The sequence below is a fragment of the Alteromonas sp. 4NH20-0104 genome (assembly GCF_057547795.1).
Genome location: NZ_BAAJLP010000004.1, coordinates 57,284 through 172,626, shown reverse-complemented (window position 1 = coordinate 172,626; position 115,343 = coordinate 57,284). Strand labels below are relative to the sequence as shown.

The window sequence follows — 115,343 nt, the reverse complement described above, 5'->3', positions numbered from 1 at the left end:
ATTTCCACACCTACGCTATTGAATGGCAGGAAGGGGAAATTCGCTGGTATGTAGACGGTTACCTGTATGCTACTCAGCGTAAATCCACAGTACGCTACAACGCCAGCGGTGAGGCCATGGGCCTGAGTCACCGCGGGTGGTTTGCTGAGTATTACGATCAAATCACCGGTGAGTTAACGACGTTCTGGAATAACGCGCCATTCGATCAGGAATTCCACCTGTTACTCAACCTGGCGGTTGGTGGTGACTGGCCTGAAAACGTCAATAACCTGGGCATTGACGCTGACGCGTTTGCCGGTGGCCAGGAATATGTTATCGACTACGTGCATGTTTATGAATGTGCTTCCGATCCAGATACCGGCAAGGGCTGTGAAACAATCCGTCCTGGCTACGAAAGCCTGGATGATGCCCTGGTAGAAGGTGAAGCGCCGATTCCAACGCCGCCCTCAAGCGGTGTGGTACAAAACCTGACGATTTTCAATGATGCGGCGAATCCAAACTGGCCCGCATGGGACTGCTGTGGTGGCTCAACGCCCATGGTGATTGAAGATCCGGACATGGGCGCCGTTTATGAGTTTATGGTTGGCTCATCACCAACCGTTAACGGCTTTATCAGTCGCGACGAGTTTATTACCGATGAAAACGGTCAGGCTTCGCCTTTTGATGGGTCTGGCATGCTGGAAACCGGTGTCATTTCCTTTGATATGAAAATCGTGTCTGCACCGGCCAGCCCGGATGCTGCCTGGTTGTTCAAGGTTGAGAGTAACAACGCGTCAAGCGCTGCTGAACTGCCACTTACTGATAACCGCGATGGTGTAACGCCGGTGGTAGGTGAATGGCAAACCTATGTCTTCCCACTGCAGATGCTGGCGGATATGGGACTGGATGTGAGCGCAATTGATGTGCTGATGATATTCCCCTCCTGGGGACTGGGCGAAGGTGCCGTTTACCAACTTGATAACGTAGAAATTACAGCGCCGTCACCAGAAGTCGTGTTTTTTGACGACGGTGAAAACCCGGATTGGGTAATGTGGGACTGCTGTGGTGGCTCTATGCCTACTGAAGAACTTGACGATGATGATCATGGTCTGGTGGCGCAGTTCTCTATCGGCGAAGCGCCAACTGTAATGGGCTTTATTACCCGTGGTGCTAATGGTGGTGGTGACACGCCGTTTGACGCCAGTGCCATTTTAGAAACCGGTGTACTGGAATTTGAAATGAAAGTAGTTGATGCGCCGTCGAGCCCGGATGCCTCATGGTTAATCAAGCTGGAGTCCAGTGACGGAGCGTCCGCGGCGGAGCTACCTGTTACTGACAGTCAGGAAGGCGTAGCCCCGGCGACCGGCGAATGGCAGACCTATACCTTTAAGCTGTCTGATTTATCAGCCGCTGGTCTGGATGTCAGTGCCATTGACGTGCTGATGATTTTCCCTGCCTGGGGAACCGGTAATGGTGCGGTGTACCGTGTAGATAACGCCCGTATCTACGACCCGTCTGCGGAATCGGCTAACGGCATTAAACTGTTCGAAGATGTAGCCGCCGATGGCTGGTCAATCTGGGATTGCTGTGGTGGTTCAACACCTACGGTAGAAACCGATGAAGATGACAGCAAAGGGGCTGTAGCGCAATTTATCATTGGCTCGCAGCCAACGGTAATGGGCTTCCTGGCCGATGAGGGCGTGTCTTATGATGCTTCGGCGCTGCTGAGCACAGGTGTGGTTCGCTTCGACATGAAGGTTGTGTCTAACCCGTCTGATCCGGATTCATCATGGTTATTCAAAATTGAATCTACCGGTGCGGCCACCGCCGTTGAGCTGCCGCTGACTGACAGTGTGGAAGGCGAAGCGCCAGTGCTGGGTCAATGGCAAACCTACACCTTTACCTTGCAACAGTTATTCGATGCTGGCCTGGATATCAGTGACATCAATGTACTGATGGTATTCCCGGCCTGGGGGACTGGCGACGGCGCCGTCTACCGTATCGATAACGCAGAAATTGCTGCCGAGTAATGCAGCCGGTCGCAGGTACCTGAGTGACTAAAGCAGATACCTGCACAAGGTAAAGAATAAAACGTGAGTATCGAACTATGAACTACACCACTTTTACTAAAAATCGTCTGGCGCTGGCAGTAGGTTTACTGCTGGGGACAGCAGGCCAGGCTGCCTTCGCGCAGGAAGCGAACCAGTCTGAAGAAGAGCCCTCTGTTGAAATCATCGAAGTACAGGGGATCCGTGGCAGTCTTATTCGCGCCATGGATATTAAGCGCAGCACCCCGGGGGTTATGGATGCGATTTCAGCCGAAGAAATGGGTAAATTCCCGGATTCTAACCTGGCGGAATCACTACAGCGTATTACCGGTGTATCGGTAAGTCGTGCTAATGGTGAGGGTAGCGAAATCACCGTGCGTGGTTTTGGGCCGGGCTTTAACCTGATTACGTTAAACGGCCGGCAAATGCCGGGCACCGGTTTTACCCGCTCTTACAGTTTGCAGCATTTATCTTCTGAAGGCGTAAGCGCCCTGGAAGTGTATAAAACGGCTAAAGCCGAACTCCCCAGTGGTGGTTTGGGAGCAACCGTTAACATTGTAACGTCTAAGCCATTGCAACAACCGGGTCAGCGCTATTCGTTTATGGCCAAAGCCCTGCACGATACATCCGTTGAGGAAGGGGATGATGTAACGCCGGAAATCGCCGGTATTTACAGCAACACCTTTAACGACGATAAACTGGGGTTTGCGGTTAGCTTTTCTCATTATCAGCGTGACTTCCAGCGTCAGCAGGCCAATATTCAGGGCTGGCAGGCGAATGTGGATTTACCGGAATTTAACGAATCTACCATGATCGATCCGCGCGCTGTGGATGATGAAGGCAACCGTATTGGTAACCACTTTTTCCCTAAAGATATGAACTACGGTATCGATAATGTGGAAAACGACCGCACCAATGCCCAGGTGACTTTCCAGTATGCGCCTAACGACGACATTACCATGACAGTCGATTACACCATGACCAATGCCATAGTGGGCGTGGAAAGTGTTGGCTGGGGGATCTGGAATGAATTCGGCGGTAACATTAACGGTTACGAGCTGGATGAAAACGGTACGGCAATTTACGCCGATATTGGTGGTAACGATGGCTCATTTACCGCATTCCGTGAAACTACTGAGGTAGATGCCCGCTCAATCGGTCTGAATATCGACTGGCAGGTGACTGACGATCTGAAATTCAACATTGATTATCACGATTCCAGCAACGAAATCGATAACGGTGCGGATGATGGCATGGGCAGCAATGGCCAGATCATTCTGGGCTCGGATAAACTAACCACCAAAATATACGACTACCGTAACGGTGAAGTACCATCTGCTTTTATCAGATGGCAAAACGGTACCAACGAGTTAATGCCCAGTGAAATTGACTCTAACTTCAGTCAGTTTATTCATTCGCCGGGTGAATCGAATGTAGAACAGCTGCAGTTTGACGGTGAGTGGTACAACTCTAAATTTGATATCCCGATGCCGGTGGTTAAATTTGGTTTTGCCCGTACCGAACAATCTATGTACGGCACCAATGCGTGGAGTGGTCTGCGTGGTGGTCCGGGCTTTAATCCGTCTTTCCCGGAAATCTTCCCGGACAGCATGTTTACCCGTCATGACACTGGTAGCTTCCTGGATGAATTTGCCGGTGGTGGCGCTAACCTGATGCCTAACTATTACTACACCTACGACTTCGACGAAGCAGTGGCGCGTCAAATGGCCTATCTGACCGAAGACGTCATGGGCGGCGACGCTTATGTACCAGATGCTTACTTCAATGGCATTACAGGCGAGAGTGAAGTAGAGGAAGTGACCAACAGTATTTACGTTCAGACCGAATGGGAATTTGAGATTGGTGATTATCCTGCACAGCTGATTGCCGGTGCCCGCTACGAAGAAACTGATGTAACCAGTACCGTACGTCAACGTGTTGAGCAGCAGGTTAACTGGGTTGCAGCCTCTGAGTGGATCATGCAGTACGAAGAAGGTGGTACCGCAAACTACCTGACCCAGGAAGGCTCACACGATGTGTTCCTGCCGTCGATCGACTTCCGTCTGGATGTGACCGACGAGTTACAGGCCCGGGTATCATGGGGTAAAACCATGTCACGTGCACCACTCGGCTTCTTAGCCGGTGGCCGTGCCCTGAGCGGTAGCCCTAAACCGGGTTCACGGACTGGCTCCCAGGGTAACCCGAATCTGTTACCGTTTGAGTCGACTAACCTCGATTTAGCCCTTGAGTACTACTACGGTGAAGCAAGTTACGCGTCAATCGTATGGTTTAAGAAAGACGTTGATAACTTCATTCAGACCACGATTACCGAGACCACCATCGATGGCTTGTATGATATCTACAATGGGCCGCGCTATCAGCAGGCGATTGCCGATATTGAAGCCCGCGGTGAGCAGGCAACCAGTACCGCGATCTTCGATCAGATGCTGGCTAATGGCCATGGCAACGCCGACGGTCAGATTGAGCCAAACAGCAATGATCCGTTAATTGTGTGGAATGTCAGCCAGCCAAATAACACCGATGCAAAGTCGGTTGATGGTGTGGAAGTGGCATTACAGCACATGTTGGGCGAAACGGGTTTCGGCTTCAACGTTAACGCTACCTTTGTTAGCGGTGATGTGGAGTTTGACGTGAACAGTCTGACCCAGCAAGCGCCTTTAACCGGTTTGGGTGACTCAGCTAACCTGCAGGCGTTTTACGAAAAAGACGGTCTGTCGGTGAAGGTGACTTATGCCTGGCGTGATGATTACCTGTTAGGTGTTGGTCAGGCTCAGGGCTCTGCCGATGCGCCGCCGCAGTTCTTTAAAGATTATGGTCAGGTGGACATGAGCATTAACTATGACATCAACGAAAACCTCACGGTGTTCTTCGATGCATTGAACCTGAACAATGAAACGGAACAAGGCTACGGCCGTTATGAGGAGCAGTTCCTGTTTGCCCGCCAGTATGGCACACGCTATGCGCTGGGTGTTCGTTACGGATTTAACTAATCAACCTCCCAACCAACCTGTGGAGAGTGAGCAGTAGCTCTCCACTGATTAGTTAAAGGTTGTCGGGGGCAGTGAGTTCTGACTCCGGCAATTTACCTTGCTAGCTTTATAATAATAATAAGTGCGTTAAAAATTTACCCGGCCTGTGCCGGGTTTTTTTATGTCTGAATGGCGCTACAACTTAATCGAAGACTGCAATGGTCTGGCGGCTGAGAGCGATTACCCGCTCCTTATCGTCCCAGATAGTCGCTTCGGTGTGGGCATAGCCACCATTGGCGAGTTTGGTATCTACCTGGTAGCCAAACCAGGGATTTTCGCTATTCAGCACAAGCGGTTGCACCAATTCAATATCCCAGCTCACGGTGCTTACCGGTGCCGGTAGTTTGAGCTGTTGAATAATGGCCGGCGGCCAGGCATCAATTAAGGAGATCAGGTGAGTGTAATTAAAGGCACTGACCGGCTCCTTAAAGCGCATCCAGCCATGGTAATGGCTGTGTTTACTCCAGCTAAACGGGATCTGGCCTTGCTCGATAGCCAATTCGTAGTGACGGAAGAAGCGCGGTGTCACCTTAGGAATTTGCGGAATAAACTTGGCTTTTTGCGGCAGCGTCATGGCATGGGCAGGGAGTTTATCAACCTGTATTTTTGAACTGCGTTCAACGCCGAAGCAGGCCTGCACACAAACACAGACTTTGCCATCCTGAAGCAATTTCGCCAGATACTGCGACATATTGCGCCCCGAGCGCAATTTCTCAACTACCAGTTCCAGTGGTTTATCAAAACTCACCGGCCCGACAAAGTTCGTATGATAGGCACGTAAACTGCGGTCTTTGTCGACCACCTGAGCCAAAGCATGATGCAGAAAGCCGGCTGTGATACCACCAAATGCAGTGCGCCCCTGACCCCAGGTATCAGGCAGGCCAGGGTGGGTCATCAGCCATTCATTATCGTTAAGGGTCGTCACTTCGGAAGTCAGGGCTAAAAGTTTGTCTATGTGCATACAGAGTTCAACATCAGATAAATAGGATGGTATTATCCCGGCTCGCGAGCCATGTTTCGACTTATTCTTAGTGATATTCAGTTATAAGTCTGCTTGTTAATGTGTATTTGTATCACAGGTGATGTTTGAACCCTAACTCTGTTGCCCACCCGGAAAAGCCCGATCGCTATCGTTATTACGTGTTGCTGATGCTCACGCTGGTGTACGCGTTTAATTTTATCGACCGGCAAATCATTGGCATTTTGTCGCCATTTATTAAACAGGACCTCGGGCTTGATGATGCCCAGTTGGGCTACCTGAAGGGAATTTATTTTGCGGTGTTATATACCGTAATGGGTATTCCGGTGGCCTGGCTGGCCGACCGTTACAGCCGGGTTAATATTGTTGCTGTATCGTTGACTCTCTGGAGCGGTTTCACCGCACTGTCCGGCCTGGCGGGGAGCTATTTGCAACTGGCGTTATACCGCATTGGAGTGGGGATTGGCGAAGCCGGTGGTACCCCTCCGGCACATAGCATTATAGCGGATTTATTTGCGCCGAAAGAGCGGGCAACGGCGATGGCGCTTTATGCCCTGGGGATCCCCTTTGGCATTATGCTGGCCTTCCTGGCTTCTGCCTTCGTGTTAAGCGGCGGTCAGGCCGACTGGCGCTCAGTAATGATAGCCGTGGGGCTGCCAGGCATTGTACTGGCCATCGTACTCAAACTGACGGTAAAAGAGCCTGTCCGCCAGCAAACCGAACAAGAGCGCCAGCGACCCATGCTAGATAGCCTTGTAGAGCTGCTTAAAACGCCTAGCTGGTGGGGCATGGTACTGGGCATTACGCTGTCATCGTTTGCTAACTATGCGGTGATTGGCTGGCAGATGGATTACTTTGTGCGGCGCTTCAGTGAAGTGGATATCGTTTGGTTACTGGTGGTTTTTGGGGTGATTAACGGTACTTTATATGCCATTGGCGTGTGGGCCGGTGGTGCTATTGCCGATAAATGGGGACGCAGCAATCCCGGTGCTTATGCGCGCCTGCCAGCTCTTGCTCTGTGCGTTGGTGTGCCGGCCTTTTTGCTGGCAATTCACAGTGAATCGCTGTGGATTGCAATTGCTGGTTTTACTTTATTGCAGGTTACCAGCGGCACGTATTTCGGGCCGTGTTTTGCCATGGCACAAACGCTGTCTCCGGCTAATTGCCGGGCCATGTCTACGGCGTTATTTTTCTTTGTTCTGAACCTGATTGCGCTGGGCGGTGGGCCAACGTTTGTGGGCCTACTTAGCGAGCATTACATGGCGAGTCTGGGTGAACTTGAAGGGTTGGTAGCCGCGCTTGACTGGCTGGCTATTCCGTTTGTGTTATCAATACTGGTGTTTGGCTGGACGTCATTACGGTTGCCGAAGGACCTGGCTAAGCGCCAGGTCCACGAGTAGAGGCCTCAACCTAAGGCGGTGCCACCGACTGGCTGACCAAGCATTTCGCGGGTGACCAGCACAACGCCTTTCTCGGAGACGCGGAAGCCGCGGCGTCGATCTTCGTCGTGATCGTAACCTATTACAGTGCCTTCCGGGATCACGCAGCCGCGGTCTATAATGACCTTTCGCAGTTTACAGTGACGTTTGATTTCCACATCTGGCAGGATCACGGCTTCTTCAATCAGGCCATAAGAGTGGATCCTAACATTTGAGAAGCACAGTGAACGGCGCAGGGTCGAGCCGGAAACAATGCAGCCACCGGAGACTACCGAGTTAATGGCTTCTCCGCGGCGGTCGTGATCTTCCCAGACAAACTTCGCTGGCGGCAGTTGTTCCTGATAAGTCCAGATGGGCCACTTACGATCGTATAAATTAAGTGCCGGAACAGGTGCCACCATCTCCATATTGGCTTCCCAGAATGAGTCCAGTGTACCTACATCACGCCAGTAAACGTGCTCGTTCTCGCTGCTTTGGAACGGATAAGCGAATACGTCGTGGTCTTTGATAATGCTGGGAATAATGTCTTTACCGAAATCCCGCTCAGAGCCTGAGGTTTCGGCATCACGCGCCAGTTGCTCAAACAGAAACTCTGTATCAAATACGTAGTTACCCATGGAAGCCAGACATAAATCCGGCTCGTTAGGGACCGGGTCCGGGTTAGCAGGTTTTTCGGTAAAGCCTTTAATACGGTAATCTTCGTCTACCGACATAACACCAAATGCGCCAGCCGCTTCTTCCAGTGGTACCTTCATACAGCACACGGTCATTTTGGCACCGGTTTCTACGTGGTGGGCCAGCAGGTTGGCGTAATCCATCCGGTAAATATGATCGCCGGATAAGATCATCACGAATTTTGGCAGTTCGTCGCGGATAATATCGATGTTCTGAAATACTGCGTCAGCCGTGCCCTCGTACCAGTTTTCGGAAAAGCGTTGTGAGGCGGGCAGAATTTCCACTGACTCGCCCAGTTCCTTTTTAAAGTGACCCCAACCGCGCACCAGGTGTCGAATGAGAGAGTGAGATTTATACTGAGTGACAACGCCAATTCTGCGTATACCCGAGTTAACACAATTAGACAGCGGAAAGTCGATGATGCGGAATTTACCGCCAAAATAGAGCGCCGGTTTGGCCCGCCAGGTGGTGAGTTCGTGCAATCGTGACCCCCGGCCACCGGCGAGGATCAATGCATAGGTATCGCGGGTAAGATTACTGATATAACGAGGGCTCTTGTCGGACATTCTGTTTCTCCATCGACGCGCTGTGTGGTAACGGCTAATGCCTGCCGGTCTGGGTGACCGTATCCATTTATTTAAGGATAGGTTATTTGTAATTAAATTACATTATTTTTCACCATCTTACGCCTTGAATAATAAATGCTCAAGCACCGGCAGTGTAAATAAATATTAATTTATTTGTGTTGAATATGTTAACCGATTAAAAGAGGGCTTCTTCACTAAATCCTCTTCGGCGCAAGCAATATGCAGACGGGCCAGGATGCAAAAATTTCGGTTTAGAGGCGATATGTACTGAAAATGCCTGTCAACGCCTGTTGTTGGCAATAAATCCGCCTTAAAATTCCCCATTATGGCGTTTTGCCAACCGTTGGCTAAATAATTAAAACCGGTCGTATGGGTTTTACTCTGGTGTTGTACCAGCCAAGATATTATAAACGGTACGTGCGTTGTTTTGCTAACCCATCTGGCTGATAAGGGCCTGTGCAAGTCAGACTTAAATCTTTATTTGATTTAGTTCAAACAAAAAGCACGGCGAAACTCTCATTTTGTTAATTTAATGTTATAATTGACGGAGGTAGCGTTGACTGGAGACATTATGTGGGGCGGTAAATGGCTCATAAATCTGTTTATTGTGGCTTTTCTTGTCATTCTGACAGGTCTTTTCCTGCCTGAAGAATATGAAGTTAAACGCTCGATTGAGATCAATGCGCCAGCGGATAAAGTGTACGCAGCGATTGTTGATTTGCGTAAGTGGGAGCAATGGAGCACCTGGTATCAGGTGGACCCCAATGCCGTTATGACCTACGACGGTCCGGATCGGGCCATTGGCATGCGTCTGCGCTGGCGCAGTGATATTCTTGGCCGTGGCACTATTGAAATTACCTCACTGCAATTTAATCGGCAACTGGTCTACAGCGTTGACAACCCTGAGCATGGGATCAGTGCCCATGGCGAGTTGCGTCTCAAACCTCTGGACAGCGGCACCGAACTGATTTGGAGCAGCCGCGGCAATGTTGGCCTTAACATTGTTGACCGCTACAAACTGCTGTTTTTTGATAACCAACTTGGCGGCGACATTCAGGTTGGCCTGGAAAACATTAAAACGCTGGTAGAAAACAGTATCGGCTAGGGGTTACTTCAGCTGATATTAACCTTTAGTACTGTTGTGCCTGATTGAGGGATCTCAAACCTGGCTTTCGGCGTATACTACAGCCAAATCAATTACTAAGGCGGTCGAAAGGGTGAGCTTTCAGACCGGTTAATGCGCTGTGAATTCTGCAAAACGTCGCTTAATTGCCAGTCTGGCCAGTACCAAGCTGGCGGATCTGCTTATTTCCGCAAAAACGACTTTACCGGCCTTAATGCTGGCGCTTGGCGCGCCGGCCTGGATGATAAGCTGGCTGGTGCCCATTCGCGAGTCGGGCGCTTTACTGCCCCAGGCTGCTATTGGTGTGGTATTGCGTCACTATCCGGCGCGCCATCATATCTGGCGTGCGGGGATGGTTGTGCAGTCGCTATCCCTGGTAACCATAATACTGGGTGCAGGGTGGTACGAAGGAATGCTCGCCGGCTGGTTTGTGCTGGGCGGCTTGTGTTTGTTGAGTTTAGGCCGGTCAGCCTGTTCGCTGACCATGAAAGACATTCAGGCGGATGTGGCTGATAAAGGCGAGCGCGGTAAATTGCTGGGGGTAGCCTCAACCACATCTGGCGTGCTCACGCTGATTATCGCCGTGCCGCTGGTCTATTTTGCTGACCAACTGGGAGAAACCCTGATATTCGGCCTGCTGCTGGGGGCGGTATCAGCCATGCTGCTCGGTCTGTTTTTGCTATTGCCGGTTAAAACCTGCGTTGAGGTAGATGAGGAAGAACAGCAGGGCGGTCACAGTTGGTGGGATTTCGATGCCGTGGTGTATAAGTTTATTGCGGTCCGGGGATTGTTTGTTCACAGCGCACTGGTAGCGCCATATTTTATGCTCGAAACCGAGCAGAACGCGGCCAGTCTGTTACCGTTTTACCTCGGGGCACAGGCCAGCGCAACGATGCTGTCTTCATTTATCTGGGGGAGCGTAGCGGATCACAGTGCCAGACTGACGTTACAACTGGCTGGCGCGCTGGCCCTGTTGGCCTGTGGCGGCCTGCTATTCTTGCCGGGACATTCTTTATGGATTTCCGGTGGGTTGTTCTTTGTGCTGGCGGTTGCCCATACCGGCGTGCGAACGGGCCGAAAAACCTACAGTCTGGATGTTAAGGACGGTCAGCAGCGCACTGAACTGGTCGCTTTTAGTAACACTGCAATAGGGCTTATTTTACTTGGGTTTGGCTCACTTTATGCGGCCTTGAAAGCGGCTTTTGATATCAATATCGTGGCGACCATGGCGGTGATGTTACTGGTCGGTATTGGTCTGAGTTTTATACTTCCGAAAGAAAAGAGCGAGTTGGCCTGACACCGTGTCAGGCCGGTGGCCAGCTCAAAACACATTATGATGTCTGGCCAGCAATGCGCGCATCGTCCGCGAGGCGGGCTCTCGGTTCAGGTGGTTAAAAATCTGGGTGGAGGTTGCCACCAGGGCATCGATATCAACGCCGCTGTGAATGCCCATGCCGTTAAGCATATACACCACATCTTCGGTGGCCACGTTGCCGCTGGCACCCGCAGCATAAGGACACCCGCCCAGGCCCCCGGCGGCAGCATCAATAACGCTGATGCCGTGCTGTAAAGCCACCAGAATATTGGCCAGTGCCTGACCGTAGGTATCATGAAAATGGACCGCCAGATTTGTTGCCGGTATCGTTGTTAATAAGGTGCTTAGCAAACGCTCCGTCTGACCCGGCGTGCCGGTACCAATGGTATCGCCCAGCGAAATTTCATAACAGCCTTTGTCGAGCAACGCCTGACTCACGGCTAACACGGCATCTGGGTTGATGTCTCCCTCATAGGGACAGCCCATCACACAGGAAACATAGCCCCGAACCGGCAGATTGTGCTGACGGGCCAGGGTAAACACCGGTTCAAAACGTTCCAGGCTTTGCTCAATAGAGCAGTTAATGTTGCGCTGGGAAAAGCTTTCAGAGGCGGCGGCAAATACCGCCACTTCATCCACACCCGCATCGATAGCCGCCAGCATGCCTTTTTCGTTAGGGGTCAGCGCACTGAAAGTGACGCCAGAACCATTGGTTAAGCCTTTGAAAACGTCAGCACTGTCGGCCATTTGTGGGACCCATTTGGGTGACACAAAACTGCCGGCTTCTATGCGCCTGAGCCCGGCCCGCAGCAGACCATTAATAAAGTCCAGCTTAACTGGCAGATCGATTACTGACGCTTCATTTTGCAGGCCATCACGGGCCCCCACCTCAACAATACTGACCTGTTTTGGATAGTTACTCATCGGCGACAAACTCCAGCAGGGCAGCACCACCGTCAACCATATCGCCGGTCTGATAGAAAAATTCCACCACTTCACCGTCGGCTGGCGCTTTTACATTGTGCTCCATCTTCATGGCTTCCAGGATCAGCAGTGAAGTCCCTTTAGTGACTTTACTGCCAGGCTCAACCAGAAGCTTGACCACAGTACCGTTCATAGGGGCAACACATTCGTTTTCGTGGGCATCTTCGTGCTGGCCGAAATCCGGGCGTTGCAACGTAAAGGGCAGGGCGCTGGCACCATCAAACAGCACCCAACCGCCTTCGCTGTCCGGGCAAACGGTATAGCGGCGCTGATAATTATCAACGGTGAGGTTTAGGTTTTCATCCTGCCAGTCACCGCTCACCTGCCAGTGGTTTTCCTCGCAGGTTACGCTGAGCTGACCTTCCTTTGCGGTTACCGAGAGCAGATAGGCTTTATGCTGACACTGCAGTGCCAGATAGTACTGGCGCTGATGATTTAAGCGGAAACCGTTAAGTGCCTGATCACCCAGTGGCGCACTATCAGACTGTATGGTCTGAAACAGACAAAATGCCATGGCAGGCAGATAGTCGATGTTAAACGCCCGTGGTGCCAGATCCTCGCTGTGCTCGGCGATAAAATGCACGGTTAACCTGGCTGCGACAAACTCTGCATTTTCCAGTACCCGGTGTACATAGGGTAAATTGGTGGTTACGCCGGTGACCCGGGTTTGTTCCAGGCAGTTGAGCATTTTTGCCAGCGCCTTGTCGCGATTATCGCTGTAGGTGATAAGCTTTGCCAGCATGGGGTCGTAATGCACGCTGACGGTATCACCTTCATTAAAGCCTGTATCTACCCGAACGCCGTCTGCGGCTGCCGGAAAACGTAAACGGGTGAGCCGACCGGTGGACGGTAGAAACTCGTTATCCGGATCTTCGGCATAAAGCCTGACCTCGAATGCATGGCCATGGCAACGCAGTTGTTGCTGGTTTTTCGGCAGCGGTTGACCTGCGGCCACGGCTAGTTGCCAGGCAACCAGATCCTCGCCGCTGACCATTTCTGTCACAGGGTGTTCAACCTGCAAGCGGGTATTCATTTCCATAAAGTAGAAATCATCGCCATCGAGCAGAAACTCAACCGTGCCGGCGCCCACATAGTTAATGGCTTTGGCCGCAGCGAGGGCACTTTCGCCCATTTGTTGACGCACGCTATCGCTAATGCCGGGTGCCGGGGCTTCCTCAATAATTTTTTGATGACGGCGCTGTACCGAGCAGTCGCGGTCGAATAAATAAACGCCATTGCCGTGCTGATCGCAAAACACCTGAATCTCCACGTGGCGTGGCTCGGTTAAAAACTTTTCAACCAGCATCAGGTCGTCGTCAAAGCTGGCTTTAGCTTCCCGTTTGGCGGCCGCCAGCGCAGAGTGAAATTCAGCTTCGCTCATCACCTGACGCATGCCCTTACCACCGCCGCCGGCAGCGGCTTTAAGCATCACCGGAAAACCGATGCGGCGGGCTTCACTGAGTAAATACTCAGCGCTTTGTTCATCGCCATGGTAGCCGGGCACCAGCGGAACGCCGGCGTCTTCCATGATTTGCTTGGCCCGGGATTTAGAGCCCATGGCTTCAATGGCACTGGCCGGCGGACCAATGAAAATAATCCCTTCCTGCTCACAGCGTTTGGCAAAGGTGGCATTTTCAGACAGGAAACCGTAGCCCGGGTGGATGGCATCCGCGCCGCACTGTCTGGCGGCGGCAATGATTTTATCCTGCACCAGATAACTCTGGCTGGCCGGGGCTGGGCCTATAGCTACTGCTTCATCGGCCTGATTCACATGCATGGCATGCTGGTCAGCTTCGGAATACACGGCCACCGAACGGATATGCTGCTGACGTGCGGTAGCGATAATCCGGCAGGCAATCTCGCCGCGGTTGGCTATCAGTACTTTTTTGATGTTTTTGGTGACTGACATGATTTACTCCTTTGGCCCTGCAGGTAACCAGTTGGGTGGACGTTTTTGCAAAAAGGCATTGAGCCCTTCCTGACCTTGTTCAGAGACGCGGATCCGGGCAATCCAGTCGCTGGTGAGTTCACGCAGCGGCTCATCTAAGGGCTGATTTGCCACGGTATTGATAAGCGCTTTAGCTTCACTGACGGCTTTCGGACTGTTTTTTAACAGCGTATCGATGAGTTGCTCGATGGTGAAATCGAGTTGATCTTCGCTCACCGCTTCGCTAATTAATCCTAACCGGCGGGCACGCCGTGCGGTAAAGACCTCCGCGGTCATAAAGTAACGTTTGGCAATCCGTTTACCCATGGCTTCTATTACGTAGGGACTGATGGTGGCGGGAACCAGCCCGATTTTGGTTTCGCTTAAGCAAAACTTACTCAGTTTGCAGGCCACGGCTATGTCACAACAGGCGATAAGCCCAACGGCACCGGCAAAAGCGGCACCCTGTACCCGGGCTATGGTAGGTTTGGGTAGGGTATAAAGGGTGTGCAACATGGTGGCGAGCTGCATGGCATCGGCGCGGTTTTGCGCTTCGGTATAGCCAGCCATTTTCTGCATCCAGTTTAAGTCGGCACCGGCACTGAAGTTTTTGCCGTTACTGGCCAGCACCACAGCTTTCACAGCCGGGTCGGTAGCGGTTCGTTTAAAGCTGGCGGTTAAGTCAGCAATCATGTCTTCATTGAAGGCATTGTGTTTGTCGGCGCGGTTCAGCGTAATCCGGGCAACCCCCAGATTATCGACGTCATATAATACGTATTCGGTCATCATCTTTTCCCTACATTCTGAATACGCCAAACTGCGTATCTTCAATGGGTTTATTGAGACAGGCACTTAATGCCAGACCAAGTACCGAACGGGTATCTGCCGGATCGATAACGCCGTCATCCCATAAACGGGCGGATGCGTAGTAGGGGTGGCCCTGCTGTTCGTAGCTGTCGATCACCGGTTGTTTTACCGCTTTCTCATCGGCTTCGGTCCAGGCGGTACCTGAACGCTCGGCCTGATCTTTTTTCACCTGAGCCAGGACGCCTGCGGCTTGCTCACCACCCATTACTGAAATGCGCGCATTGGGCCACATAAACATAAATCTGGGATCGTAAGCGCGGCCGCACATGCCGTAGTTACCGGCACCAAAACTGCCACCGATGAGTACGGTTAATTTGGGCACATTGGCACAGGCTACAGCCGTCACCATTTTGGCGCCGTGTTTGGCGATACCCGATGCTTCATACTGTTTACCCACCATAAAGCCGGTAATGTTCTGCAGGAATATCAGCGGAATTTTACGTTGGCTGCAAAGCTCCACAAAATGTGCGCCTTTCTGGGCTGATTCGCCAAACAGAATGCCATTGTTGGCCACAATACCCACCGGTATGCCGTAAAGATGCGCGAAACCGCACACTAGGGTGGTGCCGTAGCGGGCTTTAAATTCATCAAAGTCAGAGTCATCGACAATCCGCGCAATCACTTCTCTGACATCGAAGGGCTGGCGCAGATCCTGTGGCACGATGCCGTACAGCTCGGCAATGGGATAGCGTGGTGGCTTAACCGTTTGATTAGCGGTAGTCACCGGCTTCTGGCGATTTAGTCTGGCAACCGCGTTGCGGGCAATATCCAGTGCGTGCAGATCGTTATTAGCCAGGTGGTCGGCAACCCCGGATACCCGGGTATGCACATCGCCTCCGCCGAGCTCTTCGGCACTGACTTCCTCACCGGTGGCCGCCTTAACTAACGGTGGACCAGCCAAAAAGATAGTGCCTTGTTCTTTAACAATAATGCTTTCATCGGCCATGGCCGGCACATAAGCACCGCCTGCGGTGCATGAGCCCATAACCACCGCTATTTGTGGAATGTTCTTTGCCGACATGCGGGCCTGATTAAAGAAGATCCGGCCGAAATGGTCACGATCCGGAAACACCTCATCCTGACGGGGCAGGTTAGCGCCGCCACTATCGACCAGGTAAATACAGGGCAGGTGATTCTGCTCGGCAATGGCCTGGGCGCGCAGGTGTTTTTTTACGGTTAACGGGTAATAGCTGCCACCTTTGACGGTGGCATCATTGGCCACCACCATACATTCAGTGCCATGAATAAGGCCAATCCCGGCCACCACGCCGGCACAGGGAACGTCTTCGCCATACACATTATGAGCTGCTAACTGGCCAATTTCGAGGAACGGCGAGTCGGTGTCCAGCAGCGCATCGATTCGTTCGCGAGCCAGTAATTTGCCCTTGGCTTTATGCCGGGCCACGTATTTTTCGCCACCACCTTTTAAAAGGTTAGCAATGGTTTTATGCAGATCATCCACCACTTTTTGCATGCCCTGTTGATTTTGTTTATAGGCATCGCTTTGTGGATTAACCTGACTGGTGAGTACAGGCATAGTGCCTCCTCTGGTGTCCTGTCGTTAGTAAGTGGTGATTGGCTCAGGCTGATTCTTTAAACAGCTCACGTCCAATCAACATCCGTCGTATCTCTGACGTACCCGCCCCAATTTCATACAGCTTGGCGTCACGCAGCAAGCGGCCGGTGGGGAATTCGTTGATATAACCATTGCCGCCGAGTAACTGAATGGCATCGAGGGCCATTTTGGTAGCCAGTTCGGCTGAGTAGAGAATCGCGCCGGCGGCATCTTTGCGGGCGGTTTCGCCGCGGTCACAGGCTTTGGCAACCGCATATACATAGGCGCGTGCGGCATTCATCTGGGTATACATGTCGGCCACTTTGCCCTGCACCAGCTGGAACTCGCCAATTGACTGGCCAAACTGTTTACGGTCGTGAATGTACGGTACTACCGCATCCATACAGGCCTGCATAATGCCCAGCGGGCCGCCGGACAGCACCAGGCGTTCGTAGTCCAGGCCGCTCATCAGTACACGGACACCGCCGCCTTCTTCGCCGAGGATGTTTTCAGCAGGCACTTCACAGTCTTCAAATACCAGCTCGCAGGTGTTGGACGAGCGCATCCCCAGTTTGTCCAGCTTTTGGGCGCGGCTGAAACCAGGGAAGTCACGTTCGACAATAAAGGCGGTAATGCCTTTCGGGCCGGCAGTGACGTCGGTTTTGGCATAGATAACAAAGGTATGCGCATCCGGGCCATTGGTGATCCACATCTTGTTGCCATTGAGGATGTACTTATCGCCGCTTTTACGGGCATTGAGTTTCATGCTGACCACATCGGAACCGGCGTTCGGTTCACTCATGGCCAGCGCGCCAATGTGCTCACCGCTCACCAGCTTCGTCAGGTACTTCTCGCGCTGGGAGTCGTTGCCGTTCTTAAAGATCTGATTCACACACAGGTTAGAATGAGCGCCGTAGCTCAGAGCGATACCGGCGGAGGCCCGGCTGATTTCTTCCATGGCCACTGTATGTGCCAAGTAACCCATTTCAGAGCCGCCGAATTGTTCGCTGACCGTGACGCCAAGCAACCCCATATCGCCGAGCTTTGGCCACAGCTGATTGGGAAAAGCGTTGTCTTCGTCAGCCTGACTGGCTAACGGCGCAATTTCGTTCTGAGCAAACTGGTGAACATGCTCGCGGAGCATGTCGATGTCTTCACCCAAATCAAAATTAAGAGTGGGGTAATGTGTCGTCATGGCTTAACTACCTCTTTTTTGTAAGTCGGCCAGTTCGTCGCGGCAACGCTTTTCAACTTCATCGAGCTCGTTCATGAGCATTTGAATATCGTCGAGCTGTTGGCGCAGAATGGCACGTTTTTGTTCTGTCATCTGTAACATAGCTTCCAGTTGCAGCATGGAGTTGGCGTTGCTATCGTAGAGTTCAAACAGGTTCTTGATTTCAGCTAACGAGAAGCCCAACCTCTTACCACGCAGTATTAGCTTTAACCTGACCCGGTCTTTGTTACAGTAGATACGTGTTTGCCCTGTACGCTCGGGACTTAATAAGTCCTGTTCTTCATAAAAACGAATAGAACGGGGTGTAATATCAAATTCTTTAGCGAGTTCACCAATAGAGTAGGTTAATTCATTATTTTGATTGGTCATTGCCGGTATCCTTTTGGTCACCTACCTTCGGGTGTGATAACTGTACTGGTAAATTGATTTACGTTAACGTTAGGGTTAGGTTAAAAGTGAATTTAATGTAACATTTATTTAACGTCAAATTTATAAACGCCATGACTGACATAAAACCAAAGTCGTGTGTTTATTTTTTTATACAGGTGTAGGCTATGTGCAGTAGTAGGCTCGAGCAGGTGGTTATCTGTATTTGTTTAAATCTCAATTGAGGCAAGGAAACTATGAGTAAAGAATCTGTCGTTATTGTAGCTGCGAAACGTACTCCCATGGGCGGTTTTATGGGGTCGCTGTCGACGCTGCCAGCCACTGATTTAGGCGCAGAAGCGATTAAAGCAGCATGCGGTGATATTGATGTTGCTGCGGTAGACGAAGTCATTATGGGCTGTGTATTGCCTGCAGGTTTAGGACAGTCACCCGCCAGACAGGCGTCACTGAAAGCAGAATTACCGTTATCGGCAGGCGTAGTAACCATCAATAAAGTCTGTGGCTCAGGCTTAAAGGCGGTGATGCTGGCCTCGGATATGATTCAGTCGGGCAGCGCCGAAGTGATCGTTGCCGGTGGGATGGAAAGCATGAGTGGTGCGCCTTATCTGTTGCCAAAGGCCCGCGGTGGGTACCGTATGGGGCACGGCAAAGTGCTTGACCACATGATGATGGACGGTCTGGAAAATGCCTACGACGGTCAGGCCATGGGTTGTTTTGCCCAGGCAACGGCCGATGCCGAAGGCCTGACTCGTGAAATGATGGATGAATTTGCCATTGCTTCATTGTCGAAAGCCAACGAAGCGATCAACACTGGCACTTTTGGCGATGAAATTGTGCCGGTAACCATTGCTACCCGTAAAGGCGATGTAGTGGTAGACACCGACGAAGGCCCGGGTTCTGCTCGTCCGGATAAAATTCCTTCGCTGCGCCCAGCGTTCAAACGGGATGGTACGGTGACTGCCGCTAATTCAAGCTCTATCTCTGATGGTGCTGCAGCGCTGTTGGTAATGAGTGAGTCGAAAGCTGCTGAACTGGGCTTAACGCCGCTGGCCAAAGTAGTAGCTCATGCCACTAACTCTATTGCACCGGAAGACTTTACTGTTGCTCCGGTAGGCGCGATGGAAAAAGTACTGGAAAAAGCGGGATGGGGTAAAGACGATGTGGATCTGTTTGAGATCAACGAAGCCTTTGCCATGGTGACCATGCTGGCCATTAAAAAGCTGGGCCTGGATGAAAGCAAGGTTAACATTAAAGGCGGTGCGTGTGCGCTGGGTCACCCGATTGGTGCTTCTGGTGCGCGGATCCTGGTTACCCTGCTACACGGCCTGAAGCAAAAAGGCTTGAGTAAAGGGATTGCCTCACTGTGTATCGGTGGTGGTGAAGGTGTGGCACTGGCAGTAGAAATGCTGTAAAACAGGTTCACGACTGTCCAGGGTCCGGTGAGCGGGCCCTGGATTTATTTGCCAGCCTCAAACACCTCAACATTACATTGATTTTATTCGTCATTGTGTCAATCAGTTGATTTAAAGAACGTTGCAACGCATACTTGGTAAAAACAAGAATAAATGACATGGTGATGTTCAGATTACGAACAGTATTTACGCTTTGCTTTGTTATCTGCACCGCTATTTTGGCGGGTGAAGCAAACGCCAAACCGAAATCGGTTACCTATTGTATCGACCCAACCTGGGTACCCTACGAAATGCTCCGCAACGATAAGCATGTGGGGATTTCTGCCGACTACCTTAAACTGATAGGTGAATTGGCGAATCTTGATTTTAAACTGGTGAAAACCGACTCCTTCCGACAGTCTCTTGAATACGTTCAAACCGGCCGCTGTATGTTGATGTCTATGCTCAACAGCTCGGCGCACCGTAATGTCTATCTGGATTTTACGGTGCCGTATTTTCAGTCGCCGAATGTCCTTATTGCCCGTGATGCAAAAGTGATGTATCAGGGGCTTGAAGGGCTTAACAGCCAACTGGTTGGCGTGGCGAAAGACTCTTTTCTGGCAGAATATCTGGCCCGTTATTATCCGCAGCTGAGTATACAGCTGGTTGAAAGTGAGGCTGAGGGATTACGTTTACTAAGCCATGGCGACATTGATGTATTCGCCGGGGCATTGCTGAGTGTGAATTCAGAACTGAATAAAATGAACATGCAGGAAATGGCCATTGTGGGATATGCCGAGCCTTACAATTCTTTACGCATGGGCGTTAATAAGGCCTTTCCTGAGCTGATTGAAACCATTAATGATGCTATCAGACGTCTTCCGGAAGCAGCCCGGGTGGATATTTATAAGCGCTGGAGCAATGTAAAACGTCAGTACCATCAGGATTTCCGTCTTGCGGTACTAGGTATTGCCTGTGTGGCAGTGATACTGGCGACCTTATTCTGGCGGCGCAATATCATTCGAAAATATGGCCGGGAGTTGCGTCTTAAACAGGAAGAAATGGAAAATCTGCAGTCAGTGTTGCTGGAGAAAAACCGCATGCTGGAGTTTTTGTCGTCTCATGATTCCGCCACCAATCTTTATAATCGCAACTTTATGCTGCACCGGGCCGAGGATGAGGTGTCGCGGTTTAACCGTTTTCATACTGCTGCGACACTTATACTGTTTGATTTTTCTACCCAGAATGTACGCCCTAATCCGGGCGATAAACCGTTTTCGGAAGAGGGCATGCGCGAACTGGCCAGAGTGTGTCTGCGTAGCATGCGTGAAGTGGATATTGCCGGGCGCTGGAGTGCCGAGCAGATCATCATTCTTTGTCCACAAACGCCTATTGCGGCATCGAAAATTCTGGCTGAGCGTTTAAAGGATGCCATTGAAACCCATCCCAGGGATGATATTCGTCTGTTACCTTTTTCGATTGGACTGGCGGCGTTGCAGGAAGGCGAGACGTTTGCTGACTGGTATGAGCGAGCGAGTCAGGCGTTGTATCTGGCACGCCGCCATCACAGCGGGAAAGTGATGATTGCAGAAACCTAAGAGGGTGGACGTGAAATAACGAAACAGGGCAGCCATGTGGCTGCCCTGTTTGTATTCTGACTCGCCAAGCGGATTGCTATTACATCAGTGGTTCGTATTTCCACTGGTGCATCTCATAGCTGACTTGCGCGCGGTCATATTCCCGTTCAGAGCGCCAGTTGCGGTTGTTAAGTTTTACCGATACCCCGGAATAAAGCTTCTTATTAGCTATCAGCTTAGCGGCTTCCTGATATTGCTGCTTGGCCTGAGACATTTCCACCGCTTTGCTTTCCATCCAGGTGAGTAAATTCGCCTCGTTTTTAAGCATTTCTTTGGCTTCGTCAATCTTGCTCAGTAATGACTTGGGCACAACGCGGTTATTGATATTATCAATTTTTTGTTTGTGGCGTTCAGTATTGCCCCGAATCTGGCGCAGCAGATCCTCGAAGCTATCCTTGCGTGCCTGCAGCTGATTAAAGCCCATGCTGAAGTCAATGCGCAAAGTGCTACCGGATACAGCGCCTACCGTGCCGGCAATAACCGGCCCATGACTGCTGATTTCACAGGCAAACAGGTTGCCCTGAGGATTTTCCGGCTGTCCAATGACAATCTGGCCACCAGTAATAACCCGACAATGTGCCAGCTGACGACCCACATTGAGGTTACCGCCACACACGATATCCAGTCCCTGACCGTGCTGCAGATAAACACTGCCGCCAGCCTGGATGGTACAGGTGAAGTCGTTATGGTCATCAGACTGCTTACCCATGGCGCCTTCGGTAATGATTACGTCGCCGTCAGCCTGAATGTGGGCAGACTCGGCGAAGCCATTTACAGTGACATCACCTTTGGCTTTTACAATCATATTTTCAGTAACGTCTCCATTAACCAGTACCGAACCTTCATAGGTAATATGGCCGGTGCCAACGTTAACGCCCTGACAAATAAAGGTGTCGTCTACCTGCATCACAAGGTCGCTGTATTTAGGCATGCCGGCTATCGTAGACACTACCAGGTTTTCATCGTGATCGCTCAGCGCCGTGCCACTGCCCAGATTGAGCGGCACCCAATCGCCAACCTTGGAAGGTAAGACGTTACCGCGCACATCGAAGCCGTGGCGGCCTTTACCCGGTGCCTCACGGCGCAATACTTCAGCGCCTGCTTTGACGCAAACAATTTCGCCCAGGTTACGTAAATCGACTTTCTTATCTGTTTTAGCCTGGGGTTTAAGCACTCGCTCCAGCGCATTGGGTACCAGTGGTATCTGCTTGGACGAATGGCCATCGCGGGGCGGCAGGCCTTTGGCTATTTGCCCCTCTACGTGACTGCCTGGCTCAGCCTCAGCCACGCGCTCCAGTAGTGCGCGTATGCGTTTTATGCCGACGCCGCGACGAATACCGCTATTTTTCGCCATCACCTGAATTTGTTCAGCGCGGGGCAGTTGTCCGCCGTGCGGGGCAGTAAGAACGGCATAGGCGCTCATGTTGTCTTCGCTTATGCGGAATTCAACTTCGGTGTGGCGGCGTTCACCAACCTGCTCAACGACCTGTTGAGAGCTGTCGCGGGTTTTAAACAGGTGATTCGCCTTATCACAGGCAGTTTTGATGGCGTTTTGAGACAAATACACTTCGTCGAAGCCTTGTTCGCACAGGGCTTTGTGGACCTCTTCTGCTGAGAGTTCCTGTTCCAGCTCGCCGGGGGAGAGGGTTAACGTTACATTTTCCCGGTTGCTATCGAAAGAAAAATTTACACCTTGCATTGCCATTCCTGTCTGTTATCGCACCAAGTGCGTGAACAAGTCGTATTTGTTATTATTTTATATCTGCAATTTTGGGGATTTCTGTAGTCGTAGACCCTACCCAAATACTATAAATTTTGTGCGTACTCATATAACGCTTTCAATATCGCTTTATGCTCATGATTTTCAGCGTGCTGCATGGCCAGTTGCTCCAGCTCCATGAGGTACGCATCTATTGTGATACTGGCCGGAGAATCTGGTGCTGTCAATCTAAATTGGCGGTGTTGTTGCCAGCGCTGACTCTCATCATAAGTGAGGGTTTGCGGGTAGTTTCTGGCACGATAGCGAAACAGCAGGGTTTTAAGCTTAGGGTTTTGCATGCGTTCAGCCAGTACGCTGAGTTGTTCCGGTTCAGCAATGCGCACGTCATCACACCAGTGTTTCTCTTCACTGGTAAGAAAACCACCGCTGTAAAGCGCATGGTCGGCATCGGGTTCTGAGTCTTCGTGGGGCGTATTGTAAAGCTCTATTAGCGTATCCCGCCAGGCAGTTGCTTCCGTGAGGCGCTTGTAGTGGTTCAGGCACGCTTCGCGATTAAGACCCAGCCGCTCTGCATTGTCTTCAGTGAGGGCCTTGGCAGTGGTGATAAAGGGCGAGCGGTTTATGTGGATCAGTTTGATCCCCGGTCGTTGCTGGCCTTCTTCAAAACTGTCTTGTTTCGCGTAAAGCAAACTCCGCAGGGTCTCTGCATTTTCGCTTAAAATGTCCTCCGGGTCCTTGCTTAAATCCACACAGATAATGGCATTGGGATTGGTAGGGTGCTGCGCTACTGGCAGGATCCAGGTGCAACATCCCTGACTGGCCGGGATTTTTGACGAGACATGCACCAGTGGGGTCAGTTGTTGCAGGTTAATTTGTTTAAGTACCTGAGCTTTCTGACGTAATGAAAATGCATAATCAAATAGCTTGGGCTGCTTTACTTTAATCAGACGCGCCAGTGCAATGGTTGCCCGCACGTCTGCCAGGGCGTCGTGGGCCTGGCCATGGTCGATGCCGTTTGCTGCGGTAAGTAATTCGAGCTTAAAACTGGGGCTGCCATCTTCCCGCAGGGGCCATTCAATGCCTTCGGGACGCAATGCGTAACAGGCTCTGACCAGATCAATGATATCCCAGCGGCTGTTACCGTTTTGCCATTCCCGCCCATAAGGGTCGTAAAAGTTACGGTAAAACAAATAGCGACTGACTTCGTCATCAAAACGAATACTGTTATACCCCACGACACAGGTATTAGGCTCACTCATGGCCTGATGCACTTTGGCCGCAAAGTCAGCCTCTGTCATGCCATCCCGCAAAGTATGCTGTGGCGTAAGCTTAGTGACCAGCGCTGCCTGCGGGTTAGGCAGGTAGTCGTTGGCTATCCGGCACATAATATTGATGGGTTTGCCTACTTCATTCAGGTCCTGATCAGTGCGTATAGCAGCGAACTGACTGGGCTGGTCCTTTTGAGGGCTTATGCCCCAGGTTTCATAATCGTGCCAGAGAAAGGTTGCAGAACTGGTAGTACTCATGTTTAAGGTCGTTTAATCCGTAACGCTTTTGCTTTTATTCCCACATCCTAACATGGTTAACCGGGGGGGAAGCCAGAAAATCCGTGATCGGGAGGAAGTCCCGGTGTGGCAGGTTGAATGACGCTGGCGAAGCACAGCGATAGACAGTAAAGTAAATGACACAACGATAATAAATTTGGGGAACCGATTATGCTCAATCACTTTAAATGTAAACCCTTTTTCGCTGCGTCTTTATGTGCGCTAGGGTTGTCTTTTCAAACCCTGGCTGCCGATGTGGCAATTGTTATCCACGGCGGGGCCGGCACCATTCTGAAAAAGAATATGACGCCGGAGCGTGAACAAGCTTACGTTGAAAAACTAACCGAAGCGGTAAAAAAAGGTTATGCGTTACTGCAATCCGGTGTTGATGGCGAAACTGCTGTGATTCAAACAATACAAGTGCTTGAACAGTCGCCGCTGTTTAATGCGGGCATCGGCGCGGTGTACACTTTTGATGGTGAGCATGAGCTGGATGCTTCTATGATGCATGGTGGCACTCTCAACGCCGGTGCGGTGGCCGGAGTAAAAACCATTGCCAGCCCGATTGAAGCAGCACAGGCCGTAATGAACCATTCTCCTCATGTTTTGCTCAGTGGTAAAGGCGCTGAGGACTTTGCATTGTCCAGGGGAATGGAGCCGGTAGACAATCACATCTTTGATACTGAGCGCCGTTTTAAAGCGCTGGAAAAAGCCCGGGAACGTATTTTAAAGGCTGGTATTGAGTACGGCGGTCAACAGGGTAATGAGCGTTTTGGCACCGTTGGTGCTGTGGTCCTGGATAAGCAGGGGAATTTGGTCGCGGGAACGTCAACCGGTGGAATGACAGCCAAGCGTTACGGCCGAATAGGTGACTCGCCGGTGATTGGTGCCGGTACCTGGGCGGATAATGCCAGTTGTGCCGTATCAGCCACCGGCCATGGCGAGTATTTTATTCGTTACCATGTTGCGGCAGATATCTGTTCACGAATGAAATACACCGGGGTTAGTCTGGATGACGCGGCCAATACGGTTATCAATGAGGTGTTGGTAGAAGCGGGCGGTGATGGCGGTATTATCGCAATCGATCACGATGGTAACATTGCCGCGGTGTTTAATTCTGCGGGGATGTACCGCGCGCAAATAGATACTGATGGCCAAGTGAAAGTAGGCATCTATAAAGCATGGATTGAGTAATACTGATACAGGGCATTAATACCTGTTAATGCCCTGAATGCCTTTAAAGGTGATATAAGTCACACTTTTGGTGAAGTCAGCCTGCTGAAATCACCTTTCCATCCTCCTAAAATACCCCTTTAATACGACCAAAGTAGTGTTAAGAAAAAGTTAACATTCCGGGGTATTCTGAACTAGTCTTAATACAGGGCAAGATGCCCCAGAGGCTGTCTTAATAACCGGGCTTTTTGGACCTTGTTATATAGCTGTAGTATGCGCTATCAACCTCTTGATAATAACAATCACGCCACAGCAGAGCGTTTTCGATTTAATCGTGGCAAAGGAGGAATTATGGAGTCGTTACTGGTCAGTAAATACATGAGTCAGCATCCGGTTAAGCTAACCGAGTCTATGCCGGTGGCTGAAGCAGTGGAAAAACTTTTACACAACAATCAATCTGGCGGCCCGGTGTTAGACAAAGCCGGTGAGCTGTGTGGGTTTTTATCAGAGCAGGATTGTATTAAAGCGATGGTAGAGTCGACTTATTACCGGGAACAAGTGTGTCGGGTGGGAGAAATTATGAAAACGCCCGTACTGACGGTTCGCGATGACATGTCGATTCTGGCCGTGGCAGAAAAGCTATTGGTGGAAAAACCCAAAGTGTACCCGGTAGTTAACAGTGATAATAAGCTGGTAGGCTGTATTACACGCAGTCAAATCCTGTTTGCTATTGATAAACACTTACATGCGGAATATCCCAAAACCGCCTGATGTTTTAGCAGTAAATCGCAGTAACTGGTAGCGGATGACAGCGATTGAGCCGGTATGGCGGGCTGATAAAAGACCAGCTCGCTTGCTTTCGGGATATTGAGACTGGAAAAATGGTCGCGGTTCTTCTAGGATCGCAGCGTTTTTTAGTTTCCGGATATTATCTGCTTTTATGTCAAAGCCTTCGCCGATCAGTGCGCTACTGAGCCAATTGCCGCAATGCCTCATCAAGGACCGGTTTCCTATACGCCGCCAGTTACAAAAACTGGGCAAGGCCGACTTAACCGTTGAAAATAATCAGCAGCAACTGGAAAGAATCATCGAGCGTATTAATACCTCGGTGGACAGGTGTTCGACGCGTAAAGCTTCGATTCCGGACATCGACTACCCGCCGCTGCCTGTCAGTGATAGAAAAGACGATATTAAACAGGCGATTGCCGATAATCAGGTAGTGATCATCGCCGGTGAGACCGGTTCGGGTAAAACGACCCAAATCCCCAAAATTTGTCTTGAGTTAGGCCGTGGCGTGGCCGGCACCATTGCTCATACACAGCCTCGGCGACTGGCTGCCCGGAGTGTGGCAAACCGGATTGCCGATGAGCTCAACACCACTCTGGGGGATTTAGTCGGGTTTAAAATTCGTTTTTCAGATCAGGTGAGTGAGAACAGCCTGGTTAAACTGATGACCGACGGTATGCTGCTGGCAGAAATGCAGCAGGACCGTTTCCTTAACCAATATGACACCATCATTATTGATGAAGCCCACGAACGCAGCCTCAATATTGATTTTCTAATTGGTTATCTTAAACAACTGCTGGCAAAACGCCCCGAACTGAAAGTCATTATTACCTCGGCAACCATCGATCCGGAGCGTTTCTCGCGTTATTTTAATGATGCGCCGATTATCGAAGTGAGCGGTAGGACATTCCCGGTTGAAATACGCTATCACGATCCGGAAGAAGCCGAAGACGATGCCGATCAGGTCGAGCGAATTATTCACGCGGTGGATGAGCTGATGCGCGAGCCCCCCGGCGATATTCTGGTGTTTTTAAGTGGTGAGCGTGAAATTCGCGATACCCAGGATGCGCTGAGTCGCCGCCAGTACCGGCATACCGAAATTATTCCGCTTTATGCCCGGTTGTCGGCGTCTGAACAGCAGCGTATCTTCCAGTCTCACAACGGCCGGCGTATTGTGCTGTCGACCAATGTGGCCGAAACGTCGTTAACCGTGCCCGGCATTAAGTATGTGATTGACCCCGGAACGGCGCGAATTTCCCGTTACAGCGCGCGCAGTAAAGTACAGCGCTTACCCATTGAGCCCATCTCGCAGGCGTCGGCCAACCAACGGGCCGGTCGCTGTGGTCGGGTGTCAGAAGGGATCTGTATTCGCTTGTACGCAGAGCAGGATTACGAGTCGCGGCCAGCATTTACCGATCCGGAGATCCTGCGAACTAACCTGGCCTCGGTAATCCTGCAAATGGCCAGCCTCGGTCTGGGTGATATTAATCAGTTCGACTTTGTTCAACCGCCCGATAGCCGGCAAATTAACGATGGTTTCAGACTGTTGGAAGAAATTGAAGCTATCAGCCGTCACAAAGGCCGGATTGCCTTAACTAAGTTGGGCCGGCAAATATCCCGCTTGCCGGTCGATCCGCGTTACGCGCGTATGGTGGTCTCCGCGGGCGAGTTTAATGCCCTGATGGAAGTCATGGTGATCGCCGCCGGGTTGTCTATCCAGGATCCCCGCGAGCGGCCTCAGGATAAACGGGCCCAGGCAGATGAAGCGCACAGTGAATTTGCCGATAAAGACTCTGATTTTATTGCCCTGTGGAATTTATGGGTGGCGTTTCGCGAACAACAAAAAGCACTGTCTAACAGTCAGTTACGTAAATGGTGCCACGGCCACTTTATTAATTACCTGCGCATGCGGGAGTGGCAGGATATTGTTAGTCAGTTACGTAAATCGGTTGCCGAAATTGACTTGCGTATTACCAGTCAGGCGGCGGATTATCAGGCAATTCACCAGGCACTGTGCAGCGGCTTGTTATCTCACGTTGGAATGAAAGATAAAGACCGCGAATACCTTGGTGCGCGCAATACTAAGTTTATGATTTTCCCCGGCTCTGGCCTGGCTAAAGCGAATCCTAAGTGGATTGTGGCAGCTGAGCTGGTGGAAACCTCCAAGCTGTTTGGCCGCATGGTGGCTAAAATTGAGCCGCAATGGCTGGAAGCGCTGGGCAAGCATTTGGTGAAGCGCAATTACGCCGAGCCCCACTGGTCGAAAAAACGCGGTGCGGTGACAGCCAGCGAGCGGGTTACCCTGTTCGGGCTGCCAATAGTGGCGCAGCGTTACGTGACGTACAGCCAGATTGATCCGGCTACCTGTCACCAACTGTTTATTCGCGAAGCGCTGGTCAATGGCGAAACCCGCATGCGCTATGATTTCCTGGACGATAATCAGGCATTGCTGGAACTCGCCGACGACTGGGAGCAGAAAACCCGCCGCCGTGATCTGATGGTGGATGAGCAAATACTGGTTGATTTTTATGCCGGGAAACTGCCGGTTGAGGTAAATAATGACGCGGCATTTAAAAAGTGGTTAAAGCAGCAGCCTTCAACCGGGTTTTTGCGTCTTACCGAGCAGGATGTGTTTCGCGAACAACCGGGTACGTCGGCGGCCAATGCTTTTCCCGATGTGTGGCAGCAGGGCAATATCAAATTGCCATTGAGTTACCATTTTGAGCCCAATGCTGAAGATGATGGCGTGACAGTGACTATCCCGTTGCCGTTGCTGAATCAGGTGGTGGATGACGGCTTTGACTGGCAGGTGCCGGGACTGCGTGAAGAAAGGGTTATTCAACTGATCAAAAGCCTACCGAAACGGCTGCGGCGTAATTTTGTGCCTGCACCTAATTACGCGCAGGCCGCACTGGCGGATATGCGCATGCAGGAAGACAAGTCCGGTAAGCCGATAAAACTGCTGGATGCGCTGGCTACCAAGCTGTTACGAATGACCGGTGTCAGGGTGGAGCCGGAGGACTGGCAGCTGGATCAGCTGGATAAGCATTTAATCATGCATTTTGCGGTAGTAGACGCTGACCACAAAGTATTGGGGCGTGGGGACGATCTGGAAGCACTGAAAGACCGTTTGCAGGGCAGGGTAAAGGAAACCTTTGAACAGGCTGCTACCCCTGAACTGGAACGTAAGGACATTACGGCCTGGGATTTCGACAGCCTGCCTGCCAGTTTTACGCAAAAACACGGCGGCTTTGAGGTACAGGCTTATCCCGCGCTGGTTAATCATAACGGTCGGGTGGACATTGAGTTGGTGGCCGAACAGGAAAAAGCGAATGCTTTGCATCAGCAGGGGCTTAATCGCTTATTGATGCTGGGAATGCCATCGCCGGTGAATTACCTGGAACAAAAGTTACCAAACAAAGCCAAGCTGGGCTTGTACTTTAACCCGTTTGGGCAGATTAAAGCCCTTATTGACGACTGTATTCTGGCGGGGATAGACGCGCTCAGCCACGAGTTCCAGGCGCAGCATAGCCTGATTATTCGTGATAAAGCGAGCTTTGATCGTTGCCTGGACCATGTACGGGCGAACATCAATGAGTCGGTGCTGGCTATCGCTCAACAGGTGGAAACCGGCCTGACCCTGGCTCATCAGTGCCAGAAAAAGATGAAAGGCAAAGTATCGCTGGATATGGTGGCTGGCCTTAACCACATCAAACAGCATCTTGGCACGCTGGTTTACCCGGGATTTGTGGCCGAGGTCGGTTTTGCCCGGTTGGCAGACTGGAACCGTTATATTAAAGCGCTGGCTCGCCGTCTGGAGAAACTGCCAGTGGATCCTAATCGTGACCGGTTACAACAGATCACGCTGGACAAAGTAGAGCAGGCTTATGCCGGGGTCCTCAATAAATATCATGCTGATAAAGTGCCTGAAGCGCTGGCTGAGGTCCGCTGGATGATTGAAGAACTCAGAGTTTCCCTGTTTGCTCAGCAACTTGGCACCGCTTATCCGATCTCTGCTAAACGGGTATTAAGCGCTCTGGAAGCCTTTTAAGTGGCTGGTCTGAGGATTTATAAACCAACAAATAACGTTATTTTAAACATAACCCTCAGGCTGGTCTGAAATTACATTGACAACTCACGGATGTCACCCTATAAACTTGTTAGTAGTAGGGCAAGTTTGCCCTTCCATTTGCAGTTGAGGTGAGAGGAGAAGTAAGTAGATGTTAGGATACGATGATAAACGCAACTTTTTCAGGATGATGGTTAACTCTCCGTGTCAGTTACAAATAATCGATGATGAGTCGAGCCGGACGCTTCAGGCGGTGTGTAAGGATATCAGCGCAACCGGTATGTCGTTGGAAGTTGATGAACCATCAATTGAAGTCGGCACGCAGGTGAGCGTTAGCATCGATTCAACCAGTTCACAAATTCCATCGTTATCGGCAGTAGCAAAAGTGGTGCGTTGCTTACCTGAGTCTGATAGCAGTTGTATTGTGGGTGTTGAAATTTCTGAAATGAAATAGTTAACGTTTAGTCAGACTAAGCGCTACCTCTGGCGGGCAGCGCTAGGATTCGTTCGTTCTATGAATGGCTTAATTCCCTACAGAACGACGCAAACCAGTCCTTTCAGGTAATAGCCTTCCGGGTAGTTCAGGCCTACCGGATGATCCGGCGCCTGGGACAAATGCTCGAGAATTTGCACCCGACGGCCGGCATCCAGTGCTGCGTCTGCAACAATTTTCTGGAACAACGACTGTTCCATTAAGCCCGAGCAGCTGAATGTCAGCAAGATACCACCGGGTTTGACCGCGTGAATTCCATACATATTGATATCTTTATAGCCGCGACAGGCCCGTTTAAGCGAAGCTTTGCTATCGACAAACTTGGGCGGGTCGAGGATCACCATATCGAACTGCTGTTGTTGATTATGGTAACTGCGCAGTACTTCAAACACATCGCCTTTTACCTGCGTACATTGCTCTGGCGCAAAGCCATTGAGTGCAATATGGCGGCTGGCCATGTCCAGCGCCGGTTGCGAAACGTCAACATTGGTGACATGTGATGCCCCGCCATTCAACGCATAGCAGGCAAAGGTGCCGGTGTAACTGAAACAGTTAAGCACGCTGGCCTGGTTCGCATAACGGCTGGCAGCCAGCCGGTTTTCACGCTGGTCGAGATAAAAACCGGTTTTGTGACCCGTATTCGGATTAACCACAATTTTTACGCCGTGTTCGACAATCTCCACTTCATCGGGAATGTCACCGTGTAACGGCTGGATCAAAGGTTCAAGGCCTTCTTTATTTCTGACATCCACATCACTGCGTTCAAGAATGGCTACCTCGGGTAACAGTTTTTGCAGAGCCCAGACAATTTTACTTCGATGTTTGTCGGCACCGGCACTGAGTAGTTGCAGTACCGCCAGGTTGTTGTACAGATCAACGGTAACACCCGGCAAGCCGTCCGATTCGGCCGCAATCAGTCTGCAGGCATTGGTGTTGGCCTGTTGCATCAACCGCTGGCGCAGTTGCCAGGCTTGTTCAATACGACGCAGAAAAAACGCGTTATCAATGACTTCCTGCTGGTCAAAAGTCCAGATGCGTACCCGAATCTGGGACTCAGGAGAGTATGCGCCACGTCCCAGCCATGAGCCGTCAGCGGCTACTACATCTACTGTATCACCCATGCGGCAGCGACCTGTTACACTAGCGACAGCGCCATCAAAGACCCAGGGGTGATGACGTTTAAGCGATTTCTCGCGACCTTCTTGTAATATAACGGTAGCAGGCATACTCTGACATTCTTCTTTGTTTATCCGGCGCGCAGTATACTGGTTATTGCCGTTCACTGCACGGCCCGGATTATTTGCCACAGGACTGGCTATGTCTGCTTCTGCCGTTATTATCACCAATCATTTGCATGAAATGGATTTTCAAACCATTCATGAGTTTATTCGTAACAGTTACTGGGCGAAAAATATCCCCGTGGCAACATTACATAAAGCACTGGAAAATTCGTTGTGTTTTGCGGCGCTCGATTCGCAGCAAAACACGGTAGCGTTTGCCCGCGTTGTCACGGACAAAGCCACATTTGGTTATCTGTCTGATGTGTTTGTGTTGCCTGAATGTCGTGGGCGCGGTGTGAGCCGTGAAATACTCGATGCAGTAGTTACCCATCCGGATTTACAAGGGCTCAGACGATTTATGCTGGCCACCCAGGACGCCCATGGTTTATACACAAAATACGGCTTTTCACCGGTGGAAGATGCCAGTCCGTTAATGCAAATCTGGCAGCCGGATATTTATCAACAATGAGTGTTTTCATGCAATTTATTCAACATACCGAAGGTGATATGGCATCGGGTTTGTCGCTGCAAAGCTGTGACTTACCCATTCCTACCGCCACTCAGGTACGGGTTAAAGTGTCTGCTTTTGCCGTTAATCGTGCCGATTTGCTACAGCGCGCAGGGCATTATCCACCCCCGCCGGGAGAAAGCCCGATTCTGGGGCTGGAGGTCTGCGGTAAGATTGAATCGGTGGGCTCTGAGGTGTCAGACTGGCAGCCCGGACAGCGAGTGTGTGCCATTGTGGCTGGTGGCGGTTACGCCGAATATGTGGTTATTGAAGCCCGGCACCTGATGGTCGTGCCGGCAGCAATATCGGATGCAGAAGGGGCGGGCCTGAGTGAGGTCTTTTTAACTGCGTATCAGGCGCTGCGTTGGGTCGGAGGGATTGAAAACGGTCAGAAGGCACTGATCCACGCCGGTGCCAGTGGCGTGGGACTGGCCGCTCTGCAATTGTGTAAGTTGTGGGATATCAGTACTGCCACTACCGCGTCATCGGCACAAAAACTGGCCACCTGTGCCGCGGCGGGCGCTGAATTGCTGGTGAATTACAAGCAGGATGACTTTGTGCCCAAACTCAAAGCACACTGGCCTGAGGGCGTTAATATGGTGCTCGATATGGTGGCTGGTGTTTATCTGAATCGCAACCTTAAAGTGTTAGCGACAGACGGGGCAGTGGTGTACCTGGCCATGATGGCCGGGCGCTTTGCTGACAAACTGGACATGGCATTGCTGTTAGGCAAGCGGGCCAGTGTGCGAGGCACCACCTTACGAAGCCGCGACAACGACTATAAAGCGCGCCTGGTAGAGGCATTTAGCCGGGATTGCTTGCCGGCGTTTAGCCGCGGTGAATTAAAAGTACCGGTTGATACGGTCTATTCAGTGAATGAAGCAGAGCAGGCGCATCAGCAGGTGCTGAGCAATAACACCAGCGGTAAGGTGATCATTAGCTGGTAATGCACCGCTGGATGGCCTGTTGCTATTTTTGCTGCTTCCAAATTAACGCAATTCTCAGGAGATATGATGAGTGAACAGTATGTCCCACCGAAGGTATGGGTAAACGATACGGCCGGCGCAAATAAGTGGGCCAGCATTAACAGTCCGGAATCCGGCGCTCGTTTTGAGCGTGAGCTACCGGTAGGCGAGCATCCGCTACAACTTTATTCGCTGGGTACTCCAAACGGGCAGAAAGTAACAATCATGCTGGAAGAGTTATTGGCGGCCGGGGTTACTGCGGCAGAGTATGATGCATTTCTGATTAATATTGGTGAGTCCGATCAATTCTCATCGGGTTTTGTAGCCGTGAATCCGAATTCGAAAATTCCTGCGTTGGTAGATAAATCCGGCGAAAAAGAGATTAACGTATTTGAATCGGCGTCGATTTTGGTTTATCTGGCAGAGAAGTTTGGTAAGTTCCTGCCAATTGAAGGCCTGGCCAGAACCCAAACCTTAAACTGGCTGTTCTGGGCACAGGGGTCGGCCCCGTTTCTAGGCGGCGGCTTCGGCCATTTTTACGCCTATGCCGACGAAAAACAGGAGTACCCGATTAATCGCTTTGCCATGGAAGCAAAACGCCAGTTGGACGTGCTGGATAAGCATCTGGCGCAGAATACCTATATGGCGGGCGATGAATACACCATCGCCGATATCGCGATCTGGCCGTGGTATGGCTGTTTGGCTCTGGGTTATCTGTATAACGCCGCTGAGTTTCTGCAGGTTCACACTTATACTCATGTAAGGCGCTGGGCCGGGCAGGTTGAGGCTCGTGAAGCGGTGCAGCGAGGCCGCATTGTTAACCGTACCTTTGGTGAGGAGTGGGAGCAGCTTCGTGAGCGCCATGAGGCTGGCGATATTGATAAAGTGCTGGCTAATAAGCCGGACTGAGATGTTTAAGGTAAAGCGCCCGACAGCGGGCGCTTTCGTGAATCATGGGTTATAACCGGTATCTTCTTTGGTAGGTGATTCGGCGGCGTTACGGGCTAAATCGTCACAGCGTTCGTTTTCCGGGTGACCACTGTGGCCTTTCACCCAATGCCAGTTAACCTCGTGTGGCTTGATCGCTTCATCAAGCGCTTGCCACAGGTCGGCATTTTTTACCGGCTTTTTGTCTTTGGTGCGCCAACCGTTGCGCCGCCAGTTATGGATCCATTGGTTTATACCGTTCTTCACGTACTGACTGTCGGTGGTTAATTCAACCTGACAAGGCTTGGTCAGCAATTTGAGCGCTTCAATGGTGGCCAGCAGTTCCATGCGGTTGTTGGTGGTAAGCGTAAACCCCTCACTGATCTCTTTACGGTGCTTACCGTAAATCAGGATGGCACCATAGCCGCCAGGGCCAGGGTTGCCTAAACAAGAGCCGTCAGTATAGATATGCACAGATTGTTGGGCCACGAATTCTCCTTTTTTTAACCTCAAGCGTGGTCACTTGGCAGTGGCTTGGTATACTACCGCAAACAGCAATAAGATAAGAGTGGTTTATGCGTCAAATTGTACTGGATACAGAAACAACAGGTATTAACCCCAGAGAAGGCCACCGGATCATCGAAATAGGTTGCGTCGAGGTTATTAACCGTCGGCTGACCGGGAATCACTTTCATGTTTATATTAACCCGAAACGGGAAATTGAACAGGAAGCCATCGAGGTTCACGGTATCACCAATGAATTCCTGGCCGATAAGCCGGTATTTGCCGATGTAGCCAGCGAATTTATTGAGTTTATTCGCGGCGGCCAGTTAGTGATTCATAATGCGCCCTTCGATGTGGGCTTTATGGATCATGAGTTCGCCATGCATGGCCCTACAGCGAGCGTAAAAACCAAAGAGATTTGTGGCGTTTTAGATACCCTGGTGCTGGCCCGTGATATGCACCCGGGTCAGAAGAATAACCTTGATGCTTTATGTAAGCGTTATGGTATCGACAACAGCCACCGTGAACTGCACGGTGCATTGCTGGATGCTGAAATCCTCGCCGATGTGTATCTGATGATGACCGGCGGCCAGACCGACCTTAACTTATCAGGGAATAATCAGGCCAATAATCGTGGCGCTGAAGTGATCCGCAGAATTCCCCGTAATGGAAATAAATTAAAGGTTATTCAAGCTACTGCCGATGAATTAACACAACACGAGGCGCGTCTGGACCTGGTACAAAATCCTATCTGGCGCCAGTAAACCGGTGAATTTTGCCAACACAGGGCTAATTGGGTGAGCAGAGCATTACTGACAATCTTAGGCGTGGCACTGGCCTTTTCGGTGAGTGCCCAACAGCCAGAGCCACAGGACGCGGAACCTTCGTCTGAGGCGTCGGCCGGACCAACTGAGAGTGAGTCGCCCATTGCGCTCATTGGCAGCGATTATGAAAACGGGATTAAACTCCTGCAAAACCGGTTTCGCATTGATCACAATGTTAAGGAAGTCACCATGGTGTTCTTCCGCGAGTATGGCTCTGCGCCGGTTGTGCTGGTACGCCCGGATGGCTCGAAGATATTTCAGTCTCAGGTAGAAGGGGAAGATATCTTCTGGTTTGATTCTGATACCTACGACATGATCAGCATTAAAAATCCGGTGCCTGGCCCCTGGCAGGCAGTGGGGCAAATTGTTGAGGGCAGCCGGGTAATGGTGCTTTCGGATATCGCCTTACATGCTGAGCCATTACCTCCTATCTTATTTTCCGGCGAAATTCTCAAGCAAACTGCTTATCTTACCAATGGTGACAAACCCATTGATTACAGCCAGTTTCGGGATGTGGTGGAACTGACTATCGATCTGGTGAGCACCAATAACCCCAATTACGATAACTTTGGCGCTGACGACCAGCAAATTGCTACGTTTGAAGACAATGGTAGAGGCATGGATGAGGCCCCCCTTGATGGTGTTTTTACCGGCCAGTTTAATCTGAATGTACCGGCTGGTGAATGGCAGCCGATCTTTCGGGTTTCAACGCCGATGTTCACCCGTGAACAGGTCGACCCGCCGCTCAGGCTTTATCCCAACCCGGTTAAAATTGACGTTGAGCTGGACGGCGGGGGAAATGATTACCACAAGCTGTTGATTGACGTAGACCGAGAGCTGGTGGATATCAATACACTACTGGTTGATGGCAAGGTGCGTTATCCCAATGCAGACGTGCGCAACTTTTCGCTGACTGAACTGGGTGGAGATGTTCGTGAGTATCTTATTATTGCGTACGATTATGGCATTTTCAGGGTCAAGATGACCGCTTACGGCAAAACGGTTAATGGCCGCGATTTTATCCTCGATGTACCGGAGTTTACTTTTTTGGTGGCTGAGCCGGAATTACCGGAACCCGAGGTGGCTGAGTCGGCGGCTGAAAATAATGTGGATGAAGTGATACCTGAACCACCTGTGATGGCAGAAGAAGAGGGGATGGATGATGACGACCTGATGATGTGGTTGATCATCGTTAACGGCAGTATTGTGGGTGTGGGACTCTTGGGTGCAGTGGTGGTTATTTTACTGAAGCGCCGTAAACGTAAGGGCAGTGCTCAGCCGGCCAAAGCCAAGGCAGATGCAAAAGCCGCCGCTAAACCTGCCGAGGCGGCGAAACCGGGATTCTTAGGCGGGCTGCTAGGCAAGTTTAAAAAGCCTAAAGAATAACCTGTAGGTACCGGTTTTGCTGGCTTTTCAGTCAACGTGGCGAATTAACAGGCAAACGATCCAAAGAATGACACTTTCGTGAAAAAAACCGTTGACTCCTTTCAGGGTAATACGTATCATCTGCGCCGCAGTGAGGGACAGGGTAAAGCACTTACCCAAGTAACTTGCTGAAATGATTGAAAATGTGGAGCGGTAGTTCAGTTGGTTAGAATACCGGCCTGTCACGCCGGGGGTCGCGGGTTCGAGTCCCGTCCGCTCCGCCACTTTTCAGTTGTGACTAAAGGCTTTATGGAGCGGTAGTTCAGTTGGTTAGAATACCGGCCTGTCACGCCGGGGGTCGCGGGTTCGAGTCCCGTCCGCTCCGCCATTAGCCTTATTCAAATGCGTAAACCACACGCAGATATGCCGTTGGAGCGGTAGTTCAGTTGGTTAGAATACCGGCCTGTCACGCCGGGGGTCGCGGGTTCGAGTCCCGTCCGCTCCGCCATTTCTTTTTCTGACACTCAGAAACTTAATCCACCACTAACAGCTATTTTCATGCTAAAACGCTGGTCGGATACATTTTCCCTAATTCTTTTCTTGCGGTAATTTTACAGCGTTGTGCTTTGACTGGTTCTATACCTTGTAAGTGCTATCGAGTACACTTGCATTCAAACGATAATAGTCATTATCGATTCAATCAGTTAAGAGGACAGCATGGCAGAAAATGCGGTATTGGTTTGCCGGGACGTCAGCAAAACCTATCACGACGGTAACGACAAAGTATCGGTGCTGAGTGAGGTGTCGTTTTCCCTGGCACGGGGTGAGAAAGTCGCAATATTAGGCAGCTCCGGCTCTGGTAAAAGTACCTTGCTGCATATTCTTGGCGGTCTCGACCTGCCCAGCACCGGTGATGTGACGATAAATGGTCGTTCACTGGCCGGCCTTAACCCCAATCAACTGGCTGCACTGCGTAATAACGAACTGGGCTTTATTTATCAGTTTCACCATTTGCTGGCAGAATTTTCGGCACTGGAAAATGTCGCCATGCCTTTACTCATTGCCGGTACGGCCAAGGCCGAAGCAGAAAAACAGGCGGCGGCACTACTGGAAAAAGTCGGCCTGAGTCACCGTTTAACCCATCAGCCCGCAGCATTGTCTGGTGGTGAGCGTCAGCGGGTAGCGATTGCCCGAGCCCTGGTGAATAACCCGTCTATCGTACTGGCTGACGAACCCACCGGTAACCTCGATAAGAAAACCGGCGATCAGATTTATCAGTTATTGTGCGAACTCAGTGAGCAAATGGGCACCAGTTTTATTGTGGTGACTCATGATATTGCTCTGGCCAATGCTATGGATCGAGTGCTGCAGTTAACCGATGGCTCACTGGTACAACGGAGCGAGTCGTGAACCTCAGTTGGCAACTGGCACGGCGTTTTCGGCGCGGGAAAAGCAGCAACCGCTATATCTCTTTTGTGTCGTTATCATCGACGCTGGGAATTGGCCTGGGGTGTTTTGTACTGATTATTCTGCTGAGCGTGATGAATGGCTTTGAACGGGAATTGCGCGAGCGTTTGCTGGCGATTATTCCCCATGCCGAACTCTTCTCAATTAATCAGCAGGGAATTGTGGACTGGCGCGCATACCAACAGGTGCTGGGCGAAGATCCTCGTATCAAGGAAGTAGAGCCTTACACCAAAATTACCGGCATGATTCAACAGGGCAGTGCACTGAAAGCGGTTGAATTAACCGGCATGCAGATAAACGCTAATATCCCGGCCCGCTGGCAAAATGAAATTAGTCAGGATGACTGGCGACAACTGCGACAGGGGCCTAATCAGGTATTACTGGGCCAGGGAATTTTAAACAAATTAGCACTGAAGCCCGGCGATAAACTCAGTGTGGTGATCCCGGCCGTTACCGAAGATTTAACCTTTGCTGCGCCGAAAAATCTATATCTCACTGTGGCTGGTAGTATTCATGTGGGGGGCGAACTCGATAATCTGATTGGCATTATGCACCTTGCCACTGCATCTGAGCAGGCAGGCATAAAGTCGGGCGCTCAGGGGCTTCGTTTTCAGTTTTACGATCCGTTTGCCGCCTATTCAATTATTCGCGAGGTAGGTTATGGGTTTCCCCAGGCGGTGTATATGTCTGACTGGACCCGCACCCAGGGTCATCTCTATGATGATATCCGTCTGGTCAGGGTGGTAGTGTATATAGCCTTATCGCTGGTAATAGCGGTGGCTTGTTTCAACATTGTGTCATCGCTGGTGATGGCGGTAAAAGAAAAACAGGCCTCAATTGCCATATTAAAAACCATGGGCGCTACCGATAATCAAATCAGGAACACTTTTGTTTACCAGGGCCTGTTGAATGGCTTAATTGGTGTATTCTGGGGCACATTACTGGCTGTGATCACGGCACCGAATTTGTCGCTGATTGTGGGTAAGCTGGAAGACCTGCTGGGCGTAAAAGTGCTGTCGGGCGATATTTATTTTATCGACTTTTTACCCTCACAATTGCAACTCAACGATGTACTCCTAACTGTACTGGTAGCCATTGTTCTCTCGGTACTGGCCACGCTTTACCCGGCACAAAAGGCCGCTGCAATTCAGCCTGCCCGGGCACTGCATTGATCGCTTCTGAATCACTTTGTGGTTTGGCTTGCTAAGTCAGTTTGTTTAGACGTGCCGGGAAATCGTCAGAGTATTTTTTTGGAGTAAGACTGTTAAGGAGATCCCGGATAACGCCGTTGGCGTTTCCGGGACAAAGAAAGTGCTTAGGCGAATTAAAGGGAGTAAGACTTTTAAGGGGATCCCGGACAACGCCGTTGGCGTTTCCGGGACAAAGAAAGTGCTTAGGCGAATTAAAGGGAGTAAGACTTTTAAGGAGATCCCGGACAACGCCGTTGGCGTTTCCGGGACAAAGAAAGTGCTTAGGCACTTTCTTTGTTCTTATCAAAGTGTTCGAAGTCTACGTCTTCCTGTTGTTGACCGGCGTCCGGGTCGTTAAATACGGCCTCATCCAGTTCGCCTTCAGATTTGGCGATAATAGTGGCCACGGTGCAGTCACCGGTGATATTGACTGCGGTACGGGTCATATCCAGTAAGCGGTCTACACCGATAATCAGAGCAATCCCTTCAACCGGCAGATTAACCTGCTGCAACACCATGGCGAGCATGATTAGTCCCACGCCGGGCACACCGGCGGTACCTACTGAAGCTAAAGTGGCGGTTAACACAACCATCACGTAATCGCCCAAAGATAAATCCACACCGTAGACCTGGGCGATAAAAACCGTGGCAACCCCTTGCATAATCGCCGTGCCATCCATATTGATAGTCGCGCCAAGTGGCAGGGTAAAAGACGAAACTGACTTACCAATGCCCAGCTTATTGCGGGCGGTTTCCATAGTTACCGGGAGCGTGGCGCTACTGCTTGAGGTACTGAAGGCAAATAACGCCGCATCACGCATTTTTCGCAACAGAATGAGCGGGCTCATGCCGCTGAATACTTTTAACAGAACCGGGTAGGTCACCAGCGCATGGATAACCAGTACCGCCAGCACCAGGAAGAAATACCACAGCAAGCCGCCAATGGTCTCCAGGCCTATGGTGGCAAACAGTTTGGCCATCAGCACAAACACACCGTAAGGGGCCAGGTTCATAATGATGGTCACCAGGCGCATGATTACGGTATTAACGTCTTCAAAGAACGCTGCCAGACGTTTACCAGCGTCACCGGTCATTGCCATGGCAATGCCAAGCAACACGGCAAAGACTATGATTTGCAACATGTTACCTTCGGCCATCGAATTAATTGGATTAGACGGGAACATATCCACGATCACCTGCGACAGGGAAGGCGCTTCTTTTGCTACATAAGTCGTTTCGCTTTGCAGGTTCAGCCCTTCGCCGGGTGATACCAACAGGCCGCCCATAATCGCCAGTGTGACCGCGATAGCCGTGGTCAGAATGTACAGACCAATGGATTTTGCGCCAAGCCGACCCAGTTTAGAGGGCTCTGATAACGTGCTGGTACCACAGATTAATGAAACAAAAACCAACGGCACAACCAGCATTTTCAGGCTCGATATAAATATTTGTCCGAGCGTTGAAAATATACCTTCGACCAGAATGCTATACGTGGAAACTTCCACCGAGAATATCGAAAACCGCAAATCTCCGCTATCATCAAAGAGAAATTGAAGCAGTGCGCCGATAATGATTCCGGCGATCATGCCGATAAAGATTCGTGCAGTTAAACTGTACTTGTGTGAAGACTGAGACATGTAAATTCCCTGAAATGTTATTTTATTTATAGTTCTTAGTTAGTGTGCCAGATTCATAGCAGTTTTAAATACTTAAAATGACCCAATAACGGTAAAGAGGTCCGGGAAGACGATGAAAATGCAATCTCTACGCTTAATAGCCGCCACATGGGCACTATTATTACTAGTTGCCTGCGGAGGCGGTGGTTCTGTCTCCAGAGAAGAAAACACCGGGGGCACTACGCCCGATCCCACGTCTTCAGTGAGTCTAGCACTAACCGACAGTGACGGTAATACCAGTACGTCACTGACCGGTGAATCGCCACTCACCCTGTCGGCAACAGTGACCGACAGCAGTGGCAGCCCGGTTGCCAATACCGTGGTGACATTCAGCTTTACGGTTGCCAGCCTGGCGCGTTTTTCGAACGATACAGGTACGGCTCTGACCAACGCTGAGGGGGTGGCCACTATTACTCTTATCGTTGGGGACCTGTCAGGCTCCGGTGCCGTTGAAGCGGCGCTGGAAAGTGGCGAGACCGCCAGCATCGGCTTTAGCTCCAGTGGTACTACCGCGAATGTGGAAACGCCTGAGTCGCTCGAACTGTTTGCCAGTCAGTCTCAGTTGTCTTCCAGTGGCTCTGATGAAGTCGAAGTCTGGGCGGTGGTGAAAAATGCACAAAATATTCTGCTCGACGGTGTCAACGTGACATTCGCAGCCGACAGCAATGCAGCTATTGCTGAAACCCAGCCGGTAACTGATGAAAATGGCACGGCAATTGTGCTGCTTCGGACTGGCGGCGACAAAGAAAACCGCACAATAAACGTTACCGCGACGGTAAGTGGCGAACAAACGCTCACAGAAACGCTGACGATTAACGTTGTGGGCACTGAAATTGAAATTAACGGCACCACCTCGGCCATTATCGGTGACAGCGTGAACCTGACCGTTAGTTTGCAAGACTCCGATAATGTGGGCATTGCCAGTGAAACACTGACGTTACGGGTGGAAGATGAATCAGGTACTGATGTAACGGCGAGCACGCTGGATAACGCTGCGCCTCAAACCAGTGCTGAAGGCCGCGCGACAGTGGCCTTCACTGCACCCGCCGCAGGCACCTTTACAGTATTTGCTGATGCGCTGAACACGCAAAGTACCTTCGCCATTGAAGTACAGCAGGATGAATTTGTGTTTGTGGATCCGCCTGATGTGAATAATGTTGACCAGGATATCCCGCTGAATACCGATTATAACCTGCAGGTTAGCTGGTTACGTGACGCGGCACCGTTTGCCGGCGGTTCAATCAGCTTCGCTATCTCGCGTGGTACTGTGGTAAGCGCAGATGCGGTAACCGATGGCAGCGGCATTGCAGATCTTACGGTAAGTTCAGGTAATGCCGGACTGGCAACTATCTCGGCAACCGGGACTGACGGTGCCGGTGTAGAGGTTTCTACCCAAATTGAGATTGCCTTTATCGCCACCGATGCAGACACCATCATTGTGGATGCCACGCCAGACTCGATTGGCCCTGACGGTCAAACCAGTACCATTTCTGCTGTGGTGCTGGATGCCGACGGTAACCGGGTGCGTAACAAGCTGGTTAACTTTGAAGTCAATGATGTGTCTAACGGTAACCTGACCGACGCTCAGAGCCGCACAGACCGCCGTGGTATTGCCACCACCGTTTATGAGTCTAACGCAGTCAGTACCTATCAAAGTGTTGAAGTGCGTGCCTACGTAAACGATGAGCCAGCGGTTGAGGATTCTACTTTACTGACAGTGGGTGACCGTCCTTTTGATATCTCTTTAGGTACTGGTAATCTGATTGAAGCACCGCAGCAGTCTTCTTACCGCAAAGAGTTCTCCGTGTTTGTGACCGATGCCGATGCTAATCCGGTGACCGGTGCGGCCCTGACATTTAGTGCTACACCTGTTGCCGAAACCAGCAATGATGCAGCCTATGCCAAAGGTTACTGGCTTTGGGATGAAGATGATTCTATCTATTACTCAGTGACTACCGCTGTCTGTGCTAATGAAGATTTGAACGGCAATGGTCGACTGGACGTGGGTGAAGATTTTAATGGTGACGGACAGTTAACGCCGGGTAATGTAGGCGCTATTGATGCGGATGCCAACACCGATGAAAACGGTCAGGCACTGATTAACCTTAACTATCCGAAACAGTACGGTGCCTGGGTTCAACTTACTATAAGTGCCCGCGGTGAGTCATCAGGCACGGAATCAGTGGATAAAATGAATTACTGGTTAAGTGTGTCAACTGCAGATCGCACCACTCAGGGGGCGCCACCGCCTTCCAGCCCGTGGGGTACCAGCGCCAGTTGTGCTGATACGCAGTAATTAGCGGCAAACAGTAACGAAAACGCCGGCAAGATGCCGGCGTTTTTTTTATCGTACTGAACAATTAGCCTTGCTGAAACGGATACACCGAACCCAGCTTTAAGATTTGCGTCAGTTCATCCAGAGCGGTGCGTGATTCAACCAACAGTTGTGGGTCGCACAAATCCTGCTCGGTTAACTGGTCGCGGTAATGTTTATCTACCCAGCCGTTGAGTCGTGAAAACAGCGCATTGTTCATCAGAGTGTTGGGATTAACTGCGCCAAGTTCGGCATCGGTAAGTGCTACGCGTAAGCGCAGACAAGCGGGACCACCGCCATTACGCATACTCTGTTTCACGTCGAAATAGTTTACGCTTTTAATGGGCGTGTCGCGGGTCACCAGTTCAGCCAGGTAGTTAGCAACAACCGGATTTTCTTCACACTCAGATGGCGCAATAATTGTCATATTGCCGTCAGGCAGGGTGAGTAACTGGGTGTTAAAAAGATACGTTTTAATGGCGTCATTCAGGCCCACTTCATCGCTTTTTACTTCGATAAAATGAAGTGGTTTGTCACCGAATTTAGCCCGGATTTCAGCCACGGCGGACTCACTGTTATGAAACGCAAGCTCATGATAGAAAAGTACATTCTGGTTACCAACGGCAATTACATCGTTGTGAAAAACCCCCTGGTCAATCACGTCCGGGTTTTGTTGGATGTACACCACGCTTTCGTCGCTAAGACCGTGCAAGCGCGCAACCGCCTGACAAGCCTCGAAAGTTTGTCGGGCAGGGTAACGAGTGGGTTGTGGTAAATCATGGCGAAACGCATGACGACCGTATACAAATACCTCAACGCCGGCGTGACCGTAGGCACTGCACAGACGGGTATGATTAGCCGCGCCTTCATCACCAAAATGATCGTTATCGGGCAGGTGGCCATGGTGGGCAAAATATTTACTGTTGGCAAAGGTAGCCTTCAGAATATTGCCGGTCACCTGAGGTTCCAGCGAACGGTGAAATTTGTTGGTCAGGTTAGCCGGAGTAAAGTGCACGCGACCATCAGCCGTGTCGGCACTGGGGGATACGGTGGCGGCGTTGGCTGTCCACATACTGGACGCTGAGCAACACGCCAGAAATACTTCTCGGGCCTGGGCTGCTGCCTGTTCCAGCACCTTAGCATCGCTGCCTGCGAAGCCGAGGCGACGCAGGGTTGCCAGATCAGGGCGTTCCTGGGGAGCCAGTACTCCCTGCACCATGCCCATGTCGGCCAGCGCTTTCATTTTCTGCAGGCCCTGTTTGGCGGCTTCTTTAGGGTTGCTGATAGCATTCGCATTGGAGAAAGAGGCGACATTGCCAAAAGACAATCCGGCATAGTTATGGGTCGGGCCAACCAGCCCGTCAAAATTCGCTTCACAATATTGCATGACAACCTGCCTTAAATTTGAGTCATTCGGTAAACATATTGTCGAGCAAAAGGGCAGAATAACCGGACAGCGCCTATGATTACGCTATATATAAGTACAACTTTTTTTTATTTAAGTGTTGTAATTTCTGCCGTTATTTGCGACAACCCGGCGCATTATACGTGTTTTAACTACGCTGCCAATCAGGGTGGTTAAAAAATGCGCTATTTTGGGTGGGTGAAAAATAAACTTTGCGAATAAGTATGAAGAAGAACTTGTTTTCCATTCACTTTGTAGATATATGTTAAAAAAAGAAGCGCCAGACTATGTGAGTGTAATTGCCTTATTTTCTTCCTGGTTTGCTATCGAAAATTTAATTTATTCAAAGGTTTAATTCTTATTTATGACAAAATCACTAGTCATAGTCGAGTCACCGGCCAAAGCCAAAACAATAAATAAATATCTTGGCAAAAATTTTATTGTTAAATCTTCCGTGGGCCACGTACGCGACCTGCCAACCAAGGCGCTTGGTAAGGTGGAGCCGAAAAAACCGGCCAAAGAACTGAAAACGTTATCGGATGAAGCGAAGGCTAAATACCTGCGTGAGTACGAATATAAAAAGCTGGTTGACCGCATGGGGGTAGACCCTCAACACGACTGGAAAGCCCACTATCAGGTGCTGGAAGGCAAAGAGAAAGTGGTTAATGAGCTTAAAAAACTGGCCAAAGACGCCGACACCATTTATCTCGCAACGGATTTGGACCGCGAAGGGGAAGCGATTGCCTGGCATTTGCAGGAAATTCTTGGCCAGAAGGGCAAAACTTACCAGCGGGTAGTGTTTAACGAGATCACGAAAAACGCCATTAAGGAAGCCTTTGAGCATCCCGGTGATGTGAATCAGGACCGGGTGGAAGCCCAACAGGCCCGTCGTTTTCTCGACCGGGTAGTGGGGTTCATGGTATCGCCGCTGCTTTGGAAAAAGATTGCCCGTGGTTTGTCTGCCGGTCGGGTACAGTCGGTGGCGGTGCGTCTGGTGGTCGAACGGGAACGTGAAATCAAAGCCTTTGTGCCCGAAGAATTCTGGGATGTGCATGCTGACCTGACGACTGGGGCCAGTGATGCTCTGCGGATGCAGGTGGTGAAGGAAAGCGATAAACCCTTCAAGCCGGTGAACAAAGCACAAACCGATGCTGCACTGGCCGTACTGAAGCCTGCTGACTATGAAGTGGTGAGCCGCGAGTCGAAGCCGACCCAGAGTCGTCCTTCTGCGCCTTTCATCACCTCAACCTTGCAACAGGCCGCCAGTACCCGTCTGGGATTTGGGGTGAAGAAAACCATGATGATGGCCCAGCGCTTGTATGAAGCCGGTCACATTACCTATATGCGTACCGACTCGACCAATCTCAGCCAGGAGGCTCTGGAGGCTTGTCGTGGATACATTGGCGATAACTTTGGTGGCAAGTATTTACCGGAGTCACCTATTCGTTACGGCAGTAAGGAAGGCGCGCAAGAAGCTCACGAAGCCATCAGGCCGTCAAACGTAACAACCCTTGCTGCGACACTAAAAGACATGGAACGTGACGCACAGCGTCTCTACGAGCTTATTTGGCGCCAATTTGTAGCCTGTCAGATGACAGCTGCGAAATATGATGCCACTACGGTGAAAGTCAAAGCCGGTGATTTTGAGCTGGTTGCCAAGGGCCGGGTACTGAAATTTGATGGTTGGACTAAAGTGCAGCCGCAGAAAAGTAAAAAGGGTGAAGAGGATAAGTTGCTGCCAGATGTGAATCCGGGCGACAAACTCAATCTTAAGCAACTCGATCCGAAACAGCATTTCACCAAGCCAGTGGCCCGTTTTAACGAAGCCTCGCTGGTAAAAGAACTGGAAAAGCGTGGCATCGGCCGGCCTTCTACCTACGCCAGCATTATCTCCACGATTCAGGACCGCGGTTATGTGCGGCTGGAGAACAAGCGTTTCTATGCAGAAAAAATGGGTGAGATAGTCACCGATCGCCTGATGGAAAATTTTGACGGCCTGATGAGCTATGACTTCACCGCCAATATGGAACAGCGCCTCGATGAAATAGCTGAAGGCCATGATAACTGGAAAGCGGTGCTCGATAAGTTCTACAGCGATTTTTACAGCAAGTTACTGCTGGCCGAGCAGGAAGCTGAACAAGGCGGAATGCGGCCTAATCAGGCAGTACCGGTAGAAATTAACTGTGATAAGTGCGGTCGTCATATGAACGTGCGTACAGCCAGTACCGGGGTATTTTTAGGCTGTACAGGCTACAACCTGCCGCCTAAAGAGCGTTGTACCAACACCATGAACCTCACGCCTGGTGAAGAAGTGGTGCAGGTTGACAACGATGACGAGCAGGAGACCGAGGATTTACGCGCCAAACGCCGTTGCCCGGAATGTGGTACGGCCATGGACAGCTACCTGGTTGATGAAACACGCAAGCTACATGTGTGCGGTAACTCACCTGCTTGTCCGGGCACTTACGTGGAAGCGGGAACCTTCAAAATTAAAGGTTATGACGGGCCACTGATAGAGTGCGATAAGTGTGGCAGCGACATGGAGCTTAAAAACGGTCGGTTTGGAAAATACTTCGACTGTACTAACAGCGAATGCAAAAACACCCGTAAGCTACTGCGGAACGGCGAGGCAGCGCCACCTAAAGAAGATCCGGTGGATTTACCTGAATTACCCTGTGAGAAAAGTGATGCCCACTTTATGCTCAGGGACGGGGCTTCCGGCATTTTCCTGGCAGCGCACAATTTCCCTAAATCACGGGAAACACGTGCGCCCAAGGTTGAGGAACTGGCCCGCTTCAGGGATCGTATATCGCCTAAGTTTTACTATCTGGCTGATGCGCCAAAAACCGATCCGGACGGTAACCCGGCTATTGTGCGCTTCAGTCGTAAGACTAAGCAACAATATGTCATGACCGAAGATGCTAAAGGCAAGGCCACTGGCTGGTCTGCGTGGTATCAGGACGGAAAATGGCAAGCCAAAGACACTAAGAAGAAGTAAGCGAACAGATTATGGCATCGTTACAGGATCAGTTGCTCAAAGCCGGTTTGGCCGATAAATCGAAAGCCAAACAGGCAAGAGCCGATAAACGTAAAAAACAAAAGCTCAAAAATAAAGGCACCGCCGTTGAGCAGGACGAAAATAAACTGGCAGCACAACAGGCCGCCGAAGCGAAAAAGCAACGCGATCTGGAGCTTAATCAGCAACGCCAGGCGGAACTTGAGAAAAAAGCCGTAGTTGCGCAAATTCGCCAGTTAATTACCGTTAACCAGCAGCCGAAAGGCAAGGGTGACACAGTACTTAACTTTACCGACGAAAATGTGGTTAAACGCATGTACGTAAGTGATGCGGTGCATAAACTGGTGGTTGATGCCCGTCTGGCGGTGGTAAAACTGGATGAGGACTATTTGCTTATTCCAACGCCTGTTGCGGATAAAATCGCCGAACGTGACGCAAAGATGGTGATATACCGCGCCGATCTGCGAGAAGAGAACAAAGAAAAATCCGCCGAAGATGACTGGTATGCTGAGTATGAAATACCGGATGATTTAACCTGGTAATGCCGATGGATGAAATTAACAAGCCCGCCTGAACAGGCGGGCTTTTTTACAGCCTCAGATTACTGCAGTGAGTTGCCTACACCGATGAGTATGGTCGACATCACCAGTAGCGATATGCCTGCCAGCAGCAACAATCTGCTCTTGCGGTTGGCTCCTTTCCATTCGAGCAATGCCAGCCCCCACAGCGTTGAGAAAATAATGATACTGGCCATATGAATGGTCCAGCTCGAAAATTCATAGTCGCCCATGTGGCTTTCGCCCATGGTATAAAAGAAAAACTGAAAGTACCAAAATGATCCACCCAGCGCAGCTAACAGGTAATTTTTTATCATTCTGTCTGAGCCGAGGCGTTGCGATTGATTGTGTGTATAGCCACTAAATTCGGCTGCTGAGCGATTCTTATGGATAAGCCAGGCGCACCACAGGGCATTGGTGGTTAACCCGCCAGCCAATACCACACACAGTACTGGCAGACCCTGCCACAAATGGTCGGTACCAGCGGCCAGGGTGAGTTCCCGAATGGGTTTGCCGGCGGCAATACCAAAAGCAAAGCAGGAAGACATCACGCCTGAAAAAAGCGCAATTAACAGGCCTTTTTTCATATTAATCGCGCCTTCGGACTGAGCGCCGGTACTGCGGTTCTTTTCTGCGGTGGCTCTGGCCACCAGAATCACGCCCAGTAAGGTTAGAAAAGTCCCCAGAATGGCAAACTGTCCACTTGGCGTTGCCAGTACTTTACCAATAGTACCGTCGAATACCGGTGGACCGAGAGTGCCTAATACGGTGGTCAGGCCCAGTACAATCGCCATGCCTGAGGAAATGCCCATATACCGAACAGCCAAACCAAAAGTCAGACCACCGAACCCCCAGCCCAGGCCCCATAGAAAACACTGCTGTAATACACTGAATGAGGTGGTACTTAATACATCAAACAATTGTTGGGTTTGGATCCAGGCAAATAACCACGGACAAATAAGCCAACTGAATACCCCACCGGTTAGCCAGAATATTTCCCACGACCAGCCTTTTATTTGTTTATAGGGTACATAAAAGCTGGCAGAGAATAACCCGCCCAACCAATGAAAAAACACCCCAAGCAATGGATTCTGCATTATTCTTTACTCCTGCTGTAAACCTGTTTTTGTAATTTTTAGGTGAACAATTTACAAAAAATACACATGCAGGGAGAGAATACACAATTAATAAACATATATATACAAAAATAATCACAAATAATCATTTTTGTGGTTGTGTATGATTGAAAGTGATTGGTATTGCCGGGGAGAAGGGGGGAGCTGGTGAGTTCAGCCAGCTCCGGTGTGGGGCAAATAAAGGTCGATTAAGGGGCTATCTTGTGGGCGGCCAGCTGCTCGTAAAAAGGCAGGGCCTGATTGAGCACACCGAGGAGCGCGTCGGGCAGCTCTGGCACTGGGGGTTCAGCCGGGGCGAAGCCGGTACTTTTCCAAACTTCCGGATACCAGTGCTCTGCCCAGGCGCCGTCGTTGGGATGGCCGCCTTCAGACCAACTCAGCATGGCAGGGTCCCAGGGGATACCAATAGCGTTGCAGAGCTTTTCCAGCATGGCCGGTGGATTCTGACGAATATCAGAAGAGTCGACGACGATGGGATGTTGTCCTGACTCGTTAACGATCCGGTCAAACAACTGACACTGGGCACGAATGCCAATATCTTCCAGGCAGGGTTCACCATTTTTTTTATGGTAGCTGGCAATCACCCGTGCCGGGTGACGGATCAAAAACACATTACATACGTCTCCAAGCCAGTCCAGGGGAAAACCCTCGAGCATGTGATGAGGCATGTGTTTTTGATAAAAAACCGGTTTATTCTGTGGTGTAGGGCCAATACAGCGTTTGGCTACCGCCACCGGATCGGTCTCTTCGCGGGCAAATATTTCATCCTGCATTGGGTGCACACGGTCGCTGTGCTTTAAAAACGGCGCATAAAATGGCTCGTCCCATACCGTACAATCGGCGCGAGCGCCAAATGCATACATCATGGCGGTAGAGAGATTGCGCGGGCCTGACCACATGGCTATTCGCATGGGTGACTTCCTTATTATCGTGTTACCTGACACTGAGTAAGCTGACCGGTAGTGAATGCTCATTAATGGCAAGCATAATCGGCCTGGTGGTGTTATTTCAAGTCTATTGTTAATATTTTATACTATATAATATTTTGTTTTGCGAGTAGGAAAATGCTAGGGTAACGCCGTGATTTATTTACTTTTAATAATTAGTGTTGGCGCGGATATTTTTAAACACCTGGACTCTAGGTTAAAACACACGGGCTGAAGTATACTTTTATAGTGACCTATAAAAGCCAGTAACAACGTAATGAGGAAGCCATGCAGGAACATAAAGCGGGCGGCGCACATGCGTCCATCGATGACGAACGTAATCAGGATATTTTAATTTATATTAATGGCGATCTGGTGCCCCGGGCAGAAGCGAAGGTGTCTGTTTATGACAGCGGTTTTATGCTCGGTGACGGCGTGTGGGAAGGCTTGCGGTTGCATAAAGGCCGATTTTCTTTTATCGACGACCATCTCGACCGGTTATTTGCCGGCGCGAAAGCACTGGACATGGATATCGGTAAAACCCGTGATGAGTTAAAAGCCGCTTTACAGGAAACAGTCGATGCGAATGGCATGACCGATGGAGTGCATGCCAGACTGATGGTAACCAGAGGCCCGAAGAAAACCCCTTATCAGGATCCCAGACTGAGTCTGTGGGGCCCGACTATTGTGATCATTGCTGAATATAAGTCCCAGGATTTGGTGCCGGTAGAACGCGGAATTAATCTGTTTACCGTGCATGTGCGACGTGGCCATCCTGATGTTCAGGATCCGCGCTTGAATTCTCACAGCAAAATTAACTGCATCACGGCGATGATTCAGTCTTATAAGGCCGGGGCCGATGAGGCACTGATGCTAGATCCCCATGGTTTTGTCAGCACCTGTAACTCAACCAACTTCTTTATTGTGCGTAAGGGTGAGGTGTGGACGTCTACCGGTGACTATGCCATGAAAGGCATTACACGCCAGAAAACCATTGATGTCTGTAAAGCCCATGGTATTGCGGTAATGGAAAAGAATTTTTCACTGGTGGATGTTTACAGTGCGGATGAGGCCTTTGTTACCGGTACCTTCGGTGCCCAAACGCCGGTCGTTGATGTCGACGGCAGATCCATCGGTGAAGGCAAACCTGGTCCCATGGTGAAGAAAATTCGTGAGTTGTACCATGCCATGGCAGAAGCTCAGTAACACGGTTTTGCACCTAATGCTGGGATAAACAGTTATCCCAGTAAGGCTTGTCACCGTAAAAATCGGCAGCGAAATTGATAAAGGCTCTGACCTTACTTGCCAATAGCTGCCGGTGGGCGTAAACCGCGTATAAATGCAGTGGCTCGGGCTCGTTATCCCGCATAATGAGCCGGAGCCGGCCTGCATTGACCTCATCGAAACAAATAAAGGTGGGTTGCAAAACAATCCCCTGGCCGAGCACCGCCGACTGGCACAGGAACTCACCGTGATTACAACTGACGGTGCCAATAATGTGATGATGGCGCTGGTTCAGATACTGATGGGCAGCCGGGCTGTTGTCATTATCCAGTAAGCTGTAGCGCAGATAGTTGTGATTGATTAAGTCTTCCATAGTGTGCGGTTCGCCGTATTTGCTAAGATAGTCTGGCGCTGCACACATAACGAGATTGATGGCGGTCAGGCGCTTGGCTATCATCGACGAGCTTTTCAGATGGCCAATCCGTAATGCCACATCAAAGCCTTCCTCAACAATATCCACTTTACGATCATTGAGATGTAAATCCACGTCAATGTCGGGGTAGAGCTGTTGGAATTCGTTAATGAGAGGTGCCAGATGACGGGTGGAAAATGCTACCGGTGCACTGATCCGCAATAAGCCATGGGCTTTATGCTGCAAATCACCTAACTGATTTTCCATGGCATCAATCTCATCGAGAACCTGACTGGCGCGAGGCAGATACTGTTGCCCGGCCTCGGTCAAATGCACCTTGCGCGTTGTGCGGTTAAGCAGGCGCGTAGCCAGATGGGCCTCAAGCTGAGAGACATACTTACTAATTAACTGCGGGGATTTATCGAGCTTATCCGCCGCGGCACTAAATGAACCGCTTCGCGCAACAATCACAAATGCCCGCATTGCCTCTATTCTGTCCATGCGAATTCCATTATCAACAAAATGTTGATAGTTACTCTATTTTAACCCTCTTAATAAATCAATATGTGGATAGTAAAGTATCACCATCGATTCGAAACAGCGCAGAGCTGTTTCTCTATTCACCCATTAAGACGAGAGAGATTTAGTATGAAAGCATTAGTAGCAAAGTTAATCAGTTCAAATGCAGGTGTGGCCGCGCTGATATTAAGAGTGCCCATTGGTCTTACGCTGGCGGCGCATGGCGCACAAAAGTTATTTGCCTGGTTTGGCGGCTACGGCCTCGAAGGTACCGGCCAGTACATGGCTAGTATAGGTCTTGAGCCGGGTTATCTGATGGCACTGCTGGCCGGAAGTGCGGAATTTTTTGGTGGACTGGCCCTGGTTCTCGGTTTATTGACCCGTCCGGCCGCCGCAGTGACTGCATTTACTATGCTGATTGCTATTTTCACTGCGCATATCCAAAACGGTTTGTTTCTGTCTAACGGCGGTTATGAGTATGCACTGGCACTTTTCGCGGTAACGGTCTCATTGGCCATCACTGGTGCCGGCCGCCTTGCATTAGACAACATTATTGCCCGGTCTTTGGCCGCAGAATAACCCATTAATCACCAATGGTGCCTGCCAGGTTGGTCCTGGCCGGCAGCCCGGGAGGAAACACAATGTTAGTCAATGGAAAATGGGATGCCGACTGGCAGCCCGTGCAGAAAAAAGATAAAGAGGGTCGGTTTATTCGTCAGGTATCGTCCTTTCGTCATTGGATCACGCCCGATGGTTCTGCCGGCCCCACCGGCGCTGCGGGCTTTAAAGCCGAAGCGGGCCGCTATCATTTATATGTGGCGTATATTTGTCCGTGGGCATCCCGGGCGCTTGCAGTACGCGCACTGAAAGGCTTAACTGATATTATTTCGGTCAGTGTGGTTAACCCACGGTTAAGCGAGCAGGGCTGGCAGTTTGGTGGTTACCCTGGCAGCACTGCAGATGAATTGAATCAGGCCACATACCTGCACGAGCTCTATACGCAGGTGGATCCGGATTACACTGGCCGGGCAACAGTGCCGGTGTTGTGGGATAAAAAGCAGCAAACCATTGTGAACAATGAGTCGGCTGATATTTTACGAATGTTGAATACGGCATTTTGTGAGTTGGTCAATACCGGCCCGGATCTTTATCCCTCAGCCCTGGCTGAGCAAATAGACGAGCTTAATGAAGCCATTTACAGCACCCTCAATAATGGTGTCTACCAGGCTGGTTTTGCCTCGAGTCAGACTGCCTATGATGAGGCTTACAGCCATGTTTTTACAACATTGGATCGATTGGAAGCCAGACTGGCAGACGGTGGGCCTTATTTATTGGGAGATAATCTGACCGAAACCGACATTCGATTGTTTGTCACCCTGATCAGATTTGATGCAGCTTATTACGGATTATTTAAATGTAATCGTCAGTTAATTCGTGAGTTTACCCATCTTAATGCCTATATGCATCGGATATGGGCCCTTGACGGTATAGCTGAAACGGTCAACATTGACCATATTAAAGCGGGGTATTATTCCATTAAGTCGTTGAATCCGGGCGGCATCGTGCCCCGTGGACCACAATTTTAGGAGGTTTTATGCAAGCGTCACAACAAGCATTGTTTATCTCCCATGGCGGCGGGCCTATGCCGTTACTGGGAGACCCAGGTCACCGTGCTTTAACCGAGCACCTTGCGCAGCTGGCTGCCACCATTCGCCGGCCGAAAGCTATCTTGATCATCAGTGCACACTGGGAAGAGTCGGTCGCTACAGTAACCTCCAACCCAACCCCTGAGTTGATTTACGATTACTATGGCTTTCCAGCAGAAAGTTACGCAATTAAATACCCTTGTGCCGGGGAGCCTGAGCTCGCACGCCGGGTCACTCAGGCCATCCGGGCAAATGGCATTGAGGTGGCTGAAGACGCTAAGCGTGGCCTCGACCACGGTGTGTTTGTGCCGCTGAAGATTATGTATCCGGACGCCGATATTCCATGTGTACAGCTATCACTGGTTAATACGCTGGATGCCGCAGCGCATATACGCATCGGTCAGGCTCTGGCAGATTTAGATTATGATGACCTGCTTATCCTTGGCTCAGGGTTTTCTTTTCACAATATGCGATCATTCTTTGCCCCTGATACTGCGCAGAGTCAGGCTATGAACCAGGGCTTTGAAGACTGGTTGAAAAACGTATTATCTAATCCGTCGATGACCGAAGCGGAGCGTCAGAAGCAACTCATCGGCTGGGAACAGGCGCCGGGAGCGCGTTATTGTCATCCCCGCGAAGAACATCTGGTGCCGCTTCATGTGTGTTACGGGGTAGCGGGCCGCGCTGCTGACGTAGCCGACTCGGTAGTCGTACTTAATAAACAGGCCGGGACGTTTGGCTGGTTTAGCCAAAACGCCTGATAAACGGTTTAGCCGGGCGACTTCCTACTTCAATAGTTGCCCGGCTGATACCGTGTCAATGGCCTGTGCCGTCTGCAATTGCAACGCGCGGTTAATTTTTAAATGGGCGGGACTCCAGCCCGCTAAAAAGCGGTGAAAGTCGGCGTTAGCCACACAATACAATTTTCGCCAGCTATCACAAATAGCCAGACATTCCTGGTGACTAACACGTTTGCTCAGTGCGCTGTTTAACTGCTCAAAATAAAAATCCAGACAGTCTTCGCTGCGCTCGAGCAGTGCTTGTTCTGACAGTGCGCTTCCCAAAAAGTACGCCACATCCTGGACACCAATACCACCACCGACATACTGAAAATCCACGGCGGCTACTTCCTGGCCATCGGCACTGAAACAGAAGTTAGCGACTTTGGCATCACCGTGAATCAGAGTGCGATAGGGACATTGCTGTAATGCCTGATCAAAAGCCGCCGCAAACTGTTTGAGGGGGCTTTGGGCCATTTTATTGAATTCGTCCGGGCGGGTTGCCAGATGCCAGTAACACCCCTGGTCCCACAAGCCTTGTGGCGGCTGATGAATATAGCAGGCATGAAATGCCGCCAGCCAAGCCAACACGGGTTTACAACCTTCAGGGCTAAGCTGGTGATGTCGATAATCAAAACCGGCTTGATTCAGATCGCTCAGCACCAGCGCCAGCCGTTTAGTGACAGCACTGTCTTCGGCATCCGATGCTATCAGTTGCGCCAGATTTCCGCAGTGAGTAAAGCGTGGGGCGTAATGGGTGTAGAAAGCCTGCTCTACAACATAGGAACGCCATTTGCGCTGCAAGCTGTGCTGACTGCTCCAGCCTCTTGGATGAGCGAAGTTTTCTGGTTGGCTGATGAGTTTTATAATTACACGGGACTGCCTGGCCGGCGAGTAGCAACGTAGCAACTGACCAAAATCACTCCACAGCGACTGGACCAGCTCAAACTGGTCTGCATTCGGGTCCTGCAAAAGACCTTTGAGCCATAAAAGCGGTAGAGGCTTAGGTGAATTCATATTCTTACCGGGCTTCAACAAAAAAGGCCAGCAATGCTGGCCCTTTTTCCATTTTTACACTGTTACAGACTGGCAGGACGCGTGGTCGGTGCCGAGGCTGTTGCTGTCGCATTTGCCATCGTTGCCAGACGGCCAGAAGCGGTCAGGGCGGGGCGCTGGTCGTCGGCGCGGCTGATTACGGTGATTGCAACCGTTGACGCTGCCACTTTGGCTGGGCTGGTCATCGGGTGAGTCGCCGTAAATTTACCTAAACTGCTGGCCATGGCTACCTTAACCGGCGCCGCGGGGGCTGCCTTTTCTGCCGTTTGCGGGGCAGGTGCTTGTTCTGCCTCAGCAACAGGCTCTGGCGTGCTTTCCAGCGCTGCGGGTTTTTCCTCAACCTTAGGTTCAGGCGCTTGGTCTAGGGGCGCCGCAGTGGTTTCAGCGTTGGCTGGCTGCTCTTGTGTGGCCGTTGATTCAACGGTTTGGGGAGCGGCTGGCTCTTCAGCTTGTGGCGCCACAGCTTCGGTCTGGGCGCTCGTTTCGGAACCCGCTTGCTTCGAGGTTTGTTCCTCGGTTGCCGGGCTTTGGGCTTCGGCGTCGAGGTTTATTTCTACCTGTTTTGGCTCATCAGTTTCTGCTGTCTGTGCCATTTCTTCACTGCCAGAGGTCTCGCTATCTTCTACAGTGCTCGCATCCTTTGGCTCAGGCGCATCAAACTGAAGTTCATCCTGTTGCGCAGGCTGGGCCGGGGCGTCATCATCAGATTTTTCCTTCTTACGACGTTGACCAGCGGCGCGGGCATGACGAGGTGAACGTCTACTGCGGCTGCGCGATCCTTTTTCTGAACGGGCTTTGTCGTCCTCGTCCTGAGTATTATCGTCGTTGCTGTCCGCCGCATTGTCAGCCTTTTCATTAACGTCATCTGATGACGTCTGTGAACCTGATGGCGTCTGTGAACCTGATGCCGCCGGGGTAGCCTGATTTGGCTCCTCAACTACCTCAGGAGTCTGCTGTGACTGGCTGCCAGTTTCCTGAGCCGCTACCTCAGTTGCCGGTTGTTCAGCGATTGGCTGTTCAGTTTCTGATGTCGCCTCGCTAGCTGCTTGATCGGCTTTATCCTTAACCGCCTGAGTACGTACAGGATGTTTGTCAGTGCCGCCTTCAGCACGTACGCTGCCTTTTAATTCGCGACGCTGACGACGCTCTTTAACCGGCTTTTTACGCACAGGCTTGTCGGTGTCATTGGCACCATCGTTCTGTTGCGCTTGTGGTTGCTGTTGTGTTTGCGGTTGCTCAGCAGCCTCGTCTTTAACCTTGTCGGATTTTTCCGTCTGGTTTCTGTTACGCGAGCGATTACGGCCACGGGTTTGCTTAGGCTTATCCTGGCTTTTGTTATCACTGCTATCAGATGACTTTTCGCTAGTTGGCGCTGTAGTTTTCTCGTCGCTATCGTTACGACGATTTTTGTTATTACCCGAACGATTGTTTCGACGTCTGTCGTTATTACGGCGACGGTTGTTCTGGTTATTGTTGTTGCGTGGTTTTTCTTTTGGTTTCGGTTTTTCCTCAACCTCTTCCTCGCTGGCAAATAAGCCGGATAACCATTTGCCGATTCCGGCTAATAAACCCGTTTGCTTTTCTACGGGCTTCTCTTCCGCTTTCGGCGGTACTACCGGTGCCTGGCTAGGTGCTATCAGTCCTTGTAAGGCTGGTTCTTCACGCTTTGCCGGAGCCGTTACGCCGGGTGATGCTTCTTTGGTTTCTAACTCTGCCAGGCTGATATTGTAGCTGGCATCAGTAACCAGATCGTCAGCACGGTGACGTAAAATCTGATAATGAGGTGTATCCAGATTTGGGTTCGGGATGATGATCAAACTGACATCGTGACGCTTTTCAACATTCTGTACGGCTTTGCGCTTTTCATTCAGCAAATAGGTTGCTACAGGTACAGGCAACTGGGCTTCAATCTGACCGGTATTATCCTTGATGCTTTCTTCTTCAAGAATACGCAGGATTGACAACGCCAGTGATTCGGTACCACGGATAGTGCCATGACCAGAACAGCGTGGGCAGACATTATGCGCAGACTCACCCAGAGACGGGCGCAGACGCTGACGGGACATCTCCAGCAAACCAAAGCGTGAAATGCGGCCTAGTTGCACTCTTGCACGGTCGGGACGCACAGCATCTTTCATGCGGTTTTCCACTTCGCGCTGGTGTTTTACCGGTGTCATATCGATAAAGTCGATAACCACCAGACCACCAAGGTCACGCAAGCGTAACTGACGCGCAATCTCATCGGCTGCTTCAAGGTTAGTGTTTAGCGCCGTTTCCTCAATATCACCGCCTTTGGTTGCGCGGGCTGAGTTAATGTCAATAGAGGTTAATGCTTCTGTGGGATCAATCACAATTGAACCACCGGAAGGGAGGCGTACTTCACGCTCAAAAGCCGACTCAATCTGACTTTCAATCTGGTAGTGACTGAACAGCGGCACGTCGCCTTTGTAAAGCTTGACGCGGCTGGCAAAGTCCGGGCGAACCAGTTCAATGTGCTGCAATGCCTGTTCGTAAACACGCTGTTTATCGATTAGGATTTCACCCACATCGCGACGTAAATAGTCGCGAATGGCGCGCACAATAACATTACTTTCCTGGTGAATCAGGAAGGGGGCTGAGCGTTCTTCTGCAACTTTTGAAACTGCTTCCCAGTGGGTTAACAGAACCCGTAAATCCCAGTCCAGTTCTTCATAGGATTTACCCACACCAGCGGTACGAACAATCAGACCCATGCCATCAGGCAGGTCGAGTTTCGACAGTGCGGCTTTCAGATCAGTACGTTCGTCGCCTTCGATACGGCGGGAAATGCCTCCGGCACGAGGATTGTTTGGCATTAATACCAGGTAGCTGCCAGCCAGCGACAGGAAAGTGGTTAACGCTGCGCCTTTCTGGCCGCGTTCTTCCTTATCGATTTGAACGATAACTTCCTGGCCTTCTTTGATAACGTCCTTGATATTAGGACGACCTTCGAGCTTGTAATTTTTTGGAAAGTAGGTGCGGGCAATTTCTTTGAGGGGAAGGAAACCGTGGCGATCGGCGCCGTAGTCAACAAAGGCAGCTTCTAAGCTGGGCTCTACGCGGGTAATTTTACCTTTGTAGATATTCGCTTTCTTTTGCTCGTGTCCGGGACTTTCTATATCTAAATCATACAAGCGTTGCCCGTCTACCAGGGCAACCCGCAACTCTTCTTGTTGAGTTGCATTGATTAGCATTCTTTTCATTGTATCTAACTCTGTTATTGCTTACAGCCGTTCAGATACACAATTAAAGTGACTGTGCAAAACCTCACCGCGCAACCTCACGTTGGGCAGGGATCCTGTTGTATTGTCGCATTACCCTTGATTTTATTCGCTTTTTACTACATCAAAAAAGCGTTTCTGTCTTTATTGGGTGTCGGGAACGACGGCCCTGTACAAGTTTTATGTATCTGTTCACCAACCTGAACTTCGCGGGTCAGTGAACTATGTCAATTCAATTCTGTATAACTAAACGGCAAATTATTTTTGCCATTGTCGCAAGTTTTCAGCTACGTGATTGTTCATCAACGCACGTTGTATTACCTACTCAATTGATAAATCCGCAATGGGGTAGTTTGGTGGTAATACAGACTCTGCGACCGGTTGTTTAACTTTTTAGTTTAACGTTATTTTAACAACGAGTCTGACGATAACCTTTCGGTGTCGTTTCGGTTAAAACAGTTTGATTATCGCACCAAAGCATTGAAATAGGCAAGCCATACCCGTAATTAGGTGTTAATTAACCGTGTTGAGGTCGCTTTCAGCGCAAAATACCGTCATACCGACCTTGCCACTGTCGGTTTTTAGCCAAACCTGGCTGGAGTTAAGTGAATGTCCTGTGGAAATACGTTAGAATCGCCGCCTATGAAAACAGCCGACGCAATGCCCGTGACATCATCAGACAATACTAAAGCCACCTCCCAGGTTCAATTCGTTGAAGTTGAACCTGATTTAGACGGTCAGCGCATCGACAATTTTTTGCGTACCTTTTTAAAGGGCGTGCCGAAAAGCCTTATTTACCGAATTTTACGCAAAGGTGAGGTCAGGGTGAATAAGAAACGGGTGAAACCTGAATATAAGCTGGTTGCCGGCGATCTCATTCGTGTGCCCCCGGTCAGAGTCAGTGAGACGCCTGAATTACCTTCTCCGAAACTCGACAAAATCGCCAGCCTTGAACAGCATATTCTGTTTGAGGACTCGCACCTTATTGTTTTTAACAAACCTTCTGGTTTGGCAGTACATGGCGGCAGTGGCTTAAGTTTCGGGTTGATTGAGGGGCTACGCGCGCTGCGGCCCGAGGCAAAATTTATGGAACTGGTGCATCGCCTGGACCGTGATACCTCCGGCTGTATCTTAGTGGCTAAAAAGCGTTCGGCACTGCGACATATGCATGAGCAGTTGCGTAACAGCCAGATGGATAAACGTTACCACGCACTGGTTGCCGGTCAGTGGCCGCCAAACCGGTTTAAAGTGAAAGCCCCATTACAGAAAAATATTCTGCAATCCGGTGAGCGTCTGGTCAGTGTTTCTGAGCAGGGCAAGCCCTCAGAAACCCGTTTTCGCATACTGGAGCAGTTCGATGATGCCACGTTGGTTGAAGCGTCACCGATCACCGGCCGTACCCATCAAATCAGGGTGCATTGTTTACATGCCGGCCATCCGATTGCCTGTGATGACAAATACGGCGATGCAGACTTTGATAAACAAATGAAACGACTGGGTTTGAACCGATTGTTTTTACATGCCTCGAGTTTACGCCTGATGCACCCGCAAACTGAACAAATGGTGACATTTAACGCGCCTTACGATGAGCAACTTACCAAAGCCGTTAACACCTTAAAGACGCTTACTAACGGATAAACACGCGGGATACTATGACCAAGCAGTACGAACTGATCATTTTTGACTGGGATGGCACGTTGATGGATTCAGCGGCCAAAATTGTGAGCTGTATGCAAAAGGCTGCAGCACATTGCCAGGTGACTATTCCCTCCGCTGCCGCAGTCAGCCATATCATTGGTATTAGTCTGAAGCCTGCAATTAAGCAGTTGTTTAATACCGATGATGATGAATTGGCCGAGCGGTTAACCCTGGCCTATAAAGAAGTGTATCTTGGTGCCGATACCACGCCATGCCCGTTATTTGACGGGGTAACAGATATGCTGAGTGCGCTAACCGATGCGGGAAATGTATTGGCCGTGGCAACTGGCAAGGCCCGGCGTGGGCTAAATCGGGCCTGGCAACAAACTGACACCGGGCATTTCTTTACAACCTCACGCTGTGCTGATGAAGCCGATTCCAAACCATCACCGGACATGCTGTTACAGCTGCTGGAAGAACGCGGCCTGACCGCTGGTCAGGCGCTCATGATTGGCGATACTACCTACGATATGCTAATGGCTCAGGCTATTGGCATGGACAGAGTAGGGGTTAGCTATGGTGTACACGCACCGGTTAATTTAGCGAAGCATCATCCAAAAGCTATTGTGCATTCCATTACTGAGCTGCATGCGCTGTTAATGACGCAGGGTTAAATCGAGTAAATTAATCTGCCAGTTGGCCAGCATGTCCCGTAACAGCATAACCGGCAGGCCAATTAAGGTATTCGGGTCCCTCGAGTCGATGCGGTCAAACAGCAATACGCCGGCGCCCTCCGCTTTAAAGCTACCGGCGCAGTCATAGGGCTGCTCTTTGAGTAAGTAACGCTCTATCACCGAATCCGATAATGCCGAAAAAGTTACGTAGACGTCTTCATACTGAGTTTGTTCACGCTGATGGGCCTGGTGTACCAGACTAAGCGCGGTAATAAAGCGCACCTTATTACCTGAACACAGTTGGAGTTGTTCGATGGCTTTATCCAGAGTGCCCGGTTTACCGAGAATATGGCACTGACCCTGTTTGTCTGTCACGGTAGCCACCTGGTCGCCACCGATGATCACGGCATCGGGATAGTCAGCCGCCACGGCGCGGGCTTTTTCTGTAGCGAGCCGGCATGCCAGGCTATCAGGCGCTTCGCCGGGAACCGGAGTTTCGTCAATATTGGGGCTGATGCCTGGTACCTGAAAGCCAATATTGGCCAGTTGTGCTCTGCGGTATGCTGAAGATGAGGCGAGAATAATTCTTGGTGATGTCATCGTTATTATATTTCTGTCGTCGCTTTATTTACCCCTTTATAGCAAGGGAATTGAAAAAGAGTTTAGCGGATTTTGCCACATTGGTAAAAAAACGATTAATCCTTTGACAGTAAAGGGCTGACGCTATATTATGCGCGCCCTATGCAGAAAGTGAAATTACCGCACCAGGTTGAACCGGTCAAAAGCGCGCTAAATCGCTCAGATTATGAGGGAGTTATCGCTACCAAAGACATGGCGAGATTAATGGGTTCCGTCGTCAGCAGTGACGAATGGGTTGAAGTGAAAGTGCAGTTCGAAAAAGACGCGCAGGGTCTTACTGTTTTTCATGGCACTCTGGACACCGCAGTAGTTTTACTCTGTCAACGGTGTAACGAGGCATTTGATTGTCCGCTTCATGTTGATTTTTGTTATAGTCCGGTGCAGGGACAACAAGACGCAGAAGCATTACCCGAAGCCTATGATCCGGTAGAGGTCGGCGACCACGGAGAAGTCAATCTTCTTCAATTACTTGAAGACGAGCTGATTTTGTCGTTACCGATTGTGCCCCTTCATGCAGAGGAAGCGTGTGCAGTCACCAGTGACGATATGCAGTTCGGCGAGATTGAACCGGAACAGAAGCAACCAAACCCTTTCGCGGTTTTGAAAGAACTTAAGCGAGACCAGGAGTAAGTTATGGCAGTACAACAAAATCGTAAAACGCGTAGTAAGCGCGGCATGCGTCGTTCACACGATGCGTTGACAGGCGAGACTTTGTCTGTCGATGCAACGTCGGGTGAAACACACCGCCGTCACCACGTGACCGCTGATGGTTACTACAAAGGCAAAAAAGTCATCGGTAACTAAGTTACTGGTGCCGACATTTTGTCTAAACTAACCATTGCGTTAGATATCATGGGGGGCGATCATGGTCCCCCTGTTATCCTTTCTGCTGTCCAAAAAGCCATTCAGTCCATTACCGATGCACAGTTTATTTTGTGTGGTGATGAGAGCGTTATTCTTCCCGCTCTGGAAACCCTGACCGACGACCAACGTCAACGTACTGCAGTGCATCACTGCGAGCAAATCGTTGAAATGGGCGAGCCTCCAACTTCGGCACTGCGTAATAAAAAACAATCTTCCATGTGGAAAGCACTGCAACTGGTTGAGACCGGTGAAGCGGATGCGTGCGTTAGCGCAGGCAATACCGGTGCGTTACTGACCATGGCGTTTTACCTGCTTAAAACCCTGCCGGGTATTGATCGTCCGGCGTTGGTTTCTGATATGCCAACCGCCAGCCATCACCGTGTTTTTCTGCTCGACCTGGGGGCAAATGTTAATTGTACCTCCGAGATTTTATTCCAATATGGCGTGATGGCCTCAGTGCTGGCTGAACAAATCAGTGGTATTGACTCACCAAGAGTGGCACTTCTCAATGTAGGCGAAGAAGATATAAAGGGTAATGCCCAGGTTAAGTACGCCGATCAGTTGTTTAAGAATGCCAAAGGGATTAACTACATTGGCTATGTGGAGGGTGATGACATCTTCACTGACTATGCCGATGTGGTGGTGACCGACGGGTTTACCGGCAATATTGCACTTAAATCCTGTGAGGGCCTGGCCAAACTCGTTATAAATGAAGTGAAACGACAGTCCCAGGCTAACTTTTTCAGTCGCTTAATGGCCCGAATCGCTTTGCCCTTACTAAAAACAGTTTACAATCGTGTGAACCCCGACCAGTATAATGGTGCCAGTCTGTTAGGATTGCGCGGCATTGTGATCAAGAGTCACGGAAATGCCTCGGCAGAAGCGTTTTATTACGCCATATTGCAGGCCAAGCAAGAAGCTGAGATGAACGTGCCTGAAAAAATAAAAAGTAAAATAGAAACCGTTTTATTGGAGCAACTTTGAGCAAATACTCTCGTATAATAGGTACAGGTAGCTACTATCCTAGCGACATACGTACCAATGCCGATTTAGAGTTGATGGTGGACACCAGTGACGAATGGATCACGGACCGAACCGGCATTAAAGAACGCAGAATTATTGGTCCGGATGAGACCGCTGCAACCATGGGGGCAGAAGCCAGCAAGAAAGCCATTGAAGCGGCCGGTATTGACGCATCTTCTATCGACATGATTGTTTGTGCGACCACTTCTGGTCGTCACGCCTTACCCAGCACTGCCTGTGAAATTCAAAATATTCTCAACATTGATAACATCCCGGCCTTCGACGTAGCGGCAGCCTGTGCCGGTTACTGCTATGCATTAAGCATTGCCGACCAGTATGTTAAAAGTGGAATGGCTAAACGGGTTCTGGTGGTGGGTTCTGATTGCCTGAGCCGGCATATCAATCCGGCCGATCGTACCATGGTGATTCTGTTTGGCGATGCCGCTGGTGCAACCGTTATAGAAGCCAGTGACGAGCCGGGAATTCTGTCTACCCATATCAATGCTGCGGGGTCTTACAGTGACCTGCTGAAAATTGGCAATCCGGATAAAATGAATCCTGCCTCTATTGATGAAAACTGGGGCTCGATGAAGGGCAACGAAGTCTTCAAGGTAGCAGTCACCAAGTTGTCTGAAATTGTTGAGCAGACGTTATCTGCCAATAATATGCAAAAAAGTGATCTGGACTGGCTGGTACCACACCAGGCCAATTTCAGAATTATAAAAGCAACAGCCAGAAAGCTGGACATGTCGCTGGACCAGGTTGTACTGACACTGGAGAAGTATGGTAATACTTCTGCGGCTACGGTACCTACAGCGCTCGACGAAGCCATTCGTGATGGTCGAATCAAGCGTGGTCAACATTTATTGCTGGAAGCATTCGGTGGTGGTTTTGCCTGGGCTTCTGCTTTAGTTAGGTATTAACAAATGCCATGGTGAGTTGGCAGCCAACATCACCTGAATTAGAACAATTATAAGGATGCTTTATGACTCGTATCGCCTGTGTGTTCCCTGGACAGGGCTCTCAAGCGGTTGGCATGCTCAAAGAGCTGGCCGACGTTCATCCGTCAATTCTCGATACCTTTGCGCAAGCCTCTGAAGCGCTGGGGTATGATCTGTGGGACGTGGTGCAAAACGACCCTGATAACAAACTCAATGAAACGCAGGTGACTCAACCGGCGTTGTTAACTGCCAGTGTTGCTATTTACCGTTTGCTTGAAGAGCAGGGTATTGCACCAGAATACATGGCCGGTCATAGCCTGGGCGAATATTCGGCGCTGGTGTGCGCGGGTGCGCTGGACTTTGCTGCTGCGGTTAAGCTGGTAGAGGCCCGTGGTGAGTTTATGCAACAGGCAGTACCTGCCGGTGCCGGCGCTATGTATGCTATTATCGGCCTCGACGATGACAGCATTGCAGAAATTTGTCAGGACACGGCTGTCGCCACGGGAGACGTGGTTTCTCCGGTCAATTTTAACTCGCCCGGTCAGGTGGTTATTGCCGGTGAGAAAAACGCCGCAGAACAAGCCGCCAATGCTTGTAAAGAAGCCGGTGCGAAGCGTGCTTTACCGCTGGCGGTAAGCGTACCTTCACACTGTGAATTAATGCGCCCGGCGGCTGACGACCTCGATGACAAGCTGGAAACCATTGCGCTGGCCACACCGTCAGTCAAAGTGGTTAATAATGTCGATGTAGCGGTTGAATCAGATCCTGCCGGTATTCGTAATGCGCTGGTGCGTCAGTTATATTGCCCGGTACAATGGACTAAAACGGTAGAGTTTCTGGCTGCAGAAGGCATCGATACCATTATTGAAGTCGGTCCGGGTAAAGTGTTAACCGGACTGGGCAAACGGATTGTTAAATCTGTCAATTATATTGCTGTCAACACACCGGATTCGGTGGCGTCCTGGCAGGCAGAATAATAGGAATATTTGTTAAATGAGCGATTTACAAGGTAAAATTGCCCTGGTAACGGGTGCCAGTCGTGGCATTGGTAAAGCGATTGCTACGCTGCTGGCGTCGCAGGGAGCTGTGGTTATCGGTACGGCAACCAGCGAGGGTGGTGCGCAAGCTATCACTGAGTATCTGGCTGCCTCTGGTGGTAAAGGAATGAAACTCAACGTTACCGAAGAAGGTGCCGTTGATACCCTGGTCAAAGCCATCAGTGATGAATTTGGTCCTGTTGAGATCTTGATCAATAATGCAGGTATCACACGTGATAATCTGCTAATGAGAATGAAAGACGAAGAGTGGCAGGCGATTATTGACACTAACCTGACTGCTATCTTTTCATTGTCAAAAGCCGTTTTGCGTGGAATGATGAAGAAACGCTGTGGTCGCATTGTGAATGTTGGGTCAGTAGTGGGTAGTTCGGGTAATGCCGGACAGGCTAATTATGCGGCGGCGAAAGCCGGTGTCATTGGTTTTTCTAAATCACTGGCTCGCGAAGTAGCCTCTCGTGGCATTACGGTAAACGTTGTTGCGCCTGGTTTTATCGATACCGATATGACCAAGGCTTTAAGTGATGAGCAACGTGAAGCCATTTTCAAAGATATTCCGGCGAATCGTTTGGGTCAGCCAGAAGAAGTTGCTGCAACGGTTGCGTTCCTGGTGAGCGACGGTGCGGCATATATCTCTGGTGAGACTATCCATGTAAATGGTGGGATGTACATGGGCTAACTCTACTTTGTGTGAATTTTTGCAGTTTTGCATTGACACACAGACAGAGAAAGCCTTGAATGTTAAAATCTTGTTGATTAAACTTGGTTCGTTGCTGGTTTGACCAGATAGATAGTTCTAGCTGGTCGCTTGCAAGCGATAATATTGCAAAATAAACTAGCGACAATTTTTGTATCTAGTGACGTTAAGGGAAACCTAGAATTATGAGTAACATTGAAGAGCGCGTAAAAAAAATCATCGTTGAGCAGCTTGGTGTTAAAGAAGAAGAAGTAAAATCCGAAGCATCTTTTGTTGATGATCTGGGCGCTGATTCACTTGACACTGTTGAGTTAGTAATGGCGTTGGAAGAAGAATTCGACACTGAAATTCCAGACGAAGAAGCAGAGAAAATCACTACTGTTCAGTCTGCAGTTGACTACATCAACGCTAATAAAGACGCGTAAGCCTCTTTTTTAGATTGTGAAAAAACGGCTCTGTAACGGAGCCGTTTTTGTATGTATTGTGATAGCTCAACGCTTGTTTCTTAGCTGAAACCGTTGGGCTGTTTTGATTAGTTCCAATGCGAGGACATTCTGTGACAAAACGTCGCGTAGTGGTTACTGGCTTGGGTACGTTGTCCCCTTTAGGTTTGTCGACAGACAAAACCTGGCGCCGAATTCTGGCTGGCGAAAGCGGGATTGGCGAGATTACCCATTTCGATTGCAGTAACTATTCCACTCGGTTTGCCGGTCAAATCAACGATTTTGATCCGCAAGACTATATCGATAAAAAAGAAACCAAAAAAATGGACCGCTTTATCCAGTTAGGGATAGCTGCGGGTAAGCAGGCTTTACAGGATTCCGGTCTTGAAATTACTGCCGATAACGCACCTCGTGTGGGTATTGCCATTGGTTCAGGGATAGGCGGTCTGGAACTTATCGAAGAAAACCACAGTAAGCTGGTTAACAGCGGCCCACGCCGGGTTTCGCCGTTCTTCGTCCCTTCCACTATCACGAATATGATTTCAGGTTTTCTGTCGATTATGGCAGGACTGAAAGGGCCAAACCTGAATATTGTCACGGCCTGTACAACCGGTGTGCACAATATTGGTGTAGCAGCACGCACAATTGCTTACGGTGATGCCGATGCCATGCTGGCTGGCGGTGCCGAAGCGTCAATTACTCCGCTGGGTATGGCTGGCTTTGCGTCTGCCCGGGCACTGTCTTCGCGTAATGAATCACCACAACAGGCAAGTCGCCCGTGGGATAAAGACCGCGACGGTTTCGTTATGGGCGAAGGTGCCGGTGTGGTTATGCTCGAAGAATACGAAGCAGCCAAAGCGCGCGGCGCGACTATTTATGCTGAGCTGGTAGGCTTTGGCATGAGTGGCGATGCGTACCATATGACGTCGCCACCAGAGAATGGTGAAGGCGCTGCAGCGTCGATGGTAAATGCCATTAACGATGCCAAAATTGACCCAACCCTGATTGGTTACATCAACGCTCACGGGACTTCAACGCCGGCTGGTGATATTGCTGAAGTGTCGGCCGTTAAGAGCGTGTTTGGTGAGCATGCGAAGAAAGTGCTGGTGAGTTCGACCAAGTCAATGACCGGTCACTTGCTGGGTGCCGCAGGTTCAGTTGAGGCCATCTTTACTATTCTGGCGCTACGCGACAGACTGGCTCCGCCGACCATTAACCTGGATGAGCCGGGTGAAGGATGCGATCTGGACTTTGTTCCCCATAAAGCCAAGGCCTTTGAGGAAGAGTATGCATTATGTAACTCTTTTGGTTTTGGTGGCACCAATGGCAGCTTGATCTTTAAGCGCCCATAAGCCGATATCCAACAAAGTATAAAGGGAGCCCGGTGCTCCCTTTTTGTTTGCCGAAAAAACCATCCGCTGCTGCGGCTTGGTATTAACAGAATTACTGATACAATACCCGACTGAAACTGACTAACCCGGTAACTGCCGAACGCGCTGTATGACTGATACCCATGGACTGGCTCCACTGCAACAATTTGCCCTCAATGACCGGCTGGCCAACTATGGTGACGGTACGTTTACCACTATGCAGGTGTCCGATGGTAAGGTTGCCCTGTTAAATCGACACATTGATCGTCTGGTAAATGACAGCCAGGCACTTGGCTTAACGGTTGCCGCTGACGCCATTCGTAAGGTCATAGTGGCCGCTTTAGCAGCGCGCAGCGACGGCGTGCTAAAGGTGTTAATTGGCGCTGGGCAGGGGGGGCGTGGCTATGCGCGACTGGCCGAACCAACAGTAAACGTTGCGGTAAGCTGGCACGACTTGCCTGCTGTTTATCAAAGCTGGCAACATCAGGGTATTCATGTAGGTACTGTGCCTGTGACCTTAGCCAGGCAACCTTTGCTGGCCGGATTAAAACATGCCAACCGCTTAGAGCAGGTGTTGATTAAACAGGCTCTGGTGCGAACCGATTTCGACGACGCCATTGTGACCGACACTGAGCAAAATGTTATTGAAGCCAGTGCCGCTAATCTCTTCTGGCAGACCGGCAATCAGTGGTTTACCTCTTCGCTGGCGCTGGCTGGCGTTAATGGCGTTATGCGGCAGTTTATCCTCGACCACCGTCCGGATATCAACATTATCGAACAACAGTTAACTGAGATAGCACACGTAGACGCGATGTTTTTATCCAATGCACTGATGCAAATTGTGCCGGTGAAAACCCTCACGCTGGGTGAGTCCAGACGGGAACTGGCTATTGCGCCGGTACTGTCGTTACAGAGTGCTCTGGCGGCGGCTTATGCAGGAGAATACGGTGCTGCGTAAACTGGCGTTAGGGTTAATTATTGTAGTGGGCGGCGCTATGGCAGCCATGGGCTGGTTGCACCAGCAATTTGGCAAACCGCTTAAGCTCGAAGAGCCCAGGTTATTTACACTCGTTGCCGGGCAAGGCGCTATTGAAACCCTGCAGCGGTTTGATCAGCAGGGCTGGCTTCCCATGCCAAAGCTTGCTGCCCGTCTGTGGCTAAAATTTGCTTATAGTGGCCAGCCTATTCTGGCCGGAACATATGCTTTTGAGCCGCCCTTAACGCTGGCTGATGCGTTTGAGTTGCTCTCCCGTGGTGAGGAAGTGCAGTTTGATATCAGCCTGATTGAAGGACAAACCTACCCGCAGTGGCTGGCAACGCTTAGCGCACATCCACGCCTCAAAAACGATCTGGAAGCCAAAGAGCAGGCACTGGTAAAAAGCTTACTTACCGGGTGGCAACAATACAGCACCACGCCGTTAACCCACCTTGAAGGGTTATTATTGGCAGATACTTATCATTTCACCAATCAGACACCCGCCAGTGAAATTTTAAAAAGGGCTTCTGCTGCTATGCAGACCTATTTGCTGAAAAAATGGGCTAAACGTGAGCCCGGTTTGCCTTATGAGGCGCCGGTTGATGTATTAACCATGGCATCGATTATCGAAAAGGAAACCGCCCTGGCGTCAGAGCGCGCCCGCATAGCCGGAGTGTTTGTTAATCGTCTTGAACAGAACATGCGGCTGCAAACCGACCCAACGGTGATATATGGATTAGGAGATCGTTTCGACGGCAACCTGACCCGGCAGCACCTGCGAGAAGATACGCCCTACAATACGTATGTACACAAAGGGTTACCTCCCGGGCCTATTGCCATGATTGGCCGGGTGGCTATTGATGCGGCCTTGCAGCCCGCACTGACCTCGGAGCTGTATTTTGTCGCCCGGGGGGATGGCAGTCATCAGTTTTCCAATACATTAGAAGAACATAATCAAGCGGTACGAGAGTTCCAGCTAAACCGAAAGGACGGACAACCATAGATGGCAGGTAAGTTTATTGTCGTTGAAGGCCTCGAAGGGGCCGGCAAAAGTTCAGTGATAGCACTGGTAGAACAAGCGGTTAAGTCCAGGGGCTTTGCTACTGTCACGACACGCGAGCCCGGCGGCACGCCCATGGCAGAAGCAATCCGCAATTGCGTAAAGCAAAACTGGCAGGAAAATGTGGTTGAAGAAACCGAACTGATGCTGATGTATGCTGCGCGCGCTCAGTTGCTGGCCAATGTGATTAAACCTGCCATGGCGGCAGACACCTGGGTTATTGGCGATCGGCACGACTTGTCTTCACAGGCTTATCAGGGCGGTGGCCGCGGCATTGACCAGACCACGCTGGCCGCGCTTAGTGATATTACGCTAAAGGGCTTTAAGCCCGATCTGACCCTGTACCTGGACGTGGAGCCGGCGGTGGGCCTGGAGCGCGCCCGAGGCCGTGGCGAACTGGATCGTATAGAGCTTGCCGGGCTGGGCTTTTTTGAGCGCACCCGGGCTCGCTACCGCGAATTGGCTGCAGCTGACAGCAGTATTATGACTATTGATGCCATGCAATCTATGGCGGCTGTGCATCGTGATGTGCAGCGCACTCTGGAGCAGTATTTTTCATGCTAGCGTTGCCTTGGTTAACCGAGCGTTATCAACAATTGGTCCGGCGTTTCCAGTCGAGTTCGCTGCACCACGGTATTTTGCTTAGTGGCCCGCAGGGCGTGGGCAAACGGCAATTGGCGGATGCGCTGATGCAGGCCGTGTTATGTTTGCAACCAACAGCCCAGGGGCCTTGTGGGCAATGCCAGAGTTGTAAGCTCATTGACGCGGGAACTCACCCGGATCGGTATGTGCTGGAAAGCGAAAAACAGCTTGGGGTGGATGCCATTCGTGAAGCTATTGGTAAATTAAATACCACTGCGCAGATAGGCCGGCATAAAGTTTTAATTATCCCGGCCGCCGAGCGCATGACCGAGTCAGCCTCCAATGCGTTGCTGAAAACACTGGAAGAACCCACTGATAATACCTATTTGCTGTTGCTTACTCATCGTGTTGCAGGATTACTGCCTACTATTCTGAGCCGCTGTGAAAAGCACGTTATCGCCACGCCTTCTGCCTGTCAAAGTCTTCAATGGCTGGCTTCCCAGGGCCTTGATGAAGTTGACCAGGCGTTACTCAATGCCTATGGTAATGCGCCTTTGCGGGTTGCTCAGGCGTTAACCGACGACAGCACCCTAAGCTATCGTGATTTTCTAACCGGCTTGGAAGCGTTGCTGGGAAATAATCAGGATGTCACAGAAGTGGCGTCAAAGTGGCAGGAGCATGCAGAGCAGGTGATTTACTGGTGTCAGCAGTATTATCATGATCAATACTGTAAAACTCAGCGTAAAGAAGACTGGCAGCGCTATCAGCATTGCATTGATTATGCTGTCAGGGTACGCCATCCCGGCGTGAACAAGGTTTTACTTCTGAGTCAGATTTTTTCATTATTAAAACAAGCCTAAGGAGCTTTTTTTGTTTGTAGATTCCCACTGTCATCTCGACCGCTTAAAGCAAAATACTGAAGAGCTGGCGCAAACGCTGGCCTTTGCCCGTCAACGCGGAGTAGAGCACTTCCTGTGTGTATCGGTATCGGTGAAAGATTACCCACAAATGCTCAGTACGGTGAGTGGTTTTGATGATGTGTCTGTCTCTTGCGGCGTGCACCCGTTACACCAGGAAGATGCCTGTGACTATGACACCTTACTGGCCGCTGCCAGCAGCGATAAAGTGATCGCGATTGGCGAAACCGGGCTGGATTACTATTACAGTGAAGATACCCGCGAGGTCCAGATTCAGTCGTTTATCGATCATATCAAAGTGGCCAATGATACGCATAAGCCGCTTATTATTCACACCCGGGATGCTCGCGAAGACACCATTGCATTGCTTAAACAATATAAAGCGGAACACACCATTGGTGTACTGCATTGTTTTACCGAAGATCTGCCAATGGCTCAGGCGGCCATGGAACTGGGCTTCTATATTTCGATTTCCGGCATTGTTACCTTTAAGTCTGCGGCTGAATTACAGGCCGTAACCAAGGCTATTCCTCTTGAACGACTGCTGATCGAAACTGATTCACCCTGGCTGGCACCGGTACCCCATCGTGGTAAGCCAAACCAACCCGGCTATGTGGTGGAAGTCGCAGAGTTTATAGCTGAGTTGCGCGGCATCAGTGTGAGCGAGCTGGCCAAAGCCACCACTGCCAATTTTTACCGCTTGTTTTCCGGTATTAAGGTTAATGGTTAAACACCATGTGTGACTGGGCAGCGTTATTGCTAAAAAGCCTGGATAAGACCCGGGATATGCCGGAAAGTCGTTACTTTCAACTGGCCACGGTTGACGAAGATGACCTGCCGCATAACCGCACTGTGGTATGTCGCGGGTTTGATGAACAGCAGTCGGTATTGTGGGTGGTAACCGATACCCGCAATAAAAAGATCGCCGAACTCCAGGCTAGTCCCCACGCTGCGGTATGCTGGTATTTTGCCAAAACCCGCGAGCAATACCGAATGGCGGTGCGTTGCAGGGTAGATACCCCGGATACCGATGAGTCGTTATGTGAACAGCACTGGCAGCGCCTGACGGTGGCAGCCCGGCAACAGTTTTTATGGGGCGAGCCCGGCAGCGAGCGCACCGCCCCGAAAAAGTCTCTCATTGATCACAGTGCTAATACGGATGTCTTGCCCGATCATTTCTGTGTACTCACCTTACTGGTGGAAAGCGTGGATTACCTTAATCTGCGCGGTAACCCGCAGCAGCGGCAGTTTTTTGAAAAACAGCAGGGGCAGTGGCATAGTAAAGCGCTTATTCCCTAATCGGTAAACACTAATGGCTATTCGCTTTGTGCTGGGCGATATCACCCGCGCCACCACCGACGCTATTGTTAATGCGGCAAACTCCGCCATGCTCGGTGGCGGCGGTGTCGATGGCGCTATTCATCAGGCCGCCGGTGCGGCGTTGCTGAAAGCCTGTGAAGCGGTTGCGGCGACGAATGGAGTGCGTTGTCCACCGGGTGAAGCGCGCATTACCGGCAGCGGTCGCCTGGCCGCGAAACACGTTATTCATACCGTTGGCCCGGTATATCACAGCGATCCGCATCCGGCGGAAACACTGGCCAGCGCCTATCAGCAAAGTTGCCGGCTGGCGCTGGCAAATGGCTGTCAGTCGGTGGCCTTCCCGGCAATATCCTGTGGTGTGTATGGTTACCCTCATCCGGAAGCGGCGCAGGTGGCCATTAATGCTTGTTTACAATTTGCCGGCACCCTTGAGATTGATTTTTACCTCTTCGACCAGACACTATACGACTGTTTTGTTTCTCAGTGGCAAACCATCAGGCAACATCAGCAACAACAATAGAACTTTTTGCGCTGCCCTGACGACTATTATAAAAATCACCAGAAATGGAGTTTGTGATGCGTTTATTTAAAACTGTCATAGCTGTGCTGCTGTTATTTAGCAGCCAGTGGGGCCTGGCTGCAGAAAGCCGCGAGTTGAAACAATTGGATCGATATCTGACGGCCTCGGTAACCAATGGGTTTAGCGGCGCTGTATTAATTGCCGAACAGGGCGAGGTTCGCTTTAAGCAAGGATATGGAAAGGTCGACCGTAAAGAGACTGTCACTATCTCTGCTGATACCCTGTTTGATATTGGCTCGGTGTCAAAACAGTTCACCGCGGCAGCCGTGATGCATTTGGTGCAAGAAGGTAAACTCACCACCAACATGTCTCTCAGCGAGTTTTTTGACGATGTGCCACAAGACAAACAGGCCATTACTTTACATCATTTGCTGACGCACTCGGCGGGGGTGGCTAACGGCATGGGTGAAGGCGATTTCAGTCACGTGCCTACCGATGCATTTTTTAACCGGTTGTTTGCACTTCCGCTGTATTTTGCGCCAGGCGAGGGCTATGCCTATTCAAATGCCGGTTACAGTATTCTGGCCCGGGTGATCGAACTGACCAGTGGCATGCCTTATGAAGCCTATATTCAGCAAGCGCTGTTTGAACCTGCCGGTATGCACCACACTGGTTACCTGAAACCGCTGCTGACTGAACTGCCTGCGGCAGTGGGCTATTTATACGGCGAAGCTGAAACCGGCAGTACCCGTGACCAGTACTTTGAGGATGGGGCTATCGCATGGCCACTGAAAGGGAATGGCGGGATCCTGTCCACCATGAACGATATGTACCTATGGGCTCAGGCGCTGCAGAATGATTCCGTACTGGCGGCGAAATACCGCAACCGGCTTTTTCAGCCACATGTAGCAGAAAACGAGGAGGGCACCAGCCATTATGGTTATGGTTGGGCGGTAATGACCACCCCACGAGAAACGCCCTTTATCGGTCACAATGGCTCAAACGGCACCTACTATTTTGACTTTCGCTGGTTTCCGGACGAACAGACGCTGATCCTGTTTGCGTCGAATGCACTGGTAGAAAGTACCATGGCTTTGCCGTATTTCATTGAACAGTTTTTATTTGAGAGTGAACCTTTGCCAGCGTTTGAGAGCGGTCTCACCAGCGACATTGTGCGACTGTCGCTGCAGACCAGCGGAGCACCTGAACATAAAAAAGCACAGGTGCAGAAAACCTTTGCCAGTGTTATTGACGAAAAACGCACGCTTAATCGTGCCGGGCTAAGGTTAATGGATCAGGGGTTTTATAATGACGCGATTGCGCTGTTGTTACTCAATGTAGAGCTGTATGGTGACGATGGGAATTTATGGGACAGCCTGGGAGAAGCCTATTACGTGAGCCAGCACTATGAGCAGGCAAAACAAGCATTCAACCAGGCAATAAAGCGTCGCCCCGCAGAAAATTGCTTTTGGTGCGAGAATAGCCACGCCAGATTGCTGCAACTGGGTGATACGCAGTAAAAAGAGAGGGGGAGCCTTACCTGTCTTCAACCGTCATTTGCCCGGTATTAAGTCACCGGAGATAGCACTCTGCACCACTTTGAAGCGGTCAGTCTGGCGCCGAAAGACAAAAATTCAGGTTTCCTCGGTAAAATGTTACGTGTAACATGTTTGTCCGACTTGTTTGTACATCTGTTAACATTTATGACCAATCGCGCTTCACTACAAGATATCGCCGATCAGCTGGGCATTACCAAAATGACGGTATCCCGTTATTTTCGTTCACCTGAAAAGGTAGCGCCAGCCACGCGCGAAAAAATTGCTCAGGCGGTAAAAAGCGCCGGTTATATTCATAATCGCGCGCCTGCATTGATGTCAAAGTCTCTGAGTCACACCATTGGCGTGGTGATCCCGTCATTATCCAACCAGGTCTTTTCCGCTTTGGTGGATGGCATCGAAACCATCACCAATTCAGAATCCTTCGACATTTTACTCGCCCACTCAGGCTACGACCCTAAAGTAGAAGAACGTAAAATTGAAATGCTGCTGTCTTATCAGGTGGATGGCCTGATTCTTTGTGAAACCGAACACACCGATCGAACCCGAACCATGTTAAAACAGGCAGGTATTCCGGTGGTGGAATGTATGGAGTTGCCGGAAGCGCCTATAGATATGGTGGTAGGACTGGATCATAAAGCGGCAGCTTTTAATGCAGTAAGCCGGATGATTGCCAGCAACAAACAACATATTGTGTATCTGGCGGCCCGGCTGGACCGACGAACCATGCTGCGTCAGCAGGGGTATGAGCAGGCGATGTGGGAGGCGGGGTTGACTCCGCAAACGGTCGCAACCCCTTTTCAGTCGAGTTTTTCGCAAGGTATGAAACTGCTACAGCAGGCGCTGGATACCTTTGATAGGGTGGATGGTATTTTTTGTACTAACGATGATTTAGCCGTTGGGGCAATGCAATATTGCAATAATGAAGGGATACGGGTACCGGATGATTTGGCGGTAATGGGCTATAACGGCCTGGATATCGGGCTGACTATGCAGCCTAAACTGACCAGTGTGGTCACCCCTCGTCAGGCAATCGGGATTAAAAGTGCCCGCCTGCTAATTGACGTGATAAACGGTAAGGTACCCTCAGACAAACTGTTTGATCTGGGGTATTCCTATACCGAGGGTGAATCGCTCAGTTAACCCTGTGCATTGAAGGGCAGGTGACGCTGAATATCCGCAACCAGGTCAGCGATGGGTAATTCCACATCAGCAGTGTAAACATCGGGTTCCCGCTCGTCGGGGCGTTCCAGGGTGGTGAACTGGCTGGTCAGCATGCGGGCTTTCATAAAATGTGCCTGGCGCGCTTCCATACGGCGCTTAATCAAGTCAAAACTCCCCTCCAGAAACACAAATTGCACACGGCTGATATGTTGTCTGAATACATCGCGGTATTGTTTTTTTAACGCTGAGCAAACAATGACCACCGGAATGTTGGCGGCCAGGCTCTTTTCAGCTGTGGCGGCAATGAGTTTAAGCCAGGGCGCACGGTCGTCATCATTGAGCGCTTCACCGCGTGACATTTTGGCAATATTTTCGGCCGGGTGCAGGTCATCGCCGTCAACAAACCGAGCCCCGCTAGCCTCAGCCAGACGTTCTCCAACCGTACTTTTACCACTGCCGCTGACGCCCATTACTATAATGCAACTGGGCGCAGCGTTTTTATCGATTGTTGTCATAGAGTCTGCTTGCGTTCTTGTTAAAAAAATGTTCTGCTAAATGTTATGCGTAACATTTTAGCCCGGGTTTCGACCTGTGTGAATAGTAAATTTAAGAATAAACTGAGATTCCATGGATATTGCGAGCAATCAAACTGACAATATTGTCTTACTGTTAACCGGTCTGACTATGGTGTTAGTCCTGATGGGACTGATTATTGTGGCCCGGGTGCATGCCCTAATTGCGTTAATTCTGGTGAGTCTGATCACCGCCCTGGTGACCGGTATCGGTGCCGCTGACGTGTTACCCGTGATGATGCAGGGCTTTGGTAGTACGCTGGCTGCAGTGGCCCTGCTGGTAGGCCTTGGCGGTATGATTGGTAAGTTACTTGAGAGTAGCGGCGGGGCAGATGTACTGGCTCAGCGGATGATCAGTCTGTTTGGTCTGGAACGTGCGCCGCTGGCGCTGGGTATTACTTCGCTGTTGTTCGGATTTCCCATCTTTTTTGATGCCGGCTTAATCGTCATGATGCCGATTCTACTGAGCGTGGCGAGACGTTTACAGCAATCAACCTTAATAACCGTGTTACCCGCTGCGGGCGCATTTGCGGTAATGCACGCCTTTGTTCCACCTCATCCCGGGCCGGTGGCAGCGGCTGATTTACTGGGCGCTAATATCGGGCTGTTGCTGATTATTGGTACGCTCATCGCCATCCCCACGTGGTTTTTGGGGAGCTACCTTTATGCCATGTATGCCGGTAAACGATTTACTATCGAATTGCCAGCGTGGTTTACCAACAACGATAGCCACGGTACTGGCCAGTGGCAGCCTTCGTTTGCCAGGGTTATTGCGGTGCTGCTGCTGCCGTTTGGTTTGATATGTCTTGATACGGTGGTTAATACGTTGCAGGTGGCCGGAATGTTACCGGAACAATCCTCACTGTTAAGTGGACTGCGGTTACTCGGCAAAACGCCGGTGGCACTGCTGTTAACGTTACTGATGGCGTTTGGTTTATTTCGCAAACAGTTCTCCCGTAAGCAATACGAGGCACTCTGCAATGATGCCCTCGGACCGCTTAGCGCAGTCATTCTGGTTACCGGCGCCGGGGGAATGTTTGGTGGCGTTTTGCGGGCCGGGGGAATTGGCGATGCCTTTGCTCAGTTACTGGTGGATAACGGTTTACCGGTAATCGTGGCGGCATTTGTGATTTCTGTTTGTTTGCGCGTTGCACAAGGCTCAGCCACGGTGGCCCTTACCACTACCGCTGCATTGATTGCGCCGGTCGTGACTCAGGTCCCCGGCCTCAGCGCCGTAGATTTATGCTGTATTGTGATTGCCATTGCCGGTGGTGCTACAGTGCTGTCGCACTTTAATGATTCTGGCTTTTGGCTGGTGTCGAGGTTACTGCAAATGGATGAAAAGACGACGTTAAAAACCTGGACAGTAATGGAAACCTTATTAGGCTCAATCGCGTTTGTACTGGCGCTCCTGTTGAGCGCCGTATTCTAAGGCTGGCTTATTCTGACTCGGGGGGCGAGGGCAGGCCAAATGAGCTTAAAGCGAGTTCATAAGTGCCGGCCTGAACACCGTTTAAAGGCGCATAGTTAGGGGCATTGCTGGGAATAAAGCTGACTTTATTAAACAGCAGCGGCTGAATTTGTTTAATAATCGCCGGAATAAACTGCGGGTACTTGGTCATTGGTCCGCCCAGTACAAACATTTTGGGGTTGATGACCGCGGCAATGGTGGCCAATGTACTGCCGATTTGTGCAATAGCGGGGTGTTGGCTTAACTCCACGCCTTCCTCCAGCGCTTGCTGTAAGTGATGATTAGAAACAAAGTCCTGCAGGTTCTCGTCTTTATTGACCATAATATGCCCAATTTCGCCGGAGATGCCCGTAGAGCCTCTAATCAGATGATTATCCAGATAAATCCCGGCGCCAATACCTTCGCCAAAATAAATGAAGACGAAATCGGATACATTTTTAGCGATGCCCAGAGTTTTCTCGGCCAGTGTGGCCCAGTTTACATCGTTATCCAAAGTGACCGGGCATTCAAAATGCTCTTGCAGCAGCGTTTTAAAGTTAATGCCATGAATAATACTGAATTTAGAGTAGGGTAACGCCAGGATCTCACCGGTTTGAGAATTCACCGGCACCGCCACTGAAACACCAATCGCCAGTAGCGGGGATGACTGGTCTTGTACTGCAAGGCCAATAAAGCGCAGGATGGCGTTGGCGAGTTCCACCTGCTGCCATCCGGGGTCAATATAAAAACATTGGTCCCGGATCACTTTCAGCGATAAATCAGTCAGCCTTAACTGGATCTGCTTCACATCAATAGCAATGGCGAGTGTCAGCCCTTTTGCGGCGTTAATTTCGTAAATAACACCGGCGCGGCCCTGCTTGTTTTTGGTCTTTCTGGTGGTTTCTACCACCAGGCCGCTTTTTTCCAGTCGCTGCGCAGATTCAGAAATCGTCGGGCGGGAAATGCCGGTTTTCTTGGCTATGGCGGCTCGCGTCATTGGACCATGTTCTTTCAGACAATGAAAAAACTGCCTGTCGGTCATCAGAGCGAGTGGTGTGCCTTGTTGTAGGGGGTCTGTTTGTTTCATTTTTATTAACACATTTCTCTACTGATTCGCTCAGTTTGATTATTATTTCATTAGGCAACAAATGGTTCCGTTCGCGGTATGTTAAATCATCGTTGCAAAATGTTTTGTTAATATACCTGCTTTTTAAATTCTTAAAAGGCTTTTCCAGCAAATGAGTGCTGCTTTGCACTAATTGATAATAAGTCAGGCACAAAATCCAGTATTGTACAAATTAACACTATGCTTAAACCATAAATAGTAAATATAAGCTTCTGAAATATAATAATAAATTAAATTCCTTTTTGGGCGTTCTGCATTCAAAGGCTCAATTTTACCTTTAAACACCTGTTTAATATACACAGAATTGATAGCCGATATTCATCAGTTTTGTACATTTTATCGATTAGAATGACGGTGTTTCATTAACTTTTTAGTGACTAAGTACAAAGCAAAGATCACACCACATAAGGTAAAAGTGTTAAAATCTTATCAATTAGTTAAGGTGCTTTACAAAAAGCTTGCATTGTTACGAAAATGTAACTATACATATGGGGCGTTACAAACGGTTAACCTGATTTACCGCTTGTAACGGTTCAATACGGATTGAGAGAACTGTATTGAATTTAGCACTGCGTTTAGGCAATAGCGGGTCAGCCTGCACTTAATTACCGGTTAATCGGTTGGGTATCAGATAAGCGATGATTAAGGCCAACAGCGCAAATAATTAAAAAAGTGTTAATCTCATTGGAAACCAAATTATGTTTTATAAAAGCAAGCTAGCAACTGCTGTATCCGGGGCACTATATGTGATGGTCGCCACAGGCGTTCAGGCACAACAAGCGGAAACAGTTGAAAAGATCGAAGTACGCGGCGTTCGTGGCAGTCTGTCACAATCAATGAACGTAAAACGTCAGTCTACAGGTGTTGTTGACGCCATCTCTGCTGAAGACATGGGTAAATTCCCGGATACTAACCTGGCTGAGTCATTACAGCGTATCACTGGTGTATCGATTAACCGTGTAAACGGTGAAGGTTCTGAAGTAACCGTTCGTGGTTTTGGTGGTAACTTTAACCTTATCACTCTGAACGGTCGTCAGATGCCAGCCGCTAACGTTGCCTCTATTACAGGTAACCCGCTCGACCAGGGCGCGTCTGGTACCACTCGTTCATTCGACTTCTCTAACCTGGCATCAGAAGGTGTTAGCGGCATTGAAGTTTATAAAACAGGTCGCGCAGCGGTACCTTCAGGTGGTATCGGTGCAACAATCAACATTAATACATTAAAGCCACTGGCACAGGGTGATAACCGTGCGTCGGTAGGGGTTAAAGCCGTTAAAGACGAAAGTGGTGATGGCGTAACACCTGAGATGAGCGGTGTGGCCAACTGGGTTAACGATAACGGTAACTTCGGTGTGTCTGTATTCGGTTCTTACCAGGAGCGTGATTCTGGTAGCCGTCACATGAGTGTTGAAAACTATCAGTTATATAACTGGGACGTAAACTCACCAGGTACTTTTGGTCTGGTGCAGGGCGCTAACGTCACCAATGCACCAAATCAGGGACAGTTGGTTGCTATGCCATCTAACCTGGGTTTAGGTGTTAACCACGATAACCGTGAACGTGTCAACGGTATGCTGACTGTTCAGTATGCTCCAAGTGATGAAATGACGATCACTGCCGATGCGACTTATGCCAGCAACGAAATTCAGTCAACTTCAGTGGTTGACGGTATCTGGTTTGCACGTCAGTTCACTGATATGGAATTTGACGGTAACCCGGTAGTGGCTACGCCTATTCGTTTTACTGAAGACATTGATGGCGGTAAAGACTTCTTCTTCCAAAACCTGGTTATGGGTGCAAAAGATGAGTTGTCATCATTTGGCTTTAACGTTGACTGGTGGGCAAATGATTCATTGAACCTGCGTTTTGACGCGAACGTTGCGGAAGCAAAAAGTGGCGGTGCTGGTCCCTATGGTAAAAACGTAATTCGTTTCAACGTAGCGGGTGCAACCGCGGGTTGGCAGACTGTTGACTTCGGTCAGCGCATGCCACAGGCGAGCATCGTGGTTGACGATTCTCAGAAAGGTAACGATAACGGTATCTTCGACCTGCCAGACGTAGGTCCTCAGGTTACCCGTGCGATTTCTTCTGACCAGACGTCTGACGTTGCTCAGTTCCGTTTAGACGGTACCTGGGATCAGGGTTCAGATATCAAACTTGATTTCGGTGTGGGTTACATGAGCACTGAAATGAACCAGGTTCGTTACGAAACTGAAGCACAGCTGGGTGGCTGGGGTGTATCTGATGTAGGTAACATTCCTGAAGGTCTGCTGGAAATCGGTTGTACAGCCTGTGCATTTGAAGATCACGACATGAGCGGCGTTGCCGGTGCAGACGCTATGGCTGTTCCCGCTGGCGCGACCACTATCCCTCTGGGTAGCGTATCGTTCGTTGGTAACGCAGTACACCTGTTAGAAGGCGTTGCTCCGGCATACGGTTTCACTCCAGGCGATCTGCCAGCCGTTGCGTCTGACAACAACACTGTTAAAGAAGACATCATGTCACTTTACGGTATGGCAACAATGGACGGCGAAATTGGTGGCTTTGAAGCTAACCTGGTAGTGGGTTTACGTTATGAGAAGACAGACGTTGAGTCTATCTCTCTGCAATCAGTACCTGAGCAAATCATCTGGTTATCAGATAACGATTTCCGTATCCAGCTGGGTAGCGGTACCGATGCATTGTCAGAGAAGCACTCTTATGAGGCACTGCTGCCGAACATCGATTTGTCAGTTAACCTGACCGATGATTTAAAAGCCCGTTTCTCTTACAGCATGACCCTGGCTCGTCCTGCTTACAACCAGATGTACACTGCAACCAGCATTGGCGCGCCTAGCCGCCCAACTTACCTGGGTGGTCAGGGTTCTGGTAGTCGCGGTAACGCAGCACTGGATCCGCTGGAGTCAAACAACTTCGACCTGTCACTGGAATACTACTACGGTGAGTCGAGCATGGTGTCTGTGGGTTACTACCGTAAAGACGTAGATAACTTCGTAGGTACTCAACAGGTATCACAAAACCTGTTTGGCTTACTTGACCCAACTTCAGGTCAGGCTGGCACCGTTTCTGGCGATGCGATTGCTGAACTGGAATCACGTGGTATCGAAGTTACAGAACGTAACTACTTCACCATGACAGCACTGCTGTCTAACCCGGATGCATTCCCGGGTGGCGCAGATGACTTCGAGGAAGGTCAGGCGTTTGCAGATGACGTATTTGCAAACTACAGTGTTGGTCCGGTAGCGGGCGATCCAAACATGCTGTTTGAGGTAACTCAGCCAGTGAACAACCAAAGCGCTCGTATCTCTGGTTACGAGTTAGCATGGCAGCACTTCTTCGGTGAGTCAGGCTTTGGTTATCAGGCTAACTTCACCATCGTAGACGGTGATATCGGTTACGACGTAGGTGCTGATCCAGCCCTTGACCAGTTTGCTCTGGAAGGTCTGTCTGACAGTGCTAACATCGTTCTGATTTACGAAATGGACGGCTTGTCTGCGCGTGTTGCCTACAACTGGCGTGACTCGTTCCTGAGCGAAGTTAACCGTGGCGTATCTTCTGTTCGTAACCCGCTGTTTATCGACGAGTACGAGCAAGTAGACGTTAACGTAAGCTACGAGTTCAGCGAAAATCTGACTGTCAGCATGGATATCATCAACCTGACTGAAGAAGGCCAGCGCCAGTATGGACGCAGCTACAACAACACCTTCTTTATCCAGGAACTGGACAGACGCTACGTTCTGAACGCGCGTTACACGTTCTAAGTGATGTAAAACCTGACCGGCGCCCCCTGTGCCGGTCAGGCATTTCCCTGTTGTATTCCAGTCAGCATTTGCCTGTCATCACAGCTAAGGGTAGGATGCAGACTGACAGTTTCTTCTTAGCTATTTAGCGAATTTTCCTATGTCTAATATTGCCGTTTTAAACAACGTTGATCACGCCGATATCAAAATCAGTGTCAGTGATACCCACAGCGTTAGCGATAACGTAAATCGTTGTCAGATCTATGCCTCTGAGATCACTGAATTACAAAAAGAATTCCCCATCCTCATTTATCGCGCCGAAGACTCTGAGCTGCTGCAGCTGCACGCGATTCTGGGGCTGGAAAAAAATGAAAACCTGTTCTTATCCGCGACCGGATGGACGACTCGTTATGTACCGGCATTACTGGCCCGCGGCCCGTTTAGCATTGGTTATAGTAAAAATGACAATGGTGAACCGACCGATCCGAAAATATGCCTGGATATGGACGATGCCCGGGTTAATACCTCTCAAGGGGAGGCGGTGTTTATGCCCATGGGCGGCGAATCGCAATATTTACAGTATGTGAAAACAGCCCTGCAAACCATCGAAACCGGCGCGCAATTCAACCATACGTTGTTTACTTTAATCAATGAGCTGGACTTACTTGAGCCGGTGTCTATTCAGATCAAACTGAGTAACGTTGAGCAGGTAAACCTGAATAATTACTACACGATTAATCAGCAAAAGCTTAGCGAACTTGACGGCAATCAACTCGCCAGGCTCAATCAGTACGGTATGCTTAGTGCCTTATTTTTTATTCTGTCTTCAATGGGTAACTTCCAGCGTCTCATCGAACTGAAGAACGCTAAATCGGCAGTACTGTAATTAACTAAGGACGCATTACCATGACGGCCAATCAGGTACTTGTGTTAGAGGGCATCTCACCCGACAACATTCCTTTTGACGATCTTTTTGCGTTAAATAAACCGGTTATTCTAAAAGGGCTGGTAAAACACTGGCCATTGGTTGAGGCCGGAATGCAATCGCCGGAGCAGGTGATGGACTTGCTCGGTGAACATGACGCCGGTAATCCTTTGCTGGTGTATCGGGCGCCAGCCACCATAAACGCCAGGTTTGGCTACAACGAAACCTGCACGGGATTTAATTACCAAAGTGAAAAAGCCCGTCTGCGCGACGTGCTGGCCGAGATCAAAGCTGGCCTCAGCAGTGAGGAGCACGAATACCTCTACATAAACTCCCTGCGCTTTGACCACGGTTTGCCAACACTTAACCAAATGAATACGCTTAATTTTGAGCATCCGGAATTTGCCGGTAACCAGCCGGTCCCCAAAATCTGGATCGGCACCGAATCGGTGGCCGCCGCGCATTTCGACCAACCTAAAAATATTGCCTGTTGTGTGCTCGGTAAACGCCGGTTTACGTTATTTCCGCCTGAACAGGTAGACAATCTGTATCCCGGTCCGCTGTCACCAACGCCCGGTGGGCAGGTGGTTACCACCGCTAATCTTGATGAGCCCGACTTTGAAAAATTCCCACGCTTAAAAACAGCGCTGGAAAATGCCTACATTGCTGATCTACAACCCGGTGACGGACTGTATTACCCCAGCATGTGGTGGCATGAAGTCAGGGCTTTCGACCGCTTTAATGTGATGGTTAACTTTTGGTGGATGACCGCTAAACCTTATTTGGGCAACCCGATGGATGTGTTGATGCATGGCATGCTGACGCTGCGTGATAAACCGGCACAGGAAAAAGCCGCGTGGCGGGCATTGTTTGACTATTATGTGTTTGGTGACGGCGAAAAAGTCATCGAGCATTTGCCGGTGGAATGTCATGGCCCCCTGGCGCAGATGGATGAATTATCGGCGCGCCGTTTACGCGCAATGTTACTGAATAACCTTAATCGATAAATAGGCTTAAATTGATGGCGCAAAAGAAAACCCGTGTTGTTGTAGCCGGCGGCGGCACTGCCGGATGGTTAACCGCGTTTAGTTTAGTGACCCGTTTAGGTAACGTGCTGGATATCACGTTAGTTGAGTCTGATCAGATTGGCACCGTGGGAGTAGGGGAAGCGACTATTCCTACCATGTGCAATTTTCATCAACTGATGGGCATCAACGAACAAGAGTTTATGGCCGCAACAAACGCCACCTTTAAGCTGGGTATTCAGTTTGATAACTGGGCAAACGACGGTGACAGTTATATTCACTCTTTTGGCGAAATCGGCCAGCGTTCATGGATGGCCGAATTTCACGAGTTCTGGATGGAAGCCGCGGCTAATGGTCAGCAGGATAGTCTGGAAGACTATTGCCTGGAATTAAAAGCTGCCAAAGCCAATAAGTTTGCTACTAAGATTGGTAATCGGCCGCTTAACTTTGCCTACCACCTCGACGCTACGGCCTATGCTGCTTACCTTAGAAAGAAATCCGAAGCCGCCGGTGTTACCCGTTGTGAGGGTAAAATTCAGTCGGTGGATACCGATCCTCAAAGTGGTAACTTAACCCGCCTGACACTGGATACGGGTATTGCGATCGAAGGGGATGTGTTTATTGATTGCACCGGTTTCCGCGGGCTGTTAATAGGCGAACATCTTGGTGTCGGATATGAAGACTGGAGTCACTGGCTGGCTGCCGATCGGGCGATTGCTATTCAAACCCAATCTACCGAAGCGCCCAAACCATACACTATCGCCACGGCTCATAAAGCCGGTTGGCAGTGGCGCATTCCGCTACAGTCACGGGTGGGCAACGGGATTGTTTATAGCAGTCGCTTTTTAAGTGACGAGGAAGCACTGGCAACCCTTAAGCAAAACCTCGACGGCGAAATGCTTACCGAGCCCCGTTATCTTAAATTTAAGACCGGCCGACGGGAAAAAGCCTGGCATAAGAACTGTATTTCCGTTGGATTGGCCAGTGGCTTTTTAGAGCCGCTGGAGTCAACCAGTATACATCTGGTTACCACCGCGCTTATCCGACTAATGAAGTTATTCCCATTCAGCAGCGATCACGAACTACTGGCAGAGCAGTACAATCGTGAAACGCAGAAAGAAATGGAGACTATTCGCGATTTTATTATTCTGCACTACAACCTGACCAAACGTGATGACAGTGATTTCTGGGATCATTACCGCACCATGGATATTCCGGAACCCTTAGCCCATCGCATGGCTATCTTTGCACAAAATGGCTATGTGTGGCCAGACGACGTGGCGCTGTTCAGAGTCGATTCCTGGGTGCAGGTAATGATGGGCCAGGGCCTGATGCCAGCACAGCATCACGGGGCAAGTCGAATGTTACCCACCGACGGCTTAAAACAGCAACTCAGTGCATTTAAGCAATCGGTTAATAATGCACTGGGCCAGTTACCCGCCCATGCCGACTTTATTGCCCGGTATTGTCCTGCCGGCGAGCAGGTTAAGTAAGGGCCAGGCATGCAAAAGAATATTACCCGGGTTGTGGTTGTAGGCGGTGGTACCGCCGGTTGGCTTACCGCTGGCATTATTGCGGCCAAGAACCCACTGGTTGGCGAGAACCGTCACACTGAGGTCATACTGGTGGAATCGCCTGACGTTAAAAACCTTGGCGTGGGTGAAGGAACCTGGCCTACTATGCGCGATACGCTGCGTTTGCTGGGCATTGCCGAAAAGCAGTTCCTCAGTGAATGTGAGGCCAGTTTTAAGCAGGCTTCAAAGTTTGTTGGCTGGCAGCAGGGCGGTGAGGATAAGTATTACCATCCCTTTACAGCTCCTGCAGGTTTTGGTGCGGTTAATCTGGTTGAAGCCTGGCACGATGAAGGCTGTCCGGGCGACTTTGAATCCTGGGTTTGTGCCCAGGGCATGGCATGCGAGCGCTATCAGGCGCCGAAAATGCCCCAATTACCCGAATACGCTTACAACTTTAATTACGGCTATCATTTAAGCGCCGATAAATTTGTTGCGCTCCTTCATCGTCATTGCACGGAGCAACTCGGTGTGCAGTATAAAAGCGCCCATGTTGCCGGCATCCAGAGTCATCCCGATGGCGCAATAGCCGCTGTTGAACTGGCGCAAGGCGAGCCGTTGGCAGGTGACTTATTTATTGATTGCAGCGGTTTTAGTGCGCGCTTAATCGGGCAGCATTACAACGTTCCCTTTGTTTCTAAACGGCATATTTTATTTAACGACACGGCAGTGGCAGCCCAGGTGAACCATGCCAGTGACCAAACGCCAATCGCCTCGTGTACGGTTGCTACGGCAAAACCTCACGGCTGGGTATGGGATATCGCGTTACAGTCGCGCCGCGGTATCGGCCATGTATTTGCCAGCGAGTTAACTACCGAGACCCAGGCCGAAGACGCGTTAAGAGCTTATATCAGCAGTGACGAGTCTTTAAGCCAGAAAGCGATAATGTCGCGGACCATCCGTTTCGACCCCGGCCACCGGGCGCGATTCTGGGAACAAAACTGCGTTGCAATCGGGGTGTCCGCTGGTTTTGTTGAACCGCTGGAAGCCACGGCGCTGGTACTGATTGAAAAGTCGGCCGAATGGATAGCCGACCAACTGCCACGCAGCCGGGCTGCCATGGCGGTGCTTCGTAAACGCTACAATGAAATGACGGACGCACGGTGGGGCGAGATTATTGACTTCATCAAACTGCATTATGTGTTAAGTGAGCGCCGCGACAGCCCCTATTGGCAGGCCCATGCCGATCCTGCATCCTGGACAGACAGCCTGCAGGAAGCGTTGCAGTTATGGCAAAGTCAGCCGCCTGGCCTGTTAGAAACTAATCTGCGCCAGGAGCTTTTTTCCTCCGCCAGTAAACAATACGTATTGTATGGTATGGGGTTTCGCTCCCATGACTGGCAGCCGGGTGGCATTACCAGCCTGCGCAAACCACTAATCGAACGGGTGCGCCGGGAGTTTTTGCATAACGGCGATAAACTGTTAGCGCAGTTGCCAACAAACCGGGAGTATTTTAACCGGCTTAAAGCGGGCTAGCGCTTAGCAATAATATAAACCGCGTGCACAATGCCCGGGATATAGCCCAGCAGCGTCAGTAAAATATTGATCCAGAATTGCGCGCCAATACCGACTTGCAGAAACACGCCCAGCGGTGGCAGTAAAATTGACAATAATATGCGTAGAATATCCATGGTTTTCACCTTATTTGTGTAGAAAACCATGGATGTTGCAAGGGCCTTGCCAGTTAGTGGTCATTAGTGACAGCAACTGGCCTGGGAAGACTTAGTCATTTTTTGTTGCAGTGCCTTCCAGCCATTTCTAATCATTAAACCACCGAGAAGCACAGCACACAGTGCGTAGATTGGTGAGATCTCTGAGTGTTGATGGGTCGACTGTCCCAGGGCGATCCACGACTGCAGTGAAAAATGACTCACCAGCAGGTTCAGGGTGTAACCCAGCAAAATACTGGCGCTCATCACACTTGTGATATACAGCATGAGGGTTCGTTTGCCCATTTCCTTAGCAATCATCCCCATGGTTGAAATATTCGTGGCCGGGCCGGCCAGTAAAAATACCAGCACGGCACCAGGAGATAAGCCGGCACTTAAAAAGCCTACCGCAATAGGCGTTGATGCTGTGGCACAGATATACATCGGAATCCCAATCACCGCCATAACCAGCATGGCCACCAGACCGTCGCCCCAGATGGTCAGAAAGTCGGTGGGTACCCAGGTTTGAATTGCTGCGGCGAGCGCCAGACCTATCAACAACCAGACGGTAATATCAATAAGCAGTTTGCCACTGGAAAATTGCCAGATAGCGGCGACTTTGTCTGTAAAGCCGGGTTTATTTGCATGTGAGGCTGAGCTGCTTTCGCTGTCGCAGCAAGAAGACGTACTTGCTGGTGTCGCCTGTGCTTTTTCAGTGCTGCAGCAGGATGGCGTTCTGACCGGCTCAGCTGGCTTGCTGCTACAACAGGATGATGATGTTTCTTCTACGGCAGGTTTACTGCTACAGCAGCTTTGGGGTGCATCGGCCGGTGTAGCATGGGCCTCATTGCTGGTTGCTGATGCTTCTTTATCGAACCACTTCACCATCATACCGGCGTAGATAGCGCTGATGATGGCACAAAATGGACGGACTATGGCGAACAGCGGGCCAAGCAGCGCATAGGACACAGAAACGGAATCCACACCCGTTTCCGGGGTCGACACCAGAAACGATACGGTGGCGGGCTTTGAGGCACCGCTGCGGCGTAACCCCACTGCTGCAGGGATCACACCACAGGAACACAGAGGCAGAGGCGCGCCAATCACCGCTGCTTTACCAACGGCGCCGGCACTGGCACTGCCCATGTGTTTTTGTAACATACTGATGGGGACGAGTTCATGCATTACGCCGGCTACCAGCAGGCCGAGCAATAACCACGGCGCTGACTCCATAAACAGTAATAAAAAGTTTTGTGCTAACAGGGCGATATCGCTCATGATGCCTCCATGGAATCGAGGGCCTGCAGGATAGAGCAGTGTTCGGCGCTTTCAGGGCCGCCACAACAGGCCGTATGCAGGGTTTTTAATGACATGCGTATTTTCTCCAGCTCCGCAATCTTTTCGTCCAGCTCCTGAACCTTGCGCGCTGTTACCTGTTTCACTTCTTCGCAGGTGTGCGCATCGGGGTGTAGGCGCAGTTCCAGTAACTCGCTGATTTCATCGAGTGTAAATCCAACCGCTTTGGCTCGCTTAATAAATTGCAAGCGGGCGAGGTCGGTGCTTGAGAACAACCGGTAGCCGGCATCCGAGCGCAGTGACGCGTGCACCAGCCCTTTGTTTTCATAGAAACGCACGGTATCGACGGTTAGTCCGGTAAGCTTAGCCAACTGGCCAATTTTGTAATGTTTTGTCTTCATGCTGTTAGTGTAAACCCTGGAGTTAGCTCCAGAGTCAAGCATAGCAAAAAAACCGCAGTTACACAGTCGCTACAATATCCCCGGTGCAGGTAATAAAGGCGTGAATGGCACTGGAGGGATTGTCCTTGCGCGACACCAGATAGGTCGGCGCACTGGCAATATCCGGCTCAACGGTTGCGACTTTAAGCCCGTCGGTTTGGTGCAGGGCCAGCAGGGAGCGCGGGACCATACCAATACCCATACCGGCTATAACACAGCCTATCATGGTAAAGTGGCTGGGGATTTCTATTACTCGCTCGCAAGTATGCCCATGCTTTTTAAACCAGGTTTCCAGGCGGTGCCGGTAAGAGCAGCCTTTTTGATAGCCTACCATGGTCAGTGAGGCGGGTAAGTCGTTTAGGTCTGGCCAGTCAGAGGGCATGATAAGGACCAACTCCTCGTCGAAACATCGCACGCTGTTGAGGCGGGGATCGTCGGGTGGATCCGAAGCCATTGCCACATCCAGTTCGCCATCGATCACCTTGTCAATAAGCGGCATCGATGCCATGGTGAGTAATTCAATCTGAACGGCGTGATAATGCTGATGAAACGCCGATAGAATAAGCGGCAGTCGCGAGGCAGCACTACTTTCCATAGAGCCGAGGCGGAGTAATCCTGAGGGCTCTCCCTGGGTTAATTCGGCCAGGGCACTTTTGTGTAAGTGTAATATCTGGTTGGCGTAATCGAGCAGCCGGAGCCCTGCGGAAGTAACGGTGAGACGGTTATTCGTGCGCAGAAAAAGCTCAACATTCAGTTCCTGTTCCAGTTTTTTGATGCGAGCGGTCACGTTAGAGGGTACACGGTGCAGCGACTCAGCTGCCCGGCTAACACTATTATGCTCAATGACTGCTTTAAAAACGGTAAGGTCGGCTATATCCATCTGGGTTTCCGGAATTAAAATGAGGTCGGTTTCTTTCATAAATAATGAAAGAAACCTTCTTTATTATTCATTATAGATGAATGACTGAATAGCTTATACTTATCGACAATGAAATCAAGAAGGGAATGCAACCTAATGAGTGAGACTAACGGGCAACCGCAACCCCACGCAGGCAGTAGCCTGCCCAAAGCGGGGTTGGCCTACGCATTGTGTGCGGTCATGATTTGGACTGGGTTCATTTTAGTCTCAAAGGCGGGCGCATTGGCAGCGCTTGCGATCCCGGACATGATTATGGTGCGTTTTGGCACGGCCTTTGTGTTGTTCTCACCTTTCATCTGGCAGCATCGCAAGGTCATTTGTCAGTGGCGTATGGCCGTTTTGGGCGGTATTGGGGGATTAGCCTATGCCTTGTCGGTCTTTACCGGCTTTGCCAATGCGCCGGCAACCCATGCTGCACTATTATTACCGGGCCTGATGCCGATTATGATTGCGGTCTTTGCGTATTTTATTGCCGGAGAACGTCATACTTTGTCTTCCTGGCTTGGTATTGGGGTAAGCAGCCTGGGCATTGCTGCATTGTTAACTGAAACGCTGTTGGTTGATAACCGATACTGGTCCGGTGATGTGAGTTTTGTATTTGCGTGCGTGTGCTGGGGAATATTCACGGTGTTATTGCGACGTTGGCAGTTTGCGCCATGGCACGCAACGCTGGGGATTATTGCCGTGACGACACTCCTGTTTACGCCAGTCTATGCGCTGTTTTTACCCCACCATATTAGTTCGGCGTCCTGGCAAATGCTCGGGTTACAGGCGTTCTATCAGGGCGTGATGGCAACGACCATTCAAATGGTGTTGTACGGTCGGGCGGTTCATCTGATTGGAGCAACGAGAATGGGCGGACTGATGGCGTTAGTGCCGGTTTTTGCCAGTGTTCTGGCTGTGCCCTTGTTTAACGAGCAGTGGACGCCGGGGCTAACCATTGCGTTATTGCTAATCCTTGCCGGTACGCTGATCAGTAATTTTCCGGTACGGTTGGTCATTGGAAAGTGGCGCCGAAAGTCATCCTGCACGGCGTAACCCTACTTACAAAAAAGCCGCTGGAGGGTAAACCTGCCAGCGGCTTGTTACAGTCAGTGAATATTTGTCAGCCTTTATAAGGCTAAGGGCTTACCAGCCACACTGACGGTCTTCATTTTGCTCATCCAGCCAGGTTTTAAGTGGCTGGAAGTAATTCACAATGGTGCTTGCGTCCATTTTATCCGTGCCGGTAAGCGTTTGCAGTGCTTCCTGCCAGGGTTTGCTCTGGCCCATCTCCAGCATGGCATTCAGGGCGTCCCCCGCCTCTTTACTGCCGTAAATCGAGCAGCGGTTCAGCGGACCTTCGTCGCCAGCTACATCACATAAGGCTTTGTGGAACTGGAACTGCAGAATGTGAGCAAGGAAATAGCGGGTGTAGGGCACATTGGCCGGAACATGGTACTTTGCGCCAGGATCGAAAGCGTTTGCATCGCGGTCTACCGGGGCCATGACCCCCTGATACTTCTGACGTAAATTCCACCATAGCTCGTTGTAATCATCGGGTCCGACTTCACCGGCCATGACTTTCCAGCGCCATTGGTCAACCATCAGGCCAAATGGAATAAAAGCAATTTTATCCAGTGCCGTTTGTAATAACATACCCACATCATTGGAAGGATCCGGAATTTCATCAATCAGACCAATTTCTTTAAGGTATTTCGGGGTAATCGACAGGGCAATGGTATCGCCAATGGCTTCGTGAAAACCGTCGTTGGCAGACGTGCGGTATAACAGGGGTTCCTGATTGTAGGCACGCTGGTAATAGTTATGACCGAGTTCATGGTGAATAACGTTAAATTCTTCGCCGGTGATCTGAATACACATTTTGATGCGCAAGTCGTCTTTATCGTCAACATTCCAGGCCGAAGCGTGGCATTGTACGTCCCGATCGGCAGGTTTACTGAACTGTGAACGCTCCCAGAATGTTGCTGGCAATTCCTCAAAGCCCAGCGAGGAGAAGAACGACTCAGCTTGCCTGACCATTTTGATTTCGTCGTAATCCTGATCACGCAATGCGCCTGTTACATCGGGGACTTCCATGGGCTCGTCCGGTTTGACCAAATCGTAAATGTTGCCCCAGCTTTGCGCCCACATATTACCCAGTAAATGGGCTGGGATCGGTTTGTCCTGAGGCACGATATCTTCACCGTAATATTCTCCCAGCTCAGCACGAACATGACAGTGCAGGGCGTCATAAAAGGGTTTTACCTGGCCCCATAAGCGGTCCAGCTCTACTGGAAAGTCATCGGCGGGCATATCATATTTACTGCGCCACAGTTCACTGACATTCGCAAATCCCAGTTCCGCTGCCCCCTCATTGGCGATAACCACTTGTTCGGCATACAAGTCTTTCATCGGCACAGACACTTCGCGCCAGCCTTGCCAGTATTCCAGTAGCAAATCGGCATCACGGGAAGTGGCCATTTCGGCACTCATGTCGACCAGACCAATGCAGTCATTTTCAGAACGACAGTATTTACCTTTACCGTACATGCCATCCAGCTCAGAACTGATTTTTGCTAAACGTTTCGACTTCTTTGGGCTCGCCGGCGGTGGCATGGTCAGGGACGTTCGCATCAGGTTGAGTTTTCGACGCAGATCGGCATCAACCTCGACTTCGTTATATTCTGCTGCCTGTTTGGCCAGTTCAGATGCCCGGTTTGAAAAAAGCTCAGAAATATAGGCATTTACTGTAGCGGTATCTTCATTGATATTGGTGGCATACAACCAGGCCGCCTTTGCTGCGGGGACCTGCATCTTTTCCATTTCACGCTGGGCAGATTCGACAAACATGGCGGCATCTTCAGCGGTGTACATGGGCCTGGTTTCGGTGGTTTCCTGTGCTGGTTCACTGGCTGGCTGACAGCCGCCTAATGCGGCAAGCAGGCCCAGTGAAACTAAAGAAAGTCGGGTCATTTTCATAATGCTTCTCTCGTTGTTGAGAATTGAAGAGCCTGATGCTATTCATTCCCTTGTTGTTATCTTGCAATGATTCAGGCAGTCCTATCAGTAACCCCACAGGGGGCACTTATCGCTGCGTTGTTACACTGTAATCACATTCCCAACTAAAGCCAAGTGGCATGCAGCAATATGGGCTGACGTGTTTTCATCAGTGAAATTTAGGGCGGGGCATTAATCAGTACTGAAATAAAATGAGAAGGGGTTTAGCTCATAAGTAACACTGCGGTTGTGGTGAAAGCGTTATAATCGCTTCAAACAGCACTGCTTATATTTTTTGTTACTGCCACAAAAACAGGGGTCGTTTCGGCCAGTTTTCAGCAAGCCTGAATCGCTGTGCATAGTACCTGTGGTATAACGCCATTCACCGTCTTCTAAAATAAAGTCACTGGTTTCATGCATCAGGTAAGGTTTGTGGTGCAGTGTATAGTAGGCTTTAAATTCCACCTGGTCTGTTGTTCTGCCACCCTGATGTGGTTTGGATGGTGGTGTGACTACCGACAAGCTCAACCATTTGGTTCCCTGAGCGCTGTCTTCGAGCGTTTGTTCATTTAATGCCTTACGCTGACTTTTAGCGTAGGTCTTTAAAATATACGCCCAGTTATTTATGCAGTAAGCACTAAAGCGTGAGCGCATTAACGCTTCGGCTGTCTCAGCAATAGCTACCCCGGTATGTTTGGGTTCGCAACATTCACTGTACAGCTTCTTACTACAACAATAACACAACACCGGCTTATTCCGTTTTCAGGGTAATGCCGATAGTGTAAGGCCTGTCGTTTGGTTTACCAAGGACCTTGTAAAATATTACCGGCCACTTTGTCGTTAACGGATACCGCTACCAACGACACTGCATATTGTTCACACAGTTGTTTAATGGAAACCCGCTCCTGAGGCGTCAGGATAAGATCTTCCACGTAAATTGAACGGCACTGACCACTGGTAATGAGCCGGCGGATCCAGGCAGGTACTTTTTCCTGATCAGGTTTCTGTATACGTATGGCGTAGTCGATATCTTTCTGAAACGCCACGGAGTTAGACAACAAATATGACCAGCCTTTTTGTGCCGGTACGCGTTTTGCCACGCGCTGAGGAAATTGAAGTATGTTGCTTTCAGTTTCAAATGTAGTGGTTGCCAATGTCATTTTGCTTTCCTGTTAATATATACAGTGTATGGATATACAGTAATACTGTATAAAACAACATGCAAGTTTTTTTGCTACTTTTTTAATCGATCTGTTTGTGCAGTAAATGCAGGGCAAACAGGAAAACCCAGCTATACACTCTGACTATGTCACCCCCGGTTACATTTTCTTTATTGCGTAAAGGGCGTCTCAGCGCTTTACTCAGTAGAGTCAAACTAATAGGAGCGGCTTTTATGGCTATGATTAAACGTATTTTGTTACTGGCAGCACTGCTGTTAGGTGCCTTGCTTTGTTATCAGGCCGGGTTTGCCACCGGCACTTTTATTCTGGTTATCTCAGGAATGCTGCTGGAGTTAGGGTTTTGGTTGGGTATCTATAAGTGGGAAAAGGCCAGGCCGCTGTCTCAACAGCCTAAGTGATCGGCTTAACGTTTTGAAATGTCTGACGGTATTTCGACGGTGATACCGAAAGATACTTATTAAAATTGTGTCTCAGGGTTACGGCACTGTCAAAGCCTGCCCGTTCAGCAATTTGCTCAATGGGTAAATGAGTGGATTCCAGTAACTGGCGGGCAACTTCCAGTTTACGTTCGCACAACCACTGATGGGGGGTCATATTAAACTGGCGGATAAAGTGCCGGTCAAAGGTTCGTCGGGTCATATTCGCTTTATTGGCAATTTGCGCCACCGTTAAGCCCGGTCCGCTGTGTTTAACCGCCCAGTCGAGCACTTTCGCCAACGCCGAATTGGTCCTGGCCAGAGGTGTTTGGACAAACTGAGACTGCCCACCGTCTCTGTGAGCCGGTAAAACCAATCTGCGCGCTACCGCATTGGCGTGCTCGTAGCCGTAATCGTCGCGGATCACTGCCACGCCCAAATCAATAGCGGCGGCACTGCCTGCCGAACAACCTATTTTGCCGTCATACCAGTACAAACTGTCATCCCGGTAGGTAATGTGGGGGAACCGCTGCTTAAATTGGCCTGCATAGCGCCAGTGCGTTATGGCTGTACGCTGGTTGAGTAGCCCGAGAGCTGCCAACAAAAATGAGCCGGAGCAAAAACTGATAATCCGGCCGCCCTGTTCGTAATGACGAAGTACTTCACTGGCCAGCAATGGGTCAATGGTCCCGATATTTACCGGAAAGCTGGGGATCACCAGCAAATCAGTGTCAGGCAGCTTAACGACACGAGGGCACTTAAACACCGTGTTACCGGGGCCCGTAAACGTATTATCACTCAAAGTGACTGTTTGGGTCTGGTACCAGTCTTCAAACTCGGGCCGGGGCAGGGCGAAGAGTTCGGTAGCGCAGCCGAGTTCAAACAAAGAGAGCGTCTCACACAGCAAAATGGTGACTTTTATCATACTATTTTGCGCTATCTGCGCTTTAGGTTGTCTATATATTATCGATAATAGTCATTTTAGACAGTTGGGGCAACGCGAATCGGCGGTGATAATTAATTTACCGTTATCAAAGGAGCTTTATTATGCCATCTACTGTTATTCGCCCCAGACCCGCTGCCAGCGCAGAAGCCCTGGCCCATTTTCAAAACTTGCTGAAGTTTGAAACCGATTGTTGGGATGTACACTATGCACTGCACAATGACCTCACCGATTTTGTATTGCTCGATGTGCGTGCTGAAGAGGTTGCCCGTCTGGGATACATCGCAGGCGCAACGTTTATGCCTCATGCCCAGATAAACGAAGACAGGTTATCGGCTTATCCTGCAGAAACGGTCTTTGTGGTGTATTGCGCCGGACCGCACTGCAACGCTACTGAAAAAGCCGCTATCAGACTGGCGCGCTTAGGTCGTCCGGTTAAAAAAATGATTGGCGGGGTTACCGGCTGGCTCGATGAAGGCTTTGAGTTAGCCTGTGATGAATAAAGTGACTGTCCGCCAGGCTGTTCAAAGCGACCTTGATGCAGTATTGACGTTAATGGAAGCGCTGGCAGAATTTGAAGGTTATCACCACCATTTTAAAGTGGATCGTCACAGCCTGGCGCAGCTCATTACGGATAACCGGCATACCGGTGTGCTGGTAGCGGAGAGTCCGTCAGCCGTCACGGGCATTCTGGTGTACTTTTATCAGCCGTTTACTTACGACCTCAAACCGTGGCTGGTGATCAAAGAGTTAATTGTGACGCCACATGCCAGAGGTCAAGGCGTGGGTGAAGCGTTATTTAACGAAGCTAAAGCCCTTTGTAAAGCTGTAGGAGGGAGCAAACTAAAGTGGGAGGTGCTGGCTGCCAACCATCAGGCTAAACGGTTTTATCAGCGCCAGGGGGGGCGGGTTGAAGATCGCTGGCAGTTAATGACACTCACTCTTAACTAACAGCTTCCAGGTGTATACCGAAGCCAACGTTCGCTTACACCTGGCTACTTTCACAGTTTAGCGGTTCACCGTTACTGTTTTGAGAAATGACTTTTTTATCGCTAACGAGAAATATCACCCGTTTGCTGATTTCAAAGCTTTTGAAGTTGCCACACTTACCGGTTAGCACGATGTTATTACTGAGTCTGAAGTAATAGGTATATTCGCCGCTGCCCGACAGTAATGAATAAGACAGCTCTTTGTCCTCACCATCTTCCAGCGCGCCAAAAGATAATTTGTTGTCGCTCAGACTAATGCTGGCCTGAATAATTTCGCTGTCGGAACTGTTGAGTAAGCTGATGCTTGGCGAGCTGATATGGTATGCCCAGTAGAGTATTGCTGCAATAACACAGCCCGTAGTGAGTCTTTTCAGATACATAACCACCCCCAACAGTGAAAGGACTGGCCTGGAGGGAATAAAGAGAATGTGTGGTCTGCCATGTTTTCAATCCGTGAAATCTGGTAAATGGAGTAACGATAAGTCCTTGTTACCTGAATAATATTGCAGTGTTCTGCTTATAAAGCAAGCAGAGCAGCATGAAGGGGCAACACATCCGGCCTCCTTGCCAGCTGTGTTTTTCATGTTCTTAAGACCTGTGCAGACTGTCTTACTGGTAGCGTTGCCAGGCCTGCATCGAACCAATAAAGATATCGACCTGTTCAAATCCCTGTGCCAGTAAATAACTGGCAGCCGCGGTGGCGCGCTTACCACTGCCACAAGCCACTGTGTAATGACATGACTTGTCCAGTTGATGATGCCTGTCAGGTAAATAGCCTAAATAAAGATGCTGTGCATCAGCAAACCCGGCGTTGTCGAGTTCTTCGTGCTTACGCACATCCAGCAGTTGCCAGTTGGCTGGCGATGCTTTAATGCGTTGGTCCACGATATCTGCGGTGACAGATTTAACATGCTGATGCTGATAATCCTCAACGGTCACCGGAGCCGGTACTATGGTCAGGTAGCCAGCAATCTGGTGATAACCCATCCGCCATAATTGGCGGGCACTGTCGGCGGCCTGAGCTGCGGAATCAGCAACCAGCGCTACCGGTGTGGAATAATCAAGAAACCAGCCGCCATAGGCGCTTAGCAGGCCCCCTGGTAAGTTCAGACTGCCCGGATAATGACCGTCGCGAAACTGGGCATGACTCCTCACATCTATTAAAACGCCGGGGCGCTCTGCGCTTTGTTGCCATGCAGACTGCCATTCAGGCGTCAGTAACTGACAGGCGGCAGACGGTACAGAGGTATCCAGGCCGGTAAGGTTAGACTGCTCCATTTTCTTAAAATACGGGGCTATGTAATGCTTTTCGGCTAGTTTTCGTTCTATAAACGCCTTTTTAGAGGCGCACTGATAGCCGGGGTTTTGCCGTCTCTCAATACCAATCGTAGTAAACTCCCGTTCAGCCATGCCAGACCCGCACACAGAGCCGGCACCGTGAGCAGGGTAGACGATGATATCGTCGCCAAGCGCGGCGAGTGTTTGCAGGCTGTCATAAAGCAGGCCCGCCATCTCTGCCATTTGTTCGGGGTAAAAATCCGTGCGGCCGACTTCACTGACAAATAAGGTATCGCCGGTAAATACGCCAATGGGCTGACCATCCTGTTCATTGTCGATAGCCAGCAGGCATATGCTGTCTTTCGTATGGCCGGGGGTGGCGATGACCTCCAGTGTCCATTTACCCACTTCAACTGTGTCGCCGTTATTTGCCTGGCGGGCGTATTCAATGGGTTCGTCGGCGTCTTTACCATGGTAAATCTCAGCGCCGGTCTGATTGGCCAGCGCTACAGCGCCAGAGATAAAGTCTTCGTTGCGATGGGTTTCGATGATGGTCGTTATCCGGCAGGCATGATTGTCGGCAAGCGACAGGTAATGCTGAGTATCTAACTGAGGGTCAATAACACAGGCTTCTCCGTTGCTGCCTATTACGTAAGAAAGGTGCGCAATGCCCTGTGTTTTAACCGATTCAACAAACATAAGTGAGCTCCGCTTCGCTGTTGTGCTGTGCACAACGCGAATTTAATGTATTTCACAGGGAGCAGATTCAATTGTTATGCCGAATAAAAAATAATGGTAAAACAATTAGTTAGATTTTATAGCGCTGAGGTTATGCCACGCGGAAAGAAATATTCACTTAATCCTATATAAAATTTACATAACGCAAACCGATTAACGGGATCGCGTTACACGCTGTTTGAGGGTTTGCAGGCGGGGAAGCACTATCAGCAGGGCAATAAACCAGTAAATTAATGGCTCCTGCAGGCCGGTTTTTCGCGACCAACTGAAGTGCAACAGGGCCAGAAACACCACCAGGTAGATAGAATTGTGCAAGCGTTGCCAGCGTTTACCGAGGCGCTGGCGAACTTTATTGGGCGAAGTGGCTGTTAGAGCCGTTAGGAGTAATAGCGCCACCATGCCGACGGTGATATACGGACGCTTGATAATTTCACTCACCACCAAAGACCAGTCAAACTGCAATTCAAAGCTAATATAGGTGAGTAAATGGATGACCGCGTAAACGAACACGTAAATACCCAGCATGCGCCTGAAGCGCATTAATGCCGGCGCTGGCAGGTAGCGTGCAGCCGGACTGATAAGCAGGGTAATTAATAACAGGTTTAACGCGCCAATGCCGCTAAAATGAATCAGCGCTTTAACCGGATCGGCTCCCAGATTGTCAGTGACGCTCTGGTAAAAGGTGATGATAACCCAACCCAGGATCAGTAAATGCAAAAGTGTTTTGGTTAGCCTGATTTGCAGCGCAGACAGTTTTAACGGTTTATTTAACAGCTTCATTGACAATCAGTAATACCGGGTAAGATCCATATTGTTATACAACGGGGCAACCTCCTGATAGCCATTAAATCGTTCGGTATCGATCCGGTTTTGTGAAAACAGCCCGCCTTTGGTGATGCGCCGTTCACTGGCCTGACTCCAGCGTGGATGCGCCACATCCGGATTCACGTTGGCGTAAAACCCGTATTCATGCGCAGCCAACCGATTCCACGTGGTGGGTGGTTCCTGATCGGTCAGCGTAATGCGCACCACTGACTTAATGCTTTTAAAGCCATATTTCCACGGTACCACCAAGCGAATTGGCGCACCGTTCTGAGGTGGCAGGGTTTTACCATACACGCCCACCGACATCAGCGATAAGGGATGCATGGCCTCATCGAGTCGTAAACCTTCCACGTAGGGATAGTCGATGCCGCCCCCCATAAATGGATTACGTTGGCCCGGCATTTGTTTGGGATCGAAGAGGGTTTTAAAGGCTACATATTTTGCTGAACCAAGGGGATCCGCCAACTTGATCAATTTGTTTAATTCAAACCCCAGCCAGGGGATAACCATCGACCACGCCTCAACGCATCTTAACCGGTACACCCGTTCCTCTAATGGAAATTTATTGAGGATATCGTCATAGCTCAGGGTAATGGGGTTGCGAACCATACCGTCAATTTTTAGTGACCACGGGTCAACCTGAAAGTCCTGGGCATTTTCTACCGGATCGTCCTTGCTGGTGCCGAACTCATAAAAGTTGTTGTACGAGGTGACTTTTGCATAGGGCGTCATGGTTTCGTCGGTCGACAGGCTGTTATTACGGGTAAAGTCCAGCGGCCGGGCCTTAAAGGCTGGCTTATCATCATCGTCGAACCAACCGCGGGCTGCCGCCGAGCCACTTAGCAATGCGCCAGCGCCAACAAAGCCCATGGATTTAAGCACACTACGGCGCGATGAAAACACTGCTTCGTCGGTAATTTCACTGCTTTTGAAACGTTGTGATGGTTTGAATCGTTTAGTCATAATGCCTGATTTGCTAACACTTATACCTCTGGTTACGTACTAAGACCGCATTAAGCACAAAAAAATTTCATCCACGCCGGTGAGTATTCGTAGCAGTGTCGTCGGCTCGCGCTGACCTCACAAGTTGGCAAGGTATTTGTAACATCGTTGGTTCAATGCCTATAACCACAGAATATTGACACTTATGAGATTACCAACAAAAAGCCTGATCGCCAAAATCGAGTCGCTGTCTGCGCAACTGAGCCCAGAGCAATTAAAGGACTTTCTCGATGTGCTGGACTCCATGGCGGTGATGGTGGAAGACGCTAAAGCTATGCCTACAACATCAGAAACCAGCGAGTTAAATGCGGTGAAACTGGCCATGCACTAATACGGTTGCTAATCCTCTGAACCGTCATCATCAGCGGGCAGACGGTTAAGTCATTCAGTGTCGCTGGCATCACACATTATGCCAATGATGTCGGTGTCTGCAGAGGTAATGGTGCGGCCGAGCAGGTCGGCCGTAACGTCTTCTAGCAAGTCTTGTCTGAACAAAGCGACCATCTCCACATGAGTCATCTGCGGGTAGGTTTTAAGCTGTAATCCAGCGCGCTTTATCTGCAACCATTTTGAAGCAGGGGTTACCTTATCGTCGAGTGACGCATAGATAAAGGCAGTGCCCTGCATGTGCTCAATACGTTCGATCAACGCCGTATCCTGAGCAGTTTTCCCGGCCCGCTCATAAACGATATCTACTGCTTCCTCGACGGTTTCATCGCCAATGAAACGGGTGTAAAACTTGTTTTTATAAGCGGAATTCCAAAGCGCGTTGACCGCTACCCGGAAATCATTCATTGGCGCGATTAAATACAGTCGGCCATTATCGATTTGTTCCATCACTCCACGGGCTGCCAGTGCGCCCATGGAAAAGCCTATCAAATGCACTTTCTCTGGCTGTCGACGCGAGATCTCACTGACCAGCGGGACTACATAATCCAGGCCAAAGGTAAAGTGTTCCGCCTGCTCAGCACCGGGTACCACCCACACGTCTGCGCCGGTGATCACCTCAAGCCATTGCTGATGGAGAGTGAGGATTTTCGCGGGTTGATTATAGCCGGCAAAAAGCAGGATAAGATCATTTTCCAGTGGTTTAGACTGCTGGCTATCGGTGAGCGCTTCAAAATGCCATATTTTGTGATTTTGATTAATGTAAAAATCAAACTCCAGAGTGAGAGAAAGGCTCTCATTGTCAAGAAGCCGTGTAACGGGGACACAATGGTGAGAAGTATCACAAACTACTTCTTCAACAGTCCAGCCAAAGTTTCCGGTGACTTGCGAGCCGCCGCCTTTGGCAATTTGGCTGGCCAGCAACGAGGCACAGCCGGGCAATGTCGACATACAAAAAACAATGAGAATAATCAGGCGGATCCTGCGCATAAATGACATCCTGTCGGTGACAGCAGATTAACCAGAGCGGTGCTTAAAGTGACAAAGTATCGAGCACGCCACCACGCTTGGGGACAAACATATTAGAATAGAGGCGAGCGGCAAATTCGTCGGTCATGCCTGAAATATAATCGGCAATTACGCGGTGACCGTTGCCTTGCTCCTCGGCTTGTAACCAGCGACTGCGGGTATTTTCCGGAAGCAGACGAGTGGGATCAGAACTAAACGCTTCAAACAACTCCATCACCACCTGCTGGCCTTTATATTCCAGCAATTGCACTTCGGGTTTGCGAATGACCGTGCGGTAAACAAACTGTTTAAACAGCGTCAGTGCCTCGCTGTGGTGATGAGGTAGTACCGCCTGATAACACAGCAGCGGGTGACTAAATTGTGGACTTTCTTCAATACGAATTACAGTAATAAAACAGTTAACCAGAGCGCCAATGGCGTTTTTGCGTTCATACTGTTCAATGCTGAACAAGCGGTCACCGAGCTGACTGATCGCATCAGACAGCCAGGGCACCTTGAGTTCAATTAATGGCTTTTCCAGTTCTTCAGAGAATTCAGCGCGCTTCACCATGCCCATCACAATGGCATCTTCCAAATCGTGAATACCATAGGCAATATCGTCGGCCAGCTCCATCACACTGCAATCAAAGGATTTATGACGGGTTTTACCATGCTTATCGACGCTTTGATTAAAGGCCATAAAGGCATCGCGTTCTTCTGATTTTAATGGGTCGAGTAGCCAGTCAAACAGGTTTTCATCGCAACGGAACAGTCCTTTAGGCGGATGCCAGTGTTCAGCTTTTATCTGACGCATGCGCAAATCATCGGCCGGTACAATGTCCTGATTGGTCAGGGTGTCGATAAAGTTGGGGTATTTCACTAACCCCAGCACACTGCGACGGCTCAGATTCATGCCGTGTTCCGCCGTGTAAGGCTCCAGGCGTGTCACAATACGGAAAGTCTGGCCGTTGCCTTCAAACCCACCGTGTTTGTGCATCATGTAATGCAGGGCTATTTCACCGCCATGGCCAAAGGGCGGATGGCCAATATCATGAGCCAGGCAAAGAGTTTCAATTAAATACGGATCAAGGCTGACAAACTCGGTTAAGCGCGGAAACTTGCCCTGTAGCTGGGCGGTGATCCCGGTACCAATTTGTGCGGCTTCCAGTGAATGGGTCAGGCGGGTGCGGTAAAAGTCACTTAATCCCACCCCCAGTACCTGGGTTTTGGCCTGCAAGCGGCGAAAGGCCGCGGAATGCAGTACCCGCGCTTTATCACGCTGAAAAGGCGAACGATGGTCGCCGTCTCTTGCCTGAGTGCGGGGCAACCGGCGTTCCGACCAGTTGGATTGCCAATTGGTTTGCATGCAGACTCCTTTATTACTCGCCGTGTTCTTCCTGGGTGATTTCATCCAGACTCAAAGAGAAACTGGGCACGTATTGCTTCAAAAAATAATCCACTTCGTCTGAATGGTAGTCTTTGAGCATTTTATCAAGGCGCTTTTTGGCCAGGGTAAATTCACGGTTACCGGCGCTGAGTTCTTCCAGCGTTTTAAGATAAGCACAAATTACGTCGGCGGCTTTTACAATAAAGGCTTCGTCTTCGCTGTGTTTGTCACCGCTGATTAACTCAGCATAATCTTCGCGAAAGGGCTCCGGGGCCATATCGATTAGCTTCTGCTCGGCGATTTTCTCAATCTTTTTATATTCTTCCTTGATGGCCGGGTTGTAGTATTTAACCGGCGTAGGCAGATCGCCGGTGAGCACCTCAGACACATCATGGAACATGGCCAGGGTGGCAATCCGCTCGGGATTCAGCTGACCATCAAAAAAGCGGTTACGGATGAGCGCCAGCGCGTGGGCAACCATGGCCACCTGCAGGCTGTGCTCCTGCACATTTTCAATCCGCACATTATGCATTAACGGCCAGCGATGAATGAGTTTCATCCTGGCCAGATGGGCAAAGAAATGGCTGTTGTCAGCCATTATTTTTTGCCTTTCTGGCGGTAGCCATTAAAGAAATTTTCTATCCGATCCAGTGCCGGCGCCAGAATATCGCTGTGCGGTAAAAATACCAGGCGGAAATAAATGCCTTCATTTAAATTAAAGGCGCGGCCATGCACCAGCAGAATCTTTTCGCTGCTCAGCAGGTCCAGGATCATTTGTTCATCGTTAGCGATATTAAACTTCTCTGCGTCGACTTTGGCAAAACAGTACATGGCACCGTTGGGTGCTACACAGGTGATACCGTCTATCTCATTAAGCCGACGGGCGGCCAGATCCCGCTGCAATTGCAACCGACCACCGGGTTTCACTAAGTCGTTGATGCTCTGATAGCCGCCAAGCGCTGTTTGTATGGCGCTTTGGCAGGGCACGTTGGCGCACATTCGCATGGATGACAGAATGTTTAACCCTTCAATATAGTGTTTAGCCAACCGCTTGTTGCCGGAGACTACCAGCCAGCCAGCACGGAAACCCGCTACGCGGTAGTTTTTGGATAAACCGCTAAAGGTAACAAAGAACACGTCATCGGCCAGCGACGCGATGCACGTATGCTTGGCATCGTTGTAGAGAATTTTATCGTAGATCTCGTCGGAATATACCACCAGTTCGTGTTCGCGGGCCAAATCCACAATTTGTTGCAACAGTTCTTTGCTGTATACCGCACCGGTTGGGTTATTGGGATTGATCAGCACAATCGCTTTGGTCTTTTTCGTGATCTTACTTTTTATATCGTCAATGTCCGGAAACCAGCCGGCCTGTTCGTCACAACGGTAATGTACCGGCGTGCCGGAAGATAAGCTTACCGCAGCCGTCCACAGTGGGTAATCCGGGCTGGGTAACAACACTTCATCACCCATATTAAGCAGTGCCTGCATGGCAATCATGATCATTTCACTGACGCCATTACCAATAAAGACATCGTCAACCTGAATGTTACGAATGTTCATTTGCTGGTAGTACTGCATTACGGCTACACGGGCGGCGTAAATACCGGTTGAGTCAGAATAGCCTTGTGAAGTAGGCAGGTTATGAATGACATCTTTAAGGATATCGTCGGGCGCATCAAAACCAAACGGGGCAGGGTTGCCAATATTCAGCTTGAGAATGCGATGGCCTTCATCTTCCATCTTGCGAGCCTGCGCGGCGATCGGACCGCGAATGTCATAACATACGTTATCTAACTTGTGCGAACTGTGTACCGGTTTCATCTTAAACTACTTAAATTACGGGGCTTTCAGGGTATCGCATCGGACTATAGGCTGTTAAGCAAATTTTGCGCTTTAGCGCAAATATCTTGCATAAACTGTTACAAAAACCGGCTTGAGTCATCAAAAGGGAAGCGCTATAACTCAAAATAGTACTTTTTGGAGTATAAGTCTTTTTACAGGCAGGGTGTCAGGGTATGCGTCATGCACAAGTAATGGTCGATCACAGTGCCGGGGTAGAGCATTATCCGGGGGAGAGTAAGGTCGCTGTTGCACCCGTTGATGGTGCCATGGTGTGCTGTGGTATTTATGGCGTTTTTGAACACACCGGTATTTGGCTGGACGGCCATGTTATTGAACTGCATGGCAGCGGACTGGTGAAAGCCGTGTCTCCTCAACGATTCTTAAACGACCGCAGCGGTGAGCAAATTTACATGGTGTGCGATAAACACTTGCAGCCGCTGGTGGTGGATGGCGCCGCTGAGCGGGCAATAGCGCGTATCTACACCTATATCGAATACCATCCCTGGGGGAATAACTGCCACCGTTTTACCTTTGAATGTGTTAGCGGCGAAAAAAGCGCGGTCTGTAGCTTTTACGACTTCAATGTGGCGGTGAACCGTTATTTTCATCGCCGGTTATATTGGCAACCGGTGCGGTTAGGTCGGTTTTCCTAATTTTTATTGTTAATAAATTGTGAACTTTTGCAATTGGATCTATCGTATATATAACGGTGGGGAAGATTCTGAAGTAATAAGCATCAATCCGTAAAGAAGATTGATAGGCATCGTGGATAAGTGAATTTTCCCCTGTTTTGCGCACAACAGTCACAACTGAGGGAAGTGAATTTATGTCACAACACTTTAAAGAAACACCCCAAAATGCCATTACCGACAGCGGGATTGCCCGGGTTATCCCCTGCAAAGAGCTCGACGTCGGCGATCCGATAAAATGGCTGTCACTGGGTTTTCAGGATTTACTTAAGACGCCACTGTTATCTGTTTTCTACGGATTTTTATTTGCCGTTGTTCCATGGTTAATTTCATTCTTAGTAGCGATGACTGGCTGGCATCTGATTATTCTGCCGTCTATTGTGTGTTTTATGCTTATTGGACCCTTTTTAGCGGCCGGCTTGTACGACATAAGCTGGGAGCATGAAAAAGGCCATAAACCCACCTTATCCCATTCGTTGCGTGCCATGCGCCGGAATGCGGTGAATGAATGGGGGTTTGGCATTTTGCTGATGATTCTGATGATATTCTGGCTGCGCGTTGCTTCATTGATCCACGCATTGTATCCGCAGCACCAGATAGAAAGCCTGGAAAGTCTGATGCCGTTTCTTATATTAGGTACCGGTGTAGGGGCTTTTTTCTGTATCGGTATGTTTTTCGTGACTGCTTTTACCCAACCTATATTACTGGAGCGTAAAGTGGATTTAGCCACCGCCGTTATGACCAGTGTTAATGCGGTGTGGGTCAATAAAGTTCCCATGTTCATTTGGGCCGGGATTATCTTTTCACTGGTTGCCATTGGATTTGTTACCGGCTTTATAGGCTTTATAGTTCTGATGCCGTTATTGGGCTATGCCTCATGGCACGGCTATATTGATACCATTGAAACCAAACGGGAACGGGATTACGTATAACCCATTTTGCAACCTCTCCGTTAACTTTGTTACGGGCCGGTGAGTAAACCCGGCCCGTAAACAGTTTTCTTATCGTCGCTGCTAAGGTCTTTAGTTCTCTCTATTGGTATTACACCGAGCCGCAGTGTTGCTCGCTGACTATCCGCATTTACTTCCCGTGAAAACTTTCAAAAACGCTAAATTTTCATACTTTTTACATTATTTCTGTAATTAAATTACAGCTTAAGCCGGCTTCAAGGGCCGTTTTATCGACTTAAGTTGTATAAATTTGTGAATAAAGGCTGTTTTAAGACTAAAAACTTTCAGAAATGACCGTGTTTTTTAGAACTTTTTTATATCCAAAGTGTAATAGATATTCTGAATGGTAATATTCACTTGAGAAATGTCATTATATAACAGTGGCTTATGTTGTTGATGGGTGATTAACATTATAATTTACGCAATGTTCACCAACCCTATACAATAATAAAACAGTAATTTTCTTTCAGATGGGGCATAAATATAGTGCACCAACGAGAAACGTTCTGCGCCAATCGTTGGGCTGACTCTAAGACACCTTAACCGCTACCAAGCATTTTGTGTCGGAGCATATCAAACAATCTGAGAGGGTATATAAATGACTAAAGTAATTAAATCTACAATCGCTGCTGCTGTATTTGCGGTAATGGGTGTATCAACTGCTGCTGCTGACGTAACTGCTGAAGGCGTTCGTTTTACTGGCGATACTGAATTTGCTGGTTTCTGTAAAGCGGTAGTAAAAGATGACGTGCGTCTGCTGCGTTCTTCTGTATCTCGTAACATTGGTCTGATTGGTGCGAGCCAACGTGAAGTACTGAAAGTCATCAGCGCAAAAGACGGTGTTACTTGTAATGGTGTTTCTCTGGTTGAGTTTTCTCAGTCTCGTGACGCATCAAACGTCTATCAATTCCTGACTGCACGCAGCTAATCGTGCCGGGAATCATTAAACGGGAACCGCAGTGGTCAAAAAACCGAGTTCCCGTTTAACTCCTTCCTAGTGTATATCACAACTATTTCTAAGCTTTAATCCACCGACTTACCTGCGTTTTCGAGCGGAATATCATTTTGCTCACCCGATAACGTAGTTTCAGTAACAACACATAGGCCAACGGTACCAGAAACAAACTGGTTAGCGTGGAAAAGACCAGACCGCCAATAATAGCAATCGCCATGGGCGAGTAGGCCGGTCCATCACCACCAATGCGAGTACTGCCCATTGCCAGCGGCACCAGGCCGAGTACTGTGGTAGAGACTGTCATCAGAATAGGCCGGATCCTTGAGCTACAGCCGTCGACAATCGCCGGGATTAACTCCTCGCCCTCGGCAATCAACTGATTAATCCTATCCACTAACACTATCCCGTTGTTAACCACTATCCCCATTAGAATCAACATCCCTATCATGCCCATTACCGACATGGATGTGCCTGTCACCATAAAGGCCCAGAAAACCCCGGTAATGCTGAATAACAGCGAGGTAATCACGGCGGTGGGTAACAATAACGATTCAAACAGCGCTGCCATCACGATGTAGATCATGCATACCGCCAGCAGCATATTCATCTGCATAACTGCGAAAGCTTCGTCCTGACGACGGAAGCCGCCATCCAGTGTCCAGCTGTAGCCGGAAGGCAAACTGATATACTGCATTGCCGTTTCTATCCGTTCGCGCGCCTGCTCCATGGTTGTGCCATCGAGTAGATTAGCCCCAATCGCTATCGCCGTTTGACGGTAGTAACGGTTAATCTGCGCTAACTGAGGCTTAACGGTAATATCAGCCACCATGTCCAGGGTAATGTTACGCCCGGAATTATTGGCCAAATTCAGGTTTTGCAGCGCACTAAGCGACTCCTGCACAGACTTGCCGTACATCAGTTTAACGTTAACTTCGCCTGCCTCGCCGTAGCGGAAGGTGCGCAGGTTATTACCGCGCAGCGCGGTTGCCACCAGGCCGGATACTTGCTGCGTAGTCAGGCCCAGCTGATAAGCTTTATCACGGTCGATACGGATTTGCAGTTCCTGACGTTCGCTGCCCACATCGGCGCGAACATCGGTTAAGCCGTCTACATTATCCAGCACATCTACTACGCGATCGGCAATGACTCTGAGTTGATCAGAAGAATCGCCGAGCAGGGTGAGTCTGACACCACCGCCGTTGCCTTCATTCCAGCGGAAAGACGGTTTGGCCCGTACGAACTTCGGCATGCTTTCCAGTATCAGGCGTTTAACTTCGCTGACCGGTACCGGTAAGTCATCCTGTAAGGTGATACCAGACGTTGCCTCACCTGCTTCATAATAGGTATATACCTGTTTGATATAGAAAGCTTCCTGATTGCCATACAAATAAGCCTCCATTTTATCGACCGTTTTTTCGACTTCCTCCAGGGTGTAGTTCTGGCTGATGTGATAGTTAAGCCAAACGCGTGAGCGGTCATCATTGCCTTCATCGTCGTTGGAAATGACGCCCAGGGGAATAGCCGTACTGGCCAGAATCGCTATAGCAATCACAGACGTTTTGCCCTGATTATGCATGGCCCAGCTTAATATCCGGTGATAACGGCTGATATAACCGGCCGGTTTGGCATGATGAGCTGCGGGGGGCTTAACCTTTGAGGCCAGTAGCGGGATCAACGTTTGTGCTATTAATAGTGACGCAAACAGCGAGATACAAATGGCAATGGCCACGTGCTCCAGAAAAACGGTGACATCAATTTTTACGCCCACAATATTGGGTAAAAAGACGATGGCCGTGGTAGTGGTACCGGCAATTACCGCCAGACTCACCTTACCAACCCCTAATCGGGTGGCCTGTTCGGCGTCGCTATGGGTGGCACGTTGCTGGAAAATACTTTCAGTGATCACCACCGCATTATCCACCAGCATACCCACAGCCAGCATTAATCCCATTAAAGACAGAATATTCAGTGAGTAACCAAGCAAATACATCACGCCCAGGGTAATGCAGATGGAGAAGGGCACCGATAATACGACCAGCAGTGTGGTAGTGAGCTGTCGGAGGAACAAGTACAGCACCACAATCGACAGCAGCGCACCGTACAAGCCGGCCTCCACCAGGTTTGATAACGACGAGGTAACACTTTCTGCCACGTCATCCATCACGTATAAATTTATGCCATTAAACGCCGGGTCCTGTTTGGTTTTTTCAACCACGGCCATAACCTGCTCACTCACTTCTACCAGGTTACTGCCTGACTCCCGGAAAATATTCAGGCCAACCGCATAGGCGCGATCGAGGTGGCGGCCATTATTTCGCTCAGGCGTTTCATAGTCGATGGTGGCAATATCCTTAAGCATAATCCCCGGTGCTACATACAACTGCTGGATATCGCGCATGTCCGAGAACTGGCCCTGAGGATTCACAATAAATTTTTGATCGTTGGCAAAAAAATGGCCGGCGGTCATGGAAAAATTGGCCTCACGTAAACGCCTGCCCAGGTCATTGGTATCAATATGCAATGAGGTAATGCGCTCGGGGATCAGGCGGATACTGATTTGCTTTTTCTCAACGCCGTACAGTTCAACCCGTGAAACGCCCTGCACCCGCTCAATTTCCCCTTTCAGATTACGGTCGAGCAGATCATAGGCATTCGACAAATCACGCTCGCTGGATACCCGTAACTGAAAAATAGGCATGTCATTGGTATTAAATTTAAAGACCATGACGCGCTCAACGTCGTCGGGCAGTTCGTCACGAATGGCATCGATTTTCTCACGGGCTTCAATGCTTTTGGCTTTGATATTGGCGTCCCAGTCAAATTCCACAAACACTTCAGCGCGATTTTCAAACGAGGCGGCCCGCAGGCGTTTAATGCCCGACATCGTGGCAATAGCTTCTTCAACCGGACGGGTGATCATGCGTTCAATTTCGGCCGGTGTAGCATCGCGATAGGGCACCTGAACGACCATTTGTGGTATATCAATGCCAGGAAACTTCTCCAGCGGTAACAACCGCCCCGCGGCGATGCCGAATATCAGCATGGATAAAAAACACATGCAGATAGTCACCGGTTTACGCAGCGCGAAGCTGGTTAAAGTGGCGCCAGCCTGAGCAAACTTATCCATAGACTTTGTCTCCGGCGGTTTGAGAGGCTGCTACTGTAAACTGTTTACGGTCGAACAAAGAGTAGATAACCGGTAACAGGATCAGGGTAAGCAGGGTCGAGAACAGGAGTCCGAAGATCACGGTAATGGCCATTGGCGTGCGCACTTCTGCACCTTCTCCGAAGCCTATTGCCATCGGTAACAGGCCCAGAATGGTCGTCATCGTGGTCATGATGATTGGACGTAAACGGCTGTTGGCAGCGTCAACAATGGCGCTGTGTTTATCCTGACCCTGTTCACGCAGCTGGTTGATGCGATCAATCAGCACAATCGCGTTGTTAACCACAATACCGCACAGCATGATTAACCCAATGAACACCACCACACTGACATTGGTGTTAGTCAGTAGCAGACCATAGATTGCGCCGGCCACGGCCATTGGAATGGCAAACAAAATAAGCAGGGGGTGGCCCAGGGATTCAAATTGCGAGGCCATTACCAGGTACACCATAAAGATAGCCAGAGCCAGTGCCAGCAATAACGAGTCGAAACTCTGCTGCATGTCTTCACTCTGACCGGCAATGGTTGCGCGCAGTTGTGGTGGCAGGGCGATATCACGGATGATCTGCTCGGCTTCAGCGACACCCTGAGCTAAATCACCGTAGCGCAGATTCGCTTCCAGTAATGCCACGCGCTGCTGACCAACGCGGGTAATCTCACTGGGACCGTTACTGACTAAGACTTCGGCTACCGCATGCAGGGGGACCGGCTGCTCTGCACCCGGGTTAATGATGATTTGACTGATATCGTCAATTTGGTCGCGCTGGGTATCGGCGGTACGTACCAGAATGTCTACCTTGCGGTCGCGCATGCTGTATTGCGTTGCCACCTCACCGCCAATTTGCGCAGCAACCAGTTTGGCGGCCGTAGAGGCATCCAGGTCTAAGCGGGCCAGAGCAGCATGATTAAAATTAATTTTCAGCTCCGGGTTGCCTACGCGCAGACTGCTGGTAACGTCGGCAAAACGGTTACTGCTTTCCAATGCCCGTTTAAGTGTGTCGGCGCTGCGTTGAAGCAGGACTAAATCATACCCCTGCAGCTCAATCTGAATCGGGGCGGCAAAAGTAAAGAGCTCGGGATAGCCAAATTTGCTCTGTACACCAGCCTGCTTAGCCAGATAAGCGCGTAAAGACTCTTTAACACCGGCTTCATCTGCTTCGCTGGCGTCTTTATTGAGCACCACGTTTAATTTACCCCAGTGATCGCCGCCCTGTGAGGGCGCAGCACTGATCAGACTGCCGGTACCGGCCAGTGAATAGGTGCGGTTCACATTAGGTAACGATTCGGTATACACCGCCAGGCGGGTTAACAGGTTATCGGTTTGTTCTACCCGTGAGCCTGCGGGCAGGGTAACTTCGATAAAAAACTCCCCTTGTGACATCCGCGGGATCAATTCCATACCCAGACGTGGGATCAGCATGAAAGCAAAAGCGGTGAGGGCAACGGCACAGCCTAAAACCAGCCAGCGGGCCCTCAGGGCACCTTTCAGGCTCACATTATAGAGTTTTTCCAGGCCGCCAAAAGCGAGGCTAAACAAGCCGGTCAGCGGTTTAAACAGGAACGACAGAGCGGTACTGACTGCGCGCCATACAGTGATAACAACAGTTGTGATCAGCATAGGGATAATACCGAATACCAGTTTCACCAGCATCCGCAGCGGCCAGGTAATGTAAAAGACCACTTTGCGCCAGCCTTCAGGGCGCACCGTTGGCGTGGACTCAAGCGCAGATTGCTGGGCAAAATTGTCCTCACGATGGGCCTTGGCCGCCAGCGCGGGAATAACAGTGAGCGCTACAATCAAAGAGGCAATTAAGGCAAACGACACGGTCATAGCCTGATCGCTGAATAGCTGACCGGCAATGCCCTCAACAAAAATCAGCGGAACAAATACCGCCAGGGTCGTTAGTGTAGAGGCCAGAATCGCACTGGATACCTCTTTGGTTCCTTCGGTAGCGGCGGTTGCGGCACTAACCAGCCCCTTACCGCGTTGTTTGTGCTTGTCGATATTTTCCAGCACCACAATGCTGTTATCCACCAGCAGGCCTACTGCCAGCGCAATACCGCCAAGGCTCATAATATTGAGGCTGATGTCGTTACCGTACATCAGGTTAAACGTGGCGATAACCGAGAGGGGAATCGATACCGAGATGATCAGGGTTGGCCAGAAATCCTTGAGGAACAGATAGAGAATAATCATGGCCAGAATGCCACCAATGACCGCTGAAGATTTTACATCTTCGATGGCCTGTTTAATAAATTCACTCTGATCGTAGACTTTATCGAGGGCATAATCGGAAGGCAGTTGGTTTTGAATGCGCACAAGGGCAATGCTTACCTGACGCGCCACATCCACTGAATTCGCATCGCCTTCTTTATAGATAGCGATTTCAGCGCCTTCCTTACCGTTAAAGCGACTAATGGCATCCCGTTCTTTGTAGGTATTCTCTATGGTGGCTACATCGCGCAAGCGAATAGACTTGCCGTTGCGGTTGGCAATATACAGCTCACCAATTTCGTTGAGGTCGGTAAACTGGTTGAGCGTGCGGACTAAAAACG

Annotated in this window: 98 protein-coding genes and 3 tRNA genes (2 of these 101 running past the window's edge); 61 read left to right on the top strand and 40 right to left on the bottom strand. The window is 50.1% G+C overall.

The window, feature by feature from the left end; genetic code table 11:
- Positions 1 to 2,009 carry the 3' portion of a family 16 glycosylhydrolase gene (locus AC27IB_RS04490; protein WP_487119204.1) on the top strand. Its footprint begins 640 nt before the window's first position, so only the last 2,009 of its 2,649 coding nucleotides appear in the window; the start codon falls outside the window, past its left edge; it ends in the stop codon at positions 2,007 to 2,009.
- 77 nt (positions 2,010 to 2,086) lie between these two features.
- On the top strand, positions 2,087 to 5,038 hold the full coding sequence (locus AC27IB_RS04485; protein ID WP_487119202.1) for a TonB-dependent receptor: 2,952 nt from the start codon (positions 2,087 to 2,089) through the stop codon (positions 5,036 to 5,038).
- A 181-nt stretch (positions 5,039 to 5,219) separates the two neighbouring features.
- On the opposite strand, the gene AC27IB_RS04480 is transcribed toward AC27IB_RS04485, so the two are convergent.
- The gene (locus tag AC27IB_RS04480) at positions 5,220 to 6,038 is read right to left on the bottom strand and encodes an acyl-CoA thioesterase (RefSeq protein WP_487119200.1); all 819 of its coding nucleotides are present in this window, start codon (positions 6,036 to 6,038) and stop codon (positions 5,220 to 5,222) included.
- A gap of 125 nt (positions 6,039 to 6,163) precedes the next feature.
- Here AC27IB_RS04480 and AC27IB_RS04475 point away from each other — a divergent pair, with 125 nt between their 5' ends.
- On the top strand, positions 6,164 to 7,456 hold the full coding sequence (locus tag AC27IB_RS04475; protein ID WP_487119198.1) for a spinster family MFS transporter: 1,293 nt from the start codon (positions 6,164 to 6,166) through the stop codon (positions 7,454 to 7,456).
- Between the two features lie 5 nt (positions 7,457 to 7,461).
- Here the strand turns inward: AC27IB_RS04475 and glgC are convergent, their stop codons facing one another.
- Positions 7,462 to 8,736: a glucose-1-phosphate adenylyltransferase gene (gene glgC / locus AC27IB_RS04470; protein ID WP_296050631.1), complete on the bottom strand. Its 1,275-nt coding sequence runs from the start codon at positions 8,734 to 8,736 to the stop codon at positions 7,462 to 7,464.
- A gap of 577 nt (positions 8,737 to 9,313) precedes the next feature.
- On the opposite strand from glgC, the gene AC27IB_RS04465 reads away from it, so the two are divergent.
- Both AC27IB_RS04465 and AC27IB_RS04460 read left to right on the top strand, forming a co-directional pair.
- A complete protein-coding gene (locus AC27IB_RS04465) occupies positions 9,314 to 9,862 on the top strand; it encodes an SRPBCC family protein (protein WP_487119196.1) in 549 nt (182 codons plus the stop codon).
- A gap of 139 nt (positions 9,863 to 10,001) precedes the next feature.
- Positions 10,002 to 11,177 carry an MFS transporter gene (locus tag AC27IB_RS04460; protein WP_487119194.1) on the top strand — a complete coding sequence of 392 codons (1,176 nt, stop codon included), beginning with the start codon at positions 10,002 to 10,004 and terminating at the stop codon, positions 11,175 to 11,177.
- Between the two features lie 24 nt (positions 11,178 to 11,201).
- Here AC27IB_RS04460 and AC27IB_RS04455 read toward each other — a convergent pair whose 3' ends face one another.
- The 6 genes from AC27IB_RS04455 to AC27IB_RS04430 are packed head-to-tail and all read right to left on the bottom strand — an operon-like array spanning position 11,202 to position 18,131.
- Positions 11,202 to 12,119 carry a hydroxymethylglutaryl-CoA lyase gene (locus AC27IB_RS04455; protein WP_487119192.1) on the bottom strand — a complete coding sequence of 306 codons (918 nt, stop codon included), beginning with the start codon at positions 12,117 to 12,119 and terminating at the stop codon, positions 11,202 to 11,204.
- On the bottom strand, positions 12,112 to 14,088 hold the full coding sequence (locus tag AC27IB_RS04450; RefSeq protein ID WP_487119190.1) for an acetyl/propionyl/methylcrotonyl-CoA carboxylase subunit alpha: 1,977 nt from the start codon (positions 14,086 to 14,088) through the stop codon (positions 12,112 to 12,114). Before AC27IB_RS04450 ends, AC27IB_RS04455 begins: the two co-directional genes overlap by 8 nt.
- A 3-nt stretch (positions 14,089 to 14,091) precedes the next feature.
- Entirely contained in the window at positions 14,092 to 14,892 is an 801-nt protein-coding gene (locus AC27IB_RS04445; RefSeq protein WP_296050642.1) for an enoyl-CoA hydratase/isomerase family protein, read from the bottom strand.
- Positions 14,893 to 14,902: 10 nt separating this feature from the next.
- Complete coding sequence (locus tag AC27IB_RS04440) at positions 14,903 to 16,510, bottom strand: carboxyl transferase domain-containing protein (protein ID WP_487119188.1); 1,608 nt, start codon at positions 16,508 to 16,510, stop codon at positions 14,903 to 14,905.
- Between the two features lie 43 nt (positions 16,511 to 16,553).
- Positions 16,554 to 17,723: an isovaleryl-CoA dehydrogenase gene (locus AC27IB_RS04435; RefSeq protein ID WP_487119186.1), complete on the bottom strand. Its 1,170-nt coding sequence runs from the start codon at positions 17,721 to 17,723 to the stop codon at positions 16,554 to 16,556.
- Positions 17,724 to 17,726: 3 nt separating this feature from the next.
- Entirely contained in the window at positions 17,727 to 18,131 is a 405-nt protein-coding gene (locus tag AC27IB_RS04430) for a MerR family transcriptional regulator (protein ID WP_296050649.1), read from the bottom strand.
- Positions 18,132 to 18,385: 254 nt separating this feature from the next.
- Here AC27IB_RS04430 and AC27IB_RS04425 point away from each other — a divergent pair, with 254 nt between their 5' ends.
- Positions 18,386 to 19,561, top strand: a complete 1,176-nt coding sequence (locus AC27IB_RS04425) for a thiolase family protein (protein ID WP_296050653.1) — start codon at positions 18,386 to 18,388, stop codon at positions 19,559 to 19,561.
- A 158-nt stretch (positions 19,562 to 19,719) separates the two neighbouring features.
- The gene (locus AC27IB_RS04420) at positions 19,720 to 21,138 is read left to right on the top strand and encodes a transporter substrate-binding domain-containing diguanylate cyclase (RefSeq protein ID WP_487119184.1); all 1,419 of its coding nucleotides are present in this window, start codon (positions 19,720 to 19,722) and stop codon (positions 21,136 to 21,138) included.
- 79 nt (positions 21,139 to 21,217) lie between these two features.
- Here the strand turns inward: AC27IB_RS04420 and AC27IB_RS04415 are convergent, their stop codons facing one another.
- Together AC27IB_RS04415 and sbcB are read right to left on the bottom strand one after the other, a co-directional pair.
- Positions 21,218 to 22,876 (bottom strand): flagellar assembly protein A, encoded by a 1,659-nt coding sequence (locus AC27IB_RS04415; protein WP_296050659.1) that lies wholly within the window; start codon positions 22,874 to 22,876, stop codon positions 21,218 to 21,220.
- A 107-nt stretch (positions 22,877 to 22,983) separates the two neighbouring features.
- Positions 22,984 to 24,423: an exodeoxyribonuclease I gene (gene sbcB, locus AC27IB_RS04410; RefSeq protein WP_296050662.1), complete on the bottom strand. Its 1,440-nt coding sequence runs from the start codon at positions 24,421 to 24,423 to the stop codon at positions 22,984 to 22,986.
- Positions 24,424 to 24,612: 189 nt separating this feature from the next.
- On the opposite strand from sbcB, the gene AC27IB_RS04405 reads away from it, so the two are divergent.
- From AC27IB_RS04405 to AC27IB_RS04390, 4 genes are all read left to right on the top strand, one after another.
- Positions 24,613 to 25,635 (top strand): isoaspartyl peptidase/L-asparaginase family protein, encoded by a 1,023-nt coding sequence (locus AC27IB_RS04405; protein WP_487119181.1) that lies wholly within the window; start codon positions 24,613 to 24,615, stop codon positions 25,633 to 25,635.
- 330 nt (positions 25,636 to 25,965) lie between these two features.
- Positions 25,966 to 26,385, top strand: a complete 420-nt coding sequence (locus tag AC27IB_RS04400; RefSeq protein WP_487119179.1) for a CBS domain-containing protein — start codon at positions 25,966 to 25,968, stop codon at positions 26,383 to 26,385.
- Positions 26,386 to 26,554: 169 nt separating this feature from the next.
- The gene (gene hrpA / locus AC27IB_RS04395) at positions 26,555 to 30,451 is read left to right on the top strand and encodes an ATP-dependent RNA helicase HrpA (RefSeq protein ID WP_487119177.1); all 3,897 of its coding nucleotides are present in this window, start codon (positions 26,555 to 26,557) and stop codon (positions 30,449 to 30,451) included.
- A gap of 169 nt (positions 30,452 to 30,620) precedes the next feature.
- Positions 30,621 to 30,923: a PilZ domain-containing protein gene (locus AC27IB_RS04390; RefSeq protein WP_296052786.1), complete on the top strand. Its 303-nt coding sequence runs from the start codon at positions 30,621 to 30,623 to the stop codon at positions 30,921 to 30,923.
- A 77-nt stretch (positions 30,924 to 31,000) separates the two neighbouring features.
- Here AC27IB_RS04390 and AC27IB_RS04385 read toward each other — a convergent pair whose 3' ends face one another.
- Positions 31,001 to 32,188: a class I SAM-dependent rRNA methyltransferase gene (locus AC27IB_RS04385; protein WP_487119282.1), complete on the bottom strand. Its 1,188-nt coding sequence runs from the start codon at positions 32,186 to 32,188 to the stop codon at positions 31,001 to 31,003.
- 91 nt (positions 32,189 to 32,279) lie between these two features.
- On the opposite strand from AC27IB_RS04385, the gene AC27IB_RS04380 reads away from it, so the two are divergent.
- The 3 genes from AC27IB_RS04380 to yghU all read left to right on the top strand — a co-directional run bounded on the left by AC27IB_RS04380 (position 32,280) and on the right by yghU (position 34,624).
- On the top strand, positions 32,280 to 32,711 hold the full coding sequence (locus tag AC27IB_RS04380; protein ID WP_487119175.1) for a GNAT family N-acetyltransferase: 432 nt from the start codon (positions 32,280 to 32,282) through the stop codon (positions 32,709 to 32,711).
- An 8-nt stretch (positions 32,712 to 32,719) separates the two neighbouring features.
- Complete coding sequence (locus AC27IB_RS04375) at positions 32,720 to 33,697, top strand: NAD(P)H-quinone oxidoreductase (RefSeq protein WP_487119173.1); 978 nt, start codon at positions 32,720 to 32,722, stop codon at positions 33,695 to 33,697.
- A 66-nt stretch (positions 33,698 to 33,763) separates the two neighbouring features.
- A complete protein-coding gene (gene yghU, locus AC27IB_RS04370) occupies positions 33,764 to 34,624 on the top strand; it encodes a glutathione-dependent disulfide-bond oxidoreductase (RefSeq protein ID WP_487119171.1) in 861 nt (286 codons plus the stop codon).
- A gap of 42 nt (positions 34,625 to 34,666) precedes the next feature.
- Here the strand turns inward: yghU and rnhA are convergent, their stop codons facing one another.
- A complete protein-coding gene (gene rnhA / locus AC27IB_RS04365) occupies positions 34,667 to 35,131 on the bottom strand; it encodes a ribonuclease HI (RefSeq protein WP_296052792.1) in 465 nt (154 codons plus the stop codon).
- A gap of 86 nt (positions 35,132 to 35,217) precedes the next feature.
- Here rnhA and dnaQ point away from each other — a divergent pair, with 86 nt between their 5' ends.
- The 7 genes from dnaQ (at position 35,218) to AC27IB_RS04330 (ending at position 39,974) form a co-directional block, all read left to right on the top strand.
- On the top strand, positions 35,218 to 35,910 hold the full coding sequence (gene dnaQ / locus AC27IB_RS04360) for a DNA polymerase III subunit epsilon (protein ID WP_296052794.1): 693 nt from the start codon (positions 35,218 to 35,220) through the stop codon (positions 35,908 to 35,910).
- Positions 35,911 to 35,943: 33 nt separating this feature from the next.
- Positions 35,944 to 37,356: a TIGR03503 family protein gene (locus AC27IB_RS04355; protein ID WP_296052796.1), complete on the top strand. Its 1,413-nt coding sequence runs from the start codon at positions 35,944 to 35,946 to the stop codon at positions 37,354 to 37,356.
- 186 nt (positions 37,357 to 37,542) lie between these two features.
- Positions 37,543 to 37,619 (top strand) — tRNA-Asp (locus tag AC27IB_RS04350).
- A gap of 27 nt (positions 37,620 to 37,646) precedes the next feature.
- Positions 37,647 to 37,723, top strand: a tRNA-Asp gene (locus AC27IB_RS04345).
- Between the two features lie 43 nt (positions 37,724 to 37,766).
- Positions 37,767 to 37,843 (top strand) — tRNA-Asp (locus tag AC27IB_RS04340).
- A gap of 209 nt (positions 37,844 to 38,052) precedes the next feature.
- A complete protein-coding gene (lolD, locus tag AC27IB_RS04335) occupies positions 38,053 to 38,745 on the top strand; it encodes a lipoprotein-releasing ABC transporter ATP-binding protein LolD (protein WP_487119168.1) in 693 nt (230 codons plus the stop codon).
- Positions 38,742 to 39,974 carry a lipoprotein-releasing ABC transporter permease subunit gene (locus AC27IB_RS04330; protein ID WP_296043730.1) on the top strand — a complete coding sequence of 411 codons (1,233 nt, stop codon included), beginning with the start codon at positions 38,742 to 38,744 and terminating at the stop codon, positions 39,972 to 39,974. The genes lolD and AC27IB_RS04330 overlap by 4 nt, the downstream gene beginning before the upstream one ends.
- A 299-nt stretch (positions 39,975 to 40,273) precedes the next feature.
- On the opposite strand, the gene AC27IB_RS04325 is transcribed toward AC27IB_RS04330, so the two are convergent.
- Positions 40,274 to 41,629, bottom strand: coding sequence for a dicarboxylate/amino acid:cation symporter (locus AC27IB_RS04325; RefSeq protein WP_296043732.1), 1,356 nt, complete (start codon positions 41,627 to 41,629; stop codon positions 40,274 to 40,276).
- A gap of 112 nt (positions 41,630 to 41,741) precedes the next feature.
- On the opposite strand from AC27IB_RS04325, the gene AC27IB_RS04320 reads away from it, so the two are divergent.
- Positions 41,742 to 43,964 carry an Ig-like domain-containing protein gene (locus AC27IB_RS04320; protein WP_296043734.1) on the top strand — a complete coding sequence of 741 codons (2,223 nt, stop codon included), beginning with the start codon at positions 41,742 to 41,744 and terminating at the stop codon, positions 43,962 to 43,964.
- Positions 43,965 to 44,028: 64 nt separating this feature from the next.
- Here the strand turns inward: AC27IB_RS04320 and astB are convergent, their stop codons facing one another.
- Complete coding sequence (astB, locus tag AC27IB_RS04315; protein ID WP_487119165.1) at positions 44,029 to 45,369, bottom strand: N-succinylarginine dihydrolase; 1,341 nt, start codon at positions 45,367 to 45,369, stop codon at positions 44,029 to 44,031.
- 382 nt (positions 45,370 to 45,751) lie between these two features.
- Here astB and topA point away from each other — a divergent pair, with 382 nt between their 5' ends.
- Positions 45,752 to 48,385 (top strand): type I DNA topoisomerase, encoded by a 2,634-nt coding sequence (gene topA, locus AC27IB_RS04310; RefSeq protein ID WP_296043738.1) that lies wholly within the window; start codon positions 45,752 to 45,754, stop codon positions 48,383 to 48,385.
- Between the two features lie 11 nt (positions 48,386 to 48,396).
- On the top strand, positions 48,397 to 48,945 hold the full coding sequence (locus tag AC27IB_RS04305; protein WP_296043740.1) for a DUF2058 domain-containing protein: 549 nt from the start codon (positions 48,397 to 48,399) through the stop codon (positions 48,943 to 48,945).
- 59 nt (positions 48,946 to 49,004) lie between these two features.
- Here AC27IB_RS04305 and AC27IB_RS04300 read toward each other — a convergent pair whose 3' ends face one another.
- Together AC27IB_RS04300 and AC27IB_RS04295 are read right to left on the bottom strand one after the other, a co-directional pair.
- Complete coding sequence (locus AC27IB_RS04300) at positions 49,005 to 50,057, bottom strand: L-rhamnose/proton symporter RhaT (RefSeq protein ID WP_487119163.1); 1,053 nt, start codon at positions 50,055 to 50,057, stop codon at positions 49,005 to 49,007.
- Between the two features lie 227 nt (positions 50,058 to 50,284).
- A complete protein-coding gene (locus tag AC27IB_RS04295) occupies positions 50,285 to 51,007 on the bottom strand; it encodes a sulfotransferase-like domain-containing protein (protein ID WP_487119161.1) in 723 nt (240 codons plus the stop codon).
- Positions 51,008 to 51,310: 303 nt separating this feature from the next.
- Between AC27IB_RS04295 and AC27IB_RS04290 the strand changes: the two genes are divergently transcribed.
- Positions 51,311 to 52,228, top strand: a complete 918-nt coding sequence (locus AC27IB_RS04290; protein ID WP_296043746.1) for an aminotransferase class IV — start codon at positions 51,311 to 51,313, stop codon at positions 52,226 to 52,228.
- Between the two features lie 13 nt (positions 52,229 to 52,241).
- On the opposite strand, the gene AC27IB_RS04285 is transcribed toward AC27IB_RS04290, so the two are convergent.
- On the bottom strand, positions 52,242 to 53,159 hold the full coding sequence (locus AC27IB_RS04285) for a LysR family transcriptional regulator (protein ID WP_296043747.1): 918 nt from the start codon (positions 53,157 to 53,159) through the stop codon (positions 52,242 to 52,244).
- A gap of 147 nt (positions 53,160 to 53,306) precedes the next feature.
- Here AC27IB_RS04285 and AC27IB_RS04280 point away from each other — a divergent pair, with 147 nt between their 5' ends.
- From AC27IB_RS04280 to AC27IB_RS04270, 3 genes are all read left to right on the top strand, one after another.
- Positions 53,307 to 53,756 carry a DoxX family protein gene (locus AC27IB_RS04280; RefSeq protein WP_487119158.1) on the top strand — a complete coding sequence of 150 codons (450 nt, stop codon included), beginning with the start codon at positions 53,307 to 53,309 and terminating at the stop codon, positions 53,754 to 53,756.
- Positions 53,757 to 53,818: 62 nt separating this feature from the next.
- Entirely contained in the window at positions 53,819 to 54,763 is a 945-nt protein-coding gene (locus AC27IB_RS04275; protein WP_487119156.1) for a glutathione S-transferase family protein, read from the top strand.
- 8 nt (positions 54,764 to 54,771) lie between these two features.
- Positions 54,772 to 55,584: a DODA-type extradiol aromatic ring-opening family dioxygenase gene (locus AC27IB_RS04270; protein ID WP_487119154.1), complete on the top strand. Its 813-nt coding sequence runs from the start codon at positions 54,772 to 54,774 to the stop codon at positions 55,582 to 55,584.
- 24 nt (positions 55,585 to 55,608) lie between these two features.
- Here AC27IB_RS04270 and AC27IB_RS04265 read toward each other — a convergent pair whose 3' ends face one another.
- Together AC27IB_RS04265 and rne are read right to left on the bottom strand one after the other, a co-directional pair.
- Entirely contained in the window at positions 55,609 to 56,619 is a 1,011-nt protein-coding gene (locus AC27IB_RS04265) for a phosphotransferase (protein ID WP_487119152.1), read from the bottom strand.
- 62 nt (positions 56,620 to 56,681) lie between these two features.
- Complete coding sequence (gene rne, locus AC27IB_RS04260; protein ID WP_487119150.1) at positions 56,682 to 59,879, bottom strand: ribonuclease E; 3,198 nt, start codon at positions 59,877 to 59,879, stop codon at positions 56,682 to 56,684.
- 660 nt (positions 59,880 to 60,539) lie between these two features.
- On the opposite strand from rne, the gene rluC reads away from it, so the two are divergent.
- Both rluC and AC27IB_RS04250 read left to right on the top strand, forming a co-directional pair.
- Positions 60,540 to 61,535 (top strand): 23S rRNA pseudouridine(955/2504/2580) synthase RluC, encoded by a 996-nt coding sequence (gene rluC, locus AC27IB_RS04255; RefSeq protein WP_487119148.1) that lies wholly within the window; start codon positions 60,540 to 60,542, stop codon positions 61,533 to 61,535.
- A 14-nt stretch (positions 61,536 to 61,549) separates the two neighbouring features.
- The gene (locus AC27IB_RS04250) at positions 61,550 to 62,209 is read left to right on the top strand and encodes an HAD family hydrolase (protein ID WP_296043759.1); all 660 of its coding nucleotides are present in this window, start codon (positions 61,550 to 61,552) and stop codon (positions 62,207 to 62,209) included.
- On the opposite strand, the gene AC27IB_RS04245 is transcribed toward AC27IB_RS04250, so the two are convergent.
- A complete protein-coding gene (locus tag AC27IB_RS04245; RefSeq protein ID WP_296043761.1) occupies positions 62,192 to 62,809 on the bottom strand; it encodes a Maf family protein in 618 nt (205 codons plus the stop codon). The two genes, AC27IB_RS04250 and AC27IB_RS04245, sit on opposite strands and share 18 nt — an antisense overlap.
- A gap of 141 nt (positions 62,810 to 62,950) precedes the next feature.
- Between AC27IB_RS04245 and yceD the strand changes: the two genes are divergently transcribed.
- The 17 genes from yceD to AC27IB_RS04160 all read left to right on the top strand — a co-directional run bounded on the left by yceD (position 62,951) and on the right by AC27IB_RS04160 (position 77,315).
- The gene (yceD, locus tag AC27IB_RS04240; protein WP_296043763.1) at positions 62,951 to 63,478 is read left to right on the top strand and encodes a 23S rRNA accumulation protein YceD; all 528 of its coding nucleotides are present in this window, start codon (positions 62,951 to 62,953) and stop codon (positions 63,476 to 63,478) included.
- 3 nt (positions 63,479 to 63,481) lie between these two features.
- Entirely contained in the window at positions 63,482 to 63,652 is a 171-nt protein-coding gene (gene rpmF / locus AC27IB_RS04235; protein ID WP_105935833.1) for a 50S ribosomal protein L32, read from the top strand.
- Between the two features lie 18 nt (positions 63,653 to 63,670).
- Positions 63,671 to 64,696, top strand: coding sequence for a phosphate acyltransferase PlsX (plsX, locus tag AC27IB_RS04230; RefSeq protein WP_487119145.1), 1,026 nt, complete (start codon positions 63,671 to 63,673; stop codon positions 64,694 to 64,696).
- On the top strand, positions 64,693 to 65,658 hold the full coding sequence (locus tag AC27IB_RS04225) for a beta-ketoacyl-ACP synthase III (protein ID WP_296043770.1): 966 nt from the start codon (positions 64,693 to 64,695) through the stop codon (positions 65,656 to 65,658). Before plsX ends, AC27IB_RS04225 begins: the two co-directional genes overlap by 4 nt.
- A gap of 62 nt (positions 65,659 to 65,720) precedes the next feature.
- Positions 65,721 to 66,653, top strand: a complete 933-nt coding sequence (gene fabD, locus AC27IB_RS04220; protein WP_296043773.1) for an ACP S-malonyltransferase — start codon at positions 65,721 to 65,723, stop codon at positions 66,651 to 66,653.
- A 16-nt stretch (positions 66,654 to 66,669) separates the two neighbouring features.
- Positions 66,670 to 67,410 (top strand): 3-oxoacyl-ACP reductase FabG, encoded by a 741-nt coding sequence (gene fabG / locus AC27IB_RS04215; protein WP_296043775.1) that lies wholly within the window; start codon positions 66,670 to 66,672, stop codon positions 67,408 to 67,410.
- Between the two features lie 203 nt (positions 67,411 to 67,613).
- Complete coding sequence (acpP, locus tag AC27IB_RS04210) at positions 67,614 to 67,853, top strand: acyl carrier protein (protein WP_075609221.1); 240 nt, start codon at positions 67,614 to 67,616, stop codon at positions 67,851 to 67,853.
- 131 nt (positions 67,854 to 67,984) lie between these two features.
- Positions 67,985 to 69,223 (top strand): beta-ketoacyl-ACP synthase II, encoded by a 1,239-nt coding sequence (gene fabF, locus AC27IB_RS04205; RefSeq protein ID WP_487119142.1) that lies wholly within the window; start codon positions 67,985 to 67,987, stop codon positions 69,221 to 69,223.
- Positions 69,224 to 69,371: 148 nt separating this feature from the next.
- Complete coding sequence (pabC, locus tag AC27IB_RS04200; RefSeq protein WP_487119140.1) at positions 69,372 to 70,199, top strand: aminodeoxychorismate lyase; 828 nt, start codon at positions 69,372 to 69,374, stop codon at positions 70,197 to 70,199.
- The gene (gene mltG / locus AC27IB_RS04195) at positions 70,174 to 71,220 is read left to right on the top strand and encodes an endolytic transglycosylase MltG (protein WP_296043783.1); all 1,047 of its coding nucleotides are present in this window, start codon (positions 70,174 to 70,176) and stop codon (positions 71,218 to 71,220) included. The genes pabC and mltG overlap by 26 nt, the downstream gene beginning before the upstream one ends.
- Positions 71,221 to 71,841: a dTMP kinase gene (gene tmk, locus AC27IB_RS04190; RefSeq protein WP_296043785.1), complete on the top strand. Its 621-nt coding sequence runs from the start codon at positions 71,221 to 71,223 to the stop codon at positions 71,839 to 71,841.
- Positions 71,835 to 72,719: a DNA polymerase III subunit delta' gene (holB, locus tag AC27IB_RS04185; protein WP_487119137.1), complete on the top strand. Its 885-nt coding sequence runs from the start codon at positions 71,835 to 71,837 to the stop codon at positions 72,717 to 72,719. Before tmk ends, holB begins: the two co-directional genes overlap by 7 nt.
- Before the next feature lie 10 nt (positions 72,720 to 72,729).
- The gene (locus AC27IB_RS04180) at positions 72,730 to 73,506 is read left to right on the top strand and encodes a TatD family hydrolase (RefSeq protein ID WP_296043790.1); all 777 of its coding nucleotides are present in this window, start codon (positions 72,730 to 72,732) and stop codon (positions 73,504 to 73,506) included.
- Positions 73,507 to 73,511: 5 nt separating this feature from the next.
- Positions 73,512 to 74,075, top strand: a complete 564-nt coding sequence (locus AC27IB_RS04175) for a pyridoxamine 5'-phosphate oxidase family protein (RefSeq protein ID WP_487119135.1) — start codon at positions 73,512 to 73,514, stop codon at positions 74,073 to 74,075.
- A 13-nt stretch (positions 74,076 to 74,088) separates the two neighbouring features.
- Entirely contained in the window at positions 74,089 to 74,616 is a 528-nt protein-coding gene (locus AC27IB_RS04170; protein WP_487119133.1) for a macro domain-containing protein, read from the top strand.
- 56 nt (positions 74,617 to 74,672) lie between these two features.
- Positions 74,673 to 76,136, top strand: a complete 1,464-nt coding sequence (locus AC27IB_RS04165; RefSeq protein ID WP_296043796.1) for a serine hydrolase — start codon at positions 74,673 to 74,675, stop codon at positions 76,134 to 76,136.
- 183 nt (positions 76,137 to 76,319) lie between these two features.
- A complete protein-coding gene (locus AC27IB_RS04160) occupies positions 76,320 to 77,315 on the top strand; it encodes a substrate-binding domain-containing protein (protein ID WP_296043797.1) in 996 nt (331 codons plus the stop codon).
- On the opposite strand, the gene AC27IB_RS04155 is transcribed toward AC27IB_RS04160, so the two are convergent.
- On the bottom strand, positions 77,312 to 77,851 hold the full coding sequence (locus AC27IB_RS04155; protein ID WP_296043800.1) for a gluconokinase: 540 nt from the start codon (positions 77,849 to 77,851) through the stop codon (positions 77,312 to 77,314). The genes AC27IB_RS04160 and AC27IB_RS04155 overlap by 4 nt on opposite strands.
- 112 nt (positions 77,852 to 77,963) lie before the next feature.
- On the opposite strand from AC27IB_RS04155, the gene AC27IB_RS04150 reads away from it, so the two are divergent.
- Positions 77,964 to 79,340, top strand: coding sequence for a GntP family permease (locus AC27IB_RS04150; RefSeq protein ID WP_296043803.1), 1,377 nt, complete (start codon positions 77,964 to 77,966; stop codon positions 79,338 to 79,340).
- Positions 79,341 to 79,347: 7 nt separating this feature from the next.
- Here AC27IB_RS04150 and AC27IB_RS04145 read toward each other — a convergent pair whose 3' ends face one another.
- Positions 79,348 to 80,445 carry an ROK family transcriptional regulator gene (locus tag AC27IB_RS04145; RefSeq protein WP_487119130.1) on the bottom strand — a complete coding sequence of 366 codons (1,098 nt, stop codon included), beginning with the start codon at positions 80,443 to 80,445 and terminating at the stop codon, positions 79,348 to 79,350.
- A 788-nt stretch (positions 80,446 to 81,233) separates the two neighbouring features.
- Between AC27IB_RS04145 and AC27IB_RS04140 the strand changes: the two genes are divergently transcribed.
- From AC27IB_RS04140 to AC27IB_RS04120, 5 genes are all read left to right on the top strand, one after another.
- Positions 81,234 to 84,245, top strand: a complete 3,012-nt coding sequence (locus AC27IB_RS04140; protein WP_487119280.1) for a TonB-dependent receptor — start codon at positions 81,234 to 81,236, stop codon at positions 84,243 to 84,245.
- 139 nt (positions 84,246 to 84,384) lie between these two features.
- Complete coding sequence (locus AC27IB_RS04135) at positions 84,385 to 85,110, top strand: SapC family protein (RefSeq protein ID WP_487119128.1); 726 nt, start codon at positions 84,385 to 84,387, stop codon at positions 85,108 to 85,110.
- 20 nt (positions 85,111 to 85,130) lie between these two features.
- Positions 85,131 to 86,156, top strand: coding sequence for a cupin-like domain-containing protein (locus AC27IB_RS04130; RefSeq protein ID WP_296043806.1), 1,026 nt, complete (start codon positions 85,131 to 85,133; stop codon positions 86,154 to 86,156).
- Between the two features lie 14 nt (positions 86,157 to 86,170).
- Positions 86,171 to 87,667 carry a tryptophan halogenase family protein gene (locus tag AC27IB_RS04125; protein ID WP_296043808.1) on the top strand — a complete coding sequence of 499 codons (1,497 nt, stop codon included), beginning with the start codon at positions 86,171 to 86,173 and terminating at the stop codon, positions 87,665 to 87,667.
- Between the two features lie 9 nt (positions 87,668 to 87,676).
- Entirely contained in the window at positions 87,677 to 89,221 is a 1,545-nt protein-coding gene (locus tag AC27IB_RS04120; RefSeq protein WP_487119125.1) for a tryptophan halogenase family protein, read from the top strand.
- Here the strand turns inward: AC27IB_RS04120 and AC27IB_RS04115 are convergent.
- The 4 genes from AC27IB_RS04115 to AC27IB_RS04100 all read right to left on the bottom strand — a co-directional run bounded on the left by AC27IB_RS04115 (position 89,218) and on the right by AC27IB_RS04100 (position 92,049).
- On the bottom strand, positions 89,218 to 89,376 hold the full coding sequence (locus AC27IB_RS04115) for a YqaE/Pmp3 family membrane protein (protein WP_105935811.1): 159 nt from the start codon (positions 89,374 to 89,376) through the stop codon (positions 89,218 to 89,220). The genes AC27IB_RS04120 and AC27IB_RS04115 overlap by 4 nt on opposite strands.
- Positions 89,377 to 89,439: 63 nt before the next feature.
- Positions 89,440 to 90,672 carry an SO_0444 family Cu/Zn efflux transporter gene (locus AC27IB_RS04110; RefSeq protein ID WP_487119123.1) on the bottom strand — a complete coding sequence of 411 codons (1,233 nt, stop codon included), beginning with the start codon at positions 90,670 to 90,672 and terminating at the stop codon, positions 89,440 to 89,442.
- A complete protein-coding gene (gene zntR / locus AC27IB_RS04105) occupies positions 90,669 to 91,091 on the bottom strand; it encodes a Zn(2+)-responsive transcriptional regulator (RefSeq protein WP_296043817.1) in 423 nt (140 codons plus the stop codon). Before zntR ends, AC27IB_RS04110 begins: the two co-directional genes overlap by 4 nt.
- A 58-nt stretch (positions 91,092 to 91,149) precedes the next feature.
- The gene (locus tag AC27IB_RS04100; RefSeq protein WP_487119121.1) at positions 91,150 to 92,049 is read right to left on the bottom strand and encodes a LysR family transcriptional regulator; all 900 of its coding nucleotides are present in this window, start codon (positions 92,047 to 92,049) and stop codon (positions 91,150 to 91,152) included.
- Between the two features lie 96 nt (positions 92,050 to 92,145).
- Here AC27IB_RS04100 and AC27IB_RS04095 point away from each other — a divergent pair, with 96 nt between their 5' ends.
- A complete protein-coding gene (locus tag AC27IB_RS04095; RefSeq protein ID WP_487119119.1) occupies positions 92,146 to 93,087 on the top strand; it encodes a DMT family transporter in 942 nt (313 codons plus the stop codon).
- Positions 93,088 to 93,177: 90 nt separating this feature from the next.
- On the opposite strand, the gene AC27IB_RS04090 is transcribed toward AC27IB_RS04095, so the two are convergent.
- The 3 genes from AC27IB_RS04090 to AC27IB_RS04080 form a co-directional block, all read right to left on the bottom strand.
- Complete coding sequence (locus AC27IB_RS04090) at positions 93,178 to 95,010, bottom strand: M2 family metallopeptidase (protein ID WP_487119117.1); 1,833 nt, start codon at positions 95,008 to 95,010, stop codon at positions 93,178 to 93,180.
- A 279-nt stretch (positions 95,011 to 95,289) separates the two neighbouring features.
- Positions 95,290 to 95,775, bottom strand: a complete 486-nt coding sequence (locus AC27IB_RS04085; protein ID WP_487119115.1) for a YchJ family protein — start codon at positions 95,773 to 95,775, stop codon at positions 95,290 to 95,292.
- Between the two features lie 53 nt (positions 95,776 to 95,828).
- The gene (locus AC27IB_RS04080; protein ID WP_296043828.1) at positions 95,829 to 96,188 is read right to left on the bottom strand and encodes a hypothetical protein; all 360 of its coding nucleotides are present in this window, start codon (positions 96,186 to 96,188) and stop codon (positions 95,829 to 95,831) included.
- Between the two features lie 233 nt (positions 96,189 to 96,421).
- Between AC27IB_RS04080 and AC27IB_RS04075 the strand changes: the two genes are divergently transcribed.
- Positions 96,422 to 96,607 (top strand): hypothetical protein, encoded by a 186-nt coding sequence (locus AC27IB_RS04075; protein ID WP_296043830.1) that lies wholly within the window; start codon positions 96,422 to 96,424, stop codon positions 96,605 to 96,607.
- Here the strand turns inward: AC27IB_RS04075 and AC27IB_RS04070 are convergent.
- On the bottom strand, positions 96,600 to 97,550 hold the full coding sequence (locus AC27IB_RS04070; protein ID WP_487119112.1) for a helix-turn-helix domain-containing protein: 951 nt from the start codon (positions 97,548 to 97,550) through the stop codon (positions 96,600 to 96,602). The two genes, AC27IB_RS04075 and AC27IB_RS04070, sit on opposite strands and share 8 nt — an antisense overlap.
- 122 nt (positions 97,551 to 97,672) lie before the next feature.
- Here AC27IB_RS04070 and AC27IB_RS04065 point away from each other — a divergent pair, with 122 nt between their 5' ends.
- Positions 97,673 to 98,071, top strand: coding sequence for a rhodanese-like domain-containing protein (locus AC27IB_RS04065; RefSeq protein WP_487119110.1), 399 nt, complete (start codon positions 97,673 to 97,675; stop codon positions 98,069 to 98,071).
- Positions 98,064 to 98,519 carry a GNAT family N-acetyltransferase gene (locus AC27IB_RS04060; protein ID WP_296043837.1) on the top strand — a complete coding sequence of 152 codons (456 nt, stop codon included), beginning with the start codon at positions 98,064 to 98,066 and terminating at the stop codon, positions 98,517 to 98,519. The genes AC27IB_RS04065 and AC27IB_RS04060 overlap by 8 nt, the downstream gene beginning before the upstream one ends.
- A 34-nt stretch (positions 98,520 to 98,553) precedes the next feature.
- Here the strand turns inward: AC27IB_RS04060 and AC27IB_RS04055 are convergent, their stop codons facing one another.
- The 4 genes from AC27IB_RS04055 to msrP all read right to left on the bottom strand — a co-directional run bounded on the left by AC27IB_RS04055 (position 98,554) and on the right by msrP (position 102,361).
- Entirely contained in the window at positions 98,554 to 98,937 is a 384-nt protein-coding gene (locus AC27IB_RS04055; RefSeq protein WP_296043839.1) for a hypothetical protein, read from the bottom strand.
- A 229-nt stretch (positions 98,938 to 99,166) separates the two neighbouring features.
- Complete coding sequence (locus tag AC27IB_RS04050) at positions 99,167 to 100,534, bottom strand: MBL fold metallo-hydrolase (RefSeq protein WP_487119107.1); 1,368 nt, start codon at positions 100,532 to 100,534, stop codon at positions 99,167 to 99,169.
- A gap of 192 nt (positions 100,535 to 100,726) precedes the next feature.
- Positions 100,727 to 101,353, bottom strand: a complete 627-nt coding sequence (locus AC27IB_RS04045) for a protein-methionine-sulfoxide reductase heme-binding subunit MsrQ (RefSeq protein WP_296043842.1) — start codon at positions 101,351 to 101,353, stop codon at positions 100,727 to 100,729.
- A 6-nt stretch (positions 101,354 to 101,359) separates the two neighbouring features.
- Positions 101,360 to 102,361, bottom strand: a complete 1,002-nt coding sequence (gene msrP / locus AC27IB_RS04040; RefSeq protein WP_487119105.1) for a protein-methionine-sulfoxide reductase catalytic subunit MsrP — start codon at positions 102,359 to 102,361, stop codon at positions 101,360 to 101,362.
- Between the two features lie 184 nt (positions 102,362 to 102,545).
- Here msrP and AC27IB_RS04035 point away from each other — a divergent pair, with 184 nt between their 5' ends.
- The gene (locus tag AC27IB_RS04035) at positions 102,546 to 102,731 is read left to right on the top strand and encodes a hypothetical protein (RefSeq protein WP_296043846.1); all 186 of its coding nucleotides are present in this window, start codon (positions 102,546 to 102,548) and stop codon (positions 102,729 to 102,731) included.
- Between the two features lie 50 nt (positions 102,732 to 102,781).
- On the opposite strand, the gene AC27IB_RS04030 is transcribed toward AC27IB_RS04035, so the two are convergent.
- Genes AC27IB_RS04030 through AC27IB_RS04015 form a run of 4 tightly spaced genes read right to left on the bottom strand, consistent with a single transcriptional unit; the run spans position 102,782 to position 107,006 of the window.
- Positions 102,782 to 103,777, bottom strand: a complete 996-nt coding sequence (locus AC27IB_RS04030) for an alpha/beta fold hydrolase (RefSeq protein ID WP_487119103.1) — start codon at positions 103,775 to 103,777, stop codon at positions 102,782 to 102,784.
- A gap of 43 nt (positions 103,778 to 103,820) precedes the next feature.
- Positions 103,821 to 105,161 (bottom strand): anti-phage deoxyguanosine triphosphatase, encoded by a 1,341-nt coding sequence (locus AC27IB_RS04025; protein ID WP_487119101.1) that lies wholly within the window; start codon positions 105,159 to 105,161, stop codon positions 103,821 to 103,823.
- Between the two features lie 13 nt (positions 105,162 to 105,174).
- Positions 105,175 to 105,780, bottom strand: coding sequence for a 5'-deoxynucleotidase (gene yfbR / locus AC27IB_RS04020; protein ID WP_296043852.1), 606 nt, complete (start codon positions 105,778 to 105,780; stop codon positions 105,175 to 105,177).
- On the bottom strand, positions 105,780 to 107,006 hold the full coding sequence (locus tag AC27IB_RS04015) for a pyridoxal phosphate-dependent aminotransferase (RefSeq protein WP_296043854.1): 1,227 nt from the start codon (positions 107,004 to 107,006) through the stop codon (positions 105,780 to 105,782). Before AC27IB_RS04015 ends, yfbR begins: the two co-directional genes overlap by 1 nt.
- Positions 107,007 to 107,200: 194 nt before the next feature.
- Here AC27IB_RS04015 and AC27IB_RS04010 point away from each other — a divergent pair, with 194 nt between their 5' ends.
- From AC27IB_RS04010 to AC27IB_RS04000, 3 genes are all read left to right on the top strand, one after another.
- Complete coding sequence (locus tag AC27IB_RS04010) at positions 107,201 to 107,680, top strand: hypothetical protein (protein WP_296043855.1); 480 nt, start codon at positions 107,201 to 107,203, stop codon at positions 107,678 to 107,680.
- A 173-nt stretch (positions 107,681 to 107,853) separates the two neighbouring features.
- Positions 107,854 to 108,648 carry a DUF2189 domain-containing protein gene (locus tag AC27IB_RS04005; protein WP_487119098.1) on the top strand — a complete coding sequence of 265 codons (795 nt, stop codon included), beginning with the start codon at positions 107,854 to 107,856 and terminating at the stop codon, positions 108,646 to 108,648.
- Between the two features lie 616 nt (positions 108,649 to 109,264).
- Positions 109,265 to 109,594 carry a DUF3718 domain-containing protein gene (locus AC27IB_RS04000; RefSeq protein WP_296043858.1) on the top strand — a complete coding sequence of 110 codons (330 nt, stop codon included), beginning with the start codon at positions 109,265 to 109,267 and terminating at the stop codon, positions 109,592 to 109,594.
- An 88-nt stretch (positions 109,595 to 109,682) separates the two neighbouring features.
- Here the strand turns inward: AC27IB_RS04000 and AC27IB_RS03995 are convergent, their stop codons facing one another.
- Entirely contained in the window at positions 109,683 to 112,748 is a 3,066-nt protein-coding gene (locus AC27IB_RS03995) for an efflux RND transporter permease subunit (RefSeq protein WP_487119096.1), read from the bottom strand.
- Positions 112,741 to 115,343, bottom strand: the 3' portion of a protein-coding gene (locus AC27IB_RS03990; protein WP_487119094.1) for an efflux RND transporter permease subunit. Its footprint extends 682 nt past the window's final position; only the last 2,603 of its 3,285 coding nucleotides appear in the window; the start codon falls outside the window, past its right edge — the gene reads right to left on this strand; it ends in the stop codon at positions 112,741 to 112,743. The genes AC27IB_RS03995 and AC27IB_RS03990 overlap by 8 nt, the downstream gene beginning before the upstream one ends.

Bases quoted from the DNA above. Each gene is read 5' to 3' on its own strand.
- AC27IB_RS04480 (WP_487119200.1), bottom strand. From the start codon at position 6,038: ATGCACATAGACAAACTTTTAGCCCTGACTTCCGAAGTGACGACCCTT.
- AC27IB_RS04075 (WP_296043830.1), top strand. From the start codon at position 96,422: ATGGCTATGATTAAACGTATTTTGTTACTGGCAGCACTGCTGTTAGGT.
- AC27IB_RS04150 (WP_296043803.1), top strand. From the start codon at position 77,964: ATGGATATTGCGAGCAATCAAACTGACAATATTGTCTTACTGTTAACC.
- AC27IB_RS03995 (WP_487119096.1), bottom strand. From the start codon at position 112,748: ATGGATAAGTTTGCTCAGGCTGGCGCCACTTTAACCAGCTTCGCGCTG.
- AC27IB_RS04450 (WP_487119190.1), bottom strand. From the start codon at position 14,088: ATGTCAGTCACCAAAAACATCAAAAAAGTACTGATAGCCAACCGCGGC.
- rluC (WP_487119148.1), top strand. From the start codon at position 60,540: ATGAAAACAGCCGACGCAATGCCCGTGACATCATCAGACAATACTAAA.
- AC27IB_RS04420 (WP_487119184.1), top strand. From the start codon at position 19,720: ATGGTGATGTTCAGATTACGAACAGTATTTACGCTTTGCTTTGTTATC.
- AC27IB_RS04380 (WP_487119175.1), top strand. From the start codon at position 32,280: ATGTCTGCTTCTGCCGTTATTATCACCAATCATTTGCATGAAATGGAT.
- AC27IB_RS04415 (WP_296050659.1), bottom strand. From the start codon at position 22,876: ATGCAAGGTGTAAATTTTTCTTTCGATAGCAACCGGGAAAATGTAACG.
- AC27IB_RS04245 (WP_296043761.1), bottom strand. From the start codon at position 62,809: ATGACATCACCAAGAATTATTCTCGCCTCATCTTCAGCATACCGCAGA.
- tmk (WP_296043785.1), top strand. From the start codon at position 71,221: ATGGCAGGTAAGTTTATTGTCGTTGAAGGCCTCGAAGGGGCCGGCAAA.
- AC27IB_RS04320 (WP_296043734.1), top strand. From the start codon at position 41,742: ATGAAAATGCAATCTCTACGCTTAATAGCCGCCACATGGGCACTATTA.
- zntR (WP_296043817.1), bottom strand. From the start codon at position 91,091: ATGAAGACAAAACATTACAAAATTGGCCAGTTGGCTAAGCTTACCGGA.
- AC27IB_RS04140 (WP_487119280.1), top strand. From the start codon at position 81,234: ATGGTCGCCACAGGCGTTCAGGCACAACAAGCGGAAACAGTTGAAAAG.
- holB (WP_487119137.1), top strand. From the start codon at position 71,835: ATGCTAGCGTTGCCTTGGTTAACCGAGCGTTATCAACAATTGGTCCGG.
- yceD (WP_296043763.1), top strand. From the start codon at position 62,951: ATGCAGAAAGTGAAATTACCGCACCAGGTTGAACCGGTCAAAAGCGCG.
- AC27IB_RS04270 (WP_487119154.1), top strand. From the start codon at position 54,772: ATGCAAGCGTCACAACAAGCATTGTTTATCTCCCATGGCGGCGGGCCT.
- sbcB (WP_296050662.1), bottom strand. From the start codon at position 24,423: ATGAGTACTACCAGTTCTGCAACCTTTCTCTGGCACGATTATGAAACC.
- AC27IB_RS04095 (WP_487119119.1), top strand. From the start codon at position 92,146: ATGAGTGAGACTAACGGGCAACCGCAACCCCACGCAGGCAGTAGCCTG.
- AC27IB_RS04100 (WP_487119121.1), bottom strand. From the start codon at position 92,049: ATGAAAGAAACCGACCTCATTTTAATTCCGGAAACCCAGATGGATATA.
- AC27IB_RS04435 (WP_487119186.1), bottom strand. From the start codon at position 17,723: ATGACGACACATTACCCCACTCTTAATTTTGATTTGGGTGAAGACATC.
- AC27IB_RS04385 (WP_487119282.1), bottom strand. From the start codon at position 32,188: ATGCCTGCTACCGTTATATTACAAGAAGGTCGCGAGAAATCGCTTAAA.
- yfbR (WP_296043852.1), bottom strand. From the start codon at position 105,780: ATGGCTGACAACAGCCATTTCTTTGCCCATCTGGCCAGGATGAAACTC.
- AC27IB_RS04155 (WP_296043800.1), bottom strand. From the start codon at position 77,851: ATGACAACAATCGATAAAAACGCTGCGCCCAGTTGCATTATAGTAATG.
- fabD (WP_296043773.1), top strand. From the start codon at position 65,721: ATGACTCGTATCGCCTGTGTGTTCCCTGGACAGGGCTCTCAAGCGGTT.
- yghU (WP_487119171.1), top strand. From the start codon at position 33,764: ATGAGTGAACAGTATGTCCCACCGAAGGTATGGGTAAACGATACGGCC.
- AC27IB_RS04035 (WP_296043846.1), top strand. From the start codon at position 102,546: ATGAGATTACCAACAAAAAGCCTGATCGCCAAAATCGAGTCGCTGTCT.
- AC27IB_RS04280 (WP_487119158.1), top strand. From the start codon at position 53,307: ATGAAAGCATTAGTAGCAAAGTTAATCAGTTCAAATGCAGGTGTGGCC.
- AC27IB_RS04485 (WP_487119202.1), top strand. From the start codon at position 2,087: ATGAACTACACCACTTTTACTAAAAATCGTCTGGCGCTGGCAGTAGGT.
- AC27IB_RS04455 (WP_487119192.1), bottom strand. From the start codon at position 12,119: ATGAGTAACTATCCAAAACAGGTCAGTATTGTTGAGGTGGGGGCCCGT.
- AC27IB_RS04300 (WP_487119163.1), bottom strand. From the start codon at position 50,057: ATGCAGAATCCATTGCTTGGGGTGTTTTTTCATTGGTTGGGCGGGTTA.
- AC27IB_RS04375 (WP_487119173.1), top strand. From the start codon at position 32,720: ATGCAATTTATTCAACATACCGAAGGTGATATGGCATCGGGTTTGTCG.
- AC27IB_RS04305 (WP_296043740.1), top strand. From the start codon at position 48,397: ATGGCATCGTTACAGGATCAGTTGCTCAAAGCCGGTTTGGCCGATAAA.
- AC27IB_RS04055 (WP_296043839.1), bottom strand. From the start codon at position 98,937: ATGTATCTGAAAAGACTCACTACGGGCTGTGTTATTGCAGCAATACTC.
- AC27IB_RS04080 (WP_296043828.1), bottom strand. From the start codon at position 96,188: ATGACATTGGCAACCACTACATTTGAAACTGAAAGCAACATACTTCAA.
- AC27IB_RS04145 (WP_487119130.1), bottom strand. From the start codon at position 80,445: ATGAAACAAACAGACCCCCTACAACAAGGCACACCACTCGCTCTGATG.
- dnaQ (WP_296052794.1), top strand. From the start codon at position 35,218: ATGCGTCAAATTGTACTGGATACAGAAACAACAGGTATTAACCCCAGA.
- glgC (WP_296050631.1), bottom strand. From the start codon at position 8,736: ATGTCCGACAAGAGCCCTCGTTATATCAGTAATCTTACCCGCGATACC.
- topA (WP_296043738.1), top strand. From the start codon at position 45,752: ATGACAAAATCACTAGTCATAGTCGAGTCACCGGCCAAAGCCAAAACA.
- lolD (WP_487119168.1), top strand. From the start codon at position 38,053: ATGGCAGAAAATGCGGTATTGGTTTGCCGGGACGTCAGCAAAACCTAT.
- acpP (WP_075609221.1), top strand. From the start codon at position 67,614: ATGAGTAACATTGAAGAGCGCGTAAAAAAAATCATCGTTGAGCAGCTT.
- AC27IB_RS04125 (WP_296043808.1), top strand. From the start codon at position 86,171: ATGGCGCAAAAGAAAACCCGTGTTGTTGTAGCCGGCGGCGGCACTGCC.
- AC27IB_RS04440 (WP_487119188.1), bottom strand. From the start codon at position 16,510: ATGCCTGTACTCACCAGTCAGGTTAATCCACAAAGCGATGCCTATAAA.
- AC27IB_RS04115 (WP_105935811.1), bottom strand. From the start codon at position 89,376: ATGGATATTCTACGCATATTATTGTCAATTTTACTGCCACCGCTGGGC.
- AC27IB_RS04070 (WP_487119112.1), bottom strand. From the start codon at position 97,550: ATGATAAAAGTCACCATTTTGCTGTGTGAGACGCTCTCTTTGTTTGAA.
- hrpA (WP_487119177.1), top strand. From the start codon at position 26,555: ATGTCAAAGCCTTCGCCGATCAGTGCGCTACTGAGCCAATTGCCGCAA.
- AC27IB_RS04015 (WP_296043854.1), bottom strand. From the start codon at position 107,006: ATGAAACCGGTACACAGTTCGCACAAGTTAGATAACGTATGTTATGAC.
- AC27IB_RS04325 (WP_296043732.1), bottom strand. From the start codon at position 41,629: ATGTCTCAGTCTTCACACAAGTACAGTTTAACTGCACGAATCTTTATC.
- AC27IB_RS04045 (WP_296043842.1), bottom strand. From the start codon at position 101,353: ATGAAGCTGTTAAATAAACCGTTAAAACTGTCTGCGCTGCAAATCAGG.
- AC27IB_RS04010 (WP_296043855.1), top strand. From the start codon at position 107,201: ATGCGTCATGCACAAGTAATGGTCGATCACAGTGCCGGGGTAGAGCAT.
- AC27IB_RS04405 (WP_487119181.1), top strand. From the start codon at position 24,613: ATGCTCAATCACTTTAAATGTAAACCCTTTTTCGCTGCGTCTTTATGT.
- mltG (WP_296043783.1), top strand. From the start codon at position 70,174: ATGCAGGAGAATACGGTGCTGCGTAAACTGGCGTTAGGGTTAATTATT.
- AC27IB_RS04390 (WP_296052786.1), top strand. From the start codon at position 30,621: ATGTTAGGATACGATGATAAACGCAACTTTTTCAGGATGATGGTTAAC.
- AC27IB_RS04060 (WP_296043837.1), top strand. From the start codon at position 98,064: ATGAATAAAGTGACTGTCCGCCAGGCTGTTCAAAGCGACCTTGATGCA.
- AC27IB_RS04025 (WP_487119101.1), bottom strand. From the start codon at position 105,161: ATGCAAACCAATTGGCAATCCAACTGGTCGGAACGCCGGTTGCCCCGC.
- AC27IB_RS04430 (WP_296050649.1), bottom strand. From the start codon at position 18,131: ATGACCAATCAAAATAATGAATTAACCTACTCTATTGGTGAACTCGCT.
- AC27IB_RS04065 (WP_487119110.1), top strand. From the start codon at position 97,673: ATGCCATCTACTGTTATTCGCCCCAGACCCGCTGCCAGCGCAGAAGCC.
- AC27IB_RS04400 (WP_487119179.1), top strand. From the start codon at position 25,966: ATGGAGTCGTTACTGGTCAGTAAATACATGAGTCAGCATCCGGTTAAG.
- msrP (WP_487119105.1), bottom strand. From the start codon at position 102,361: ATGACTAAACGATTCAAACCATCACAACGTTTCAAAAGCAGTGAAATT.
- AC27IB_RS04425 (WP_296050653.1), top strand. From the start codon at position 18,386: ATGAGTAAAGAATCTGTCGTTATTGTAGCTGCGAAACGTACTCCCATG.
- AC27IB_RS04295 (WP_487119161.1), bottom strand. From the start codon at position 51,007: ATGCGAATAGCCATGTGGTCAGGCCCGCGCAATCTCTCTACCGCCATG.
- rpmF (WP_105935833.1), top strand. From the start codon at position 63,482: ATGGCAGTACAACAAAATCGTAAAACGCGTAGTAAGCGCGGCATGCGT.
- AC27IB_RS04265 (WP_487119152.1), bottom strand. From the start codon at position 56,619: ATGAATTCACCTAAGCCTCTACCGCTTTTATGGCTCAAAGGTCTTTTG.
- AC27IB_RS04130 (WP_296043806.1), top strand. From the start codon at position 85,131: ATGACGGCCAATCAGGTACTTGTGTTAGAGGGCATCTCACCCGACAAC.
- AC27IB_RS04445 (WP_296050642.1), bottom strand. From the start codon at position 14,892: ATGACCGAATACGTATTATATGACGTCGATAATCTGGGGGTTGCCCGG.
- AC27IB_RS04000 (WP_296043858.1), top strand. From the start codon at position 109,265: ATGACTAAAGTAATTAAATCTACAATCGCTGCTGCTGTATTTGCGGTA.
- AC27IB_RS04030 (WP_487119103.1), bottom strand. From the start codon at position 103,777: ATGCGCAGGATCCGCCTGATTATTCTCATTGTTTTTTGTATGTCGACA.
- pabC (WP_487119140.1), top strand. From the start codon at position 69,372: ATGACTGATACCCATGGACTGGCTCCACTGCAACAATTTGCCCTCAAT.
- AC27IB_RS04165 (WP_296043796.1), top strand. From the start codon at position 74,673: ATGCGTTTATTTAAAACTGTCATAGCTGTGCTGCTGTTATTTAGCAGC.
- rne (WP_487119150.1), bottom strand. From the start codon at position 59,879: ATGAAAAGAATGCTAATCAATGCAACTCAACAAGAAGAGTTGCGGGTT.
- AC27IB_RS04160 (WP_296043797.1), top strand. From the start codon at position 76,320: ATGACCAATCGCGCTTCACTACAAGATATCGCCGATCAGCTGGGCATT.
- astB (WP_487119165.1), bottom strand. From the start codon at position 45,369: ATGCAATATTGTGAAGCGAATTTTGACGGGCTGGTTGGCCCGACCCAT.
- AC27IB_RS04005 (WP_487119098.1), top strand. From the start codon at position 107,854: ATGTCACAACACTTTAAAGAAACACCCCAAAATGCCATTACCGACAGC.
- AC27IB_RS04250 (WP_296043759.1), top strand. From the start codon at position 61,550: ATGACCAAGCAGTACGAACTGATCATTTTTGACTGGGATGGCACGTTG.
- AC27IB_RS04175 (WP_487119135.1), top strand. From the start codon at position 73,512: ATGTGTGACTGGGCAGCGTTATTGCTAAAAAGCCTGGATAAGACCCGG.
- AC27IB_RS04135 (WP_487119128.1), top strand. From the start codon at position 84,385: ATGTCTAATATTGCCGTTTTAAACAACGTTGATCACGCCGATATCAAA.
- AC27IB_RS04120 (WP_487119125.1), top strand. From the start codon at position 87,677: ATGCAAAAGAATATTACCCGGGTTGTGGTTGTAGGCGGTGGTACCGCC.
- AC27IB_RS04285 (WP_296043747.1), bottom strand. From the start codon at position 53,159: ATGGACAGAATAGAGGCAATGCGGGCATTTGTGATTGTTGCGCGAAGC.
- AC27IB_RS04290 (WP_296043746.1), top strand. From the start codon at position 51,311: ATGCAGGAACATAAAGCGGGCGGCGCACATGCGTCCATCGATGACGAA.
- AC27IB_RS04090 (WP_487119117.1), bottom strand. From the start codon at position 95,010: ATGAAAATGACCCGACTTTCTTTAGTTTCACTGGGCCTGCTTGCCGCA.
- AC27IB_RS04170 (WP_487119133.1), top strand. From the start codon at position 74,089: ATGGCTATTCGCTTTGTGCTGGGCGATATCACCCGCGCCACCACCGAC.
- AC27IB_RS04050 (WP_487119107.1), bottom strand. From the start codon at position 100,534: ATGTTTGTTGAATCGGTTAAAACACAGGGCATTGCGCACCTTTCTTAC.
- fabG (WP_296043775.1), top strand. From the start codon at position 66,670: ATGAGCGATTTACAAGGTAAAATTGCCCTGGTAACGGGTGCCAGTCGT.
- AC27IB_RS04110 (WP_487119123.1), bottom strand. From the start codon at position 90,672: ATGAGCGATATCGCCCTGTTAGCACAAAACTTTTTATTACTGTTTATG.
- AC27IB_RS04275 (WP_487119156.1), top strand. From the start codon at position 53,819: ATGTTAGTCAATGGAAAATGGGATGCCGACTGGCAGCCCGTGCAGAAA.